Raw genomic sequence first — 113331 nt, 5'->3', positions numbered from 1 at the left:
CCGACGAAGCCTTGCCGGGCCACGGCCCGAGCACGCGCGAGGCCGCGCGCCACTTCATTTCCATCGCCGACGAACTCGACCATGAGCTGATGTCGCCGGCGGAGACCGTGAAGATCTCGGCCACCGCTTTGCATCTGCAATTGCAGCGCGATCTGGACGACTACTTCGACGGTCGCGTGATCGAAGTGATGCTGGACCCGGACCTGATCGCCAAGGCCGCCGCCGGCGCCACCCGCATCCGCCTGCGCAGCGGCGCGGCCTTCAGCGATTACGACCGCGACCAGCTGCTGCAGCACGAAGCCTTCGTGCACTCGCTGACCGCCCTCAACGGCCGCGAGCAGCACGTGCTGCCCAGCCTGGCGCTGTCCTCGCCGCGCGGCACCGCGACCCAGGAAGGCTTGGCGACCTTCGCTGAGCAGATCACCGGCAGCATCGACATCGGCCGCATGAAGCGGCTGAGCCTGCGTATCGAGGCGGTGGCGATGGCGCTGGACGGCGCCGACTTCATCCAGGTGTTCCGTTATTTCCTGGATGCAGGGCAGTCGCAGGAAGACAGCTTCGCCTCGGCGCAGCGCGTGTTCCGTGGCGTGCCCACGAACGGCGGCGCGGCCTTCACCAAGGACACCGTCTACCTGCGCGGCCTGGTCGGCGTGCACACCTTCTTCCGCTGGGCGCTGCGCAGCCGCAAGCTGCATCTGTGCCGCTGGCTGTTCGCCGGCAAGATGACCCTGGCCGACGTGCAGCGCTTCGAACCGCTGTTCCAGGCCGGCGTGATCAAACCGCCGCGCTGGATGCCGCCGTGGATCCAGCGCGCCAACGGCCTGGCCGGCATGCTCGCGTTCTCGCTGTTCGCCAATCGCATCCGTCTGGACAGCATCGCCGATACGGGTGGAGCGCCGGACGTGTAACGGCGGCGCTGCGCTTTGTGGGGGCGCGGCCCCACGGGGATTGCCTCCGCTCACACGCCGCGATCGCCGCTGCTAAAGACAGTGCTCGTGTCATCCGAGCAACAGGTCTGGACGAGAAGCAAGCGCTTGCTTCCTGTGGGAGCGGCGTAAGCCGCGATGTCGACGTGGCCGAAGGGGCGCGATCGCGGCTTACGCCGCTCCCACAGAAAACGTCGCGTTAGTCGTAGCGCTTAAGTCCGTGCCCTGCCTTGGGGTAGGAGCGGCGTAAGCCGCGACCACGTAGCTTCGACTGCCTGCGCGGGTCGCGGCTTGCGCCGCTCCTACAGGTAGTAGTCGGATCATCCGAGTAACAGGCCCAGACGAGAAGCAAGCGCTTGCTTCCTGTGGGAGCGGCGTAAGCCGCGATGTCGACGTGGCCGGAGCTGCGCGATCGCGGCTCACGCCGCTCCCACAGAACACGCCGCTCCCACAGAAAACGTCGCTCCTACAGAAAACGTCGCTCCCACAGAAAACGTCGCGTTCGTCGTCGCGCTTAAGCTCGTGCCCTGCCTTGGGGTAGGAGCGGCGTAAGCCGCGACCACGTAGCTTCGGCTGCCTGCGCGGGTCGCGGCTTGCGCCGCTCCTACAGGTGGTGGTTGGGTCATCCGAGCAAGGGGTCCAGACGAGAAGCAAGCGCTTGCTTCCTGTGGGAGCGGCGTAAGCCGCGATGTCGACGTGGCCGAAGGTGCACGATCGCGGCTTACGCCGCTCCCACAGACGCGTCGCCTGACGTAATGATCGATCGCGGCGAACGCTCAGCGCAGCGGTTTAAGCGACCCGTCGCGCTGGATCTCGTAGTCCGCGGCTTCGTTCGCCGCGACCAGCGTGACCCGGTCGCCGATCTCGACGCCGGCGTAGCTCGGAATGTCGTGCGAGAGCCGCTCGTAGATCCACGCCTGCCCGATATCGGCCGGCTTCAAGCGCACGCCCGCGGCCGGCGCCTGCGATACCGCGCGCGCCAGCGCCGGCGAGTACACCGATTGGATGCGTCCGACCTCGTGCATGCGCCGCATCACGTTGACGCCGTGCCACACGCTCAACAGCGCCGCGACGATCAGCACCACCCGCCCCCAGCGCCGCATGTGCGGCCAGGCCGCCGCGCACACCGCCGCGGTCGCGGCCGCGTAGCCGTAACCGTATTGATTGGCCGACTCGGCCAGGATCATCACCGGCCCCAGCGCCGCGGTGCCGGCCAACAGCCAGCCCAGGCACCAGCGCGCGCCGACCCGCCACAAGGCGGCCGCGGTCGCCAGCCAGACCAGGATCGCCAGCCAGACCCGGCCATCGCCCAGCCCACGCGAAAGTGTGCCGGCGATCGCCATTTTGGTCGCGATCGGCGGATACAGCTGATATTCCAGCCAGCGTTCGGGAATGAAGGCCAGGCTCCAACCGTAGTTGGCGGCCTCGCGCGGCGAGAACAGCAGCACGCCGATGCGCAGGGCCAGATAGATCGCCACCGGCAGGCCCGCGACCACGGCCGCGATCAGCCATTCGCGGCGCCGGCCCAGAAACAGCCAGGCCAAGCCCAGCAGGGCCGGGATCACGATGCCGGCTTCCTTGGCCAACAGCGCCAGCGAGGTGAGCACGAACACCGCGACCCAGCTTACGAAACCGGGCCGTTCGCGTTGCGCGAGCAGGGCCACCAGCAGGGCGCAGCCGACCCAGATCAGATCCGCCAAGGTCCCGACCCAGCCGTGGGTGAGGGCCGCGAACGGTCCCAGCGCGAACACCAGCGCGCCGGCGCCGGCCGGGCCGGTGGCCACGCCGAAGCGGCGCAACAGCACCGCCAGCATCGCCGCGTTGAGCCCGCCCAGGCTCACCATCAGGCCGTGGAACAGCATCGGCCGCGCGAACAGGTGCTCGGACAGCCACAGCCATAAGGAGAAAGTCAGCGGCCGATACTGAAAGGACTGCACGTCCGCCCACAGATAGCCGCGGAAGTGCCAGCCCGGGTGTTGGCCCGCATACGCCGCCCATTGCAGCTCGTCGTGGCTGTAATAGCCCGGATTGAACACCAGCAACGACTGCGCAAGCAGCACGCCGGCCAGCACCAGGATCGGCAAGGTCCAATGCGGCCAGGACCGCGAGGGGGTCGAGTTCATGACGGTTCCGGCCTGGGGGACGCGCATTGTGTCGCCTGCCCGCAAGCAAGGCCATACGGCCCCGTCGGCTGCCGCACGCCCGCGGCCGGGTAGGGGGGTAACGCCAAAGTACTAATGAACGGCACCGAAGGCGCGTGCGAATACCGCGTGGCTATCCATTAGACTGCTAGTCCATTCACCTTCCGGCCCCGCCACGGCAGCCCACCCGCGATGTCCGACAACGATCTGAAAAACGCCGCGCTCGACTACCACCGCCTGAGTCCGCCCGGCAAGATCAAGGTCACCGCGACCAAGCCGATGGTGACCCAGCGCGACCTCGCCCTGGCCTACTCGCCGGGCGTGGCCTACGCCTGCGAGGCCATCGTCGAAGACCCCAACGCCGCCAGCGAGCTCACCGCGCGCGGCAACCTGGTCGCGGTGATCAGCAACGGCACCGCCGTGCTCGGCCTGGGCGACATCGGCCCGCTCGCCGGCAAGCCGGTGATGGAAGGCAAGGGCGTGCTGTTCCAGAAGTTCGCCGGCATCGACGTGTTCGACATCGAGATCGACGAACGCGATCCCGACAAGCTGGTCGACATCATCGCGTCCTTGGAGCCGACCTTCGGCGGCATCAACCTCGAAGACATCAAGGCCCCGGAGTGCTTCATCGTCGAGCGCAAGCTGCGCGAGCGCATGAAGATCCCGGTGTTCCACGACGACCAGCACGGCACCGCGATCATCGTGGGCAGCGCCGTGCTCAACGCGCTGGAGATCGTCGGCAAGGACATCGCCGAGGTGAAGCTGGCCACCAGCGGCGCCGGCGCGGCCGGCATCGCCTGCCTGGACATGCTGGTCGCGCTGGGCATGAGGCCGGAGAACATCCTCGCGGTGGACCGCGACGGCGTGCTCTACACCGGCCGCGGCAAGATGGACCCGGACAAGGAGCGCTACGCGCGCGACACCGACAAGCGCAGCCTGGCCGACATCGTCGCCGGCGCCGACGTGTTCCTGGGCCTGTCCGCCGGCGGCGTGCTGAAGGCCGAGATGGTCGCCACCATGGCGCCCAAGCCCATCATCCTGGCGCTGGCCAACCCGTATCCGGAAATCCTGCCGGAAGACGCCAAGGCCGTGCGCCCGGACTGCATCATCGCCACCGGCCGTTCGGACTACCCGAACCAGGTCAACAACGCGCTGTGCTTCCCCTATATCTTCCGCGGCGCGCTGGATGTCGGCGCCACGGTCATCAACGAAGAAATGAAGCTGGCCTGCGTGCGCGCGATCGCCGCGCTGGCGCGCATGGAGTCGTCCGACCTGGGCGGCGCCTACGGCGGCGAAGTGCCGACCTTCGGCTCCGAATACCTGATCCCGCGTCCGTTCGACCCGCGCCTGCTGGTGATGCTGGCACCGGCGGTGGCCAAGGCCGCGATGGACTCCGGCGTGGCCGCGCGTCCGATCACGGACATGGGCGCCTACGAGGAAAAGCTCAGCCAGTACATCTACCGCACCGGCCTGCTGATGAAGCCGGTCTACGACCGCGCGCGCGCCGACCGCAAGCGCGTGGTCTACGCCGAGGGCGAGGAAGAGACCGTGCTGCGCGCGGTGCAGACGGTGATCGACGAAGAGCTGGCCACGCCGATCCTGATCGGCCGCCCGGACGTGATCCAGACCCGCATCGAACGCCTGGGCTTGCGCATGCGCGAGGGCGTGGATTTCGAGTTGACCAACATCAACGACGATCCGCGCTTCAACGACTACTGGCAGCAGTACCACGCCCTGACCGAGCGTCGCGGCGTCAGCCCGGCCGCGGCCAAGAACCTGCTGCGTTCGCGTCCGACCCTGATCGCGGCGCTGATGGTCGAGCGCGGCGAAGCCGACGCCATGATCTCGGGCCTGGTCGGCCGCTTCCACAAGAAGCTGGGCTACATGCGCAGCATCTTCGACTTCGACCCGGGCGTGCAGGGCACCTCGGCCATGACCGGCGTGATCAACGACCAGGGCGCGTGGTTCTTCCTCGACACCCATGTCCAGGTCGATCCCACCGCCGAGCAGATCGCCGAAGCCACGCTGCAGGCGACCTACCGCCTCAAGCTGTTCGGCATCGAGCCCAAGGTCGCGCTGCTGTCGCACTCCAACTACGGCAGCCACGACAACCCGTCGGCGGCCAAGATGCGCAAGGTCCGCCAGATCATCCGCCAGCGCATGCCCAAGCTGGAGATGGACGGCGAGATGCAGGCCGACACCGCCTGGGACGACCTGCTGCGCAAGCGCATCTTCCCCAACGCCACCTTGCACGGTCGCGCCAACCTGTTCGTGTTGCCCAACCTGGATGCCGCCAACATCACCTACAACATGGTGCGTGTGATGACCGACGGCGTGGCCATCGGCCCGATCCTGATGGGCCTGGACAAGCCGGCGCACATCCTGACCCCGGCCTCGACCCCGCGCCGCGTGGTCAACATGACCGCGATCGCCGCCGTCGACGCGCAGATCCGCGCCGCGCGGACCACCGGTCCATAGCGTAGCCGCCGCATGGGCGAGGGGGGCGCCTGCATCCCAACGCTGACCGCGTCGAGACCCGCGGTCAGCGTGCTGTTGTTGTGCTACCGCGACGCTGCCTACATCCGCGCCGCGCTCGCAGGCGCCTTCGCCCAGACCGTGCCTTGCGAGATCATCGTCTCCAACGATAGTTCGGACGACGGCACCTACGAGATCGCCCGCGAAGTCGTGGCCGCCTATCGCGGCATCCACGAGGTCAGCGTGCGCCGCACCGCGCATAACCTGGGCGTGGCCGCGCATTTCAACGACGCCATGGCGTTGGCGCGCGGCGAGATCGTGGTGATGATGGCCGGCGACGACATCGCCTATCCCGAGCGCGTGGCGACCATCCTGCGCGCGTTCGAGGAAGCGCCCGAGGCGATGGTGCTGGGCAGCGACTTCGACTGCATCGACGCCGACGGCCAGCGCATCGACATCCGCTTCCGCCGCCGCCCCGAGCGTTACGAGCTCGACTACTACGTGCGCATCGGCCGCCTGATCGGTCTGCTCGGCGCCACCCTCGCGTTCCGCCGCGAGGTCTACGACCGCTTCGGCCCCTTGCTGGGCCCGATCGAAGACAACGCCCTGAGCCTGCGCGGCGCGCTGCTCGGGCAGTCGCTGTGCCTGCGCCAACCGCTGCTGCAGTACCGCCGCCACCCCGGCAGCGTCAGCGGCTGCGTGTTCGCGCGCGACGAAGCGCCCGAGGTCGCGGTGCGCCGCCGCTACGAGCGCACCGTGCGCTTCTACCGCGGCACCGCCGACGATCTGGAGCACTGCATGGGCCAGATGCCCGAGCTGCGCGGCCGCGCCCTGCGCGACGCCCGCAACGTGCTGGCCATGTACCGCATCGAAGCCGACGCGCGCGAAGCCATCCTCCAGCACCAGCGCCACCAGTGGCTGGGCCCCGTGCTGCGCGGCCTGCTGCAACCCGGCCTGCGCCGCAAAAGCGCCGAGCGCGCGCTGAAACTGCTGCTGCCGCGGCGCTGGTTCGGTTTGCATCACGCCTGAAGCGCGCTGCTTTGGGGTAGGAGCGGCGTAAGCCGCGACCGCGCCATCGCACACTCCGGCGCCAGTTACCGCCGTGTCCAAACCGCTCCCCAGTATCGATAGTCACCGACCCGTCGCACCAACCCCGCCCGCACTGGGTTGAGCACTACATACCGCGCCGCATCAACCAAGGCCTCCTCCCGTCGCACCGCGCGGTCGTGATAGGCGGCCGCCCATACCTGCATCACCGCCGGCGTCGTCGCCCGCACCTGCCGCGCCGAATTGCACTTCAACCCGCGTACCAGATCCGGCAGCGTCTCCCACGGACCCAGCGCTACCAGTCCATGCCAGTGGTCGGGCATCAACACCCACGCCAGCAACTGCGACCGTATCCAAAGGCGGGGGTTCAGCAATGCAGTGCTGGCCGTATCGGCCATCTCCGCATCCGCGAACAAGGGCTGCCGACCCTGGGTAGTGAAGGTCAGCAAATACGCGCGATGAGGTTCCGAGCAGCGGCCGCGGCGCAGGGCGGCGTGACCGGGTGGTGTGAGGTTGTCGTCGACCATGCCGACAGCATCAAGACGGGCAGGACCGGGGACTATAGGAACAAGCCGGAACGGCGAGTCGGAATTTCACCCGGTGGCGGTCGCGGCTTACGCCGCTCCTACCCCAAAGCCAGTGCCGGCGAATGCACCGATCTGGCTGAAGCTTGTTTGCGTCTAGCCCAGTTCCCGCGCCATCCAATCCACCGCGAACTCCCTTAGCAGCCGCACCTTCGCCGAGCGCCGCAAATCCGGATGCGTGGCGAACCACAGCTCCGTGCGCACATCCGGCAGGGCGTCCGACAAGCGTTTCAGACCCTTGGCCTCGTCGGCGTAGTAACACGGCAGCAGGGCCCGGCCCAGTCCGGCCTGACACGCCGCCAGCGCCGCCGGCAGCGAATTCACCCGCATCGCGATGCGCGCGGCCGGCACGTGCTGCTGCAGCCAGCGTGCCGACGACAGATGCGCCAGCGCCTCGTCGAAACCGACCCAATCGCCGCCCGGGATCGGGCTGCGATCGCCCGCGCCGCGCGCCGCGTAGGCCGCGGTCGCGATCGTCGCCAGGCGCTTGGCCGACAAACCTTCCGGCGGCGCCGCGCTCGCGCGCAGGGCCACGTCGGCATCGCGCTGCTGCAGGGTGGAAAACGCATTGGCCACGATCAGATCGCAACTCAAGGCCGGATGCGCGCGCCGGAAATCCGCGCACAGCCGTGCCGCGACCGTGGCCAGGGTGTCGGGGATGGTGATGCGGATGCGCCCCTCGGCGCGTTCGTCCTGGCCCGCGAGCTGGCGCGCCAGATGCTCGGCGTCCGACAGCATGCGCTGCGCGGCCACGATCACCAGCTCGCCGGCCTCGGTCGGCGTGTAGCCGCGCCGGCTGCGCCGGAACAGCGCCGCGCCCGCGCGCGCCTCGATCGCGGCCAGGCGCCGGAACGCGCTGGAGTGGTCCACCTCCAGCAGCCGCACCGCGCCGCTCAGGCTGCCGCTGGCGCCGATCGCGCGCACCAGTTCCAGATCCTCCAGGGACAGCCGATCGTGTCGCATCTGCAAGCAATCCTTGTCGTGGCGCCGGTACTCGCGGCGCGGGTCTGCGCGCAGGGTAACGGCTCCCGTTCCCACTTCGCATCGGACCCCCGCCATGAAGCTCTACTACACCCCCGGCACCTGCTCCTTCGCCGCCCATTTGGTCATCCGCGAGCTCGGCCTGCCGGTCGAACTGCAGCGCGTGCGCATCGGCCCCAATCCGGTCGTGGTCGGCGATGGCCGCGACTATCGCCAGCTCAGCCCGCTGGGCTACGTGCCGCTGCTAGAGCTCGACGACGGTCGGCTGCTGCGCGAGGGCGTCGCCATCCTCAGCCACCTCGGCAGCCTGGACCCGAGCGGCCGGATCGCGCCCGAGGCGCGCCGCATCGAGCTGCTGAGCTGGCTGACCTACATCGCCACCGAGCTGCACAAGACCTACAGCCCCTGGTTGTTCCACCCCGAGTACGGCGATCAGCCCGGCCAGGTCGCGCGCGAACGCCTGCTGCCGCGCCTGGCCCTGGTCGATCGCCACTTGGCCGAGCGCCCGTTCCTGCTGGGCGAGGACTTCAGCATCGCCGACGCTTACCTGTTCACCATCGCCGACTGGTCGCGCGCGCTGAAGCTGTCGCTGGACGCCACGCCGCACCTGGCCGCCTACCTGGAACGCATCCGCGCCCGCCCCAGCGTGGCCGAGGCGCTGCAGGCCGAACGCGCGCCGCAGGCGCAGGCCGCAGCGTGAGCGCCCTAGTCGTTCCAGCGGCGCGAGCGCAGGGTCGCGCTCGTCGCGCGTGCGCGGGCGCGCATCGGGCCAGCGTTGCGAGCGGTGAGCGCGCGCGTTTCGCGCCGGGCCGAATCCACAGCCCCGTCATCCGGGCTGCCGCACCGGAGCGAATCGCATGAAACCCGCCACCGCTTGGTTGCTGCTGATCGCGGCCGGCCTCATCGACGTCGCCTGGGCGGCGTCGATGAAGCTATCGCAGGGCTACACGCGTCCCGGCTGGACGGTGGTGTCGCTGATCGCCCTGGCCGCCTTCGTCTACCTGCTGGGCCGCGCCCTGACCGCGCTGCCGGTGGGCAGCGCTTACGCCGTCTGGACCGGCATCGGCGCCGCCGGCACCGTGTTGCTGGGCGCCGCGGTGTTCGGCGAAAGCCTTAACCCGCTGCGCATCGGCGGTGTCGCGCTGATCGTCGCTGGGATCGTGCTGCTGCATCGGGCGCCGGCGTAGGGAAAGCAACGCGAGCGCCGTGGATACGGTTGGCACCGCGGGATCGTCGTCGATGGGGTTCATCGCGGCTTACGCCGCTCCCACAGAAAGCGCCATGCCCCCGCGTGCTTTGTGGCGGTGCCCGCTCTCTGTGGGAGCGGCGTAAGCCGCGATCGCGCGACCTCACGCCCAAATGGCTCCCCAGTACCGATAGTCCCGCAACCGTCGCACCAGGCCAGCCCGCACGGGGTTCAGCACCACATACCGTGCCGCATCGATCAACGACTCCTGGCAACGCAACGCGCGGTCGTGATACCCCGATGCCCACACCATCGACAGCGTCGGATCGCACGCGCGCACCCGCCGTGAGGTATTGGTTTTGAGTTGCCGCACCAGGTCAGGCAGGGTCTCCCAAGGTCCCAGCTCCACCAAACCGTGCCAGTGATCGGGCATCAGCACCCAGGCCAGCAGCCGCGACCGCGCCCACAGCCGGCGATCCAATAGTGCCTCGGCCATCGTCGCGCATAGCATCTCGTCGGAGAACGAGGGGCGTCTTCCTTCCGTAGTGAAGGTCACCAAATACACCCGCCCCTGTTCCGACCGACGGCCTCTGCGCAGGGCGTGGGAATGGGGGCTGGGCGTGGATGGGCGGGGCATGGCGCCATCCTGGCTTCCGCAATGGGTGCAGACAGTCAGGGCATGGCTTGCGGAGGTGTCGGATTTTGCCTCGGCGCGGGCGGCCGATCGCGGCTTACGCCGCTCCCACAGGAAGCCCGGTTGCCTGCCCGCTCCCTGTGGGAGCGGCGTAAGCCGCGATCGCGCCAACCAAAACCCCCGCGCACCCGCCGTCACCCTAATCAAAACGTACTATCCCACCCCTTTCACCACCCAAAGCAAGCCGATCCCAGCCCCCCATTTGTTAGACTCGGGACTCTAATCCGCCCCCACTTCCGAGGCGCGGCCACGGGGCCGCGAGATCGATGAACCAGCCGCTTGCCAGCTCCCTGCACGACCTGCTGCAGAACGACCCCGATCCCACCGAAACCCAGGAATGGGTCGAGTCCGTCCAGGCCGTCATCGCCCGCGACGGCGCCGAGCGCGCCCACCAGCTGCTCGAAGGCATGGTCGAAGTCACGCGCCGCGCCGGCGCGCACCTGCCGTTCCAGCCCACCACCGAATACATCAACACCATCCCGCCGCACCTGGAGGCCAAAAGCCCCGGCGACGCCGCGATGGAATGGCGGATCCGCTCGCTGATCCGCTGGAACGCCATGGCCATGGTCGTGCGCGCCAACCGCAAGCCCGGCGACCTGGGCGGCCACATCGCCAGCTTCGCCTCGGCGGCCACCCTGTACGACGTCGGCTTCAACCACTTCTGGCGCGCCCCCTCGGCCGACCACCCCGGCGATGTCATCGGCATCCAGGGCCACAGCTCGCCCGGTATCTACGCGCGCTCCTTCCTGGAAGGCCGCCTGAGCGAATCGCACCTGGACAACTTCCGCATGGAAGTCGACGGCCGCGGCATCAGCTCCTACCCGCACCCGTGGCTGATGCCGGATTACTGGCAGGTCCCGACCGTGTCGATGGGCCTGGGCCCGATCAGCGCCATCTACCAGGCGCGCAACTGGAAGTACCTGGAAGGCCGCGGCCTGATGCCCAAGTCCGACCGCAAGGTCTGGGCCTTCCTGGGCGACGGCGAAACCGACGAGCCCGAATCCCTGGGCGCCATCTCCGTCGCCGGCCGCGAAGGCCTCGACAACCTGGTCTTCGTCATCAACTGCAACCTGCAGCGCCTCGACGGCCCGGTGCGCGGCAACGGCAAGATCATCCAAGAACTCGAAGGCCAGTTCCGCGGCGCCGGCTGGAACGTCATCAAGACCGTCTGGGGCAGCTACTGGGATCCGCTGCTCGCGCGCGACACCACCGGTCGCCTGCGTCAGCTGATGATGGAAACCGTCGACGGCGAGTACCAGAACTGCAAGGCCTTCGGCGGCAAGTACACCCGCGACAATTTCTTCGGCAAGTACCCGGAGACGGCGGCGCTGGTCGCCAACCTGTCCGACGACGACATCTGGCGCCTCAACCGCGGCGGCCACGACCCGCACAAGGTCTACGCCGCCTACCACGAGGCCGTGAACACCAAGGGCATGCCCACCGTGATCCTGGCCAAGACGGTCAAGGGCTACGGCATGGGCGCGTCGGGCGAATCGCTCAACCCGACCCACGGCACCAAGAAGATGGACGACGAAGCCGTCCGTCTGTTCCGCGACCGCTTCAACATCCCGGTCACCGACGAGCAGCTCAAAGACGGCGCCGTGCCGTTCTACCACCCCGGCGAGAAGTCGCCGGAAATCGAATACATGCTCGAGCGCCGCAAGTCGCTCGGCGGTTTCCTGCCGCAGCGCCGCCGCAAGGCCAGCACCTCGCTGGAAGTGCCCAAGCTGGAAGCCTTCGACCGCCTGCTCAAGACCACCGGCGAGCGCGAAATCAGCACCACCATGTCCTTCGTGCAGGCGCTCAACATCGCCCTGCGCGACAAGCAGGTCGGCCCGCGCCTGGTGCCCATCGTCGCGGACGAGGCGCGCACCTTCGGCATGGAAGGCCTGTTCCGCCAGCTCGGCATCTACGCCCCGCACGGCCAGAAGTACAAGCCGGTCGATCGCGACCAGCTGATGTACTACCGCGAAGACACCACCGGCCAGGTGCTGGAAGAAGGCATCACCGAAGCCGGCGCGTTCTCGTCCTGGCTGGCGGCGGCCACCAGCTACAGCACCAACGACCTGCAGATGCTGCCGCTGTACATCTACTACTCGATGTTCGGCTTCCAACGCATCGGCGACAGCGCCTGGCAGGCCGCCGACATGCGCGCGCGCGGCTTCCTGCTGGGCGCCACCGCCGGCCGCACCACCCTCAACGGCGAAGGCCTGCAGCACGAAGACGGCCACAGCATGGTCCAGGCCGGCCTGATCCCGAACTGCCGCAGCTACGACCCCACCTTCAGCTACGAAGTCGTGACCCTGCTGCAACACGGCATGCAGCGCATGCTGACCGAGCAGCACGACGAGTACTGGTACCTCACCCTGATGAACGAGAACTACACCCATCCCGACATGCCGGAAGGCAGCGCGGACGGGATCATCAAGGGCATGTACCTGCTGACCGACGCTGGCAAGCCCAAGAAGGGCGAACTGCGCGTGCAGCTGCTGGGCAGCGGCACCATCCTGCGCGAAGCCATCGCCGCGGCCGAGCTGCTGGACAAGGACTTCGGCGTCACCGCCGACATCTGGTCCTGCCCCAGCTTCAACGAACTCGCCCGCGACGCTACGGATGTGGAGCGCTGGAACCGCCTCAACCCCGAAGCCAAGACCCCGCGCAAGCCGTACATCACGCAGCTGCTGGAAGGCCGCCAGGGCCCGGCCATCGCCGCCACCGACTACATCCGCATGTATCCGGAACAAGTCCGCGCCTTCGTCCCCATGCGCTACACCGTGCTGGGCACCGACGGCTTCGGCCGCAGCGACACCCGCGCCAACCTGCGCCGCCACTTCGAGGTCGATCGTTACTACATCGCGCATGCCGCGGTCGCGGCGCTGGCGGCGGAAGGGAAGATGACGGGCAAGGATGTGGCTCGGGCGATCAAGCAGTACAAGATTGATGTGGAGAAGCCGAATCCCTTGGGGGTTTGACGATCACTCATGAAAAGGGCGGCCTAGCTGCCCTTTTCTACAAGCAAAAGATGTGGACGTGGCCGCCGCAGTTTGCTCGCCCATCGTCGGACACTAGGTGATGTTGATGATGCCGGGGCGCGTGGAATGCATGGAGTACCAGTACAGAAGTTGATCCACCAGCGGCTTCCTAAGACGATATCGAATTAAGAGATCGGCGTTGCGAAGCCAAGTCTGTTGGACCGCGAATCGATTCAACGACACTAAAAGATGAAATCGGCTCCCCGCCTCCACTTCCCAGGGGCCAAATTCACGAAGTGACTCGCTTCGCAGGCTCCTGTTCGTTGGGCCATAGATAAAGGTTGACAGGTCGGCTGGAATTTCAGCGCCAAGTAAAAAGCGAACTGTTCGATCCTTTCGCTGTGCATGGTCACAGTCGGCACCAACTTCGATAATCACAATTTTAGATCTGGCTAGAAGCTCGTCTTTGTGTTCCTTGGCAAACTCCAGTCTTTGTTGAATGACCTCGAGTTCTGGACTTCCTTTAGTCGCTACACGAGCTGCCGCTGCGAATAGTCCTGAGTTGTACGTCAACTCTTCTTGAAGAAGTTTGCCTCGATTCGCTAGTCCCAAATGGTTCAGCGCTTCGTCAGTATTGACGTCGGTAACTAAGCCTCTTTCAATATTCTGTCCTGTAAGTGGCTGCCGCTCTAAGTGAAGAGTGGTATTGAGTGCAATTCGCGAATCATCGGTCAAGACGGGTGCGCGCGATAAGGGCGGGTTAGGAACAGCAGCGTTGACCGCTTCCTGATACAGAGTGGAATGGACGTTGCTTCGCATTTCATCTTGGAAAAGATCAGCCAGTCCGTCATCAAGCGCTCCAGCGGGGTCCTGCTTCGCGTTCTTGCACCCAGCTGCTTCAATTGCGATCTTAGCGAGAACTTTTTGAAAGGCGGCAGACTCCTTTACGTCCGTACTGTGTTCGAAGCCGCTTACCCGGTAAACATTGTTGATAGTTTTTGCGGCGGCATGGCTTGCGCGAGATTCCCATGCGAGAGCCGTTCTCAACTGCGGGTCTTGTGAGATTGCGCTTGAAATTAGATCCTCAATCTTTGGCTGCTTTTCGTCATCCTTTTGCCTGAAAATTGCCGCTATGGCCTCTTGAGCAGCTTCATTCTTATCAGGCACAAGCTCCCGTTTGTCGAGAGCATTAACCAGAAGCGGGGCCGGCCTTCTTTGGTCGCCCAAAGACTCGTGATTGATGCGTTCGATAATTATCGGTGAGACCTCATTGGCCATGCTGCCTGTGCTGGTCCAAAGGCATATGGAGTACGGGCCAGATGCGGGCGCAATAAGTGGCTGAAGCACTTCGGAAATAAGTACGCTAGCCAAGCTCTTGGCGTCAGCGCTGGCGCCAACCATTTCACGGATGTTTAGATCTGTGAAGAGGATCCGCAAATACGGATACCCTTCAGGCGGCGCAGGAGGCGCTAGCCTGCCACTCTCAATGTCATACCAATGCGATACACAAGGGACACCTGCCCTAGCTAGTCCGTTAGCGATTGATACCAAATGCATGGGGTTGTCATCTACTACAACAACTCGGACCGGTGAGCTTAATTCCATTTTTACTTTCCCGGGAATCGTATTGATACAGCGGCGCCGTCATAGGCGGCGGGGATGTCAACTTCATCTCGAAGTTCATCTGTGGAGCCGATGGTCAGCATGCCTCCGCACTGTTCAGCGACCAAGCCAGCGAAATAGAGTCCAAGTCCCATTCCTTCAGGTCTTTCCGAGAAGAATGCTGTGCGAGCTGCCGAAATGGCTCTGGGACTGAAACCTGTTCCGTTGTCTACGACGGCAATGAGGCTCGAGCCGTCCGCCTCGCGATAAACGGTGGCTACTCGAATAGCGATGGGTCGTTTGCTGTCTTCGCGTTCCCGACGCACTTGACTCCAATACAGCGAATTATCCAACAGGTTGCCCAGTGCCCCGATAAGCAAATTTGGCGCCGCGAGTATCTTGAAATCAGGCTCTTCGCTCGTTAAGACAGGCGCAGAGAACACTACCTTATGAAACTGAAAGCGCGTCCGACGTAGCCGTTCTGCGCTGCTGACAACTTCACTACATAGGATCGGGCGGACCGTGTTCCTTTTAAGGAGTGGAGCGAAGCCGTGAAGCATGTAGTTTAGCTGTTCAATATGTCGCTTCAAGGCGCTTTCATCCATGCCCCGATCCACAGCATTGGCGAGTGCCTCGATACCTCTTTCTACTTCGTGGAAAATCACCGCAAGATTAAGCCCCGCAGTTCCAGCGCTGACCATCACATCTCGCAGTTCCTGATAGTCATGCTCAATTGCTTCAATGTCTCGTAAAAATCCTTTGTCAATGCGTTTTGATTTTATTCCTTGCTTTAAGTTCCATATCGCATCCATGAATCGCGGTGGTGCAACGGTTGATTCACCTCGGCCCTTGATGGCTGCGTCAAGCGCAGTTCGATCCGCTTTAGCTTCTCGCTCGAAGTGATCAAAAACGCTGGTGATAAGTTGACGGAACTGAATGAACGATCCACCGCTGTCGAAGCCCTCGCGATTGGTTTTTTCTTTTAGTCCATCGCTGTCGTCAAGCGACAAGCTGACAGCCGCTACTATTGAGTTTGTGCCGAACTTCCCGCCGGGTGTATTGATCCGACGTACATTGAGATTCAACCAGTCGTCGCCAGGCTCGCCATAGTTGAATACTCGGATTCCGTCGCGGTAGACACGAACACCTGTTTGATCGTCTAGCCACCTCTTGAGCTGGGCCTGGTTGCCGGATGCTCCTAATACCTCGGTTCGTCGGTAATACCCCAAAATCAGGCCATGAATTGGTCCTATGCCTCGTAGCATATTAGGGTGAAATATAAGTGGGCCGCTTGAATGTGATACTTCGTCTTTCTCTGAAGAAATCAGCAGAAGGGTTCCGGAATCCTCATTCGCGGATGATGGCTTCACGCCCTTCCATAGCGGAGGTTTGAAGCGGTAGCTCCAGGAGAATCCGTCTTCGGTTAGGGAGAACTCGTACTCCCAAATTGAATGCTCGGTAAAGTCACTGGACCCAAACATTCCGGCTAAATCTTTTTCACGTCCGGGTACGCTGAGGCTTACCTCAAAGCTGTCTGGGGTTTCGAACGGGCTGGCAAGCGAAGTGATTAATCTTTGTATTTTTCGAAGATCTGCTCGTGTCCATTCCTGTCTGTAGAGCTTGCTGATCTCTATGATCGTGCCAGTAGCCCCTTGTGAAAATGTGTCAGGCTTTTCTAGTTCTCGAACGGAAACGCGGAGATTGTCAAGGAAGGCGCCTTGGTCGAGGAGTTCAGAGAAGTTGATATCGACCACGCATTCGCGGTGCCCGTCAGCTTTCGTCGTAAGCCGCAGCTGCTCGCCAAGTTTGAATGCTGCGATTCTTCCAATGCCTTTCTCGCCAAGCGGCGAGCGCTTGAAGAGATTGCTGCGTTTTCGGTTCTCTTTCCCACGTTTTGAATCGGTGGCGAGGACTAGCCATTTCTGCTCAATGTCATCAATGGACATTCCTGTGCCATTGTCAGCGACCGATATTGAAGAATTCTGGCTGTCTACAATCTGCATCTCCACGCGCACCGTTGTGGCATCTGCGTCGTAACTGTTCTTGACCAGCTCGAAAACTGCCAAGCCATCATCGCCAATTAGTTCATCACCGAGCAGACGCAAGACATGACTGCGAGCCTTGATCGGGAACTGTACTTGTTCTGAGTCGGCCATTATTGTTGGTCCTGTGACGGTTGCGGCGGTTTAAAACGAATACTGCCAGATAATGAGCATGTTCGCTCAAGCCCCGCTCTTGGCGACCGGACCTCAAGTCAGACGCCAGCTATGCGAAAACAGCTGAGCCCGGGTTCTTCAATCGAACTCGCTAATACTCGCGTCCTCATTAATCAGCAATCGTATGTGGAATATGATGCTTCGCCGAAGCAAGGGAAGGGCTATGCGACTTAGATGCTATGCGTGGCATTTTGCCGGCGTAGCACTCAGCTCCATCGGAATGCAGTTGAAACAGCCTTCAGTGCCCGCTAGGGCGTCTGATCTGTCGAACGACCTGAGATCTCGGCGGACTGAGAGTTGCCTACAATGAAGTCTCTGCATGTGTTCAGAAAGGCGTCCCGAGGCCATCGATTGGGTCCTCTCAAGCTGCACTCCCATATCGTTAGGACTCTCCAGCCAGTGTCCAGCAAAGCCTCATAAGATCTGGCATCGCGCTCCTGGTTTGCAGCGATCTTGGTTCGCCAGAACTCCGCACGAGTGGCGGGCATCCGGAACATCGGGCACGAATGCCCATGCCAGAAACAGCCGTTGACGAAGATCACCGTGCGATAGCGTGGAAATACCAAGTCGGGACGCCCAGGGAGCGCGCGGTCTTGCAGCCGATAGCGCAGTCCACGAGCGTGGAGGCCGCGGCGAACAATCAGTTCCGGCTTAGTGTTTCGGTCACGGATGCGGCTCATGTTGAGCCGGCGTTGCTTAGGAGTAAGTACGTCCGTAATTCACCCTCTTGGACTTCAATTTTTTACTCTAAACTTCACGCCTCTCTTGCTGAGCGTATGGCTGGCTAAGCGGCTCTGCGCTTAGCACTATTTATGACGCTGCAGCCATCGATAGAGGGATATCTTTGGCTTCGTTTGCTTTCTGGAGCGTATTTATCATCTGTGTAGCGATTGCTCTTGCCAGCAGGGGAGGGACTGCATTGCCAATTTGCTTGAATGCGGGGTTCATCGTTCCGCTGAACTCAAAGCCATCTGGGAAAGATTGCAGTCGAGCAGCTTCACGAACCGATATGGTTCGTGCCTGTTTGCTGTCGTAATGGATGTGGCTATAGCTGTCCTTCCCAAGATGAGCCATAAGCGTGCGAGCGGGCTGATTACGCCACATCTTCCGCCATTTGTTCGGGAACTTGCTGGCGTCATAAGGAGGGACAATGGAAGCCCACAAAGCCTTGTATTTCGCAGAGCCTTCCAAGAGCTTTTCACCCTTTATTCGCGCTGCCATCAGGCGCTCCTGGAACATTTCCACAGCGTGAGCATGCGCCTCCGGATACTGGTCTCCGGCGTTCATTCGCGCAAACAGCTCATAGTCCCGAGGCAAGTAACGAATAACATGATCTTTTGGGCCCTCTTTCGAGGCCTCATGGTTTGGCCATGCTCGCATCAACTCTGCGTAAGCCGAAGGCTGTTTTCGGTTGTATGCCATTGGCGTATCGAAGCGTCGGGCGCCCCGCGTAATCTTGCCGCTGGCTAGGAGATCTCGGGCGTGCATTGCTGGTAGATCACCCAGAGCCTCCTCGGCGGTTACAGCAGGGGGCAGGTTCACGGAAGCAACTGGAGGCTCAATGTATGAGTGCGCTTCGTTGAGGAGGCTACGAAGCGTCTTAAGCGCAACAGAGCGGGAGCCTTCATAACCAGGAGGAAGCACGAGCCAATGGCTGGGTGAGGGGAACGAGACAGGCTGGCCAACTTCCTGGCGATACGCGATTAAGAACATCCTCTCTCGCATCTGGGGTACGCCATAGAAAGCGGCATTGAGAAGCGTGTAGCCGCAGACGTAGCCTTTGGCCTCCAGAACCTCGCATGTCTCTTCTGCGATGTTCTGGCCGCCATGATTCAAGATGTCAGGTACATTTTCCATTAGAACGGCTAGTGGGCGAAATGCATCTACATACTCTAGATACTTCTTGTAGAGCTGTGCTCTCGGATCGTGAATGAATGCCTCTGGGTGAGCTTCGATCTCACGTAGTTTGGAGCGACCAACCCGTGCAAAAGCTTGGCAAGGAGGGCCGCCGACTATGACGTCGAAAGCATCAGCTACTTTGCCGGTACCCAATCGGGCGCATAGTTCAGTCGGGGATGTTTTTGTAATGTCGATGGGCTGACTGTGGGCTTCAACGCCGCCATGAAAATTCAAGCCATGTGATCTGGCAGCCTCTTGATCGAACTCCACGGCGCCGCGTATGTCAAAGCCAGCGGCCTGGAAGCCTAAGGAAAGCCCGCCACAACCTGCAAATAGATCCAGAACACGAGGCTTCGCACCGGTTTGCAGACGCGCAAGCTTGCGAGAAATAGTGTCTTCAATCATTGGCGTTGGATCCTTGTCCGATTGACCTCATCAGCGGCAGCTCAAGCTGGCCCTGGTGCTGATCTAAGAAGCGATGAATGGCCATGCGGATGATCCAAGCCGAGGAAACTTGATTGGCGTCGGCTAGAGCCTGGATCTGCAAGTGCGCACCTTCTGGCAACATGACTGAAGTTCTGATGGACTTGCGATCAGGAGCGACAGAGCTACGGTTCATGTGGAGCCATCCGAGATGGAGTGATGCTATTGTGCACCAAGATGCATATGTGTGCGTCACTCTGACGACACGTGCGAACAGGAACCAAGGACTGAGGGGAGAGAGCGTTTAAATGGCGCGCAAGCTTGCACTGAAGAAGCTCACAGCATCTGATCTGACGCTATTCAAATGGCATTTCCAAAATAATCCAGCGGGAAAACAGAAGGCATTCAACCTGGATTCTAGGGTCCTGGTAGACGAGCTTTATCCTCAGCTGCGTGAGCCGGCGGCGGTGCCGCAACCACGTTTTTCTATCGATTTGTATCTACTTGGCCCGGGAATGGCTCAGAGCTACAACCTTCAGAGAAAGATCCTTAAGCAGCAGAAAAACTGGCGGCTCAATGGGGAATTCATTGACAGTCCAGAGGATGATCCTCAGCGCTATAACATACTGCTGCCTGGTGACTTTGCCTTATTCGAGTTCTCTGGTGACGTTGTCCCGGGTACGGCCAAAATTGTTTTGGTAGCGCAAGCCCTTCCGGTAGATGCTGGTGTTCACCGAGAACTTGATCGGCGTTATCCCGAGGGATCGATGTGGCTGCTCGATGAAGAGGAGATCGAAGCGGTGCTTGCAGTTGAGCCATTGCCTATCGGTCATCCTCTCTTTGAATGGCTTAAGACCGACGATCTCGAAGATGCCGTACTTGGTGGAGTCATTGGTGTTGAGAAAATCAATCGGCGGCGTGAGGGGCGAGGAATAACTCCTGAGGAGTTTGTGTCGTCACGGCAAATTGCTGAGCAAACAGGTGTTTTGGGCGAAGTATTATTAAATGAGTACTTTGATCGTCAGTTGGAGCGGGGTAATTTTGAGTGGTACGAGTGGACTTCAAGCATCAATGCTGTATCCCCGTATGATTTTCGTATCGGCCCAGTAAATGGCGATGAGCGGCTCGTAGATGCTAAGAGTACGCGAGGAGGTTTTAGCAATCCAATTCATTTATCCTTAAGTGAATTGCGGAGGGCTGTTGAGGGGCGGACGCCGTACGACATTTATCGTCTCTACAACGTTGTGGATGATTGCGCAAAGATGCGCATAGCACACGATGTCGGTCCTGTGCTGCGTTCTTTGCTTGATGTATTCGAGACGCTTCCGGCTGAGGTGTCTGTTGACGCAGTATCTGTTCGCCCTGAGTTTCTAGATTTTGATGAAATGGAATTTATTGTTAGCCTGGGTGACGTGAATTGAAAATAGTTTATGGATAGCTGGCACTAGTTTCTTTTTACGTAATTACGATTATCGTAATTGACGATGGGTGATTTAGCCGTAATCCTTCTGTCGCGTCGTTTAGTCTGCTCTCGTATCGAAGAGCTGTCGATGCTGACTTGCGCAGAAGGAGCTGAGTATGAGCAGTGAATTGCACCGGGAAGTTACGATTTTTGGCATCAGCCGGTACGCGCTGACGGTTCAAGGTGCAAGTTTGTCCGACGCGCAGTGTCATACTCGAGCTAGAGGTCTTCCGCTTACCTACTTCTATGCTGAGACGCAAATCGTGGCCGAAGCCATCGTGACGTTCTCGCTGCTTAACCAGACCGACCAGCGCAAGGTGCTGGCGGACCTGAAGAAGCGGATGTTTACCGAGCCGAAGAAGCCCGCCAAGGGCTGAGTGGCCGTGGTTCGGTGAAATCGGCGCCGGTGCCCCGCGGGCGCCGGCAGGGGCGCGACAGGCCGAAAATGCCGCCGCGGATGTGGCTCAATGCGCGCATGAGCGATCCGGATAACCTCAAATCGGACATACACAAGCGGCTGTTTCGAGCGTCGGCACCGCCAGGGGATGCCTCCGCTCGCTACGGATATCGCTGGTGCCCGCGCTGTCGTGGCCGGGGCGAGGTCTGCAACGAGTACTCGGACGAGTCCGCTCGCTGGACCGCTTTCGAGGGCTGCAAAGAATGCGGTGGAGAGGGCTCGCGGGCCGCGAGCTAGGGCAGGTGCCCTGCCGCGCGCTCGGAGCGGCGGGCCTTGTGTTCCCGCTGAGCCCCGGCACAAGATGCGGCAGGACTACACACATCGGCTCGGGGCAGCCGGTTCTGCAGGCACGTCCCCGTTCCGTCGCCTGCAATGCATAAGGACATCGCATGAAACCTAGGCTCGTGCTCTGCGCGTTCGTACTCGGCGCGTTGCTCCCCATCGCTTCCAGCCACTCGCAACCCACGCCCATCCAGCACAGCTGGTCGGTGGCCGGGTGGAACTTCCAGACCATCAGCACGACGGCCGCCGACGTCACCAACCACGGCCATATCGCCACTGCCGTGGGCACCAACACCACCTCCTGGGGCTGGGCCAACCGTGGCGCCAGCTTGGCCGGGGCCAAGTACTACACCGTTCCGTACTCGCCGGCGCTGAGTTTCGCCAGCGGCGATTTCAGCTTCGGCGCCTACGTGCGCGTGGGCGACACCATCACCACCCGCACCATCCTGGACAACCGCGGCGTCAACGGCGGCTACGTGTTCGGCATTTCAAGCAGTCGGCGGGTGACGCTGCGGCTGAGCGGTTCGTCGCGCAAGGCGGCTTACGCGTCGTTGACGGAGATGGCGCTGACGCCCAACCGCTGGCACCACGTCGCGGTGACGGTGGCGCGCAGCACAGGCACGGTGCAGTTCTACATCGACGGCAACGAGGCCGGCGCCTGGCCGCTGCAGACCGAGATTCTCAGCAACACCGACGCGCCGCTGTTGATCGGCGCCGCGGTCGACGGCACCGCATATTTCAACGATCGCCTGGACGAGGTGCATCTGTACAACCGCGCGCTGTCCATCGACGAGATCGCCACGGTGATGGCGCCGGGCTACCCGCTGTACGAGCCCAGCTCGTGGAACGGCGGCTCGATGACCATGAACAACTGCTACAACTACGCCAACAACAAGCGCACCAACACCTTCGCTCAGCCCGGGACTGCATCGGGCGGGACAGCGATCGGCATGAGCTGCGCCGTGGTCGCCGCCGCCGCCATCCGCGACGGCCTGGAGCCCATCGTCGATCCGTACGACCCCAGCCACAAAACCACCGTGGCGCTGGTTGTCGCGCCCGGCGAGGACTACCACTGGTACCGCCGCGACCGCTTCGGCACCTGGAGCCACAAGCCTGGACAGACGGCCGCGACCAACCTGGACAACTCCGGCTCGCAGATCTACGACCCGCAGTACGCCGATCGCGGCCCTTACACCGACTTCTGCGGTTATTTCCGCTTGTGGTCGGACAGCGTGCAGGCCGGCGGCCACGAGGAAATCCGATGAACCGCGTCCACTCCCTAGTATCGAGGCGTCCAATGAAAGCCTGGGCCATCTGTGTAGTGCTGCTGTCGCTGTTCGGCGGCCCCGCAGCCTGGGCGCAGAACGCCCCCGCCGCCCCGTCCGCGCTGCGCGTGACTTACCTGGTCTATTCGGGGCGGCCCAATCCCACGCTGACGATCACCGACGCCAAGACCATTCGCTCGCTGCAGGCGCAGCTGTCCGGCGCCTTGGCCACTGGCGCGGGCGTGGGTTCGACGGAGCTGCAGCCCGTGCTGGGCTACAACGGCATCCGTGTCGAAGTGGTAAGTGCGGAAGCCGAGCCCGAGTACACCGTGAAGGGCCGCTTCCTGCGCTCCGAGCATCGGCTGGGCGCCGCCAAAGCAGGCACTCCCACCGTCATGGCCCGTTCCTCGACCTCCGCGTCGCAGATCGAAGCCCAGCTGTTGAAGCTGGCCGAGCAACAGGGCGTGTTGAGCGCGCCGGCGCTGGCGGCTGCGCGCAAGGGGGCGGGGAAGTAAGCGGCGCGCCGGGCAAGGGCCTGGGAAGCGTGGGTCGTGTCTTGCCCAGCGGCGCTACCGCGACCCAGGCGCCGCGCATCCGCGTGATCGTGGCGACGTGACCGATCTCGATCGTAACTCGCGCCTGTCGATAGATGCGGCCGCTCGCACGGCCGCTGAGTCGCTGCAACGTCTGCAGCCCGTAGAACGAACGCGGGCGCAGCCGTCAGCGCAAACCCAAGTGGCTCAGCAAGACGCGGCGGTCCCGGTGGGGAACCGCAGCGTCGTGGTCCGTCGGTGTGAAAGCGGCGCGTGGGTCATAGGCGATCGGTGATCGATAGCCCCATAGCCACCAAGTCGTAATGCCTACCGAGGATCTATCACGCGGTTAGAGGCGGGTTCGCCTGGTCACCCTTCGCACGGCACCTGCACGCAGTACATGCGCCCGTTCTCGGAGACGCAGAGCCAGCAGGTGGGTTCGGCGCTGAGCTGAGAGGCGCTCAGGGTGAGGGCCGCGAAAACACACAGGATCGCAATACGCTTGATACGCATAACACTCCTCCTTAAGTGATTGACGCGGCTCGCTTTTATGCCCGGTTATCGGCGGTGTCAAGGTTCATCGCAGCAAACCCGGGTTGGCGCCCGCTATCGCGGCAAAACCGGCGGAGTCTCATCGATGGGGTGGCGTTTTTTGCGTCGCATGCGGGAAGGAAAAGTGCTCAATTTTGATGCCTTCCTGATGTCTAGTGTTTGACGCTGAGGGTTGGGGCTGAACGGGCGTGATGTTCAGATCGACGCGCCCAGACTCGCAAACAACCACGCCCGCCTTTACCCTAACCCTGCCTATCGCAAAGGACGCGGCATGGAACCGAAACTGAGCTACGCGGCAGCAGCCGTGGTCGCAGGGATGTTGTGCATGGCCTGCACTGCCTCGCCCGCCAAGGGCAAGCCGCCCGCCGTCGCCTACCCGGCGGTACTGCAAGGCGTGTGGATCGGCGACAGCCCGGACGCCTGCAAGCAGCCCAACGCCACCGACAACGATTCGCGCATGCAGATCGCCGCGCGCAAGCTCACCGCTTACGAGGATTGGCGCGAGCCGGTCAGTGTGGTGCAGATCTCCAAGACGCCGCAGGCCTGGAAGATCGTTTCGCAGTTGCATATCAATGAAGACACGATCCGGCTGGAGGAAGTCCTGCTGCTCAGCGGCGAGGACCACGGCGAGCTGACCGTGGTCAACTATCGCCAATCCAACACCTATTACCGCTGCCGCTGAGCGCGGCACGGCCCATCGCGTTCGTCGCGACCACGAAAGGAATCGCCGCCATGGCCAACGAGAACGAGCAAGACCCGCAAGCCGCCGCCCCGGCCGACCCCAGGCCTTATCGCGTGATCCAGAAGGGTCGTACCGCCAATATTCCGGTCACCGACTACGAAAGCCTGGTCACCCACCACCCGGGCGGCAACGCGGATGCGCGCGTGGTCAATGGCGTGGTCACCGGCGGACAGGCCGGGCGCCGGCACGGCGTGATCGACGGCGAGATCCAGGAAATCGAAGTGCGCACCGCGCGCCGCGACTACGGCCTGACCGAGAACCAGGTGCTGGAGAAGCGCGACTTCATCCTGGAAGATCCGCGCCTGGCCACGGGGCCGGGCTCGCGCGGCGTCGATGTGCCTTCGCCGCTGGCCGGCTACGTGGGCCGGGTCAGTCCGACCGAAGGCCTGGTCGACATCTACGACCGCGAAGGCGGCGAGGTGATCGCGCGCGTGCGCCACATGAGCAATATCGCGGTGACCGAGGGCGACACCATCCAGTACGGCCAGGCGCTGGGCACGCAGAGCAATGTCGACACGGTGCCGATCCACGTGCATATGGAAGTGGACACGCGCTATCACCAGCAATTCGACAATTACGTCGACGACCTCGGCAGCGGTCGCTTGGCGCTGGATCCGCCGCGGCGCGGGCAGGGCATCGAGGCGCGTCCGGTGGTGGACGACGGCATCATCCGCATCGGCGAAACCGACGACCGCGTGCGCGCCGCGGCGCGCAACCTCAACGCGGCCGGCATACGCGGCGCCGATGGGCAGCCGTTGGCCGAGGACGGCGTGTACCGGCTGTCCATGCAGGCGGCGGTGATCAACTACCAGAACGCGCAGGGCCTGCCGGCCACCGGCAATCTCGATCCGGCCACGCTGCAGCGGCTGGTGCCGCCCACTCAGAATCAGGATGCGCCTGCGCCGAACGCGCCCGCGCCCGGCACGCAACCCGCCGCGCCGCAGGGCGCGCAGCCCGCGCCGCCGCCCGGCAACCGTGGCCCCACGCCTGGCCCGCTGGGCAGCAACGACCCGCTGCTGCCGCAGGCCGAGGCCGCCACCCGCCGCCTCGACGCCAGCCTGGGTCGCGAATACGACGGCAACAGCGCGTGCATGGCCGCCAGCGCGGCCTGCCTGGCGCGCAAGCAGGGCTTGACCGAGATCAATCACATCGTGCTCAGCTCCGCCAACGCAAACGGCGTGGCCGCCGGTCAGAACATGATCGTGGTGCAGGGCGATTTGCAGAACCCCGGCCGTCAATTGGCCAGCATGCGCACCGACGATGCGGTGCGCACGCCGGTCGCCGATTCGCTCGCGCAGCTCAATCGCCTCAACGAAGCCAACCCGTCCGCGCCGTCGCAGGAGGCGCAGGCGCAGTCGCGTGGGCGTAGCGCCTAAGCGCTAGTGCGCGATGCGGCCCGCGGCGGTCGCATCCCGCATCAAGTGCGAAGGGCTGGTTCCCAGCACGCGCCGCAGGCAGCGCGCCATGTGGCTGGCGTGCGAGAACCCAGCCGCCAGGGCGATGTCGCCGATGCGCTGCTCGCCTTGCAGCAGCAGGATGCGCGCGCGTTCGACGCGGCGCTCGAGCACGTAGCGGTGTACCGGCACGCCCGTGGCCTGTTTGAACAGCGCCTTGAAATGCGAGGCGCTGTAGCCCGCCACCGCGGCCAGTTCCAGCAGCGACAAGGGTTCGTCCAGGTGCGCTTCCACGTAGTCCTGGACCCGACGCAGTCGCCAGCCCGGTAGGGCGCGGCCTTGGGTGTCGGCGACCAGCGCGCGGCGCGATTGCAAGGTCAGCAACCGCGTCGCCAGCGCCGAGGCCAGGCTGTCGGCGAACAAGCGCCCGCCCGGATACGCGTCGTGATCTTCGGCCTGCATCATCCAACCGATGCGCTCGACTTGCGGATCGCGCACGTGGATGGCCGGCGCCAGCAGCGCGCCGCCGCTGCCCAGACCCAGCGCTTGCGAGGTTTCGCCCAGCAGCGAGGGCGTGAGGCGCAGCAGCAGCGAGCGCGCCGGCTGCGACACCACCCAGCGCGTGCTCGCGCCGGCCGGCACCACGCAGTACTGCCCATGCAGGCGCACGCCTTGGCGTTGGTGGCCGTCCATGCGGTAGGACACCGGCACCGGCTCGCCCAGGTGCAGGCACAGCACGTGGCGCGCGTCCACCGGCGAGTCGAATACGCCCTGCGGCACCGGCGAAGTCAGCACGTCCAGCAGCGGCGCACGATCAGCAGCGGTGCCCAACGGCGACCGCGACGGCGGCGGGGGATAGCAGGCGGGGCGGTCGCTCATGGCCCGATCCTCGGTCCGCGAGGCGGCGGCCGACAGTGCCGAAAATCATCCCTGCGTGTCCGTCGTCGTCCGTTTGTGCGCGCCCGCACGCCGCGCGATCGCCAGCATGGGCCGGTCTCCCCGCACAGGACCGCCTTCATGCATCGCCGCCAATTCATTACCTTCGCCGCCGCCAGCCTGGCCGCCGGTGTCGCCGGCAGCTACCTGCCGCTGGCCTCGGCCCGCCGCCGCGCTGCCCACGCCGGCGCCGAGGCGCCCCTGGACGCCGCCGCCTATCGCGCCACCCGTCGCTACGCCGCCTTGCCGTTCGGCAGGATCGCCTACCTCGAGCGCGGGCACGGCCGTGCCGCCTTGTTCCTGCACGGCGCTCCGCTCAACGGGTTCCAATGGCGAGGCGCGATCGATCGCCTGTCCCCGTATCGGCGCTGCATCGCACCCGACTTCATGGGGCTGGGTTACTCGGAGGTGCCGGCCGGTCAATCGCTGGCTGCCGGCGACCAGGCCGCCATGCTGGCCGCGCTGTTGGACTCGTTGCGCGTGGATCAGGTCGACATCGTCGCCAGCGACAGCGGCGGCGCCGTGGCCCAGCTGTTTTTGCTGCGTCATCCCAAGCGCGTGCGCAGCCTGCTGCTGACCAATTGCGACGTGGAACCCGACAGCCCGCCCCCGAAGATCCAGCCCGTGCTCGACATGGCCCGCAACGGCACCCTGGCCGACGCGACCGCCGAATGGCTGACCGACAAGCCCAAGGCGCGGGCCACGTTCGGTGCGGCCGTGTTCGCCGACCCCAGCGGCTTCGCCGACGAGACCATCGACTACTACGTCACCCCGCTGGTTAGCACGCCGCTGCGGCGTACGCAGTACCACGCCTTCCATCTGGCCCTGACGCCGAATCCGTTGGCGGGCATCGAAGCGCAGCTCAAGCGCAGCCGGGTTCCTGTGCGCATCGTATGGGGCGCTGCGGACGACATCTTCGATCAGGGCGATGCGGAGTATTTGGACCGCACGTTCCCGAACTCCCAAGGCGTCCGGCGCGTTCCGCGCGCGAAGCTGTTCTTTCAGGAGGAGTTTCCGGAGGTGATTGCGGAGGAGGCGCGGAGGTTGTGGGGTGTGTGATGGCTTTCGTAGCATCGCTCCTGGCGCAAATCTCGATCGCCAGACGATAGCTCTCTGTGGGAGCGGCGTAAGCCGCGATAGCGAAACTACGGAGCGTTGCGCAACTGGCTCACGATCGCGGTTCGCGCCGCGCCTGCATGCGGCGTGCAGGAACGCTGCATCACCTTAGAGGGCGGCGATGCGAGTCGCGACCGTGTCGCTCCCGAAGTTGCGCTATCGCGGCTTACGCCGCTCCCACAGGAAGCGTCGCCAACGGGATGGCGCGGCTAGCGCGACGGCGAGCAGCGCTCCAGCAGCGGGGCGATCGCGTTCATGGCCTGTATGGAGCCCAGGCTCTGGAAGGACGTGGCGTCGAACAGTTTGGCCTGCACCCTCGACTTGATAAGCGGCAGGACTTCTTCCAGCTCGGCATCGCTGGCCGGATTCTGTTCGTCGCCCCAGCGACGGTACAGCGCGAACAGGCGCAGGCCTTCAGGGCTGGCGTAGAAGCGCTCCATCTCGGTCTGCTCATCCGCGCTCAAGGACTGCGCGATAATCTCCTGCATGGCGTCGACCACGGTGCTGGCAGGAATGCGCTCGATGCACGCGACTTCGTCGGGCTCGGCGTCATGCGTGCTGCGCACCATATTCTTGAGGTCGTCCACATAGGCCGAGGCCATGGCCTTGGCGGTAGCGGAGGCCGGTGGTGCGTTCGCCGCCCATGCGGGGGCGCTTAGTGCGAGCGAAAGCAATAGCAGGGACGCGCGTGGCATGGCATTCCATTTCGAGCGGTTGGAGGAGGCTGCCATTACGGCCGCGTCATCAGTTTGAAGGTGTCGGGCGGCGCTTGCGCGCCCGCTGGGCGGTGCGGTTGATGCGTTTCACCCAGGCGTCGCCCACTCGCACCGAGATGGCGAACTTGTCCTCATGCTCCACGCATAGGAAGGCGAGCCCCGCCATGATCGCGGCAAAGAACCCATAGATCCAACCCATGGCGGAACCGGGGCCAAGCTGCGCCGAGGTGTACGCGCCGCCCGCGGCGGCGAACATGGCCGCAAAATAACCCACTATCAGCACGATACTGGCGAACCGGCGCCTAGGCAGGGTGGCATGCCATCCCTGTCGCCAGGCGACTTTCTGGGTTGCGCTGTCGTAGATGAGCAGAGCCCATAGTGACGACAGATCCACCAGCGATTGGGCGCTGTCGGGACGGCTGAGCGCCAAACGGATCACCGGTGTGGGCAGGTAGGTGCCGAACACATGTCGCACTGCCATCTGCAGCCACAGCGCATCGCGTTCCCGGCCGTCGGACCAAAGCTCGAGAAACTCCTTTCGATGCTGACCGCGACGCCCATGCAGCCCGAACACTCCGCGCACCGCGTATAAGCCCAGAGCGACCACCACGCCGAAGATCAGGAAAGATCCACCTCCCGCCTTGATGACTTCCTCGAGCATGCGACCTCCTGTCGTGCCATGCGACATCTTTCACCGTCGCGCAGTCCCAGGCAAGAGCGGGATCGCCGACAAAAAAAGAGGGCGACTGCTGGGCGCCGTGGCGATGCCGGCGCGGCTCAGGTTGTTTCAGTGGTCCCCCCCATCGGCTCAGGGGCGACCACCCAGCTTCCTGTAGGAGCGGCGCAAGCCGCGACCGCGAAAGCGATGCGGCTGCGCCATCGCGACTCACGTCGCTCCCACAGACATCAAAAGCGGCGTCGCTCCAACAGAAGGAGCGACGCAACGGCGCTCAAAACACCTTATCCGGGTCCTTGATATAGGTCCCCGAAAACTCCAGACGGATATTCGCGATCGCCGCCTTCAGCTTGCCCAGGTCCAGCGTCTCGGTGTCGCCCGCTTCCACCTTCGGCGAGGACAGGATCCAATCGGTGTACAGCGTCGGCTCGGAGTACGAGGTGCGGAAGTCCTCGGCGATCGCGGCGCGTACGCGGATGCAGTCGAGGGCGGGGTCGGTGGGGACGTTGGCCAGGTCGTAGCGGAAGGTCAGATTCACCGGCGCGCCGTGGAAGTGGAAGTCCTGGGTCTGGCCGGCGACCAGTTTGCGGTCGTCGTAGGCGCCGCTGGTGCGTACGGTGAATTCGAGCTCGCCCTTCTTCGGGCGTTGGCCTTCGACCCATTCCACCCAGACGAAGATTTCGTTGACGCGCACGCGGCTGACGCGGCCCCAGGTGGACATCGGGCCGCGGCTGGGGGTGAAGCGTAGTTCCACGCGCTGGCCACCGAGCAAAGCCTCGCGCGTGCTGGCCGGCAGAGCGTACTTGCTCCGGGTGTAAGGCTGCGGCACTGGGCGAAAGCTGTCCAAGGCGCGCGCCTGCATCTTCTTCAGATCGGCGATGGCGACCAGATCGCCGGCCAGGTCGGCGATGCCGCGGTGATTGTCGCGCGGCGGCAGGGGATCGCTCAGCGCCCAGTAGCGGTAGGCCGCGTCGAACTGACCCAAGGCGACCAGCATCGAGCGCTGCACGGCGCGGTAGTTGCCCCATAGCACGATCATGGCCTGGCCGGACAGCATCTCTTCCTTCTTCAGGCCCTCTATCTCGCGGGCGACGGCGTCGTACTGGCGACGCGCGATCTCCGACTGCAGCTTGGCGCGCGCGATTTCCTGCGCCAGCGGCGGCAGCGCGGCCTGCGCGGTGGTCAGGGCGCGGCCGTAGATCACCAGGATCTTGAGTTCCTTCAGGTACTCCTCGGCGCCGCCGATGCCTTCCTTGATCGCCGGGGCCAGTTGGGTCTCGACTTCCACCCACAGCTGGTCCCAATAGGCGCCAGCGGACGGTGCGCCCTTGGCGTCGTCGGACAGGGATTCGCGGGTCAGCGCCGACAGGTCGTCGGCGAATTTCTTGGCGTTGTCGATCTTGTCGACCGCGGCGACGATGGCCAAGCACATCGTGACGACCTTCTCGATCGCCTTCCCGACCTTGACCAGGGTCTTCATGATCTCGGCCAGCTTGGCGGCCGTGCTGGCCACGTCGGCGGCCGCCTTGGCGGCGCCGGCCGCGCCGGCGGCGTTGCCGCCGAACATCGAGGCCACGCCGGACACGAACGAGAACACCGCGCCGACGATCGCGAACGCGGCTTCGCGTTCCTTGGCGGCCTTCCAGTCGTCCATGCCGCGCTTGAACTCGGCTTCGGCGCGACGCACGTTGCCGCTTTGCGGTTCGATCGAGTCCTGCGCGCGTTTGACGTTGGCGGTGGCCAGGCGCAGGTTCTCGGCCAGCTGCTGGCTCACCAGCTTCTGGAAGGAACCGGCATCGTCCTTTTCCCCCAACACCAACTTGGCGGCTTTCTTGCGCGCGTCCAGGTCGTAGCTGCGGTCGCTGAGGCGGGCGAAGGTGCCGGCGTAGGCCTGCAAGGCGGGCACGTGATCCTTGGCGATCTCGCCGTAGAACGATGCGCTCAGATACGGCACCTGTTCGGGATCGAAACGCACCGGGCGCAGCAGCTCCTGGGTGGAGCGACAGCCCAGCGACACGGTGTCCCAGCCGCTCTGGTTCGGCACCAGCGCCATCAGCCCTTCCATCCGCGACAGCAGCTCCAGCGCGAGCTCGCCCTTGCCTTCCATGCCCAGCGCCTGCGCGGCGAACAGCATGCGGTCCAGCATCGCGCTGCAGGCCGGCAGCGGCAGCGCGGTCAGGTTGATCGCTTCTTCGGTGAACGGCAGCGGTTTGGTTTCGTCCAGGGGATAGGTACTGACCACGACCTGCCGGGGCGTGAGTGGACTGGGCAGGTCGCGCTTGCCGCGGACCTCGTGCTGGCCCCAGCTGGAGTCGTTCCACTTCATCCAGCGCTCCACGCTGATCTTCTGAGTCGCCGGGCTCAGGCTGCCCACGTAGAAGCCCAGACGGAAGGTGATCTCCCAGCCGCGTTTTTCCAGCAGCAGCTGCGCGCCGGCCTCCAGGCGCCGTGCCATCACCACGATGTGCTCGAACTCGCGACACAGGATCGGCGCGTCGGCCGCGTGCTGCGCGGTAATGGTGTCGGCGAAGATCAGCAGGCGGTCTTCGTTCTCGCGTTCGGTCTTGATGCCGGCGACACGATGCAGCGCATCGTCCAGGCCCAGCCGCATGCCCACCACCAGCCACCAATTGCCGGCGCGGCTGACCCGCACCAACGGACCGGCGTGGTAGGGGTTGTCGATGATCGCGTCCCAATTGGGCTCGTCCGCACCCACGGCGGGGTCGGTCAATAGCGTAGACATGCAGCCTCCAGTGATATCCGCAAGAAACATCCGTGTTGCGGCGGGGGAGGCCAGGCCACGAGGTTCCGGGACGTGGACCGCAAGTGGGGCGAGTATAAGCGTCGGCGCGGCCGGCGCCAGGGCGGCACCATCCGCACCGGGGACGATTCGAAGGTGTGTTGAGCATTCGCTTGCCGCGATGGCGCGCAAGGCGCGCTTGCAGTAGCGTGGCGCTATGCCATTCCACAGGGGGAATCCGCATGGATGCTTACGGCAATCTGACCAGCGTCGACGAGTTCTTCGGCGCGACCATCCGTCTCATTTCGTATCTGGATCCGGACGTGGCGCTGGGCGTGTTCCCGCCCGATGCCGATTCGTTGGGAGCGCATTGCGTGCGCGTGTATCGGCTCTCTTCCGGCGACCCGAACCGGACCCGGCTCACCGCATATTCGGCCTCGCCCATCGCCTTCAGCCTGTCGCCCAGCGACGACCTCAGTCAGTATCTGACCTGGCAGACCGGGGCCAACGGCCTGATGCTGTTTCAGCCGATGCCCGACCCGGGCAACGGCGATCTGGTGTTCGCACCGCCCTTCAAGGTCGACTTCGTGCAGGACTGCTGGTTCGCCCTCAACAATTTCGATCGCGACTCGGTGGTCGACATCAGCGAATCCGGAACCGCCGAGGGCAACGCGATCATCTCGTTCCCGTGGAACGGCGGGGCGAATCAGATTTGGCGGGCGCAGACGGCGTAGGGCGGCGATTTCAACGGATAGGTGGAAGGTATGCGGAGCTTGTTCTTGCTGCTGATCTTGGCTTCGCCCATGCAGGCGCAGGCGCCGGCGCGCCAGACGGCGGCTCCGTGCGAGTCGCTCGATGCTTGTATCGCGCAGATGAAGGAACGCGCCGGACGTGCGGATAAGCGCCCCACGACTCTCTCGCTCGACGAGCAAGCGCTGCTGAAGCGCTTGCTGATCTTCGACGGTGCGGTGCCCGCTTTGGTCGAGATGCTTGCGGATCCCGATGAGCGGTTGGCCGATCTGGCCGCCAAGGGCTTACGTGACGCGGAGAGCATCGATCCCATATACCTGACTGAAGTGAAGGCCGGACTAGATCGAGGTCTTGATTGGTTGCCGCCGGCACTCGGCCGCATCGCGGACGATGAGGCCGCGGCCGAAGCCGTCGCGCGGTTTCTCGTTTCCGAGGGCGCGCCGGAAAATCAGGAGGCGTACGCCGTAGAGCTCTCGGGCCGGCGCGCCATCCCCTACATCGTGGACGCCGCCCGTTGCAGTAAAGCGTGCGGCGAACGCGACCATTACTACCTGGCTCACGTGCTCGCCGAAATGAAGCCGCATAGGGCTCTGGCGGCGCCAGGCCTGATGTCGATCGCCGAGGACGACACGAGTTCCGAGCAGGTCGCCAGCGGCGCCTTGCGCATGATCGCGGCCCTGCAAGCCGACGGATTCCCTCTGGAATCGCGGTTGCTGGCGCTGCGCGCACGAAAGCCGTTGCTCGTCGCCGAAGTGGACGAGGCGCTGGTGGGCATCGGTTCGACGCAGGCTGGGGCAACATTCGCGCGGCGATTGCGCGATGCGCCGGACATCAGCCTGTTGCGCGACCTGGCCAAGACGGGAGTCGCGGGGAATTCCGCGGGGCCGGCGCTACTGGAGTTGTTGAATCACCCCGATTGGGCCATTCGGATCGGCGCGGCGCGCGCGATCGGATATGTGGAGTATGCGGCCGGAGCGGATGCATTGATCCCGCTGCTCGAAGAACCCGGCGACGTTCGTCTGAACTGGGTTGCAGCGCAATCATTGGGCAGCCTACGGGCGCCTAACGCGACAATCGCGCTGCAGCGCGTCGCACAGACGCATTGGTTTCCACCCGTGCGTGACGCGGCTCGACAAGCGCTTTCGGGTGAGGGCCCCTCCGACGGGCGATCGACCGAAGGAGAGCGCAGCGACTTCACGTTCTCGGTTGCGTTCTACGAGTACGAGACCACCGCGAACGAGCTTGCCGCTTGCAAAAAGACGGCGATATCGGTGTTGAGGGAGCCGCGGGAAAGCAAGCTGCGCATCGACAATGACGCCAAGCAGCTGGCGAAGATGGGCTACGCCGCTACGGTGCTCAGTTATGGCGAGGCGGAGCCGATTCCTCAAGGTGCCGGAGCGCCCAAGGTCATCGAGTTGACCCCGAACAATATCGTCGAACACCGCAGTATCGTTTCGCAGGTGCCCAGCGTGGCGCTGCGCGTCGATGGAGGCTGGCTGGCGGGCTCCGATCGGGGCGAATGGGGTGGTGAGCTCGTGTTCCTGGGCGACGATGGGGTCAATCAGACGATCCTAGATGAGAACATCAAGGACATTTATAGGCTGGGGCCGCGCATCGTGGTGGTGACCGGGCTGGCGCACCTGATGATAAGCAATGGAATGCTCTACGAGCTGACCCGCGACGACGCCGGTAGATGGAAGGCGCGCCGATGGCGCAGCTTGCCTGGCGCGCCGCACACTTCCGGTCTTGCGTCGAGCGGCGAACTGCTGGTTTCAACGAGCGACCGAGTGCCCATCCTGGTGTCCAGCGATGGTGCCATGCGCATGGCGCCCTGCGCGACGTACGAGAAAGCTCGATAGACCTAGCGCGCCAGAAACGCCAGCACCGCCGCCACGAACTCGTCGTGAAACTCCACATTTGACAGATGCACGGCCGGCAGTGTCAGCAGCTTCGCATCCGGCACCGTCGCGGCGATCAGTTCGCCGTGGCTGGCCGCGGTGACAGGGTCGTACTGGCCCGCGATCACCAGGGTGGGGTTGGGGATCACCGCGATCGGGCGGCGCAGGTCGGCGTCGCGCACGGCGGCGTAGGCGCCGGCCAGGCCTTGGCGATCGGTGTTCAACAGCATGGTGCGGAACCGGTCGACGACGGGATCGTTCGCGTCGAGCAGGTGGCGCGGGAACCAGTTGGCCAGGAAGATCTCAGCGGTGTCGCGCATGTCCGGTGCCTCCAGCACGGCGGCGATGCGCTGGTCCCATTGCGGGGCCGGTCCCAGGTAGGACGAAGTGTTGGCCAGAATCAGCCGGTCGATGCGCTCCGGTGCGTGCACGCCCAGCCATTGGCCGACGTAGCCACCCAGCGACAAGCCGAGGAAATGCGCGCGTTCGATTGCCAGCGCATCCATCAGCTCCAGCACGTCGCGGCCCAGGCGGTCCAGCGAGTAGGCGCCGACCGGAACACCGGAACCGCCGTGGCCGCGCAGGTCGTAGCGCAGCATGCGGAAGCGCTGGGATAACGCAGGCACTTCGGCGTCCCACATGTGCAGGGTTGTGCCGATGGAGTTCGACAGCACCAGCACGGGCAGGGTGGGGTCGCCATCGAAGCGATAAGCGATGCGGGCGCCGTCGCCGGCGTCGAGGTATTCGGTGTGGCTCATGGTCTTGCTCTCCGGGTGGCGGTGGGGGCGCGGCTGCGAACCTGACGGTTTGCGTTGGGGCGGCGCTGGCCATGGAGAGCAGGCTAGTTGCGTGGGCTTCATCTTGATATTACAAAGTATGCAGAGTCTTTGTAAGAAAATCGGACATGGCCGAATTCACCCTGCACGACCTGCAATGCTTCGACGCGGTGGTCCGCGCGGGCGGTTTCCAGGCCGCGGCTGCAGCGCTGCATCGCTCGCATCCGGCCGTGTTCGCGGCGGTCGCCAAGCTGGAGCGCCAGTTGAGCCTGAGCCTGCTGGACCGCAGCGGTTATCGCGTGCGCCCGACCGAGGCCGGGCTGTCCTTCCATCGGCGCGCACAGACGCTGCTGCGCGAGCTCGACGGTCTGCGCACGCACGCGGCGCAGTTGGCCATGGGCGAGGAGAGCGAGCTGCACATGGTGATCGGCGACCTGTGCCCGCGGCCGCAGGCCCTGGGGCTGCTGGGACGTTTCTTCGCGCAGTGCCCGGCCACGCGCCTGCACCTGCATTTCGAGGCGGTCACCGGCCCTTGGGAACGCTTGTTCGATGGCGCGGCCGATCTGATCCTGCACCGCGTCGACAAGAGCGACCCGCGCCTGGAATGGTTGGATCTGGGCAAGGTGCCGATGGTGCCGGTGGTCGGCGCCGGGCTGCTGCCCGCGCCGCCCACGCCTGCGCTCACGCCCGAGCGCATGCGCGAGTACACCCAGTGCGTGATGCGCGATACCGCGCATCATTCGCCCTCGCGCGATTACTTCGTGATCGAGGGTGCGCCGCAGTGCACGGTCGGCGATCAGTTGATGAAGAAGGAGATCATCTTGCAGAACCTGGGCTGGGGGCATATGCCGCGCTTCCTGATCGAAGAGGAACTGCGCGACGGCCGCCTGCTGTCGATCGCCGGCCGGCATTTCCCGGGCCGGGTCGAGGAGTTGGTGGCGGCGCGACGGCGCGATCGTCCGCAGGGACCGGTTGCGCAGCGGCTGTGGGCGTACTTGCAGGCGCAGGCGCCGGCCTTGCGCGATGCGCTAGACGCGGCTGCATCCAAGGCCTCTGCCAAGCGGACTGTGGGGCGGCGTAGGGCCTGATCGCTGGGAGGCGGCCTGTACACAGATTTTGCGCCAATAGACGATGGCCCCAAACATCCGCGCTAGCGTCGCGCAGAGATCGTTCCACGTCTGGCGCTCGTGAATTTCAGTGGTGATCGCCAAATTCACGCGCAATGCGTTGACGCTCGTTCGAAAGCCCGGAAGACTGCGCACACACTAGCGACTATCCGGAGCGTGTGCGATGGATTGGCAGACGGCGGTACTCGGTGTTCTGGTGCTGATCAATCTGATCGCCACCGCGGCTGCGATGCGCAGCGGGACGCTGTCGGGCGGGCAGCGGCTGGTCCAGGTTGCGTTGATTTGGCTGCTGCCCCTGATCGGTGCGGTGATCAGCCTGGCCTTCGTATCGACCGAAGCGCGCGCAGTGCGCGATTCGATGTCGTCGCACCAGGCGGACCTGCATGCCGCGGATGGCGGGGCGACGATGGCGGGCACCTACTCGGACAATTGCTTCGGCGGCGGCGATGCCTGCGGCGGTGGCGACGGAGGCGGCGGCGACTGAGGTTCGGTCGGGCGGCGCGTCGGGCTTCCCGCGGGCGGTCGTTCCCGTAAGCTTCGCGCATGCCTACCTACATCGCCCTGCTCCGCGCCGTGAACGTCGGCGGCACCGGAAAACTGCCCATGGCCGAGTTGCGCGAGATGTGCGCCGCGGCCGGATTTCAAGACGTGCGCACCTATATCGCCAGCGGCAATGTGGTGTTCCGCACTGCCAAGGGAGCGGCCCAGGCCAAGCAGGCCTTGGAGGCGCGGCTGGCCGAGTATGCGGGCAAGCCGGTCGGGGTGGTGGTGCGTACCGGCGCGGACCTGGCGCGGGTGCTGGCCGGCAATCCGTACGCGCATGCGGCACCCAACCGGGTGGTGGCGATCTTCCTCGATGATCCGCCACCGGCCGACGCGCTGGACGCGGTGCGGCACCGTCGCGACGAGCAAATCGCCTTGGGCGAGCGCGAGATCTATGTGCACTACGGCGACGGCATGGCCGATTCCAAGCTGGTGATCCCGGCCGCGCGCGCAGGCACGGCGCGCAATATGAATACCGTCGCCAAGTTGATCGACATGGCGGGCGCGGACTGACGCTCGAACGCGGCGCGCCGATTGCGGATTCGTGCACTTGACCTCAAGCAGGGTTGAGGTCGTAGGGTGATCGCCTGACGAGAATCAGGCCCTGCCCATGTCGCAAGCATTGCAACATCTAGGTCTTTACCTGCAACGCCTCGGCTACGACGCTCCGCCAGCCCCCACGCTGGAGACGCTGCGCGAATTGCAGCGTCGTCACACCGCCACGTTCGCGTTCGAGACGCTGGCGACGTTCCTGGGCGAGCCGGTGCCGATCGATCTGGCGTCCCTGCAGCGCAAGGTCCTGCATGAGGGCCGCGGCGGCTACTGCTACGAACTCAATCGCCTGTTCCTGGCCCTGTTGCAAGACCTGGGTTTCACGGCACGCGGCCTGACCGCACGGGTGGTGATGGGCGGGCCGGAGGACGCTCCGACAGCGCGCACGCATATGTTCGTGCTGGCGACGCTGGACGGCCTGGAGTACCTGGCCGACGTGGGCTTCGGCGGCATGGTGCCGACGGCGCCGTTGCGCCTGGATACGCAGGCGCCGCAGTCGACCCCGCACGAGGACTATCGCCTGGTGCGGATCGACGGCGGCTACGCGCTGCGCGCGAAGGTGGGCGAGGAGTGGCGTCCGATGTACGTCTTCGATCTGACGCCCGCGCAGGAGGCCGACTATGTGGTGGGCAATTGGTACGTATCCACGCATCCGGAGTCGCCGTTCAGAGGGCGCATGTTCGCCGCGCGCACCGGCGGCGGCATCCGCAAGACCCTGAGCGACGGCAGCTACGCCGTCCATCGCCTGGGCCAGCCGAGCCAGCGGCGCGAACTCGCGGATGCCGATGAGGTGATGGCGGTGCTGCGGGATGAGTTGGGAATCCGTATCGCGGACGATACGACCTTGCGCGCGGCGATCGTGAGGCGGTTGGTGGAGCGGGAGGCCTCCTGACTTTGGGTGGCGCGTCGCAGGCGAGGTGTCGCGGTCGCGACTTGCGGCGCTCCTACAGAATGTCGGCACGGGAGAGCGTCCCGGAAGGCGCGTCCGCGGCTAGGCGTACTTCATGGCGTGCACGATCGTCGCGCGTTGGCCGATCTCCAGTCCGTAAATTTCGTCCAGTAGCGTCTCCAGCTCGGAGCGCAGCGTCGCGGGCAGATGGGTTGCATTGCCGGAGCGCGCAGCGACCCAGTTGGCGACCTCATGCCTGAGCGCAAGCGACTCCGGCGACCGCTTCCACGACTGCAACAGCGCAGACAGTGCTTGCCAGCGGTCGAGGAGGCGCGTGGCTTGCGCGAGTGTCGCGCGAGTAGCTTCGTCTGATGCGGTATGAAGCGCGGTATTCAGCGTTTCCGCATTCAACGCGCCGGGCAAGCGCTGGTAGAGCGCCAGAGCTTGTCGTCGTACCTTGGCCGAGTGATCGCGCAGGGCGGCGGGTAGCCGGTCCAGCGCCTCAGGCGTCCCGGTGCGTACCAAGGCTCGCAACGCGACGGCACGCACGGCGCCCGCGCGATGCTGCAACCAGGGGAGTAGTCGGGCGGCGTCTTCGGGCTGGCCGTGGTCGGCCAAGGCCTGCAGCGCCGCTCGGGCCTGCGCGGCCGACCCGTTTTCCAGGGCCGCGCGCCACAACGGCAGCGGGTCCACGCCGTGGCGGTTGCGCAGCAGGTAGGTTGCGGCGCCGCGCGGCGCCGCCGCCGAATCGAGTATGCGTTGCTCCAGCAGCGCGCGGGTGTCGGCCTGTTCGGCGTGCAGCATGCGAACCGCCTGGGCGCGGATCCGGGCTTGCGGATGCAGCAGTCCTGCCCTGGCCAAGCCGTGATGCAGGAGGGCGGGTAGCCGCGGCGCCACGGCATCCAATGCCCAACGCGCGTTAGCGGGATCGATGTCGGTGATGGCATACAGGCCGAGTTCGTGCGCGCGGTCGGGCTCCGCGTCCAGGGTATAGGCGTAGGCCAGCGCCCGCGCACGGGCGTCGCCGCTGGAGATCACGCGCCAACGCGTGGCGGAGGCGGTTCGCCGCAGGGCTGGCTCGATCAGTTCGGGCCAGGCCCGCGCCTGTATGCGCTGGCGGCCTCGCAGGGACAAGAGCAGTCCGCCCAGCTCGAACAGGGGCTCCGAGCCTTCGCGATCGACGATGTCCGTCAACAGCGCCATGGCCTCATCGCGCACTTGCGGTACCCAGTCGTCGCAACGGATCAGCGCCAGCGCCGTGGCCAGGCGGCCGGGGTGTTTACGCATGGTTTGCAGGGCGCGTTGGCGCAGGCGGCCGTCGCGATCGCAGCCCTGAATGAACAATTGCGCGGCGAACTCGCGAAACTCCGGCGTCGCTTGCGCCGAGAGACGCTCGTACTCGGACAGATGCGTGCGAACCGACTGGTCCAGTATCAAATAGCGATGGGAGGGCAGGTTTTGCAGGCGCTCGGCAGCCCGGTGGGGCGGTACCCGCCTGCCGCCGGAGTGCGCCAATGCCTGGGCCATGCGTTCCTGCGTGGGCGTGAAAAGCGCCTCCGGCGCTGGGAGCGGGGCCGACGTGCGTTTGCCGAACCAACGGTCCAACCATAGGCCGATCATGGTGCGCATCCGGGTGCGCGGGCGGTTGAGCGACTCATGATGATTCCCGGTAAGTCTGGTGGCTTGGCTTTTTCGCGCCAGCATACGGCAGCCGGCCATGGTCTCCGATCGCGTTGCGGCAAACCGTTGCGGGTCCGCGGCACGGTCATGTCGATTCCGGCCCTCCCGCTTCGTCGCTCTCATACACCCCAACGGAGCCGAGCCATGCGCAAAATCATCGCCGCCTTGCAACTGTCGCTGGACGGTCACATCGAGGGCCCGCAAGGCGAGTTGGACTGGGTGGATTCCTGGGAGGACCGCTTCGGCGTGTGCGAGCAGGTCGACACCTGCTTGCTCGGCGGCGCCATGTACCCCGGCTACGAGGGCTATTGGAGCGCGATCCAGGCCGATCCGACCGGCGTGCTGGAATTCACCGGTCGGCCGCCGACCTCGCAGGAGGTCGCCTATGCGCGTTTCGCCGCGGTGACCGACCACGTCGTGCTGTCGCGCAGCCTGCGCCATGCGGCCTGGCCGCGGACCCGCATCGTGCGCGACCTGGCGGCCATCCGCGCGCTGAAGTCGTTGCCGGGACGCGACATGCATGCCGTGGGCGGTGCGGCCTTCGTCGCCAGCCTGATCAACGCCGGGCTGGTCGACGAGTTGCGGCTGATCGTGAACCCGATCCTGTTGGGGCCGGGCAAGCGCCTGTTCGGCGACGTGACTGGGCGTCACGCGCTGCGCCTGCTGGATGTCGCAGTGCTGACGGGTGGCGCGGTGCGTATGGATTACGCGCTGCGGCCAGGGACCGATGAGCCGCTCGCGACGACTCTACTGCCCTAGGGGCGCACAGATGTCGCAACTGTAGTCGCCGCCTCCACCCTTGCGCGCGGATCGGGCGATGGTCTTGCGGATGTAGGCCAGTCGTTCACGCATCAGCGCGTCGCGCGGAGCGCCGTAGTCCACGGACAGGTCGTAGAGCGCGGCGGCGTTCTCCAGCGGGCCGCCGGCCAGGTTCAAGGTCGCCCAGTCATGCATCAGGTTGGCGACGACCGGATCGGGCGCAGGGACGAACTGGACGCGCTCGCGCAGCTGATAGCTCAGCGAGCGTTCCAGTTGCCAGGGTTTCACCGGCTTGCCGTCGTTGCCGGCGGGCATCGCCGTGGGCAGCGCGGGTGCCGCGTTGGCCTCGAAACGAATCCCGGCGATGGAACGGCCCTGCAGGTAGTCCGGTTGCCGCGCCGCGGCGATCTTGGCTTCGAGGATGCGTGCGTGCAGCCACTCCGAACGCAGGTGTTCGTCCACGTTGCGCTGGATGCCCAGTTTGATCCAGCGCAGCGCGACCTGGTCCTGGCCAGCGAGCTCGAGCGCGGTGCCCAGGTTGGCGGCGGTTTCGTGGTGGCCCGGGTAGCGGCGCTCCAGGCTGAGGAAATGGCGGATCGCCAACGGGTACTGCCCCTGATAGATCAGCAGCACGCCCAGGTTGGTCAGGGATTGGAAGCTAGGCTGCTTGCGCGCCTCGGCGATCGTCTCGGGCGCGCGCTCCAGGGCGTGTTTGCGCCCGGAGCGCTCGCGCATCGGCTCGGTCAGTCCATCGCCCAGATACCACAGCGCGTCGAAGCGCCGGCCGTCGCGGTCGGTGCCGACTTCATTGATGCAGGCGTGCGCGGTGGGTACCAGTGCGAGCAGTGCGGCGGCGAGCAGGACTCTCATCGGCGGCCTTCCCCTGACGGCGATCGGATGTGTTCGCAGCATAAGGCAGGACGCCGCGATCGGTTTTGCGTCGACATCCGTGCCAGGCCAGACCCGAAAACGAAGAATCCCGCCGTAGCGGGATTCTTCGTGGAGCTGACGGGCGGCGCGAGCGCCGCTCGGGCCTCAATGATGCAGCAGCACGTCGGCGATGATGCCGGTGGCGACCGCGATCAGGATCATGCGGCCGTCGTCCATGCGCACCCAACGGTGGCCGCGCGGCGGCGGTGCCAGGTGGTAACGCGGGTAGTCGTCGATGTAGTAGCGCGGCTGCATGTAGACCACGTCGATGCGCTGACCGCGGCGGTAATCCTTATGCCAGCCGTTGTGACGGCCCGGTGGATGATTGCGGCCGTCGTAGCTGTAGTAGTAGCGGCTGTCGTAGCGGTCGTAACCGCGATGGTCGCGGTCGCGGCGGTCGTAGCTGCGGCGGTCGTCGCGATCGTCGTCGCGGTCGCGCCGATCGTGACGGTCGTCGCGGTCCCGGTCGTGATGCTTGTCGTGACCATGGCCCTTGCCGCGGCCGTCGGCCATCGCCGGCGAGGCGGCCAGGACGGTCAGCGCGAGCGCGGTAGCCAGCAAAATGCGTTTCATGCGGATTCTCCCGGTGTTCGTATGGCGTGGATCGCCATCCGTTGTAGTCGCATTGGGTCGTCGATGCAGCTGCATCATCAACGAAACGCGACTGGCGTCGAGAGTCCCGCGCGTTCGTGTTTAAGCTTCCTTTAACCCGGGAGGGAACGTCGGCGCGGCCTTGCGCCGACGTAACCGGTTACATGAGGGGATAGGCTTAACCGCCCCCTACTTAAAGAAACATGCCGCCGGAGGCTTCGATGCGTTGCGCATTGATCCAGCGGTTGTCCGGCGACAGCAAGGAAGCGAACACGCCGCCGATGTCGTCCGGCTGGCCGACCCGGCCCAGTGCGGTCTGCGCGGCGATGTAGGCGTTGACGTCGGCGTTGTCGCGCACGGTGCCGCCGCCGAAGTCGGTTTCGATCGCGCCCGGCGCGATCACGTTGACGGCGATGCCGCGCGGGCCGAGTTCCTTGGCCAGGTATTTGGTCAGCACTTCGATCGCGCCCTTCATCGATGCGTAGGCGCCGTAGCCGGGCAGGGCGAAGCGGGTCAGACCGGTGGAGACGTTGACGATGCGGCCGCCGTCGGCGATCAGCGGCAGCAGCGTCTGGGTGAGGAAGAACACGCCCTTGAAATGGATGTTCATCAGTTCGTCGAACTGCGCTTCGGTGGTCTCGGCCAACGCGGCGTGGGTGCCGATGCCGGCGTTGTTGATGAGGTAGTCGAAGCGCTCGCGCTGCCAATGCGCGGCCAGGGCGTCGCGGACTTGACCGGCGAAGGCGTCGAAGCTGCGGCTGTCGCCGACGTCGAGCGGCAGGGCGAGCGCGCGGCGGCCTTCGGCCTGGATAGCGGCGACGACGGCGTCGGCTTCGGCGCGGTTGCTGCGGTAGGTCAGGATCACGTCGCTGCCCTGGGCGGCGAGCTTGAGAGCGGCGTTGCGGCCGAGGCCGCGGCTGCCGCCGGTGATCAGGGCGATGGTGGAGGGGGTCATGGCGGGACTCCTGGGGGTGGGGATGTGGACGCCACTCTATTGGCGCGACTTATCGCGATAAATCTGCATAATTCGATTTGTCTGTTCGTAAATTGCGAACAATTGCGCCGCCCGGAGCCCCGATGAACCAGCTCGACGCCATGCAGGTCTTCGTCCGGGTCGCCGAGCTGGCCAGCTTCACCCGCGCCGCCGACAGCCTGGGCCTGCCCAAGGCCAGCGCCTCGACCGCGGTGCAGCAGCTGGAAAACCTGCTGGGCACGCGCCTGCTGCATCGGACCACGCGCAAGGTTCAGACCACCCAGGACGGGCAAGCCTTCTACGAGCGCTGCAAGGACGTGCTGGCCGACATGGACGAGTTGCGCGGCATGTTCCAGCAGGCGCCGCAGGCGCTGCGCGGCCGCCTGCGCGTGGACATGCCCAGCGGGATGGCGCACACCCTGGTGATTCCGCGCTTGCCGGAGTTCCTGGCCCTGCACCCGCAGCTGGCGCTGGAACTGAGCAGCGCCGACCGCCGCGTCGATCTGGTACGCGAGGGTTTCGACTGCGTGGTACGGATCGGCACTCTGGGCGACAGCAGCCTGATCGCGCGCCCCTTGGGTCAGTTCCGCGTGGCCAACTGCGCCAGTCCCGGCTACCTGCGGCAGTACGGCGTGCCGCGCACGCTGGAGGATCTGGCCGGCCACCGCCTGGTCCACTACGCGGCCAGCCTGGGGGGGCGGCCCGACGGCTGGGAGTACTGGGACGGCGCGGCCTACCGCAGCCTGCCCATGGCCGGCGTGCTCACCGTCAACAACGTCGAGGCCTACCGCACCGCCTGCCTGGTCGGCCTGGGCATGATCCAGGCCCCGTTGATCGGGCTGGAGCCCTACCTGGCGCGCGGCGAGCTGGTGGAGGTGCTGCCGGAGCTGAGCGCCGAGCCCATGCCGGTGTCGCTGCTGTACGCCAACCGGCGCAACCTGCCCTTGCGTGCGCAGGTGTTCATGCAGTGGATGGCCGAGCTGCTGCAGCCCTATCTGGACCCGCCTGGCTGAGGCCGGGCCGGGCGGAAAAATTATTTCGCGGGCCGTGTCGATCACGCGCCCCTTGGTTCGTCGTCAAGTAGAGCAGGCCGGATCGATCCCGTACTGGGCCCGCCAACTACCCTCCACCCTCAAGGATTCGTCATGGCCACCAAGATCTTCGTCAACCTCCCCGTCCAGGACCTGGACCGTTCGGTCGCCTTCTATACCCAGCTGGGCTATTCGTTCAACGCCAAGTTCACCGACGAGAACGCGACCTGCATGATCGTCTCCGACGACATCTACGTGATGCTGCTGGTCAAGCCGTTCTTCCAGAGTTTCGTGAGCAAGCCGGTCGGCGACGCCAGCAAGAACGTGCTGGCCATCCTCAGCATCAATGCCGAAGACCGCGCCGGCGTCGACGCGCTGGTCGAGAAGGCGATCGCGGCCGGCGCCAAGTCGCCCGAGGCCAAGGATTACGGCTTCATGTACCAGCGCGGTTACGAAGACCCGGACGGCCACCAGTGGGAAGTGTTCTACATGGATCCGGACGCCGATCCGAGCGCCGCGCAGGCGGGCTGATTCGATCACCGACTCGTTCGCGAACCTCCCCCGTACGAGCGGGGGAGGTTCGCGCTCGCGTACTTATTTGGAAACGGCCGCGGCGCGCCCGGGGCCGAAGTCCACGCGGCGGCGTTCTTGGATGCGGTCCGCATCGACGCGGCCTTCGACCAGTTCGTAGCCGAGCAGGGCGAATACGCGACCGCCGACGAAGATGGGGCGCGCGTTGCCGTACCAATCCACGCAGCTGACCTGGCAACCGTCGTCGACGGCCGGCGAGGTACGCGCGTCGAGCTGGCCCATGCGGCTCAGGTGCAGGGCGCGGTTGCGCAGGTAGACGACGCTGGCCTGGCCGGGGGCTTCGTCGTCGTCCGGGTCCTCGCGCAGTACCGGCAGGCCGGCAATGCCGATACCGTCGCCAGTGGGTCGGTAGAAGAAGCCATGAGTGCGCTGGTCGGCTTGGTAGGTGTCCGGATAGACGAAGGCGCTGGCGGGGGCGGGCTTGCCGTCCAGACGCACGCTGGTGAAGTGGAGGTCGGATCCGTTCGGACCGACCAGCAAGGCGTCGTCGCCCAAGGCTTCGATGCGGCTGATGTAATGCGGCAGTCCGAACGCTTGCAGGGGCGCCTGGCTGTCGGCGTAGCGCAGGGCGTATCCGGAGTGTTTGATCGGCCGCTTGTCTGCCCAGTTCTCGCCCTCTCCATAGACCAGCCAATCGCCGATGTAGCGGTTGTACAGACTGGCGTATTCGCTGTTGATGCCGGGCAAGGCGCGATACGCCGAAGCGGGCGCCCGCGCGGTGGCGTCGCCGAACGACGCCAGGGGCACGCGCAGCAGGGCGACTTCGCCGGCTTTCAGTCCCTGTCGCCACATGCCCTGGCCGTCGTAGCTGGTGCCCACCAGTACATTCAAATGGCCGTCGCGTTGCAGAAAGGACATCTGGTCGATCGGATAACCGCTGGTGCGCAAGGCGGCGGGCGCGCCGCCATCCAGGGGCAGGCGGAACACCGACGACGGTTTGGGGTGCTCCGAGTCGGCCTCCCACGAGGCGGTCCAGACGTAGACCGCATCCTCGGATACATAAAAATCGCGAGAGTCCTCGCCCAGAACCGCGGTGGCGCGACAACTCATCTCCGCCGCGCCGAGTTCGCAGATGCTGACCGTATGCAGGCTCACCTCCTGATCGCCGTCCGGTCGGTCCAGGCCGCGATAGATGCGCGTTGCCGGCAGGATGCGCTTGAAGTCGTCCGGCGTGGCCGCGGTGCGCCAATGGCGCAGCGCGGGAAGCTGGGCATTCGGATCGTCCAGATCGACCGGGACGGGCGCGTAAAAAATCAGCGTGCGTCCGATCAGGCGGCTGGCGTAGTTGCGTTCGGAGTAGTAATCGCCGCTGCGCAGTTGGTAAGTGTTGCGGTAGTGCAGACCGCCTTGGGCGTCCAGTTCGAACAGGCCGATCTCGGTGCCGCCGCGTTCGTAGCTGTAGCCGATCACCACCACCGTGCGGTCGGAGATCAGCATCTCGTCGATCCAGGTGTCGTCCATATCGACGCCCGGCGCATGCGCCGGAAGCGTGGATACCGCCCGCAGCTCGTCGTCGCCGATGCGAACGGTGAACAAGCGACCGCGTCGAAGCACGATCAGGTAGTCGCCCGCCTTTTTCACGATGTCGCCTTCGTCGACGCCTTCGGTCTGCACGTTGGTGATCGAATCCGGACCGGTCGGCGCCAGGTCGCTGGCCGAGATTCGCGAGCCGGTGACCTCGATCCTGTCCAGCGAGAGCGATTGCCCCGACGAATCGACCTCTGGCGGATTGGCGGCCATAGGCGCGGGCGGCGGCGCCTGCATGACCGGATGGCGCAGTCGGCTGCGCGCGCCCTCCTGTTTCCATTTCTTCAGCAGGGCTTGAAAGGCGGCCTCATCCTCGAACGGTTGCAGGCTGGGCTTAGCCGCCGCCGCGGGCGCCGTAGCCAGGATTCCCAGCGCCAGCGCAGCCGACAGCAACGCAGTTTTGACGATTCCGCTCATCCCCTTCCCCTGTAAGCGCATCGGCGCATCGGCACGCCGTCGGTCCGAACCCCATCGTAGCGGCCGGCATCGATTCCAACGAGCGGGGTGAGGGAACGGGGTCGAACCCTCACTCCCGGCACAGTCCAGGGCCGGCGCGCGCTGCGATGATCGCGGCGACCTCCCTACGACCTGCGAGTCCGGCGCCATGAACACGACCCTCCCAAATCCCAGGCGTTGCGCGCGGCTATGGGCGCTGATCGGCTCGCTCCTGCTGGCCGGCGTGCTGGCGAGCGGGTCGGTGGCCGCTGCCGAGGGCTACGCCGCCGGCTCGGTGCCGGCCTCCGACGGCACACGCATTCACTACGTCGACAACGGGCGGACCGACGCGGCGCCGGTGCTGGTGTTCGTGCCCGGCTGGGGCATGGATCACACGATCTGGGACGCGCAGCTGGCGGCGTTCGGCGAGGGGCATCGGGTGGTGGCGATTGACCCGCGTTCGCAGGGGGCCTCGCAGCACAGCGGGAGCGGCAATACGCCGGAGGTGCGCGCGGGCGATATCGAGGCCTTGTTGGCGGCGCGCAAGCTAGACGGGGTGGTGCTGATCGGTTGGTCGCAGGGCGTGCAGGATGTCGCCGCCTATGTGCAGCGTTACGGGACCGGGCGTATCGCCGGCCTGGTGTTGGTGGATGCGGCGGTTTCGCGCGGTGCTGGCGGGGTGAGCGCGGATCCGCAGGCGGCGCAGCGCTTCCTCGAGATGATGGCGGTCTACGCGGCGCATCCGCGCGAGTATCTGCGCGGCATGATGGGCGCGATTTTCGTGAAACCTTTGGATGCGCCGCGTGTGGAGCGACGCGTTGAAATCGCTATGCGTACGCCGGTGAGCACGGGCGTGGCGATGCTGGTGGCCGATATGTATGGCGTCGACCGCCGCGGCGCGCTGAAGAAGTTCGATCGGCCGACGTTGATCGTGGCGGCGGCGAGTTCGGACGAGCTTGCGGCGCAGAAGGCGATCGCGGAGCAGGTGCCGGGGGCGCGTTTGGAGGTCATCGCTGATGCGGGGCATGGGGTATTCGTGGATCAGCCCGAGGCGTTCAATACGGCGCTGCGGGAGTTCTTGGAGACGCTGCGGCGCTAAGGTGGAGTCGCTGTTTTGAGGGGGGCGGCGTCGTGGGTGGGGTGGCGCGATCGCGGCTTACGCCGCTCCCACAGAAAGCAGAAAGCGGAGTCGGCAGGACCGGGTAGGAGCGGCGCGAGCCGCGACCTGGGATTCGGCGTGCGTCGTTGGTTCCGTCGCAGTTGCGGTTTCGCGGTCGCGGCTTGCGCCGCTCCTACAGGTGGCGATCGGAATAGGCGCGGGTGGGGGCGAGCGATGTTCGGGGCGCGTTGCGCTGGCGCTGTGGGAGCGGCGTAAGCCGCGATTGGGCTGCGGCGATGACGCGAGTTGCGCGACGAGTGCGAGGCTTCCATCGCGGCTTACGCCGCTCCCACAGGAAGCAGAAAGCGGAGTCGGTTTGGCCGGGTAGGAGCGGCGCGAGCCGCGACTCGGGATTCGGCGTGCGTCGTTGCTTTCGCCGTGGGCGCGGTTTCGCGGTCGCGGCTTGCGCCGCTCCTACAGGTGGCGATCGGAAGAGGCGCGGGTGGGGGCGAGCGATGTTCGGGGCGCGTTGCGCTGGCGCTGTGGGAGCGGCGTGAGCCGCGATTGGGCTGCGGCGATGACGCGAGTTGCGCGACGAGTGCGGGGCATTCATCGCGGCTTACGCCGCTCCCACAGGAAGCAGAAAGCGGAGTCGGCATGGCCGGGTAGGAGCGGCGCGAGCCGCGACTCGGGATTCGGCGTGCGTCGTTGGTTTCGCCGTGGGTGCGGTGTCGCGGTCGCGGCTTGCGCCGCTCCTACAGGGGCGGATGCGGCTGGTGGCGCGCCCATGGAGGGTGCGGAGCGGCGGGCGGCGGTGCGGCTTAGACGTCGGGGCGCTTGAGTTCGCGGTCCAGCCAGCGGTTGATCAGCGTCTTTTCGTAACGCAGCGGGTCGCTGTTGCTCAGGGGGTTGGCGTTGCTGAGGAAACCCATGTCGCTGAGTTTGCGTTCGCCTTCGGCGATGACCTGGCCGTCGGCGCCGATGCGGCGGAAGTTGAGGGTGATGCGCGGCGGGTAGATGTCGCGGATGAAGCGGGTGTCGTTGAAGGCGACGCCGCGCCAGGGTTCGTAGTTGCCGGCGCGGCGGATATCGAGGATGTCGACTTCCAGGCGCTCGCCCGCGGGCAGGCGCTTCTGCGCGCGCTGGCGCAGGTGCTGGGCCAGGTCTTCGACCCAGTTGCCGCGCTTGGCTTCGCTGGCGTTGCCGCTGTAACGGATCTCGGTGAACTGGGCCGGGTTTTCCCAACGCACTTCGACCGGGCCCTGTTCGGGCAAGGCGCGCGGCGCGTCCGGGTCGGTGACGTTGCGGCTCTTGGCGGCGGCGGTGCCGGCCAGCATCAGAGCGAGCAGGGCGGCGATCAAGGCAGGACGGAGAATCATGGGTGACTCCGTGGATAGCGCGCTGAGGCGACAAGCGGATTGTCCGCCCGCGCGCGGGGCTCCGCAAATGTCGACGCGGCGGTGCTTTAGCCCGCGCTCAGCGCCGCGATCAGGGCGCGCGCGGCCGCCGACAGCTGCCGGTGCGGTGCGTAGATCAGCGAGAACGATCGGCTGCGGCCGCGCGTGTGCGGCAGCACCTCGACCAGGCGTCCGGCGCGCACGCGTTCGCCGACGATGAAGTCGTAGCTCTGGCAGATGCCCGCGCCCTGTTCGGCCAACGACACCATGCCCAAGGGATCGTCCGACACCCGCAAGGCTCCGCCCGGCGTCCAGTCGCGATCGCGGCCGTCCTCGCGCAGGATCCAGGGGAACACGCGTCCGCTGCTGGGCATCACGAACGACAGGCAACGGTGTTGGGCCAGCTCGTCGATCGTGCGCGGGAGGCCCGCGTGCCGCAGGTAGTCGGGCGAGGCGACCAGGCAGACCGGCGCGTCCTCGAGCTTGCGCGCGACCAGGCCGCTGTCGGGCAACTCGCCCAGTCGGATCGCGAGGTCGTAGCCCTCGGCGATCAGGTCGACATTGCGATTGGCGATGCTCAGCTCGATGCGCACCTGCGGGTGCTGTTGGGCGAACGCCTGCAGGCGCGCCGGCAGACGGTAGTGGCCGTAGGTGGTGGGCACGCTCAGGCGCACGCTGCCGGAGAGTGCGCCGCCCTGGCCCTGCAGGCTGCGTTCGGCCTCGTCGATCAGGGCGAAGGCAGCACGCGTTTGCTCCAGATAGGCGCGCCCGGCTTCGGTCAGGCCCAGGCGCCGGGTCGTGCGCCGCAGCAGTTGCACGCCCAGCCGGGTTTCCAGGCGCGCGATCGCGCGGCTGATCGCCGAGGGCGTGGTCGCCAGCGCGGTCGCGGCGGCGGTCAGCGAGCCGCGTTCGACCGCGGCGGCGAAGGCCTCGACGTCGGCCAGATGGTCGTAGTGGCGGCTCATTATTGCGTTCCACGCACGAGTAATTTGCCAGGGCACCAGTTTATCGCCACAAACGGCAGGAATAGAGTGCCTGCACCCGGTCGGCTCCCGACCCTTCCCAGGATTCCCGCCATGAGCGCTCTATTCGCCGCCGCCCTGTTCGGCCTGTCCGCCGCCGCCACCGGCGCCACCCCGCCCGCGCCCAAGCCGGTGCTGATGGTGCTGACCAGCCACGGCACCAAGGGCAGCACCGGCCAGCCCACCGGTTTTTACCTGGGCGAGGTCACGCACCCCTTGGCGGTGTTCGATGCCGCCGGCATCGCGGTCGAGTTCGCTTCGATCCAGGGCGGCGAGCCGCCGGTCGACGGCGTCGAACTGGACGACGTCACCAACGCGCATTACTGGAACGACGCCGGCTTCCGCGCCGCGATCCGCAACACCGCGCGCCTGGACGAGGTCGACAGCCGCAAGTACGCGGCGGTGTTCTACGCCGGCGGCCATGGCGCGGTGTGGGATTTTCCCGACAGCCCGGCGGTGCAGCGGGTGACGCGCGAGGTGTACGAGTCCGGCAACGTGGTCGCCGCGGTCTGCCACGGCCCGGCCGCGCTGGTGAACGTGAAGCTCAGCGACGGCAGCTACCTGGTGGCCGGCAAGCGCGTCAGCGCGTTCACCGACGACGAAGAGCGCGCAGTGAAGCTGGAGAGCGTGGTGCCGTTCCTGCTCGCCAGCACGCTGAGCCGGCGCGGCGCGCAGCATCAGGCCGCGCCGAACTGGACCGCGCAGGTCAGCGTCGACGGACGTCTGGTCACCGGCCAGAACCCGCAGTCGGCCACCGCCACCGCCGAGGCGGTGCGCGATCTGTTGCGCAAGTCGGCGGCCGCCAACTAGTACCCGGCGCCGTGAAGACGATGCGGTTCGCCTTTGGCTCACCGCATCCTGCGCATCGCGATGCCTGGCGGCGTCCTCTTCGGGTCATGGCGAGGACGGCCGGAGAATTTCGCGCACGATCGGATGCGGGGCGCGCGCGGAAACTGAGGCGTCGGTCATCCGAAGGTCCCATATCCCGCGTCGCAGCAAGCCCTACACTCGCTCTCACCATGTCGCTCCGGGGAGAGTCCGTATGAAGTTGCGCAACGCCGTCCTGTCCGCTGCCTGGTCCTTGGGTCTGAGCCTGGCGATGAACGCGCAGGCGCAGAGCGCCGCGCCGACGATCGCGCTCAAGGCCGCGCATCTGTTCGACGGACGCAGCGGGCAGTTGGTTTCGCCCGGCGTGGTGGTGGTGCGCGGCGATCGCATCGTCGCGGTCGGTCGCGATGCCGCGATCCCCGCCGACGCGCAAGTGATCGACCTGGGCGATGCGACCCTGCTGCCCGGCTTCATCGATGCGCATACCCACCTGGCCTCCGACCACAGCGAGGATTGGGCCCAGGGCTTCTACGAGAACATGCTGCGCTTCCCGACCGAGCAGGCCTTCCATGCGCAGCGCAACGCGCAGTCGGCGCTGAAGGCCGGCGTGACGACCGCGCGCGAGCTGGGCGCGCCGGATTTCGTCGACATCGGCCTGCGCAACGCGATCAACGCCGGCCTGGTCCAGGGCCCGCGCCTGATCGTGGCCGGCCACGCCATCGGCTCCACCGGCGGCCATTGCGACAGCGTCAACGCGCCCCCGGACCGGATCCGTCCCGCCGGTCCGCTGGAAGGGGTGTGCAACGGCGCCGAGGAATGCCGGCTGGCGGTGCGCCAGCAGATGAAGTTCGGCGCCGACGTGATCAAGATCTGCGCCTCCGGCGGCGTGCTGTCCGAGTCCGACCCGGTCGACGTGCCGCAGCTGACGCCGGCCGAACTCGGCGCGATCATCGGCGAGGCCCACAACTGGGGCCGCAAGGTGGCTGCGCACAGCCACGGCGACGTCGCCGCGCGGCTGGCGGTGGAGGCCGGCATCGATTCGATCGAGCACGGCAGCTTCCTCACCCCGGCCACGCTGCAGCTGATGAAGAACAAGGGCGTCTACCTGGTGCCCACGCGCATGACCCAGTTGTGGGTGGACGAAAAGGCCGATACCTATCCGCCCAAGATCGGCGAGAAGGCGCGTGCGGCCGCGGCCGCGCATACCCAGATGTTCAAGCAGGCGCTCAAGATCGGCGTGCCGATCGCTTATGGCACCGATTCGGCGGTTTTCCCGCACGGCCTCAACGCACGCGAGTTCGGCGATTACGTCGACATGGGCATGAGCCCGGCGCAGGCGTTGATGACCAGCAGCCAGGGCTCGGCGAAATTGCTCGGCATCGACAAGGACACCGGCACCCTGGAAGTCGGCAAGGCCGCCGACATCGTGGCGGTGCCCGGCGACGTGATCCAGAACGTGCGCGCGACCGAGAAGCCGGTGCTGGTGATGCGCGCGGGCGTGGTGGTCAAGAGCGCGCCGTGAGCTGCGCCACGCGAGCGTAGTGTTCGCAATATTAGACGCCAAAAGATCTGGGGTGATGCATCGTCGCAGCCCGCGCATTAGCTTCTGGGGCGTTCGAGGAGTTTCTGTGGGTAACCATAAGAGCCGAATGCAAAACGTCGCGCCGAATCATCTCCAATGTGGGTTATCAGTATGCGCCACTGGTGTGCAGAGGGATTTAGCCCTCTGCCTCTGAGTCTGGTCGTTGTAGAGGAAGTGTGTCCTTCTTTTGGTTTAGCATGTCTTTGTTTGCGTTGTACTGGATGTTCGGGCCGAATGTCTGTTGCATATGTTGAATATCCCTGAGCTTAAACTCTAGCTCTGGTGACGCGCTTATTCTGTGGGCATCTCGATACGCAATCTTGGCATCTTCAATCATGCCTCTCTCTCGAAAAACATCTCCCTTGAGGCTCAGCCCAGCGGGCTTGAGCGCAGGTACTTCTTGCAGTTTTGTTGCCAAGCGAGACCATGTGTCGAGGTTGATATGGCTTGGTCGGTAGCTAGAAATCTTAACGTCACCGTAATCTGTTGCGTGTGCCCAGGTCCCAGGAAGCTTCACTCCTGTTTGCTTTTCAATTGCGCTGATTAGCGGCTCTGCGCTGGGTATTTTTTTTACTTCGCCCCAGGTGGCTGTTTCGTCGGTCGCCTTGAGTAAAGTGGCTGCGGCCAGTTCAGAGAAGCCCGTTGCGGATAGCGCGTCGGCCGTTATTAGCGCGCTCAAACCTTTTTGATTGGACAGTTCAGGGTGCTGGCTCTGAAGCGATTTTTGAGCTGCGTCAATCAACCATTCTCTCTGTCCATCTGGTGATAGTGCCTTTAGCTGTGCGATGTTCTCCGGCACTTCTAAGTGTTGCTCAAGGTCGCTAGCTAACTTCTCGATTGTTGGGTTTTGGTTGATAACTTCTTTTGACACTCGTACGACGATTGTTCGCTCGGGCATCGCGGCGGCCTTCAGCGTAAGGCGATACTCAGGACGCCATTCGCCTGTGTGCAAAAGATAGAACCGGAGTTCCTCGGTGTTTCCTGGCGAAATATGGCGGGGTGTATGGGTGGGCGACACAATAAGTTTTGGATTTGACATGGGGCCCAAGGTGTATCGAACCGTGCGGGGGCCCTGGTTCACTAGGCGTGCAACATTGTCTTTCTGTAAATCATATGAGTACACCAAGTGCTCACCTTCATTTGTAAAGCCAACTGCTTCGACTAAGGGCTTGCGCTTAGTGCCGAGAACATAGTCATTGAGTGCGATCACCAGTTTTACTACCGAGTCGTGCTGTTCGTGTGTTGGCTTAACGATGGTGATGTGATCGGTGCCACCCACTGCCATGCGCGTACCATCGCAGTAGCGAGTGGCGCTGGTGCGATCAACGATTTTTATTCCGTGAGTATCAGCGGTTTCATAGGCGCAAACTACGTGTGGAAGACGTTCTCGGGGGATCAATCCCCAGCTATCGTCCAGGCCTCTGAGAAAGTCAGAGCCGTTGGCTGGGACCAATTGCCGGAGCGCGGGATTGTCAGAGAAGTGTGCGCCGATTTGAGCGAGCTGTGAGCCCTCTTGCGGCACGGCATACATCATGACCAGAGGTACTTGCTCCAATCTATCCGGATGATTGACAAGCTCCTGCATCGTTATGAGTCCACCCATGCTATGAGTGACGAACACAACGGTGTCGTAGTCCCATACGCCTGCGTAACGTAAGCGATCGTCAAGTACGCCGGCCGCCTCTCGTATGTCTAGCGAGCCGTCACGCAACATGTTGGAAGTGAAGCCAAAAGCGAATATGTCGACCTGTGGGCCGATGTCTGGATTGTCATGGATGTATTGGAATAAGCTCTCGCCTTTCTCGTTGGTCGCGGTACTGGTGGCGCCACCAAAAAGACCGTGTACGAATACGAGCGCGACGTCAGCGTGTTTATCGTCGCGGTAGATCCAGCGAGGCATCTCGCTCAGTGTGGTGTCTTCTAAGGGGTCCTTGGCGCAACCTGTTGGTGATAGTGTCCCCAATATGAGCATTGCCAAGTAAAAAAAGCGCATCCCCCAGCGACAATTGAATTCTGTTTGCATCGAGCTCCCTCCCTGGTGCCTGCATAGAATGTATTCCTCGCAACGAAGTTTACGTCCAGAAAAGGCAACGTGGGGAATGCCCCCGTTCAACAGCACTCATTTCGATGCGCTGATGCGGCGCTGCAGCACGGATTGACTAGGCGAGCCTTCGATCCTGGCCTAGCGGATGCGGCGCCGCTCATAAGGTATGGCCGTCGTCTTCCGTGCTCCTGCCTCCATAAGTGGAGGTCACGGAGCCGCTTCCTGGATTCCTGTTAACGGCTAGTGGAAGATGATTGCGAGGCATGGAAGCCGGTGCTGGTGGTGCGTACGGCCGTAGTGGTTAAGAGCAGGCCCTGAGTCGCGGGCAAAGCTCTGGAAAGCCTCAAAGAAAGCCGGAGCGACGCGCGGTCCCAGTCCGCGCGCCGCCCCGGGGATCTCCCTGACGAGGAGAGCCACAGCTTGCCTGCGCGCTGTCGCAGCAGCCGAGACTGCCGCGCGATGTCGTGATGTCCGCGCCAAGGCCGCGGCGTCCGCAGCCGGGACGAGGCCGCGCCTCAGCCGTCGCCGCGCAAGGCCGCCGCATCCGCCGCGAACAACTGCGCCAGCCACGCCGCGACGTAGCGGAAGCGCGCGACCTGGCCGGCGTCGCGGTGGCTGAGCAGCCATAGATCGCGATACAGCACCGGGGTAGGGTCCAGCCGCATCAGGCCGCCGATGCGATCGCCGACCACGCAGGGCAGCAGGGCCAGGCCCACGCCGGATTCGCAGGCGTGGACCATGGTGGCCACGCTGCTGACCCGGACCAGACGCTTGGGCCCGAGGCGTTGCAGCCACTGCATTTCCGGCAGGCGCGCGAGTTCCTCGCCATAGGCCAGCCAGGGCTGCTCGGGCCACTGCTCGCGCGCCAGCGGCACGCGTCGGCGCATGCCGTAGACCGCGAAGCCCAGCTCGCCGACCTTGCGCATGCGCAAGGAGGCGTCCTGGCTGGGGCGCGCCAGACGCACCGCGAGATCGGCCTCGCGACGCGCGAACGAGACATCGTGGTTGCCGGCGATCAGCTGCATCTGCAGGCCGGGATGTTCCTGCAGCAAGGCCGGCAGGCGCGGCGCCAGCCAGTGGCTGAAGAGCACGTCGACCGCGGTCAGCCGCACCGGTCCGGTCATGCCTTCGGCTTCGGCGCGGGTGTCCAGCAGCATGGTCTGGACGCGGTCGTAGATCGCCTCGGCGTGGCTCACGAACACGCGTCCGGCATCGGTGGGCTTGTAGCCGCCGGGTTCGCGGATGAACACGCGCAGGCCCAGCGCGCGTTCGGCCGCGGCCACGCGCCGGCTCACCGTCGACACGTCCAGGCCGAGCAGGCGCGCGGTCTGGCTCATGTTGCCGTTCTCGGCCAGCGCCAGCAGCAGGGGGATGTCGTTCCAGTCCAGCTTCACCGGCCGCTCCTACGCAATCGACGTGCCACGGGCTTTTGCAAAAACGCAAACATTGTTTGCTCGGCTGGGTATTTCCGCAAGGCGCCGGCCTGGGTAACTATGCCTCCACGGTGCCAATACGCACATCGATCGGCGCCGCCGCAGCATCCGTCCCGCGCCCCACCTGCTCCGCCGCACGGCCCAAGAGGAGGTACCCCGCCATGACCCGCAAACCGTCCGCCGATGTCGATCCCTTGCGCCGCGCCCTGCTTGCCGGCTCGGCCGCGCTCGCCGCCGGCCTCGCGCTGCCGCTGAGCGGCTGCGCGGATACCGATGCCCCACGCACCAACGCCGCCGTTCCGACCCCACCCCCCACCGACTCCGGGAGCAAGACCATGAGCACGATCACCACCAAAGACGGCACCCAGATCTATTACAAGGATTGGGGCAGCGGCCCCGTCGTCGTCCTCAGCCACGGCTGGCCGCTCAATGCCGACAGCTGGGAAGCGCAGATGCTGTTCCTGGCCGAAAACGGCTACCGCGTGATCGCGCACGACCGGCGCGGCCACGGCCGCTCCAGTCAGCCCTGGCAGGGCAACGACATGGATCACTACGCCGACGACCTGGCCGAGCTGCTCGAGCACCTGGACGTCAAGGACGCGGCGCTGTTCGGCTTCTCCACCGGCGGCGGCGAAGTCGCGCGCTATGTGGGCCGTCACGGCACCGCGCGCGTCGCCAAGCTCGGCCTGATCTCGGCGGTGCCGCCGCTGATGCTCAAGACCGAGGCCAATCCCGGCGGTCTGCCGATCGAAGTGTTCGACGGCATCCGCAAGGGCTCGTTGGCCGACCGTTCGCAGCTCTACCAGGACCTCGCCAGCGGTCCGTTCTTCGGCTACAACCGGCCCGGCGCCAAGAAATCGCAGGGCGCGATCGACGCGTTCTGGATGCAGGGCATGATGGCCGGGCACAAGAACGCCTACGACTGCATCGCCGCATTCTCGGCCACCGACTTCACCGAAGATCTGAAGAAGTTCGACAAGCCGACCCTGGTGCTGCACGGCGACGACGATCAGATCGTACCGGTGGACGCCGCCGCGCGCGCCTCCGCCAAGCTGATCCCGCAGGCCAAGCTGGTGATTTACCCCGGCGCGCCGCACGGCATCACCGACACCCACAAGGAAAAACTCGGCGCCGACATGTTGGCGTTCCTGAAGTCCTGACCCGCGCGCGACGCCGGCCGCGCGCCGGCGTCGCGCTTCCGTCCTATCCGCCCAGCCTTCGCGAGGTGAATCATGTTCGGCATCACGCCCTTCGGCATGTTCCATACCGTCGTCAGCCTTATCGCCCTGTTCGCCGGCCTCATCGCCCTGATCCGCTATCGCGAGATCGGCTACGAGCGCCTGATCGGCAAGGTCTACGTGTGGTTCACCGTCGGCAGCTGCGTCACCGGCTTCTTCATCTTCCGTCATGGCGGCTTCGGCAAGCCGCATGCGCTGGGCGTGATCACCCTGATCGTGCTGTTCGCGGCGCTGGGCGCCGACCGCAAGGCGATCTTCGGCCGACTGTCGCGCTACATCGCGGTGATCGGCTATTCGCTGACGGTGTTCTTCCATCTGATTCCGGGCTTCACCGAAACCGCCACCCGCATCCCCGAAGGCCGGCCGCTGGTGTCGGGCCCGGACGCGCCCGAGCTGCAGGCCGCGGTCGGCGCGGCCTTCCTGGTGTTCCTGGCGGTGGCGCTGTTGCAGGCGCTGCGGATCCGTCGCCAGCGCGCGCTGCTACCGCAAGCCGCCTGATGCCACTCCTCATTCGGAAGACATGCCCATGGCCACTCCCAAAGCCCTGATCACCGGCGCCTCCACCGGCATCGGCGCGGTCTACGCCGACCGCCTGGCGCGGCGCGGTTACGACCTGATCCTGGTCGCACGCGACCGCGAACGGCTGCAGGCCCTGGCCGAGCGCCTGCAGGCCGAGACCGGTCGCCGCGTCGAGGTCTGCCGCGCCGATCTGCTCGAGCGCGACGACCTGTTGCGGGTCGAGCGCCTGCTGCTCGACGATCCCGACATCGCCTGGCTGGTCAACAACGCCGGCATCGCCGGCAGCGGCGCGTTCTCGGCCGCCGACCCGGACAAGCTGGAAGCGATCGTCGACCTCAACGTGCGGGCCCTCACGCGTCTGGCGGCCGCGGCCGCGCGCCGTTTCGCCAGCCGCGGCGGCGGCGCGATCGTCAACCTGGGCTCGGTGGTGGCGCTGATGCCCGAGTCCTTCGAGGCGGTGTATCTAGCCTCGAAGGCCTATGTGCTGGCGCTGAGCCAGGCCATGCACCAGGAGCTGTCGCAGTACGGCGTGCGGGTGCAGGCGGTGTTGCCGGGCGTGACCCGCACCGAAATCTGGGAGCGCTCGGGCATGAGCGTGGACGCGCTGCCGGCGGCGATGGTGATGGAGGCCGGCGATATGGTCGATGCGGCCCTGGCCGGCTTCGACCTGGGCGAGGTCGTGACCATCCCGTCCTTGCCGGATATCGCGGATTGGGAGCGCTACACCCAGGCGCGCCTGCAGTTGAAACCGGGGTTGTCGCTGAGCCGACCGGCGGCGCGTTACACAACGCCGGCGGGTTGAGCGTTCGCGTCAGCGGCCGTCGCGCGCGGCGGCCGCTGCGGTGTCGGACGCCTCAGGCGCCGACGTTGAGGCGCACTTGCCCGATATCGCGCACCGGGCGCACTTCGATGCAGCCGGAATCGGCCCAGGGGAACTGCGCGGCGATGCGCAGGGCCTCGTCCATGTTCTCGGCCTCAATCAGGTTGAAGCCGCCCAGGTATTCCTTGGTCTCGGCGAAGGGGCCGTCGGTGATCGTGGCGCGGCCGTTGCGCACGCGCAGCGACTTGGCGGTGGTCGGCGCTTCGAGCTGCTGCGAGTCCAAAAGATAGCCTTGATCGCGCAGTTGGTCGGCGTGGACCAGGCACTCGCGCATCATGCTCTTGGCTTCATCGTCCGGCACCTGGCTCAGCAGGCTGTCGTCGTTGTAGATCATCACCAGAAATTTCATTGCGGTCTCGGGTCGGGGGTGGGACCCGGGCAATGTGCGGCCAGCCGCGGCGCGCCGCAAGATGCCATCGGTCTTGCGCGCGCACGCGTTGTTTCGAAGGTCTTGAAGTCGCTGCGCGCGCCCGCGGCGCAGGCTCAGTGCCGGCCCAGCCAGTCGCCCAGATTGTCGATCGCGGCGCGGGTGCCGCCGCGGCTGCCCTGGATCATCGACGCGCCGACCAGGGACGCGATCTGGGTGGTCAGGCGCAGGCGCGTGCCGGCGCCGTCGGCTTCCAGGTCCCAGGTGATCAGGGCCAGCGAGAGCAGGGCGCCCGCGCTTTCGATGCGCTCGACCAGGACGATGCGACGATCCTCGACGATGTGTTCGTAGCGGACGCTGCCGTGATAGCGCAGATCGTCGCGCGGGCCGCAGCGGTAGACGTCGCGGCCGCCGCTGCGGAAGTCGTGTTCGCTGTAGACGATGGCCTCGTCCGGCGAGGGCGCGCCCCAACTGCAGCGCGCGGCGAGGTCGGCGTAGGCCGCGAACACCCGCGCCGGCGGCGCGTCGTAGCGGCGTTCGAGTACGAAGCTATCGTGGGCGAGGTCGTCGGCGTTCATGCGGGGCGGCGCTTGCGCGGGTGGGGTTTGGGATCGGCTGGCGGCGCCACGGCGTGGGCGGCGAGGTAGGCGCCCAGGCGGTCGAGCTGGCGCTCGCCGGCCTCGCGGCGCTGGCCGATCCAGCGCTCGGCGGCGCTCAGGCCGTCGCGGTCGAGTTCGCAGGTGCGTACTCGGCCAGTCTTGCTGGAGCGCACCAGGCCGCTGCCCTCCAGCACCTGCAGGTGCTGCACCACCGCCGCCAGCGACATCGCCAGCGGCTGCGCGAGTTCGCTGACGCTGGCGGCGCCGGCGCCCAGGCGCTCGATCATCGCGCGCCGGCTGGGGTCGGCGAGGGCGTGGAAGATGCGGTCCAGCTGTGGGGAATGGTTAAGCATGTGCTTGAGTTTAAGTGCCGACGATCGATTGTCAAGCGATCGCTTAACCATGGCCGGCGCGCGCAGGCGCGCGACTGTGCCGATTGCGGACAGCGGCGCGGGCGCCCCTGGGGCCGTGTCGATTCCGCGCAGTCCCACTCGGAATCTCCACGGGGCCTCTGCTAACGTCGTTGGTCCGAACCTGGGAGGGGATGCCCATCCGTCGTCTGCGTAGCCCTGCCCGACTGGCCCTGCTGGTACTGCTGCTGGGACTGGCCGGCGCGGTGATGGTGGGGCTGCGCCAGCAGTCCGGTAACGAAGCGCGCAGCCAGCTGCTGCTGGACAACATGGCCGAGCGCGCCATGGCCGATCTGAAGGCGCGTTTCCAGACCTACGAATACGGGCTGCGCGGCGCGCGCGGCGCGGTGCTGGGCGCCGGCGGCGCGATCAATCGCGAACGCTTCCGCCGCTACATGCAGTCGCGCGAGATCGCGCGCGAATTCCCCGGCGCGCGCGGCTACGGCTACATCGCGCGCGTGCCCGCCGGGCGCGAGGGCGCGTTCCTGGGCGGCCTGCGCGCCGAGGGCCTGCGCGACATCAAGGTCCGCCAGCTCGCGCCGCACAAGGGCGAGAAGTTCCTGATCAAGTACGTCGAGCCCGAGGCGCCCAATCGCGCCGCGCTGGGCTTGGACATCGCCTCCGAACGCAAGCGTCGCGATGCCGCGCTGGCCTCGCTCAAGAGCGGCCAGCCGACCCTGACCGGGCCGATCACCCTGGTCCAGGTCGAGGGCAAGCCCAACCGCAGCATGCTGTTCCTGCTGCCGGTGTATCCGAACGGACAGCCCCCGGACCCGGCCCAGGCGGCCGCGGCGGCGGTGGGCTGGGTATACGCGCCGCTGGTCACCGACGACATCCTGGCCGACTTCGGGCAGACCCACGCCGACTACGGTTTCATCCTGACCGACATCACCGACCCGGCGCGCGGCGAACGCATCTACGCATCGGCCAGCGTCGGCGACGGCATCGACCAGGAGCGCTCGCGCCAGCGCGTGTTCGGCTTGTACGGCCGGCAGTGGCGCATGGACATCGAGGCCCAGCCGGCGACCATCGCCGCGCTGGACCTGCCGCAGCCCTGGCGCGCGGCCAGTTCGATCGCCGCCCTGGGCGCGCTGCTGGCGGTGCTGCTGTACCTGTTCATGAGCTCGAACGAGCGCAAGCAGCGTTCGATCGCGCAGAGCGCGCGCCTGGCCGCGATCGTCGAGAGCTCGCACGACGCCATCGTCGGCACCTCGCCCGACGGCCGCGTGACCGAGTGGAACCGCGCCGCCCAACAGATGTTCGGCTATCCGCCCGAGGAGGCCATCGGCCGCTCGCTGGTCGAGCTGGTGGTGCCGTTCGAACGCATCCGCGAGGACGGCCAGATCCTGCAGCGCGCGCTGGCCGGCGAAGAGGCGGTGGCGGTGGAGACCATCCGCCGCCATCGCAACGGTTCGCCGCTGTACGTGGAGATCTCGGCCGCGCCGATCCGCAGCGGCAGCGGGCGCGTGGTGGGCGTGGCCTCGACCCTGCGCGACATCGCCGAACGCAAGGAAGCCCAGGCCGAGATCCTGCAGCTCAACGCCACCCTGGAGCACCAGGTCGAGGAGCGCACCGCCGAGCTGCAGGCGTTCTCGGCGCTGCAGCGCGCGATCCTGGCCAACGCCGGCTACGCCATCATCGCCTCCGACCCGGAAGGCAGGATCACCCTGTTCAATCCGGCCGCCGAGGCGATTCTCGGTTACTCCGCCGAGGAGCTGGTCGGCCACGAGACCCCGGCGCTGTTCCACGACCCGATCGAGATGGCCGAGCGCGCGCACGCCCTGCAGATGGAGCTGGGCCGGCGCATCGATCCGGGCTTCGAAGTGTTCGTGGCCAAGGCGCGCATCGAGCCCGATTCCAACGAGTGGACCTACATCACCAAGAGCGGCGACCGCATCCCGGTGCTGCTCAACGTCAGCGCGCTGCGCAAGAGCGACGGCGAGATCGTCGGCTACCTGGGCATCGCCGTCGATCTGCGCGAGCGCAAGCGCCGCGAAGCCGCGCTGGAGACCAACGAGCGCAAGCTGCGCGGCCTGTTCGAACTGTCGCCGCTGGGCATCGCCCTGACCGACGAGAGCGGGCGGTTCGTCGAGTTCAACGAGGAGTTCCGCGCCCTGACCGGCTACAGCGAGCAGGAACTGCGCGCGTTGGATCAGGGCAAGCTCACGCCCAAGGAATACGAGCTGCAGGAGAAGGCGATCGCGCGCACCCTGCAGAGCAGCGGCCGTTACGGCCCGTACGAAAAGCAGTTCGTGCGCAAGGACGGCAAGCGCGTGCCGGTGCGCTTGAACGGCGTGGCCCTGCGCATCGACGGCAAGCTCCACACCTGGTCGATCGCCGAGGACATCACCGTCCAGCGCACCGCCGAGGCGGCGATGGTGGACGCGGTCGCGGCGGCGGAGGCGGCGAGCAAGGCCAAGAGCGATTTCCTGGCCAACATGAGCCACGAAATCCGCACGCCCATGAACGCGATCCTGGGCATGCTGCAGCTGCTGCAGAAGACCAGCCTGGATCTGCGCCAGCTCGACTACGCCAACAAGACCGAGACCGCGGCCAAGACCCTGCTGGGCATCCTCAACGACATTCTCGACTTCTCCAAGATCGAGGCCGGCCGCCAGACGCTGGAGTCGCACGAGTTCGAGCTCGAGCAGGTGCTGCGCGACATCTCGGTGATCCTCAGCGCCAACGTCGGCGACAAGGACATCGAGATCGTGTTCGACATCGACGAGCACGTGCCCAAGAGCGTGATCGGCGATTCCCTGCGCCTGCAGCAGGTGTTGATCAACCTGGTCGGCAACGCGATCAAGTTCACCCACTACGGCGAAGTGGTGCTGATGGTGCGGGTGGCCTCGCGCGACGAGGGCCGGGTGTCGCTGGCCATCGAAGTGCGCGACAGCGGCATCGGCATCGACGAGGACAAGCTGGCGGCGATCTTCGAAGGCTTCTCCCAGGCCGAGGCCTCGACCACCCGTCGCTTCGGCGGCACCGGCCTGGGCCTGGCGATCAGCCAGCGCCTGGTGCGCCTGATGGGCGGCGAGCTGGGCGTGGAAAGCGAGCGCGGCCGCGGCAGCCGTTTCTTCTTCGAGGTCGCCCTGGGGCTGCCCAGCGAGCCCGCGCAGGCCGCGGCGGGTCCGCCGGAGCGGCTGCGCGAACTGCGCGCGCTGGTGGTGGACGACAACGACAGCGCGCGCAACGCGATCCTGGCGATGGTGCAGTCGATCGGCTGGAAGGCCGACGCCGCGCGCAGCGGCGAAGAGGCGCTGGAGTTCGTCGAGCGCGCCGCCGGCGAAGGTCCGCCGTACGAAGTGATCTTCCTGGATTGGCGCATGCCGGGGCTGGACGGTTGGGAAACCGGCCGCCGCATCCGCGAACTGATCGGCGGCACCCGGGCGCCCTTGATCGTGATGGTGACCGCGCACGGCCGCGAGATGCTGGTCGAGCGCCTGGGCCGCGAACAGGCGGTGCTGGACGGCTTCCTGATGAAGCCGGTGACGGTGGCGATGCTGATCGACGCGGTCGCCGACGCGCGTTCCGGCCAGGGTCTGCCGCTGCCGCTGCCGGATCCGGCGCCGCTGCAGCCCTCGCGCAATCGCTTGGCCGGCATGTCCCTGCTGGTGGTCGAGGATAATCCGACCAACCAGCAGGTGGTGACCGACCTGCTCGAAAGCGAGGGCGCGCGCGTGGCCGTGGCCGGCGGCGGCGCCAAGGCCCTGCAGATGCTGGTCGGCCAGGCCGGCAAGTACCACGTGGTGCTGATGGACATCCAGATGCCCGACATGGACGGCTACACCGCGACCCGGCGCATCCGCGGCAATCTGGGTCTGACCAAGCTGCCGATCATCGCGATGACCGCCAACGTGCTGCCCTCCGACCGCGAGGCCTGCCTGGCCGCGGGCATGAACGATCACCTCGGCAAACCCTTCGATCTGGACACCCTGGTCGAGCGCCTGCTGCACTGGACCGCGCGCGGCGCCACCGCGGCCGGCGGCGCCACGGCCGCCAACGATGCCAGCGCGACCGCGCGGCCGCCGGCCGCGAGTCCGGCCCCGCCGCTGACCGCGCTGCAGGCCGAAGCCGCCTTGCAGGCCGAGGCCGCGCAAGCGCTGGCCGCGCGCGCGGCCGCGACGCAGGCGGCCACGGCGCAAGCGGTGACCGCGCAGGCCGCCGCCGCCCGGGTCGCCACCCCCTTGCCGGCGGTGGCGCAGACCGCGGTGGCTCCCGCCGATGCCGAGCCGGCCGCGAACGCCGAACCCGCCGTGCTGGACTGGGAGGCCGCGCTCGCGCGCTTCGGCGGCAAACGCCGCGTCTACAGCGACGTGCTGCGAGGCTTCCCCGACGGCGGCACCCAGATCATGGGCGAACTCGCCACCGCCTTGCGCTCCAAACAACGCGAGGGCGCCGCGCGCCAGCTGCACACCCTCAAAGGCGTCGCCGCCACGGTCGGCGCGATGCGTCTGGCGCAATTGGCCGAGCTGCAGGAGAAGGCGATCGTCGCGGCCGGCGAGGACTGGTTGCGCGCGCTGCAGTTGGGCGCGCTGCGCGGCGGCCTCAACGAAGCGGCGGCCGCGACGCGCGAGCGTCTGCAGATACTGAGCGCCGACGAACCGCCGCCGCCGGGCGACGACGCGCCGGTGTCGCAGCGCTCGCTGCAGCGCCTGCGCGAGCTGCTGACCGCCTCCAATCTGGGCGCGCTGGACGTATTCCATTCGCTGGAAGCGGGCCTGGCCCGTCACCACCCGGGCGAGCATCGGCAGTTGGCCGAAGCGCTGACCCGGTTCGACTTCGCCGCGGCGGCCGATGTGTGCGGCCGCTTGCTGGCCCGATCGGAATGACAAGGAGATGAACGTGATCTTGTTCGACGTGGAGGCGTTGCCCGGGACGGCGGCTGCTTCGCGACGCGCGCGCTTGCTGGTCGTGGACGACCAGCCGATCAACATACGCGCACTGCACGAAGTGTTTTCCGCCGATCACGACGTGTTCATGGCCACCAACGGCGCGCAGGCGCTGGCGTTCTGTCGCCAGACTCCGCCCGACTTGGTGCTGCTGGACGTGGTCATGCCCGACCTGAGCGGGTTGGAGGTGTGTCGCGCGCTCAAGGACGATCCGGAAACCCAGAGCATCCCGGTGATCTTCGTCACCAGCCTGGACGATCCGGCCGAGGAGGCCGCCTGCTGGGATGCCGGCGGCGTCGACTTCATCACCAAGCCGATCAACGCCCTCACCGTGCGCAACCGCGTGCGCGCGCATCTGACCCTGAAGCAGCAGTCGGACCTGCTGCGGCGCATGGCCTGGGTCGACGGCCTGACCGGCGTGGCCAACCGGCGCCAGTTCGACGAACGCCTGGCGCGCGAATGGCAACGCTGCCGCCGCGGTGGCCAGCCCTTGTCGGCGGGCATCATCGATATCGACCACTTCAAGGCCTACAACGACACCTACGGCCACCTCGCCGGCGACGACTGCCTGCGCCAGGTCGCCGCGGCGATCGAAAGCAGCCTGGCGCGCCCGGGCGACCTGGTCGCGCGTACCGGCGGCGAGGAGTTCACCTGCCTGCTGCCCGAAATCGACCTGGCCGGCGCGCGCGTGGTGGTGGAGAACGTGGAGCGCGCGGTGCGCGCGCTCGGCATTTCGCATGCGGCCAGCGAGCACGGCACGGTCACGGTCAGCATCGGCATCGCCACCGCGCAGCCCGATGGCGAGGAGACCGCCGACAGCCTGCTCAATCGCGCCGACAGCGGCCTGTATCGGGCCAAGCGCGGCGGCCGCGCGCGCGTGCGCAGCGACGAGGACGCGCCTACGGCGGGCGCATGAGCGGCGCGCACGACGATGGCGCCCGGTCCGGCGGCGCCGTCGCGGGGCCGGCATGAGCGCCGCCGATCGCATTCCCGAACGTCTGAGCTGGATGGCGGGCCTGCTCGATCCGGGCCCGGCCGACGCCGTGCTGGAGTTGGGCTGCGGCAACGGCGTGCTGGCGGCCTTGCTGTGGCCGCGTCTGCCACGCGGGCACTACCTGGGGCTGGACCGCTCGTCGGCCGCGATCGCGACGGCGGTGTGGCGCAACGCCGATGCCGTCGCCTCCGGCGCGGCGAGCTTCCGCGTGGTCGAGGTCGCCAAGGCCGAGCCCGAACGGCGCTACGACCGCATAGTCGCGGTCAATCTCAACGGCTTCTGGACCGGCGCCGCAGCCGAGCTGGCGCGCGTGCGCGGCTGGCTGGCGCCGCGCGGCCGTCTGTATCTGGCGTACCAGCCGCCGACCAGCGATGCGCTACCGCGCATCGAAGCCGCCTTGCGCGACAAGCTGCATGGCCAGGGTTACGCGATCGTCGGCGTGGAGCGCGCGCCGATGCGGCCGATGCCGGCGCTGTGCGTGATCGCCAGCGCCGACTGAAACGGCTCAGGCCTTCGACAGCCAGCGCTGGATCAGCGAGGCCAGGGCCGCCGCCGCGGCGGCTTCGTCGATGCGGCCGCGCTGCCATTCCTGCGCGATCGCGTCGCCGGCGCCGATGATGCCGACGCAGCGCAGCTGCAGTTCCGCCGCCGGCAGCGCGGAGTAGGGCGCCAGCGCATCGCGATAGCGCGCGACGTAGTCGTCGATCAAGCGCTGCTGTTCGCGCTCCATCGATTCGTCGCCCTTGAGCGCCGCGACGATCGCGGGGTACTCGGGGCCGGCGGTGGTGTAGCAGCGCAGATAGGCCTCGGCGAGCACGCGCGCGGCGTCGCCGAAACGGCGCGGCAGGCGCTCGAAGCTGCGTTCCAGCGCGGCGGCCTGGCGTTGGTCCAGGCGCCGGTACATCGCGATCAACAGGCCGGCGCGGGTCTGGAAATGCTCGTAGGCGATCGGCTTGCTCACCCCCGCGCGCTCGGCCAGGTACGCCAGGGTGAGGGCATCGCTGCCTTGCTCGCGCACGATCGCGAAGGCGGTGTCGAGCAACTGCTCGCGCCGTTCGGGTTTGCGCAGTCGTCGGGCTGCCGTCTCGCTCATGGAACGCTGTACCGCCGGGTTTCGTGGTGTCGCCGCGCGATGGGAAGCGTACATTACCATTCGTAACTTACCAATCGTAGCTTGTCGCCGAGGGCGACGGCATCCCGACCCCAGGAGCTGATCCCATGACCTCACACACCCTCGCCCCCGTCCTCATCGTCGGCGGCTCCGGCGTCGTCGGCGCGCAGGCCGCGCACGCGCTGCGCCGGCTGCATCCGCAACTGCCGATCGCCATCGGCGGCCGCGATCTGGCCAAGGCGCAGACGGTGGCCGCGGCGGTCGGCGGCGCCAGCGCGGTAGGCGTGGATCTGCAGCGCGCCGATCTCGGCCTGGACGCGCACGCGCGCTACAGCGCCGTGATCGTGTTCGTGAAGGACGCCAGCTTGAACACCTTGAAGTACGCCCAGGCGCAGGGCCTGCCCTATCTGAGCACCTCCAGCGGCTCGTTCGAGATCGCGCCCGAGGTCGCGCTGCACCTGCGCAAGCCGGGCGCCGCGCCCATCCTGCTCGCCAGCCATTGGCTGGCCGGCGCCGCGACCCTGCCGGCGCTGCACTACGCGCGCGAGTTCGCGCGCATCGATCGCATCGATCTGTCGGCGCTGCTGGACGAGGAGGACATGGGCGGCCCGGCCGCCGCCGCCGACTACGAGCGCCTGATCAGCGCCGCCGGCGCGCAGGTGCTGGAGGACGGGCAGTGGCGCTGGCTGCGCGGCGACGAGGCCGGACGCAGCATCCGCAGCGTGGACGGCGTGGAAGTGGCGGCTGCGGCTTACTCGCCGCTGGACGTGGTCACCCTGGCGGCCGCGACCGACGCGCGCTGGATCCGGCTCGACATGGCCCTGGGCGTGAGCGCCAGCCGCCGTCGCGGCGAGGCCTATTCGACCGAGATCGCGATCGAGATCGAAGGCCTGGGCCACGACGGCCAGCCGCTGCGCGTGCGCCACGAGCTGGTGCACCCGGCCGGACAGGCGCCGCTGACCGCGTTGTGCATCGCGCTGGGCATCGAGCGCCTGCTCGGCCTGGCCGGCGGCGCGGTGGTGGCGCCGGGCCTGTACTTCCCCGACAGCCTGATCGATCCGGCCTATCTGCTGCTGCGACTGCAGGAAGCCGGCGTGCGTCAGCGCCGGCTCTGAGTCGGGGGCCGGCGCGACGGCTCGTCCAGACCGGTGCGTATCGGTGACAGCCGGCACGCGTTAAGTGGATACTCGGTCACGCTCGGGTCGCGGGGAAGGCGGCCCGATTCCGCGCCCGATCGCCCGGACCCCGCAGGCCCGGGCGTACTCCTACCTGACTCCAAGGAAAGGTCGTCATGAGCAAGATCGCGATACCCGATCTGATCGAAAAGCTGGCCGGCACCGCCGCCAAACCGCTCAAGGATTCCTCGCTCAAGACCGAGCTGCTCAGTTACGACAAGGGCGCGGAAACCACCGCCCAAAGCGGCAGCATCAAGGCCGTGTTCGGCGCCACCGCCGCCGCTGCGATCCACCTGTACAACAGCGCCGACGACGTCGACGACGACGGCGTGATCGGCAGCCGTGGCGAAGCCGTCGATCCGGCCAAGGCCAGCACCGACTGGCGCCCGCAGCTCGCGTTCGCGCCCGGCAACGCCTGGCTCAAGTACTCGCTGAGCGCGGCGGCCACCGCCAAGGCCACCGCCAAGATCGGCACCGCCGGCGGCGGCATCAGCGGCGATCGCTCGCTGCGCCTGCTTTGCTACAAGCGCCACGACGACACGGTGCGGATCGGCGAGGCGGTGCTGTCCGACATCGACGAAGTCGCCAGCGTCCTGTCCGCATCCGACATCGCCGGACTGAGCGTGGGCGAGGCGGTCGCGCTGAAGTCGCGCGGCAAGCTCACCGCCAGCCTCAGCATCAGCTGGTCGGACATCTTCTCCAGCTCCCTGCACGGCCTGACCGACGTGCTCGGTGCCGACCGCGCCGGCGCGTTCCTGATCAACATCGGCGCCAGCGCCAGTGCCAGCTTCACCGCCACCGTCGACGACGATTTCAGCCTCAGCTTCGTGCGCGAGCGCGCCTCCGGCGATCGCGCGATCCGCGTCGCCCTGCGCAAGAGCGCGGTCCACGACGGCCGCTTCGAGGCCAAGGCCGGCGTGCAGATCGAATTCGCCGATCCGGCCGCGGTGGAGAAGGTGCTGGGCTCGGTCGTGGCCGGCGTGCTCGACGCGCCGACCGCCGCGCTGAAAGCGATCGAAGAGGCGACCTCGCTGGAGCGGGTGCCGGAGCGCTATCGCCCGATCGCCGAGGCCCTGGCCGAACGCTTCGGCCTGGACGACGCCAACCCGCTGCCCAAGCTGAAGAAGAAGCTGCAGGAGCTCACCGAACTTCTGAACGAGCGCGTGACCCAGATCGCCAAGACCAAGGTCACCCTGGGTTTCAGCTACGAGTACACGCGCCTGGCCAGCGAAGCTTCGCTGCTCGAGGCCACGCTGTCGGAAGACGCGCTGTCGCGCCTGCACGGCGCCCTGCTGAGCTTCGATTTCCAGCGCGTGCTGGCCTACACCGGCTCGGGCTACGCGCTGGAGTTCTTCCTGCACCAGAAGACGGTGGAGCGCGTGCGCGCCTGGGGCTTCACCCTCGGCGTCGGTACCTGGTTCGACCTCAAGAGCAAGCAGGAGCGCAAGGACCGTTTCGTCAGCCGCCGCTACGTTTCGCCGGCCGGCGAAGCGCTCACCCGCGCCTACCTGGGCAGCACCCGCTACACCGCCAACGCCAACACCTGGACCACCGAATACGGCGCCGCGCTCAAGGCCGACCTGGAGGAGGCGCGTGCGCCGCAGCAGACCGCCGCGCGCGACTTCAAGTGCGGCCTGCAACTGTGGTGGGAGGAAAGCCGGATCAAGACCGCGAGCGAACTGGCGCGCGTGGTCGACGATGCGGTGCTGTGGGGCGTGATCGACGACGCCGCGGCGCCGGCGCTGCAGACGCAGTTGCAGGGCGCGCTGGGCGCGGCGGGCGAGTGCAAGCCGCGCCTGAGCGTGATGCTCAGCGATCACGGCCTGCGCCAGGCCATGCGCGCCTACGCCAGCGCCGACGATGCGACCTGGGCCCGGCATGCGGCGCGCGCCTTGCCCTGGTACGCCAAGCAGTCCGCACGCGCGAGCTGCGCCAGCCGCGAGGCGGTCTACGCGCCGCTGTTCGAGGCCTATCGGCGTCGTCCCGACGCCAGCGGCAGCGCGCTCAAGCAACTGATCGCCAAGAGCCTGCGCGATTACGGCGGCGGTCTGGCCGGGCAGGAGTCGATAGGCGAGACGCCGTGGACGGTATACCAGGTGCTGCTGCGTTCGGATATCGACCAGCGGCGTTTCTGGAATCGCTGGGAGCGCCTGCGCAGCGGCGCGGCACGCATGATCGATCTGCTGGAGGTGCGCGGCGACTGGAACGACTTCGACGACCACTTCGCGATGCTGCGCGGCGTGTTCGAGCAGACCTTCCTGATCCGCGCGGCCGCCAGCCTGCTGGCCGAGGCTTTGCCTGCGTCGATACGCGACGGCAAGGCCTATGCGACCACGCTGACCATCGCCTACCGCGACGGCAATCAGGACAAGAGCCTGGTGGTGGGCGGACGGGCCTGAGTCGGCCCGGCTTGCGCGATTCCTGAGGGGGAGGAGGCGGACATGGACGCGCTGCGGAAGTTGGGGGCCATCGTCTGGCCCGGCTCGTGGTCGTTGGCTTGGGACAGCTGGGGGCCGATCCTGTTGCGCAGTGCGCTGCTGGTGGCGACGGTCGCGGTGCTGTGCGCGGGCCTGCGCGCGCTCGCGCGCTGGCTGGCGCGACCGCGCGCGACCGTGTTGAGCGTGCAGCGCGCGGGCGCGGACGCGTCCGATACCCTGGTCGTGGCGGTGCACGGCATGCCCGGCCTGCACAATTTCGGCGGGGCGCTGGACCTGATCGCGCAGGCCCTGCCTGCGGCGGATCGGCTGGTGGTGGACTACCGCGGCGGCTGGCTGCGCGGCTACACCAGCAACGCCGACGCTCTGACGATCGCCGACGCGATCGAGCAGGGCATCCACGCCGAGGTCAAGCGCGGCGGCTACCGGCGCGTGATCCTGATCGGTTACAGCGCGGGCGCCTCATTGCTGCGCAAGGCCTTGGTCTGGGGCTACGGAGAAGAACAGGACCGCGCCGCCTTCGGCCGCCGCGGCAAACGCGCCTGGGTGGATAAGACCGAACGCCTGGTCCTGCTGGCGGGCATGAACCGCGGATGGAGCGTCGACCCGCGCCCCGCGCTGATGCCCTGGCCGACCTATCTGTACATCCGCGCATGCAGGCTGCTCGGGCGTGCGCTCGGCATCGGCGAACTGATCTCGGCCATGCATCGCGGCTCGCCCTTCATCGCCGACACGCGCCTGCAGTGGGTGCGGCTGGCGCGCTCCGACGCGGTCGTCAACGGGCAGCTGCATTTTCCGCAGGTGATCCAGATCGTCGGCAGCGAGGACGACGTGGTGTCCAAGGAGGACGGCCAGGATCTGAGCACCGCCGCGGGAACGGTGTTCAAGACCTTGGCGCAGACCGGGCACAAGCAGATCGGCAATACGCTGGAATCCGCCGGCGGCCCCGCCGCCGAGGCCCGGCGCAATGCGATAACGCTGGCGCTGCAGGGCAGGATCGAAGCGCTGGAGCCGGATCTGGTGGAGTTCAAGGAGGATCGCCAGGTCACGCGACTGGTGTACGTCACCCACGGCATTCGCGACCTGGGCGAGTGGACCGATCTGGTTCGCGACGAACTGCGGCGCCGCTACGAGGCCAACGGCGAGAAGGTCGCGGTGTTCAACGCCAAGTACGGCCACTTCCCGATGGCGCGCTTCCTGCTGCCCTTCGACCGCCAGCGCAACGTGCGCGACTTCATGGATCGGTACACCGAGCACGTGGCGCGCTATCCGAATGCGAAGTCGGTCGACTACATCGGGCATAGCAACGGCACCTACATCCTGGCCAGCGCGCTGCTGCGTTACGTGACCACCCATGTGCGGCGCGTGTTCTTCGCCGGCAGCGTGGTGCCGCGCGCCTATCCCTGGGCGGAACTGGTCGAGGCCGGGCGGGTCGAGAGCGTGGTCAACGTGGTCGCGACCGGCGACTGGGTGGTGGCGATCTTTCCGAAAATGTTCCAGCAGTGGGCGGAGCTGTTCCGGCTCAGCGGTCGCAAGGGTGTGTTCGATCTCGGCGGCGCCGGCTTCGACGGCTTCGGCGCCTCCGGTCTGACCGCCGCGGTGGACAATCTGGAGTACTCGAAGGGCGCGCACTCCACCGGCGTCGCGGTCGACGATCCCGAGAAGCTGCGCGCCATGTGCGCCTATCTGACCCAGGACGATCGCTCCAGCCTGCGCGCGTTCGAGACCGCGCGTAAGAAAAACGCTCTGCTGGATGTCGTGTCCAGGATCTGCGTGTTCGTGTGGGCGGGGCTGCTGGCGCTGCTGTGGGCGCTGGGCTGCGTGGCCTATCTGGTGGGCGTGGCGACGCTGGGCGGCGGCCTGTGGGCGGGCCTGGCCGGCGTGGCGCTGTTCCTGCTGGTCGTGATCCTGCTGCTGTATTGGATCTGAGCGGCGGCGCGTCAGCTCAGCAGGCCCTGCATCGGCCGCACCGCCCGACTGTCCGGAAACACCTGGGTTTCCAGCGCGCGCTCGCCGACGCGCAGATGCGCGGCCAGCAGGCCCTTGAACAGGCCGCGCAGATCGCTGGTCGCGCGCAGGTCGCGGCCTTCGTTGAGCGACGACGGCGCCAGGCCCGGCCAATCGCCGGCGATGCGTCCGCCGCGCACCGCGCCGCCGGCCAGCAGGGCCAGGCCGCCGGTGCCGTGATCGGTGCCGGCGGTGCCGTTGACCGCGGCGGTGCGGCCGAACTCGCTGACGATCGCGATCGCGGTGCGCTCCCAGATCGGCGCGGCGCCGGTTTGGAACGCGCGCAGGCCGGCGTCGAGTTCGCCCAGCTTGCGCGCGAGCACCGCGGCCTGGTTGCTATGGGTGTCCCAACCGGAGTCCTCGACGAAGCCCAGGCGCGGGCCGTCGGCGGCGGCCATGAAGCGCGCGGCGGCGGCCATCGCCTGCGGCAGGCGCGCGCCGCGCGCACTGCCGGCCTGCATGCCGGCGCCTTGGCTGTCGAGCGCGCGCGCGAATGCGCCCGACAGGTCTGGGTCGGCGGCGTATAGCGACTGCAGGCGCTGCAGCAGGATCGGGTCGACATCCTCGGGCAGCGGCGGCGACCAGGTGGTGGCCGCGCCCGGGCCGCGCATGATCAGCGGCATCACCGCGCTCACCGCCAGCGCTTCGCCGCCGCTCATCGCGGCGACGCAGCGGTTGAGCCAGCCGGTGGCGGCGCCGCTGGCGCTGGCGGTGCCGTTCTCCAGGCAGTCCTGGGCCTCGAAGTGCGAACGCTGGCGATACGGCGGCGCGATCGCGACCACGGGCAGCAGTTGCCCGCTGGCGTACAGCGAGTGGGCGAACTCCAGCGCGGGATGCAGGGCGAAGTCGGCGTTCAAGGCGCGCGCATTCTGCGGCGCCAGCGCGCCGCGCAGGCGCGCATAGGCGGCATCGTCGCGCGGCGGCAGCACGTGCAGGCCGTCGACGCCGCCGCGCAGCAGCACCACCAGCATGCGCCGGTCGTTAGCGGCGGCGAGCGCGCTCAAGCTCGGCCACAGGGTCAGCGTGGCGACCGCGCCCGCGGCTCCGATGAAATGGCGTCGGCTCAGTCGCATCTCAGCTTCTCCATTGAAAGGCCGGGCTGGCGAACAGCAGGGCCAGGCCGCCGCGCGGGGATTCGGCGCGACGCAGCGCGCCCAGGGTGTCGGCGTCCAGGCGATCGGCGAACACCGCCTGCGCGGTCGCCAGCGGATCCACGCGCGCGTCGGGCGCGGACTCGGACAGGCTCTGCGCGGCCTGCACGCGTTTCCACAAGGCGTCCGGTCCGCTCCATTCGGCGGCTTCGTCGGCGTAGCCCGCGGGCGAGCGCGGCGTGAACGGCGGTTGGCCCATGCGCGCGAGCAGGGCGATCAAGGCGCGCGGCCGTTCGCTGGGCGCCGCGCCGCCGGCGCGCAGCGCCGAGATCACGAAATCGTCGGGCGTCTTGAACTTGCGTGCGTCCTCGCCCCAGGCCTCGGGCGCATCGATCAGGGCCGCGTAGACCGTGGGCAGGTCGCCGCCGCTGCCTTGCCAGGCCGCGCTCAGGCGCGCGACCAGGGCCGGCGGCGGCGCGTCGCCGACGAAATGGCGCGCCAGCTTGTACGACAGATGACGCGCGGTGGACGGATGCACGGCCAAGTCGGACAGGATCGCGCGCCCCTGGGCCAGGCCGTCGTCGGCGTAGCGGCGCCCGACCACGTTGCGGGCGCCGTCCTCGTGAGCGGCGGCGCGGAACACGAAGGCCGAGGACGCGCTGCCGGCCGCGAGTTCGCGCGGCAGCGGTACGCCCCAGCCGGTGATCGCGCGCGCCAGTTCGGTCACATCCCTCTGGGTGTAGCCGCCGTCCACGCCCAGGGTGTGCAGCTCCAGGATCTCGCGCGCCAGATTCTCGTTGAGCCCGAGCTCGCGCCTGGGGGCCTCGGTGTCGGCGCGCGCCCTGCGCCGGCGCGCGCGTTGCGCGAGCATCGAATCGGCGCCGATCGAGCGCACGTTATCCAGATAGCGCAGCATGCCCGGATGCGATTCCACCGCGATCAGCAGGTCGGCATAGCGCGACAGCACGTGCGGGCGGATCGCCTCTCGCTCCATCGGCGCGGCGTATAGCGCGGCGGCGCGCTTGTCGATCGAGATCGCGAAGTGGTTGGACCAGAACCGCACCAGGCGCTCGACGAAGCCCTGTTCGCTGGCCACCGCGAGCCGATAGCGTCGACCGAGCTCGCGTAGCTGATCCTCGCGGAAACGCTGACCGAAGTTGGCGACCGGGTCGGCCTGCCCGCCCTGGCGGCGCGCGGCCTGGCGTTCGCGGTAGTAGTCGGCCTCGCGGCGCAGATAGTCCAGGCTGGCGGGCAGATCGGCGTAGCGCGCCTGGCCGGCGTCGCCGTGCAGCTGCGCATGCAGCCAGCCGCGCGGGTCGTCGATGCGCGCCAGCTGGCCCGGCGCCGCGCCCAGGCCGAAACGATTGACCGCGCTCACGCTTTCGCGAGTCGTCATGCCCGCTCTCCCTCGGATACCCGTCTGACAACGGCCGCGCGCGCCCGCGGTTGACATCCGACTGCGCCAGCCGCGATCGCCGCCTCTACACGCGCAGGCCCGCATGGCGTAGGGTTGCGGGCAATCGGCGCGCCGCGCCGCGCAACCGCAGGCCCGCGCCCGACGCGAGGCCAGGAGACCGTGGCAATGCAGAGCGAACCGCAAGACCTACATCGCGGCCTGGGCGAACGCCATATCCGCCTGATGGCGCTGGGCGCCGCCATCGGCGTCGGCCTGTTCCTGGGTTCGGCCAACGCGATCAAGCTGGCCGGCCCCGGCATCCTGCTGGCCTACCTGCTCGGCGGCGCGGCGATCTTCATCATCATGCGCGCGCTGGGCGAGATGGCGGTGCACAACCCGGTCGCGGGTTCGTTCAGCCGCTACGCGCAGGATTACCTGGGCCCGCTGTCGGGCTATCTCACCGGCTGGAACTACTGGTTCCTGTGGCTGGTGACCTGCGTGGCCGAGATCACCGCGGTCGGCATCTACATGCAGGTCTGGTTTCCGGGCACGCCGCAGTGGGCCTGGGCGCTGGCCGCGCTGGCGGCGATGGGCTCGGTCAACCTGATCGCGGTGCGCGCCTACGGCGAGTTCGAGTTCTGGTTCGCGATGATCAAGGTCGTGACCATCGTGCTGATGATCGTCGGCGGCCTGGGCATGATCGTGTTCGGCTTCGGCAACAACGGCGTGGCCACCGGCATCTCGCACCTGTGGTCGCACGGCGGCTTCTTCCCCAACGGCGCCAAGGGCGTGCTGATGTCGCTGCAGATGGTGATGTTCGCCTATCTGGGCGTGGAGATGATCGGCCTGACCGCCGGCGAGGCGGCGAATCCGAAGAAGTCGATTCCCGACGCGATCAACTCGGTGTTCTGGCGCATCGTGATCTTCTACGTCGGCGCGTTGTTCGTGATCCTGTCGATCTATCCCTGGAACGAGCTGGGCACCACCGGCAGCCCGTTCGTGATGACCTTCGAGCGGCTGGGCATCCGCGAGGCCGCCGGCATCATCAATTTCGTGGTCCTGACCGCCGCGCTGTCGTCCTGCAACAGCGGCATCTTCAGCACCGCGCGCATGCTCTACAACCTGGGCCAGCAGGGCCAGGCGCCGCGCACCTTCGCGATCACCTCCGCCAGCGGCGTGCCGCGCAAGGCGGTGCTGGTGTCGGTGGTGGTGCTGCTGTTCGGCGTGCTGCTGAACTACCTGGTGCCGGAAAAGGTATTCATCTGGGTGACGTCGATCTCCACCTTCGGCGCGATCTGGACCTGGGCGGTGATCCTGCTGTCGCACCGCAAGTTCCGCGCCGGTCTCAGCGCCGAGCAGCGCGCGGGCCTGGAGTTCAAGATGCCGCTGTATCCGATCGGCTCGTGGATCGCGCTGGCGTTCCTGGTGCTGGTGGTCGGCCTGATGGCCTACTTCCCCGACACCCGCATCGCGCTGTTCGTCGGCCCGGCCTTCCTGATCCTGCTGGTGGTGCTGTATTACGCGCTGGGGTTGGGCAAGCGCGCGGCGGCGAACGGATAAGGCCAGACGTCCGAGGCGGCGCGCGGACATTCCGCGCCGCCTCGGCAAGATGCCGGCGACGGCTTCGCCCGGGTCGCGGAAGAGGTCCGGGGCTTGCGCCCGCGCGCCGCGTCGGCGGCGCTTATTCCTTGGCCGGGGTCAGGAAGTAAGCCTCGACTTCGCCCTTGACCTTGACCGTCATCGGATTGCCGCGCCGATCCAGGGCCTTGCCCACCGGCACCCGCACCCAGCCTTCGCTGATGCAGTATTCCTCGACGTTGTGGCGCTCCTGGCCGTTGAAGCGGATGCCGATGCCGCGCTCGAGCAGGGCGTCGTCGTGGAAGGGGCTGCGCGGATCGTTGGACAGGCGGTCGGGCGGGGTATCGGTCATCGTCTTTATCGCTGTGGCTGGCTACGGTCGCGGCGCGCGCGGGGCGGCGCCGGCTGCACAGGATACGCGTCGCGCCGTCCGCGGTCGCCTCAGTGCGGGAGATCGCGCTGGAAGCGTTCCAGTTCGGCCTCGGTCAGGGGACGGATCGCGTCGATCTCGTCCAGCCACAGATCCTGCGTGCCGCCGGCCTGCTCCAGGCGGAGCACCCCGTTCAGGCCTTCCTCGTCGCCGGGCCCGTAGAAGGACTGCAGGGTCGGCAGGGCGGCGACCACGCCGGCCAGCACGCGGCCGTCGCGCAGCCGCAGTTCGACCCGGGCATCGTCGTGCAGACCGGCGATGCGCGCTTCCAGGCGCGCGATGTCCGCGGGCGCGGTATAGACGTGGTCGGCGTTGCGGGACATGGCGGCGGGCCCTCGGGCGGAACTGCCGTCGACCTTAGCGCCGCGCGCGCCAAGCACGGGTGAAGCCGCGTTCAGTGCGCTCGCGCGCGCGGCTCCAGGCGCAGCTGCGCGGCGGCCAGGCGGAAGGGATCGATGCCGACTTCGTAGTAGCGATGCCCGCGCAGGCTCGCCGATTGCGCGGCCTGCGGATCCGACCAGTCGTCGAAATCGCGCAGGGCGGCGGCGTGGCCGCGGTCGGCCTGCAGCAGCGCCTTGCGCACGTTGTCGTCGACCAGCAGCACGTCGCGGTCGCGCGGCGCGTGCGCGATCAGCTTGGCGGCGCGGTTCACGCAAGGCCCCATCACCGTCGGCACCTGGAACTGGCGCGGGCCGATATTGGTCGAGATCAGCGGCCCCAGGGTGATCGACACGCGCAGGCGGACCGAGTCGGCGGCTTCGGCGGCCAGGCTTTTCCAGTGCTTGCGCTTGAAGTCGCGGAAATCGCCCAGCAGCTCGGCGGCCGCGCAGACCGCGCGCAGCGCCGGGCTGGCCGCGGCCGAGTCGTGATCGCCGCCGTAGTGGAAGCGCGCCAGCGTGCCGTCGCCGCTGAAGCGTTCGATCACCGCCGAGTACGGACCGATGCGCTGGTACACGTGCTCGGTGAAGCGCCCGATCAGACGGGTGGCGTCGACCAGCGGCAGCTCGTCGAACAAGGACGAGGAGCGGGTGAGGTCGACGTACAGCACCGCCGCGTTCTCCAGGTCGATCTCGCCCTGCAGGCCCAGTGCCCGCGCGCAGTCGCGGTGGCAGAGGAAGGCGTCGGCCTTGGCGGCCAGGCCGCCGTCGCCGTCCTCCAGCAGTTCGGTCAGGCGCCGGCGGTCTTCGGCGTCGAAGCCTTCGGGATCGATCACGTCCTGGCTGCCGGCGACGGTCTTGTTGAACAGCTGGATCACGCCGACCTGGCGGTGGCGCGCATGCAGCGGCGCGACCAGGGTGTGCACCGGGGTGAAGCCGGATTGCTGATCGTAGGAGGCGACGTGACGCACGTTGGCCTGCAGGCGGTTGTCGCCGATCGCCACGCCCTTGCTCCAGCATTCGCCGACGATGGTCCAGGCCTCGACCAGCTTCATGCGCAGGATCGCGGCGGCGGCCGCGGCGTCGGCGTTGTAGACCGCGACGAAGGCGAAGCCGCGCGGGAATTCGCCCTCGTCCTCGCGCGCCGGGTAGATCGGCACGTACAGCGACGCGGCCTGCGCGTCCATCGCGCGCGCCAGGCGCTCGACTCGTTCGGTGAGTTGCTCGCGCAGGCGCGCGAGGTCGCGCGCGTCCGGCGAGGCGTCCTGATCGGCGTGGCGCAGGCGGTCCTCGCTCTTGGCCAGATCGGCGCGCACGCGCGCGAGCTCGGCCTCCCTGATGCGCAGCTCGGTGTCCTTTCCGGCCAGGATGCGCTGGTGGTACAGCTTGGCCAAGGTGGCCACGAAACCGGCGCCCAGCACCCCCGCGCCGAGCTTGGCCCATTCGATCCACTCGCTCATGTCCGCTCCTGGACGCGCGCCGGGCCGCCCACCGGCCCCATCAGCTGTGACGCGAAAGCCGCGCAAAAGCGGCCCCGGCGCCGGTCGGCTTTCCATCCCCGCGCCCAGGCGGCATCCTGCCCGCCTCCCCCGCGGCGAAACCGTCATGCACGCACCCGACGACGACTACGAAAGCGACGATTACGACGGCTACGACGGCGACCTCGACGAGGCCACGCCCGAAGCCCTGGTCTGGCAGTTGCTGCTGATGATCAATCCCGGCGACGAGGAATCGGCGCTGCAGCAGTTCGCCGACTACCGCGAGGCCCTGGCGGAGGCCGGCGGGGAGACCGACGAGCCGGTCTGGCTGATCAAGGACGCGATCGACTGGAAGGCCGGCTACTACGTCGACTGGAAGGACAGCGAGTCCTTCATCGACAGCATCAACGAGCTGGCCGCGCGCTGGAACCTGCGCATCGACTGGGGCACCGACGACACCGCCGACGCGGATTTCCTGGACGGCACCGACGTGCCCGCGCTGATGGCGACCGCCCACGACCGCCTGCGCGAGCACGGCTACACCCTGTGGACCTGGAACACCGGCAGCGACAGCCATGCCGGCTGGATCGCTCTGCGTCGCGACGACGAGGCCATGCAGGTGCTCAGCACCGCGCTGGGGATCGAGGCGCGGCCGGGCAGCGACGCGTTCTGAGGGCGCGGCTAGCCGGCCGCTTCGGCCTCGGCGCCGCCGCGTCCCAGCGGATCGGGCAGGGCCTCGCCCTGGCGGCTGAAGGCCAGCGAGACCGAATTCAGACAGTGGCGCTCGCCGGTCGGCGGCGGGCCGTCCGGAAACACGTGGCCGAGGTGGCTGCCGCAGCGCGCGCACACGATTTCGTCGCGGATCATGCCGTAGCTGGTGTCGCGCACGACGCGCACGTGGGCCGGGTCGTAGGGCGCGAAGAAGCTGGGCCAGCCGGTGCCGGAGTCGAACTTGGTGCTGGAGCGGAACAGCGGCAGGCCGCAGTAGCGGCAGGTGTAGACCCCCTCCAGCTTGTTGTCCAGGAACACCCCGCAGAACGGCGCCTCGGTGCCGTGCTGGAGCAGCACCTTGGCCTCCTCGGGGCTCAGGCCCGCGCTGAGTTCGCGCCTTTGGGCGTCGCTGGGCGGGCTGAGATCGAACGCGGTCATGGCGGACTCCGGGTGTCGGCGGGGTGCCCCAGATGGTACGCAAGCCCGTCCCCACTGGCGTGCAGGGCCGGGAAACGGTGCTTCCCGGCCCTGTTCAGCTGAACGGGGAGGCCGGGCCCCGCACATAGTGTTTGCATTTCTCGCAGAAGCGGACTAGCGTATCGAGTGCTGTGTTCGTCAAGGGTCACCATGAACCGTGGCCCGATGCCGTAGATCCCAGATCCGCCCATCGTTGCACCAGGCTTCCTCCTTGCAACCAGCATCAAGGCCGCGCAGGCGGCATTCCCATTACGTTTCAAGGAGCAAGCAAAATGTCGAACCGTGAATTCGGTACGGTCAAGTGGTTCAACGACGCCAAGGGCTTCGGCTTCATCAGCCGTGAGAACGGCGAAGACGTGTTCGTGCACTTCCGCGCGATCGAGTCGCAGGGCTTCAAGAGCCTGCAGGAAGGCCAGAAGGTCTCCTTCACCGTCACCCAGGGCCAGAAGGGCCTGCAGGCTGAATCGGTGCAGGCGGTCTGAACCGCTTAAGGACCGCGCCTTCGGGCGCGATCCGAAACAAAAAGCCCGGCTTCGGCCGGGCTTTTTGTTTGTGGGGCCGCGCTCGCCAGCGGCCGCGCGCGCTCAGGCCGGCGTGGTGGCCATGCGCGCATCGGCCTGGCGCAGCGCGCGCAACAGCAGGACCACGCTGAGGATCGCCTGCAGGGTCACCGAGGCTACCGACAGCAGCCACAGCTGGCGCAGTTCGAAGTCCGGCCGGGTCGACAGCCAGATCGCCGGCAAGGCGAAGCTCAGCATGCGGCTGGCGCTGCTGGCGAACGCGGGCAGGGTGTTGCCCAGGGCCTGGAACATGCCCGAGCAGGTGAAGATCAGCCCCGAGGCGACGAAGTTCAGCGAGATGATGCTCAGGAACTGCGCCGCCACCGCGATCACCGCGGTTTCTTGGGTGAACACGCCCACCAGCCACTGCGGCCGCCACTGGCACAGCGCGGTCAGGCCCAGCATCAGCACCACGCCGATCGCGACCGCGGCATGGAAGGTCGCGCGCACCCGGTCCGGGCGGCCCGCGCCGACGTTCTGGCCGGCCACCGGCGCGGTCGCGAAGGCCACCGCCATCGCCGGCAGGAAGATCGCCTGCATCACCCGTTGGCCGATGCCGAAGCCGGCCTGGGCCTCGGCGCCGAAGCCGCGGATCACCCAATAGATCACCGCCATATAGACGAACATCAGCGCGAACTCGCCGCCGGGCGGCAGGCCGATGCGCAGGATGCGCTTCCACACCGCGAGCCGCGCGTGGAACTGGCTGGGATCGAAGCCGACGTATTTTTCCAGGCGCGCGAAGTACAGCGTCATCATCACCACGCCCGCGGCCACCGAGATCGAGGTCGCCAGGCCGGCGCCGGCCACGCCCATCGGCTTGCCGGTCAGCCAGCCGGCGATCAGTACCGGCGCCAGGATCGCGTTGAGGATCACCGTCAGCATCTGCACCACCATGGTCGGCTTGGCGATGCCGGTGCCGCGCAGAGCCGAACCCATCGCGATCTGGGCGAACTGCAGCGCCAGGCCGGGCAGGAACCAGTACAGATAGTCGATGCCGTGGCGGGTGGTCGCGGGGTCGGCGCCGAGCGTGCGCATGTAGGCGCCGCCCAGCGCGTAGCCCAGGATCAGGGTGATCGCGGCGCAGGTCAGGGCCAGCAACAGGCTCTGGTTGAACACCAGGTTGGCGTCGTCGCGGTCCTTGCGCCCGACCGCGTGCGAGATCAGCGCCATCGTGCCCACGCCCAGGATCTGGGTCAGGGCCATCACGATGAACTGCACGTTGCCGGCCGCGCCGACGCCGGCGATCGCCGCATCGCCCAGGCGCGCGACGAAGTACAGATCGATCAGGAAGTACAGGGTCTGGAACAGCATGCCGATCATGATCGGCGCGGCCATCCGCAGCACGTGTTTGGGAATCGAGCCCTGGGTCAGGTCCTGCATGGCGGTGCCGCTGTCTGCGATGCGCGGACGTTAGCGCGCGCCGAGCGCGCGCGCCATGGCCGCAAGGCATGGTTCGATTCAGGCGGCGCTGCCCGGACGCCGGAACACGATCAGCTTGCCGGTGAAGGCCTGCACCACTTCGCCGCGCTGATTGCGCGTCTCGTTGCGCACCACCACCAGGCCGCGGTCCGGACGCGAGCGCGAGGGCACGATCTCGACGATCTCGCCGTGCACCTGCAGCACGTCGCCGGGCCGGGTCGGACGCGGCCAGGCGATCTCGGCGCCGGCGCCGATCAGGCCGCCGGCGGGAATGCCGCGTTCGACCAGCAGGCGCATGGTGATCGCCGCGGTATGCCAGCCGCTCGCGGCCAGGCCTTCGAACAGGCTGGCGCGCGCGGCCTCCTCGTCGAGGTGGAAGGGCTGCGGGTCGAACTCGCGCGCGTAGGCTTTGATCTGCTCGGCGCTGACGGCGTAGGTCGCGGTCTCGAAGCGCTGGCCGACCGCGAGATCGTCCAGGTAGAGGCCGTCGTCAGAGGGTTCGGTATGCATATGCGTCCCTCTTCACTGCTTGCGCTCGAACACCAACAGGGTCGAGGTCGCCGAGGCGTACAAACGGCCCTGGGCGTCGGTGAGCCGGCCTTCGGCGAAGGCCACGCGCTTGCCGATCGACAGCAGCTTGGCTTCGGCGCGCACCGGGCCGGTGTCGGAGGTCATCGCGCGGTGGTAGGCGACCTTGAGCTCCAGCGTGGTGTAGGCCTGCTCGGCGCCGAGCGCGCTGTGCGCGGCGCAACCGCAGGCCGAGTCCAGCAGGGTCGCGGCGTAGCCGCCGTGGATCACGCCCAAGGGGTTGTAGGCGTGCGGGCCGGGCGTGCCGGCGAACACCGCGCGGCCTTCGTCGACCTCGGTCAGGATGAAGCCCAGAGTCTCGCCGATCGGCGGCGGGCGGCCGGCGGCGAGCAGGGCGCGCAGGGTTTCCAGGCCATTGAGGCCGCGCAGGGCTTCGAGTTCGAACACGTTCACGGTCATCGCGGGGGGGGCTCCGGGGACAGGTCAGCGAGAGGAAACGGCGGTGGCGACCGCGTGCAGCACTTCGTCCGACAGGGCCGGATCGTCGACGGCGCGCGCCAGCACCAGCGCGCCGACCATGCTGGACAGGGTGGCGAGCGCGCGCGCGCGGCGCGCGGCGCGGCTGCGACCGGGCAGTAGCGGGGTCAGCAGTTCGACATAGGAGCGCAGCGCCTGGCCCAGGCTGCGCTTGACCGGCGGGTCCAGGCGCGCGGCGTCGGCGCCGAGCGCGGCGAAGGTGCAACCGCGGCCGGGCTGGTCGCGGTGCGCGCTGGACAGGTAGGCGGCGGCGATGTGTTGCAGCGCGTGTTCGGGATCGCGTTCGATCAGCCGCGACCAATAGGCCAGCGAGCCGGCGACCGCGTGTTCGCAGGCCTCCGCCATCAGGTCCTGCTTGGATTCGAAGTGGCCGTAGAAGCCGCCGTGGGTGAGGCCGGCGTCGCGCATCAGGTCGGCGATGCCGACGCCGTCGTAACCGCGTTCGCGGAACAGGCGCGCGGCCGCGCCGACGATGCGTTCGCGGTTCTCGGCGGTCTGTTCGCGGCTGACTTTCATGCATGCGCTCCGCGGGGCCCGGTGCGGCCCGGTCCGGCGATCCTAGCAGTATTGATGACGATCATCATTTATACGCGGACGTCGATCCGACCGGCGGTCGCGCCGGTCCGGCGCGACCGCCTGAAAGCCGGGCAACGCGCGGTCAGGCGCGCTGGCGCCGGTCGTCGGACTTCGCGTCTAATCCGCAGGGCCGGCGAAGCGCGCCGGCGTCCCGCACGGAATCGCGATGCGCCTGTACGCTGCTGTAGTCCTCATCACCGTCTGCGCCGTGGCATCGGCCGCCGAGCCCGCGCGCGGCCCCGCGCCCAAGCCCAACTGCCTGGATGCGCGCAGCATGAGCGAGGCGCGCCAGGCCTCCGATCGCAGCCTGGCGGTGATGCAGGCCGATGGCCGTCGCTTCCGCCTCGAGCTGGGCGAGGACTGCCCGGCCGCCGTCGCCGACGAGCAGGCCAGCGTGCTCGCGCGCGAGGGCTGGGTCTGCGGAACGGGCAACGAATACCTGCGCAGCGGACAGCGCCTGTGCCCGGTGTCCGCGGTGACCGAGATCGACGCCAAGGCCTATGCCGAACTCGCCTTGGCCAGCCACCGCCGCCACGGCGAGGTCGCCACCCTGGAAGCGGTCGAGGTGCGCGCGGAAAAGCGCCGCGGCTTCGGCGGCTCGGCGCAGTACTGCCTCAACCCGCGCTACATGCGCGGCTGGAACGAGGACGGCAAGGGGCTGGTGGTGGAAGTGTCGCCGCAGCGCTCCGGCGGCAATCGCTACTACCGCGTCGAACTCGCGCACAGCTGTCCGGAGCTGTTCGACGCCACCACCATCGAGCTGCGTTCGGGCATGGGCATCAGCGCGGTCTGCGGCAATCCCGGCGACGTGGTGGTGGCGGTGCCGGAGATGCGTGCGGGCGAGGGCATCGCGCGCAGCGGCGGCGCGCTGTCGCGGATCCAGTGTCCCATCGCGACCGTCTATCCGATCGACAAATAAGCACTGGCATCACGCGCGCAACGCATTCGTTAGCGTCGCGTGCAAGGCGCCTGAACGCGCGCGCATGAATGCGCGATGTTCACCGCCGGTTGCTGCGCGCGTGGCGAGACTCGACGCACCTTCCCCAAAGGAGGCTGCCATGAGCCGCACCGTCGTACTCCGCAGTACCGTGCTCGCGATCGCGCTGACCGTATCGGGCACTGCGCTGGCCGAGCAGGCCTTGACCGAGGCCAAGGTCCGCGCCCAGCTCACCGAGCAGGGCTATACCCACATCAACGACATCAAGTTCAGCGATGGCGTCTGGAAAGCCGACGCGCGCAGCGCCGAAGGCAATCGCGTCGACGTGCGCCTGGATCCCAAGACCGGCCGCGTCTATCCGGACGAACAAGTCGCCAACCTCAGCGAAGCCGACGTGCGCGCGCGCCTGGCGGTGGCCGGATACACCAACGTGCACGACGTCGATTACGAGGACGGCATCTGGAACGCCGAGGCCGACGATCCCGCCGGCCGCGACGTCGAGCTCAAGATCGATCCCAGGAACGGACGCGTGATCGGCGGCGACAAGGACTAAGCGATCGCGGATCGCGCCGCGCGAAGCGGCGCGATCCGTCCGGCGCTTACCAGGTGTCTTCCAGCATGCGCGGCCGGCAGGCCAGATAGCCGCCTATCGTCAACACCACCAGGCACAGGCTGAGAAAACCGAACGGCAGCACCCAGCCGTGGGTGGTTTCGTGCAGCCAGCCGAACAGCAGCGGACCGATGCAGCTGATGGTGTAGCCCACGCCCTGCATGAAACCCGACAGCGAAGCCGAACCGGCCTGGGTGCGCGTGCGCAGATTGATCAGGGTCAGCGACAGCGGGAAGGTGCTCGGGCCCAGGCCCAGCAGCGCCACCCACAGCAGAGTCGCCGACATCGGCGCCCACAGCAGGCCGGCGAAACCGCACAGGTACATCACCACGCACGCCAGCACCACCGGAAACGGATTGGCGATGCGCACCGCGAGCGCCGGCAGGGCCAGCGCCGCGACCAGGCCCAGGGTCGAGAACAGCGCGACCATGCTGCCGCCCAGGGCCGGACTGCCGCCGGCTTCGACCAGCAGCTTCGGCAGCCAGGTGAACATGGAATAGGTGATCAGCGAGGTCATGCCGAACATCAGCGCCATGCCCCAGGCCACCGACGAGCGCCAGACTTGGCCGCGCGGCGCGGGCGCGACCAGTTCGGGCGCTTCGTCCGCGGGCGTGACCGCGCGGTCGTGCGCGGCGGCCAGTGCGCGCGCCTGCGCGGAGCGGCCATAGCGCTCCATCCACAGCGCCGCGATCCAGGGCAGCGCCGCCGCCACCGCCACCAGCGACCACGAGCCCAGCGACACGCGCCAACCCGCGGCCTGCGCCAGCGGCACCGCGGCCAAGGCCGGCAGGATGGTGCCCAGTTGCAGCACGGTGATGTAGAGCGAGCTCACCGCGCCGACGCGATCGGCGAAGTAGCGCTTCACCAGCGGCGGCAGCACCACGTTGCCGATGCCCATGCCCGACAGCGCCACCGCCGAGGCCACCAGCAACTGCCAGGTGTCGCCGGCGAAGGCGCGCGCGAGCAGGCCCAGCGCGGCCAGCACCATCGCGGTCAGCGCCGCGCGTTCCAGGCCGAGGCGGTGCGCGATCGCCGGCGTGAGCACGCCGAAGGCCGCGAAGGCCGCGGTCGGCACCATGCCGAACACGCCGGTCATGGTCGGCCCGAACCCGAAGTCGCGGCCCAGGCTGTCCAGCAGCGGCGTCAGCGAGGTCACCGCGGTGCGCAGGGTGAAGGCCGACAGCACGATGCCGGCCAACACCAGGGCACGGCCCTGCCACAGCGAACGCGGGCGCGACGCCGTCGCGGCGGACACGGACGCGCTCATCGCGCGCACCGGGGGGCGAGGGAGGGAAAGCGGCTACGGAAAGCGGAACTCATTGCGGTACTGCCATCGGGGGATGCGCGGGCCGGCAGCGGTGGCTGCCACGGGCTGCGGCGAGCGTGGGAGCTCGCGTGGCGGTCGGCGGGCGCGTCGGGTGGGGGAGGTCTGACGGGTGAAACGTGATGCGTGAAGCTGGATGCGTGAAAGCCGGTGACGGCGGCGTCGCGATAGCCACCGCATCGCCGTAGGCGACAGTGTGCCGCACAAGATGAATGCGCGGCAGACCCGCCAGGACAACGCACAGTTCCAGCCCCAATGTGCCGAAACGACCGATTTCGCAAAGTCGGCGCCTGCGCCCCTGACTTCCGCCGCTGGACCGGCCGATCCGCGCTCCACTAGTATCGGCCGCACTTTGGCCTAAGGCGTTGCGCCCATGAAATTGCTGGTTGCGTCCCTGCTGTCCCTGTCGGTGTCCGCGGCCCTGGCGGCCGAAGCGCCCAAGTTCGACCCCAAGCGTCTGTCCGACGAGGTCAAGACGCTGTCTTCGGACGAATTCGAAGGTCGTGGCCCGGCCACCGCCGGCGAGACCAAGACCATCGACTACGTGGTCGCGCAGATGAAGGCCGCGGGCCTGCAGCCCGGCGGCGATCTCAAGGACGGCCAACGCGCCTGGACCCAGGCGGTGCCGCTCAAACGCGCGCAGATCGAAGGCACGCCGACCCTGTCGGTGGCGGTGGACGGTAAGCCGCAGGCCCTGAGCCAGGGCAACGAAATCGCCGTGCGCGCCGCGCTCGACGGTTCCACCGCGGTCTCGATCGCGAACGCGCCGCTGGTGTTCGCCGGCTACGGCGTGAAGGCGCCGGAGCGCAACTGGGACGACTTCAAGGGCGTCGATCTCAAGGGCAAGATCGCGGTCGTGCTGATCAACGATCCCGACTTCGAGAGCGGCCAGGGCGACTTCGGCGGCAAGGCCATGACCTACTACGGCCGCTGGACCTACAAGTACGAAGAAGCCGCGCGTCAGGGCGCGCTGGGCCTGCTGATCGTGCACGAGACCGATCCGGCCTCCTACGGCTGGGCTACGGTCAAGAACTCCAACACCAACACCATGTTCGATGTGGTGCGCGACCGTCCGGGCGCGACCCATCCGACCATGGAAGGCTGGATCCAGCGCGATTTCGCGGTCGATCTGTTCAAGCGCGCCGGCCTGGATTTCGAAGCGCTCAAGCGCCAGGCGCAGACGCGCGACTTCAAGCCGGTCGAGCTCAAGGGCGCGACCCTGTCGGCCAGCTATCAGGTCAAGAGCGAAGTCATCACCTCGCAGAACATCGTCGGCCGCGTCGACGGCGCCCAGCGTCCGGACGAGACCGTGATCTACAGCGCGCACTGGGATCACCTCGGCGTGGGCGCGCCCGACGCCAAGGGCGACAAGATCTACAACGGCGCGGTCGACAACGCCACCGGCACCGCCGCCCTGATCGAGATGGGCCGCGCCTTCGCCCACGGTCCCAAGCCGCAGCGTTCGGTGGTGTTCCTGGCCGTGACCGCCGAGGAAAAGGGCCTGCTGGGTTCGGAGTACTACTCGTCCAAGCCGCTGTATCCGCTGGCCAAGACGGTGGCGGTGATCAACACCGACGCGCTGGATCCGACCGGCCCCTCGCGCGACTTCACCACCTCCGGCAGCGCCAAGCAGGAACTGCTGGACGAGCTGATCGATCTGGCCAAGGGCTGGAACCTGAGCTACGTCACCGATCCCAAGCCCGAAGCCGGTCATTTCTTCCGTTCCGACCACTTCCCGTTCGCCAAGCGCGGCGTGCCGGCGATCTCGTTCGGTTCCGGCGACGACAAGGTCGACGGCGGCCGCGCCGCCGGCGAAGCCGCGCAGCAGGCCTACACCGCCGATCGCTACCACCAGCCGGCCGACCAGTGGGAAGCCAGCTGGAGCTTCACCGGCATGGCGCGCGATCTGGAGCTGCTGTACACGCTGGGCAACGGCCTGGCCAACTCCAAGCGCTGGCCGAACTGGAGCCAGGATTCGGAGTTCCGCGCCGCCCGCGACGCCACTTCGGCGCAGCGCAAGTAAGTAAGCCTCACGCGCCGCCCGCTCCGGTCACGGAGCGGGCGCTGCCGCGAACCCGAGCGAACGCATGAGCCACGACCTCCGACTCCGCCCCTGCGTCGCCGGCGACGAAGCCGCGCTGGCCCTGGTCGGCCAAAGCAGTTTCCTGGAAACCTTCGCCGGCATCCTCGGCGGCGGCGACATCGTCCAGCATTGCGCGCGCGCGCATGCCGCGTCGGTGTATCGCGCCTGGTTGGACGATCCGGCCTGCGCGCTGTGGCTGGCCGAGGTCGCGCCCGGCGACGCGCCGGTGGGCTACGCCGTGGTCGCGCCGGCGCAGCTGCCGCTGGACGATCTCGACGCGCGCGATCTGGAACTCAAGCGCATCTATCTGCTCAGCCGTTTCCACGGTGGCGGCTGGGGCAAGCGCTTGCTTGAGGCCGCGGTCGCGCATGCGCGCGCGGCCGGCGCGCCGCGCCTGCTGCTGGGCGTGTACGACGGCAATGCCGCGGCGATCGGTTTCTACGAGCGCTGCGGCTTCCGCACCCTGGGCACGCGCCGGTTCAACGTTGGCGGCCGCGACTACGACGACCGCATCCTGGGCCTGGCGCTGGACTGAAGCGCGCCAAGGCTGGAACGCTACGACCCATTCATGCATGCCTGGCGCGGTTGAAGCGGCGGGCGCGACGCCGCATCTTGTAGCGATCGGGCCGCTACGGCCGCATACGCACGGTGTCGCCATGTCCAAGCCGCTCAAGATCGATTTCGTTTCCGACGTGTCCTGCCCCTGGTGCGCGGTCGGCTTGAAGTCGCTGGAGCAGGCGATCGCGCGCGTCGGCGACGACGTCGCGGTCGAGCTGCATTTCCAGCCCTTCGAGCTCAATCCGCAGATGGGGCCGCAGGGCCAGGACATCGACGAGCATCTGTTCGAGAAATACGGCTCCACGCCGGCCCAGCTCGCCCAGAACCGCGAAGTGCTGCGTCAGCGCGGCGCCGCGCTGGGCTTCGAGTTCAACCTGCGCAACCGCATCTACAACACCTTCGACGCCCACCGGCTGCTGCATTGGGCCGCGCTGGAAGGCGGCGACCACGAGCGCGCGCTCAAGCACGCCCTGCTGCGCGCCTACTTCAGCGAAGGCCGCGACGTGTCCGCGCACGAGGTCCTGGCCGAGGTCGCGGCCTCGGTCGGGCTGGACGCGACGCGTGCGCGCGAGATCCTGGCCTCGCAGGACTACGCCGACGACGTGCGCGCGCAGGAGCGCCACTACCAGAGCCAGGGCATCAGCGCGGTCCCGTCGGTGATCATCAACGACCGCCATCTGATCCAGGGCGGCCAGCCGGTGGAGCTGTTCGAGCGCGCGCTGCGCCAGATCGCGGGCCTGGAGCCGTCGCAGGCGTCGTGATCGCGACCATGCGGCGCTACTGACGAAACGTTCTGAGGTCATGCCGCAGCGTGCGCGACAGCGTCGTCGCCACGCGCTAGGCTTGAGCGCCGCGTTACGAGCTCCGACTCCGTGATCGAATTCCAGCAGGCCAGCAAGTCGTACCGGAGCGCGGGCCAGGACAGCGCGGCCTTGCAGCCGCTGGATCTGCGCATCGAGGCCGGCGAAGTGTTCGGCATCATCGGCCACTCCGGCGCCGGCAAATCCACCCTGCTGCGCCTGATCAACCGTCTCGAGCAGGTCAGCGGCGGGCGTGTGCTGGTCGACGGCGAGGATGTGACCGCGCTGGACGCCGACGGCCTGCGCGCGCTGCGCCGGCGCGTGGGCATGATCTTCCAGCACTTCAACCTGCTCTCGTCCAAGACGGTGGCGGCCAATATCGCGTTTCCGCTGGAGCTGGCCGGCGTCGCCCGCGCGCAGGTAAGCGCGCGCGTGGACGAATTGCTGGCGCGGGTCGGTCTGAACGATCAGGCCCACAAGTATCCGGCGCAGCTGTCGGGTGGGCAGAAGCAGCGCGTGGGCATCGCGCGCGCGCTCGCGACCGGGCCCAAGATCCTGCTGTGCGACGAGGCCACCAGTGCGCTGGATCCGCAGACCACCGCCTCGGTGCTGCAACTGCTGGACGGCATCAATCGCGAGCTCGGCCTGACCATCGTGCTGATCACCCACGAGATGGACGTGATCCGGCGCGTCTGCGACCGCGTCGCCGTGCTCGACGCCGGCGCGCTGGTCGAAAGCGGTCCGGTCGGCGAAGTGTTCCTGCATCCGCGCCATTCGACCACGCGCCGCTTCGTCGCCGAGGCCGAACACCTGGACGAGGGCGAGCTGCATCGCGACATGGCGGCGGTGCCCGGACGCATCCTGCGTCTGAGCTTCTTCGGCGAGAAAACCTACGAGCCCTTGCTGGGCCGGGTCGCGCGCGAATCGGGCGTGGACTACAACATCCTGGCCGGACGCATCGACCGCATCAAGGACACGCCCTACGGGCAACTCACCGTGTCCCTGGTCGGCGGCGACGCCGAACTGGCCCTGGCCGCGTTCGCGCGTGCCGGCGTGCACGTCGAGGAGGTGCGCCGATGAGCACGCTGGCGACCGTCGCGGCCTGGTTCCCGAATCTGGACGCGGCCAAATGGGTCGAGATCGCCCAGGCCGGCGGCGACACCCTGCTGATGCTGGCCGGCGCCTTGCCGCTGACCCTGCTGATCGGCCTGCCGCTGGGCGTGCTGCTGTTCCTGACCGCGCCGCGCCAACTGCATGCGCGGCCCAAGCTCTACGCCGTGCTCTCGCTGCTGGTCAATCTGCTGCGCTCGGTGCCCTTCATCATCCTGATGATCGCGATGATTCCGCTGACCCTGGCGGCGATGGGCACGTCGCTGGGCGTGCGCGGCGCGATCCTGCCGCTGGTGGTCGGCGCCGCGCCGTTCTACGCGCGCCTGGTCGAAACCGCGCTGCGCGAAGTCGAGCGCGGCGTGATCGAGGCCAGCCTGGCGATGGGCGCGACCACGCGCCAGATCGTATGGCGCGTATTGCTGCCCGAGGCGCTGCCGGGCCTGATCGCCGGCGCCACCGTCACCACCATCGCCCTGATCGGCTACACCGCCATGGGCGGCGCGATCGGTTCGGGCGGCCTGGGCGACCTGGCCTACCGCGACGGCTATCTGCGTTCGCACGGCGACGTCGCGCTGATCACCGTGATCGCGCTGCTGATCCTGGTCCAGGCGCTGCAAAGCGTCGGCGACCGTCTGGTCGCGCGCTACAGCCGGCGCTGACGCCGCGCCATCCTCCTCCCACCGGAACCCCACGATGAAGAAACTCGCCCTGTACTCGTTCGCGCTGATCGCATTGGCCGGCTGCTCCGGCGGCGGCCAGACGCCGGCGGACACGCTGACGGTGGCCGCCACGGCGGTGCCGCACGCGGAGATCCTGGAGGTGGTCAAGCCCCTGCTGGCCAAGCGCGGCGTGAAGCTGGAGGTGCGGGTGTTCAACGACTACGTGCAGCCTAACGACCAGGTCGCGCAGAAGCTGATCGACGTGAATTACTTCCAGACCGAGCCCTATCTGGATGCGTACAACCGCAATCGCGGCACCAAGCTGACCACCGTGGTCGGCGTGCACATCGAGCCCTTCGGCGCGTACTCGCGCCGCTACAAGTCGCTGGACGCGCTGCCGGCCGGCGCCGACGTGGCCATCCCCAACGACCCCAGCAACAACAGCCGCGCGCTGATCCTGTTGCACAAGGCCGGGGTGATCAAACTGCGCGATCCCGCCGATCCGCTGGCGACCCTGCGCGACGTGATCGAGAACCCGAAGAAGCTGGCTTTCCGCGAACTGGATTCGGCGATGCTGCCGCGCGTGCTGGATCAGGTCGACCTGGCCCTGATCAACACCAACTACGCGCTGGACGCCGGCCTGGATCCGACCCGCGACGCGCTGACCATCGAGGACCGCAACTCGCCCTACGTGAACTTCCTGGTCGCGCGCCCGGACAACCTCAACGACCCGCGCGTGAAGAAGCTCGCCGACGCGCTGACCAGTCCCGAGGTCAAAGTGTTCATCCAGACCAAGTATCGCGGCGCGGTGCTGCCGGCGTTCTGAATCTCAACGGCCCAGGATCTGCAGGATCTCCAGGGCCATGCGCCGCCGGCTGCCCGACAGCCGGCGGAAATGCGCCAGCGCCTCGCTCTCGTGCTCGTCGCGCGCATAGTCGTCGACCAGCACCGCCGGCGGCAGGTCGGCCCCCTCGCAGCGGCTGGGCCCGCGTCCGGTCGCCAGCCATTCGAAGCTGAGCCCGGTCTCCTGGGCGATCTGGATCAGGTGCTCGACGCTGGGTGTGGTCCCGGCCGGATGCTCCCACTGGGTGACCGCGCTGCGCTTGACGCCGATGCGGCGCGCGAGCTCGGCCTGGGACAGGGTGGTCAAGGCCCTGGCCTTGCGGATTCTCAACGACAAGCCACTCACGCAGTGCTCCTAGTGTCGACGTCCTGGTCGCGCATACCGGTCCTTGGCCCGCTGCGGCTTACCGGCAAGGGATTCTTGCCGCATGTTGTGCGATATCGCTTTCCTGGCGGCGGGTAGGCGATCACGGCTTACGGCTACAGCAAACGGCTAGTGCGGCTGTCCGAGGACACGCGGCGCGCGCACTTTTCAGACGGGACGCGGATATGCGAAACAGGTCACGCGCCGCGGCCCTGGGTCCGCGGCGCTGCCGTCGATGCCGCCGCCACGGCGTCGGGTACGGGGGACGGTCCGGATCCATCCTCGCCGCGCGCGCCGCGCCGGCCCAGCACGGAGCATAGGGATGTTCAGGATCTGCCTGTTCGGCTCGCTGTCGATCGCCAGCGAGGGCGCGCCGACCGAGGCCGTCGCCATCGCCGGCCGCTGCGCCAGCCTGCTGGCCTACCTGGCGCTGGGACGAGGGCGCTATTTCAGCCGCTCGGAACTGCTCGCCAGTTTGTGGCCCGAACGTTCGTCCTCGTCCACCGCGGGTTCGTTCAACACCGCGTTGTGGCGGTTGCGCCGGCTGGTGGAAAAGCCGCCGCTCAAGCACGGCGACCTGATCGTCTGCGACCGTCGCGGCGCGATCGGTCTGAACGGGCCGGCCGCGGTCTGGCTGGACGTGGACGAGTTCGAACGCCTGGTCACGCCCGGGCTGAGCCACGCGCCCGAACGCCTCAGCGACGCCGACATCGAGGGACTGCGGCGCGGCGTGGCCATGTACACCTCCGACATCCTGCTCGACGTCACCGACGACTGGGCCCTGCGCGAACGCGAGAAGCACCGGCGCAGCTATCTCAACGCACTCGGCCGCCTGGTCCAGCTGGCCACGATCCGGCGCGACTACGCCGAAGGCATACGCCACGCCCAGGCCATCCTGGACAACGACGCGCTGCGCGAGGACGTGCACCGCGATCTGATGCAGCTGTTCGTGCTCAGCGGCCAGCGCGCGCAGGCGCTGCGTCAGTTCGAGCATTGCCGCGAGCTGCTGCGGCGCGAGCTCGCGATCCAGCCGATGCGCGAGACCATGACGCTGTACCAGAGCATCGCCCAGAGCGCGATCGGCAACGAGCCGGCCGCCGCGCCGTGGGCGCCGCCGAACGCGAGCGCGTATGCGGTGGCGCTGCCGACCCAGCCCGTGTATCCGAGCATGACGGCGGACGAGGGCATGCGCGCCTACGGGCTGATCGATGCGGCGCGCAGGCACCTGGCGACCGCGGATTCGCAACTGCAGTTGAGTCTGCAGTTTCTCGAGCGGTGAGGGTGAGCGCGCTGCGCCGCAGGGTCTGCGGATACTGACGCGAACCTGTCCCGATCGCGGCTCACGCCGCTCCCACGGAGGAAGGTAGATGCGGGCCGCGGCCTCGTCGCCCCTCGTCTCCGCACTGCTTTCTGTGGGAGCGGCGTGAGCCGCGATCGCCTGCCCGCGCTCCTGCCCACCCAGTACGACCCCTGATCGCGCCGACCCGGCGCGAGCCCCGTCCTGCGCGGCTCTCACCCGCATCACCGCGACATCACACGCCCGCATCAAGGCGTGATCCACCGGTGATCCCCCCGTGATGCGACGGTGACGGCGGCGGTGCAGCCTCGGCCACTAGCGCTTGCATAGGGGCACCTGGCAATGGCACTGCTCGAGGACCGTACCGCCGTCTTCATCGTTCGCGTCTGGTGCGAGCGCGGCGATGCCGAGGCCGCCGTCGCCGAATGGCGCGGTTCGGTCGAGCACGTCCAATCCGGCCAACGCGCCTTCTTTCGCCACCTCGAGTCGGTGGTCGAATTCATGAAGCCGCACCTGGAAGGCATCGGCATCGATGCCCAGCAGCGCTTCTGGGAACGCATTTCCTCGGTCATCAACGACGTCGGCGGCACGCCGATCGAACTGGCGCTGGATGCCCGCGCGCCGGCGATCGACGCGCGCGCCGATGCGGCTTCTTCCATCACTGCAAGCAAGCGCCGATAGGAGTCAGTCATGGCACTCATCCGAGCCAACCGCGAAACGATCGACGATCGCTTCAGCGTGCTGGGATTCACGGTCCGCAGCGAAAATCCGCTGTTCGAGATCGGCCTGGCCACTGACCCGGAGCTGCTCAAGGCCGAAAATCGCGCCCGCCGCACGGCCAGCAACTTCTACTCCAGCCGCGTGCTGGGCAGCGGCGCGCGCCGCGGCGACGCGGTCTATCTGGTGCCGCCCAGCGTGGTCGCGCGCTTCGTCGGCCAGCCGCGGCTGTACTTCGGCCTGGCCACCTACAACGAAGGCGACCGCAGCCGTCCGGTGTCGGTGAAGATTCCCGACGCCGGCAACATGTACGTCAATCTCAGCGGCCTCACCGAGCGCGGCCTGCGCCGCACGGCGCGCCTGGACACCGTCTCCGGCTACGGCGGCGCGGCCAACGGTGGGCTGGCCTGGGGCGGCGACGCGCTCGACAGCGGCGCGGCGCGCGCGAACGGCAACGGTCGCGGCAACGGCGCGGCCGCCGCACCGTCCGCACCGGCGCCCTACAGCGACGGCTACTCCGACGATCTGTGGCAGCAGGGCGCGAGCGCGCCGGCCAGCAACGGCCACGACAGCACCACTGCGGTCGCGGCCGCACCCGCACCGGCCGCGACGCCGGTGCCTACGCCCGACGCGGCGCCCGCGACCGCGCAGTCCTACGGCCGCTACCAACAGCGCTACGACGCGCCCACCCCGCGCACGCCGGTGCCGAATTCGCGCTCGCTGCTGGTCTCGTCCTACTACCGGCCGAGCAACTGGTTCGACGCCCTGACCACCCAGATCGGCTTCTTCGTCAGCAGCGCGATCTGGTTCCTGGGCGTGACCGACACCACCGTGCCGCCGCATTCGGCGATCTGCCAGGTGCGCCGGCCCGACGGCAGCGAGGAGGGCGCCCTGCACGGCAGCGCGTTCTTCATCGGCCCCTGCCTGCTGCTGACCGCGGCCCATGTGGTCGACGGCCAGAGCGAACTCATCATCGTGCCGGGCAAGAACGGCGCCGGCGTGAGCGGCGCCACCGAACCCTTCGGCCGCTTCCACGTAACCGCGGCCGATTGCCGCAAGCATCCGTCCTACAGCGCCGGCAACAGCGACTTCGACATGGCGGTGATCCGGGTGCCGGCCGCCAACGCGGTGCCGACCGACCGCACGTTCGACCTGGTCGAAGAGCTGACCCAGTCGCGTCCCGAGGGCGTGGTGGTGTGCGGCTACTCCGCGCGTTGGTACGCCAACGACGCGATCGAGCAATGGGTCAACGACAACATCGATCCCAACAAGCAGCACATGCACGGCGGCTACATCCGCAGCCTGCCCAGCGAGGAAACCTTCGACTACGACCTGCAGACCCTGGGCGGCGCGAGCGGTTCGCCGGTGTACTGGATCGAGGGCGGCACGTTCCCGCGCGCGCACATGGTCGGCGTGCACGTGGCCGCGCATTCGGCCACCACCAACCTGGGTTGCCGGATCACCGCGGCCAAGCGCCAGTGGATCGCCCAGGAAGCCGCGGGCTTCGGCATCGCGTTCTCGCTCGCGCAGCGCGCCGCGCCGCGTGCGCAGTCCTTGGGCGGCGGCGGCAAGGTCTATGCGCGCGCGCAGGAGATCATCACCCCGTTCTACGATCCCGCCGATCCCTCCACCGCGCTGAGCTGCCAGGCCGACGCCTTCAGTCTGGCGCGCGAGGAATGGTTCGCGGGCGTGCCCAACACCTCGCTGTATCCGCATTCGGCGATCTGCCAGCTGCTGATGACCGCGCCGGACGGCTCCGGCTACCAGGGCACCGGCTTCTACATCGGCCACAACCGCATCCTGACCTGCGCGCACAACCTGCACGGCATGAGCAGCGTGCAGATCATCCCCGGCCGCAATGGCGCCGGCGGTCGGCCCTATGGGCAATGCACGGTGCAGTCCTCGTCCTGGCGCATCGCGCCGCGCTACACCGGCGACGGCGACTGGAACAACGACCTGGCCGTGATCGACAACGTGCCGATCGCGGCGCCGAACGGGCAGTACTTCGAATTCCTGCAGGCCACGCCTTCCGACCGCCTGCCGATCGTGGTCTGCGGTTACTCGGCGGCGTCGCGTGCGGTGCCCGAGCTGGACGCGATCATCGACGGCGACAAGCAGCACCTGCACGGCGGTTACGTGCGCGAGCAGCCCAATCCCGAAACCCTCGACTATCCGATCCTGTCGCTGATGGGCGCCAGTGGTTCGCCGGTCTACACCCTGGTCGACCGCGGCGGGCTCAAGGCCCTGATCTGCGCGGTCCACGTCAGCGGCGAGCCGGCCGCGCAGGGCCTCAACCGCGGCTGCTTCATCACCCCCAGCAAGATCGACTGGATCGAGGGCCGCGCCACCAGCTTCGCCCTGGGCATGCCCGGCGGCCCGCGCGGACGCACGCGCGCGTTCGCGCTGGAGGACGATGCGCAGGACAACAAGGGCATTTCCGAGCCGATTCCGGACGAGACCGTCGCGGCCGAGCAGTCGTACCGGCATGCGCGCGCGTTCGACGCGCCCACCGCCGAGTACCCCGGCGCCAGCCGTTTCGCGCCGGCGTATTCGGGCAACTACCGCGCCATGCGCACGCAGCGTACGGTCGACCGCATCGTGATCCACATCACCGACGGCGGCTCGCGCATCACCGGCACCATCGGCTGGTTCCAGAATCCGGACCAGCGCAACTCGCGCAACGAGCACATCACCGTCAGCGCCCACTACGTGATCGGCCGCGACGGCGAGGTCGTGCAGATGGTGCGCAACAACGACGTGGCCTGGCATGCCAGCAGCGCCAACACCCACGGCATCGGCATCGAGCACGTCGCCAACAAGCGCGGCCTGGACCCGACCGAGGAGCAATACCAGGCCTCGGCGGCGCTGGTCGCCTGGCTGTGCGCGCAGTACAACCTGCCGATCGACCGCGAACACATCGTCGGTCACCAGGAAGCCTCGCCGCGCGACAACCACGACTGCCCGAGCCGGCTGTGGAACTGGGAGCACTACATGGACTGCGTGCGCGCCGCGGCCGCACCGGTCCCCGCGCCCGCCACCACCCAGGGCTTGCGTGGACGCGGCCGCGCGAAGGCGCTCGCGCTGCCCGGGCGTCCCTACGCGACCGCGCAGGAAATCATCACGCCGTTCTACGACCCCTCCAATCCGATGAGCGCGCTGACCTGCCAGGACGACGCCTTCAGCCTGGCGCGCGAGGAATGGTTCGTCGGCGTCGAGGACACCCGCGCATTCCCGCATTCGGCGATCTGCCAACTGCTGATGACCGACAGCGCCGGCAACGGCTGGGGCGGCACCGGCTTCTACATCGGGCCCAACAGCATCCTGACCTGCGCGCACAACCTGCGTAACAAGGTCGACGTGACCGTGATACCGGGCCAGAACGGCGCCGGCGTCAAGCCGTTCGGTCAATGCACGCTGCCCAGCTCGTCGTGGCGGATCGCGCCGCGCTACAGCGGCAGCGGCAACTGGGAGAACGACCTGGCGGTGATCGACAACGTGCCGATCGCGGCGCCGAACGGGCAGTACTTCGAGTTCCTCAACGCCACCCCGTCCGATCGCCTGCCGATCGTGGTCTGCGGCTACTCCGGCGCCTCCGACGCGGTGCCCGAGCTCACCGCTGCGATCGACGGCGACAAGCAGCACCTGCACGGCGGCTACGCGGCCTCGCAGAGCAACGGCGAGGTCATCGAGTATCCGATCCTGACCCTGCACGGCGCCAGCGGCTCGCCGGTCTATCACCTGGATCGCAGCAGCGGCACGCTCAAGGCCCAGGTCTGCGCGGTCCACGTGACCGGGCAGCCGGCCGCGCAGGGCCTCAACCGCGGCTGCTTCATCACCCCGACCAAGATCGACTGGATCGAAGGGCGTGCCACCACCTTCGCGCTGGGCGCGGGCCGGCCGGTGCGCGCGCTGTCCGAAAGCGGCAGCGACTATCCGGTGGTGCTGGTGCCGCAGCCGAACAAGGATGCGTGCTGGGCCGCGTCGATGGCGATGCTGCTGTCGTGGCGCCACAACGCCTCGTACGCGCCCGAGACCTTGGCCAATCAGGTCGGCGGCTCGCTGGCCAGCTCCTATGGCTGGGATCTGCTCAACGCGGTGCGCGACCGCTACGGCTTCGCCGTGATTCCGCACCCGTCCAACGCCAGTCTCTACAACACGCCCACCCAATGGGCGCAGTGGCTGCGCGAGCTAGGCGCGTTGTGGGTGGTGATCGTCGGCGCGCCGCATGCGGTGGTGATCGGCGGCATCAAGGGCAACCTGGAAGACCCGGCCTCGGTGCAGGTCAAGGTGCTCAATCCCTGGGACACGCGCGTCGCTTTCGATGCCGATCCCATCGATTTCCATCCGGCCAACAACGGCTACGAAGACTGGCTGCCGTTCGCCGACTTCGCCGCCGACTTCGGCAACATGGCCGAACCCGACTACGGCAACTGGCGGGTGCTGTATCTGCCGCCGGAAGCGCCGCGCCCCACGGCGCAATCGCTGGGCAGCGGTGGCGGCCTGCGTCTGGCGCGTCCGCCCCTGCCGGTGCGCGCCTTCGACGCCGGCGGCGACGCCAGCGCTTCGGGCGAAACCCGCGAGCCGATCGAACCCAGCCGCGTCGCCGGCACGCGCATGAGCGTGCTGCGCGGCAGCGCCGGCGCCTGCCGCTGGGCCCTGGACCAGCTCGAAGGCCTGAAGTCGCCGGCGGTGCTGTCGCCCAGCGTGAGTTCGGCCGCGGCTTCCGATGTGCGCATCGAGCTCGGCGAATGGCCGGCCATCGAAGGCCAGTCCTCGCCGCTGCCGATCACCGTGGATTTCCGCGCCTCGCAGGGCTCGGTCGGCGAGGTGCGCGTGATCGCGGGCCTGCCGGCCAACCTGGCCTACGGCGTGGAAGCGACCGCGCGCATCGAGGACGCCGCCGATGTCGGCGGCGTGGCGGCCTTGAAGGTGAGCATCGACTACCGGTTCAGCGGACTCGCACAGGGCAGTCCGGCGGCGCGCATCGAACTGCGCCTGCTCGGCGACGGCCGCTACGAGCGCGAGAACCGCTGGGTGACGACGGCCTGAGGATCGCATCGTGTCCGAGCACAACGGCACTCGCGGCAGGATCTTCCCGCCCAGGAACGGGGCGCAAACGCCCGCGCGCTCGCTCGCCGACGCGCCCGCCGCGGGCGCTCCGGCGGCAGCGCCGGCGGCCGCGCCCAAGCCGCAGGCCACCGAGACCATCGCCCGCCGCGCCGGCGCGATGGTCAACGAGATCGACTTCCCGGGTTTCGTCGCCCAGCTCGTGCACGGCACCTTCGACGCCATCGTCGACGCCTCGATCCGGCAGATGGAGAGCTACTCCAGCCTGGTCGCGGCGGTGGCCAAGACCCTGGACCAGTTCACCGAAGAGAACGTCAGCCCGAATCAGGCGCGCGACTGGCTGGCCACCCGTTATCCCGGCGAAGTGCAACTGCTGCTGCCCGACGGCGGCGAACGCACCGAGGCCCAGCTGGCGCCGCGCGCCGAGGGCCTGATGCCGGCGTGGCTGAGCGAGTACGGCGTCGACGGCGAGGAACTGAGCACCGAGGTGCTGGAACAGCGCGTGCTGCCGCAGGTCCGGCTCAAGGTCGGCGGCGAACGCCAGCAATTGCTCGCGACCATGGTCATGCTGGGCATGAACCGGGTCGTGGTGCGCGACGGCAGCATCACCAGCAAGGTGATGTTCCGCGCCGCCGCCCAGGACTCGGCCAAGGTCGGGTACGCGGTCGGCGCCGATCCGCAGTCGGTCAACAACTGGGGCGAGCGCGGCGCGCTCAGCTACAGCGGCCAGAGCTCGACCATGGTGTCGACGGTCGCGGTCAACGCCCAGAACGAATCCAACGTCCGCGCCGACCTGTTCGGCGAGGTCAAACTCAACTTCGTCAGCGAGACCCTGCCGCTGGAGCGCTTGGCCGATGCGGCCAAGATCGCGCTGGTGCAGCGCCACTCGCCGGCGATGCGCGCGGCCGCGCCCGCCGCCGCACCCGCGATCGCCGCGCCCGCGCCGACGCCGGAAGGAGGCGCGTGATGCTGCGCGAACTCTCGCAACTGCTGGACGAGCTGCATGACGGCCTGATCGCGGCCGAGGCGCGCGGCCTGCCGGTGGAAGTGCAGCTGGCCCACGTCGAGATGACCCTGCCGCTGGAGCTGCGACCGATCCTGCGCGACGGCGGCTGCGTGCTACTGGCCGACCTGCCGCGCAGCCGCGAGATCAACGCCTGGAACGCGATGCCCTCGCGCCTGACCTTGAGCTGGAGTTCCGACGGAGGCCGGCCATGAGCGCGCAGATGCCGGCCCTGCTGCGCGACAGCGGCGTGCCTTTCGATCTGTTCATCCAGGCCCTGACCGAGCAATTGGACAAGGCCCAGGCCGCGATGGCGATCAAGGCCCGGGTCGGCAAGCTGCCGCTGACCTTCGCGGTCAAGGAAGTGTCGATGGACCTGCGCGCCTTCGTGCAGATGATCGACGACGACGTCTACCTGCGCCCGGCCGGCCCCGGCGAGTCCGAGGCCAGCACGATCAAACTGGCGCTGACCACGATCACCAAGCCGATGATCGAGGAGAACGCGGTCGACTTCAAAGCCGAGGATCCGAAGTTCAACCTGCGCGAGGCGCTGGGCGATTCGATCAGCGAAGACGACCAGCGCCGGCTCGAGCGCATCGGCGTGCGCACCATCACCCAGCTCAACGAACTCAAGCAAAGCGCCGGCACCGACGTGATCGCGCGCCTGTCGCGGATGCCGGTCAACCGCCTGCAGCAGGCCTTGATGAACGCGGCCGCGCCGCGCGTGACCCGGGTCGAGCGCGGCGACGAGCGCGACGCGCGCGCCTCCCAGCGCGTGCACGTGAGCGCGCCGGCCCTGCGCGCCGGGCGCCTGCCGCTGGTGCGCGCCGCCGGCGCGGCGGTGCCGGTGATCGAGAGCGACGAGGGCCGGCTGGTGCTGGCGCCGCTGGCCAGCCAGCTCGGCTGCGACGCCGAGCTGGATTTCGGCGACGGCGAAGTCGCGCACGTGCGCCTCAGCGAGGGCCACACCGGCCGCTGGAGCGACGACGCGCCCGGAGGCCGGCCATGAACGCCGCCTATGCCTCGCGCGTGCCCGGCCGCCTGCTGGTCACCCTGCGCCTGGGCGAAGTGCCCGAGCACCTGCCCGGCCTGCGCGCCTGCACTCAATACGGCACGCCGATCGCCGAGCACATCGACGGCGGCGTGATCGATCGCCTGCTGCGCCATCACGCCGGCGCGTTCCGCGCCGCGCGCCTGCACAGCGCGCGTACGCCGCGCAGCGCGCGCGCGGTGAGCGGCGCGCGCCGTTTCGACGAGATCGAACAGCTCAGCGGCGTGGCCCGCGTGCTGCGCATCGAGCTGCGCGATCCCAGCGGCGCCTACAAGCTGTTGCAGGCGCTGGCGGAGCTGCCGATGGTCGAGCGCGTCGGCGCCGATCACCTGTGCAGCGCACCGTTCGCCACGCCCGCTGCCGCACGCACGGCCGAACGCGCCTGGGCGCGCGAGCTGATCCGCCTGCCGCAGGCGCTGGCCTACGAGCCCGGCGATCCGGCCACCGTGATCGGCCTGGCCGACACCGGCGTCGCGGTCCAGCACGAAGAGCTGTCGACGCGGCTGCGCGCCGGCTTCGACAGCGTCGATCTGGATCCGGCCACGGTCGGCGGCCTGACTCTGGTCGGCGACTACCGCCAGCGCGGCGAACGCCCGCAGGACGAGGTCGGCCACGGCACCGGCTGCGCCGGGATCCTGGTCGCGCGCGGCCGCGACATCCCGCCCGGCGGCGCCGGCGCCTGCGGCCTGACCCCGGTGCGGGTGCTGGGCGCGGCGGTGGGCGCGGACGATCGCCGTTTCGGCGTCGGCGCCCTGGACAACATCGATGCCGGCATGAAACGCCTGATCGATCTGGGCGTGAAGGTCATCAACATGAGTTTCGGCACGCCCGAATCGTCGCTGGGTGCGGACGCGCCCAAGCCGCACGAGGAGATCGTGCGCTACGCGCTCGCGCGCGGCGTGATCCTGGTCGCGGCCAGCGGCAATTCCGGCCTCACCGAGAAGTACTACCCGGCCGCGCACGAAGGCGTGATCGCGGTCGGCGCGATCGACAGCCAGCGCCGCCCGGCCAGCTTCAGCACGCGCGGCGAGCACGTGGCGATCTGCGCGCCCGGGCGCGACATCCTCACCTGCGGCCTGGAGGGATACCAGACCGCCAGCGGCACCAGCTTCGCTTCGCCCTTCGTGGCCGCGATCTGCGGATTGCTGGCCTCGCGCTCGCAGCGCCGCGCCTGGCCGCTGGACAGCGTCGAGGCGCGCGAGGTCCTGATCGAGAGCGCGCGCCCGTTCGCAAGCGCCGGCGTCGAAGGCTGCGGCCACGGCGTGGTCGACGCGATGGCCGCGCTGCAGGCGCTGGACGCGCGCATCGACCGCGCGATCCGCGACGAAGGCGACGAACCGGTCGAACCGCCAGCTGCGCTGGCCGCGGCCTGAACCCCTACCACGCAACCGATGCAACCGTCACACACACGCACCACGCAACGCTGCCGAGGAGAGCCCCATGGCGAGCAAACGACACAACAGCAAGTCCCGCAGGCACGCGGGCGCCGCGGCAGACCAGCGTAACGCCGTGCGCCACGCCCGCTCCACCCCGTCCTGCTCCTCCCAATCCGTTACCAACGCGAGAGAACCGTCATGAAACGTATCCTGCTGGTTGACCTGGGCGAGCGCGAGCTGAAGAAGCGCCAGGAGCTGCGTGCCCGCCAGCAAGTGCTGGAGACCATCCAGAAGACCGCCGACACCAGCGGCGGATTGAGCAGCCGCCAGCTCGAGGAGCTGGCGCAGATCAAGAAGCAGCTCGGCAGCGATGTGGTCATCGACCGCTTCTACCAGGTGGTCGCCGCGACCCATCAGCAGGAGTCCTGGGAAGAGCTGGAGCGCAAGAAGCAGTTCGTGCACAAGTACGGCCTGCTCGGCTCGCAGCGCATGACCGGCAACCTGATCGAGCCGCTGGACAAGTACGAGCGCGAGATCGCCTCGATCTGCGGCCTGCTCCAGGTCGACGGTTACACCGACGCGGCGCGTCCGGATTTCGTCCAGCGCATCAGCACCGCCCAGGGCGAGTACCGCAAGAACCGCGCCCTGTTCGACGCCGCCTATGCCCAGCTCGGGCAGCGCTACACCGTGGTGCTCAAGTCGCAGATCGAATCGGGATTGATCGACCCGGCCATCGTCGGCTGCATCGATCCCAACGAAGATCCGCGCACGCGCTACGACGCCCTCGACGGCTCCGCCGCCAAGCGCAACGCGGTCGCCGCGGCCCAGGCCGCGCTGGCGCGCTCGCGCGAGGCCGATCAGGCCGCCGCGAGCGCGCGCGAGAGCGCGCGTGCCGCCGCCAAGACCGCCAAGGACAAGCAGGCGGAACTCGAGGCGCTGGGCGACGAGAAGCCGAGCAAGGCCGAACTGGCCGCCGCGCGCCGCGCCGTCGCCAGCGCCAACAAGGCCGCCGAAGCCGCGACCGCGCAAGCGCGCCGCGCCGCCGACGCCGCGGCCGCCGCGCGCGCCGCCGCCGAGGAAGCGCAGGAGGAGGCCAGCGATGCCGCGGTCGCCGAGGACATGCGCGACACCGGCGACGCCTTCGTGCCCGCCGCCAGCGACAACGTCTGCGCGCTCAGCGGGCGCAACGTCGCCGCGGTGGTGCGCCGCCTGGCCACCGACGGCGTCAGCGCCAACGACGCCTGGCTGGCCAGTCGGATCCAGAACGTCTACGACATGCAGACCGGCGTGGTCTCCGGCGCGCCTCCGTCGGCCATGGAAATCATGCTGCCGGACCTGGAAGCGGCCACCGACGTCGAGATCATCCGCGAGAACCTGCATGCGGTGCAGGCGATCTACTTCGCCTACATGCTGGAAGAGATGCGCATGCCGCAGGTGGTCGAACGCATCGTCGAGCTGTTCCGCGCCGGGCTGCTGCCGCTGGGCCGCGGCAAGGCCGGCGACTACCTGTTCAATTACTACAAGAAGGCCGGCGAGCGCATCACCGAAGGCGAGCGCCGCGATCTGTACATGCGCGTGTTCGGCGCCCCGGGCGGCGACCCCAACGCCAACCAGCCCAACCGCGACTTCAACGAGCTGTGGATGCGCTTCGTCTCGGCGGTGTCCTCGTTCGGCCGTCAGGTCAGCGTGGACCGCCTCCTGCGCAGCAACATCCCGGTGGCGGTGTCGCAGGAGCAGGTGCGCAAGGCCGGCTACGACCTGGGCGCGAATCTGTCGCTCAACGGTTACGGCATCGCCTATTTCGCCGCGACCGAACTGCAGCAGATGATCCTGGAATTCCGCGATCAGCTCAGCGATCCGGAAATCCGCGGCGCGTTCGGCGCGCGCGACATGTGGCAGGTGATCGATCAGGTCAACGCCAACTACCTGGGCGGCACCCGCAACACCCACCGCTACCGCACCCAGGCCCGCGCCGGCGCGGTCATCATCCGCTGGCTGGCCAACAACCATCAGCGCCTGAGCAGCCGTTTCGGCGAGGTGATCTCGCTGGCCGCGCTGACCAACCCGCAACTGCGCGGCAGCGACCAGCCCACGGTCGACCCCAACGACTGGGACCTGCTGCAGGCCTGCGAGCAGTGGCTGGCGGTGGGCGGCGTGCAGGACGACAGCGTCGAGCACTACTCGCAGTCGACCGAGTCGCCGGTCATCACCAGCAAGCCGATCGAGATGCCCGCGTTCGCGCGCGAAGCGATCGAATCGCTGACCGGCGGCCTCAACGGCTCGATGCCGTTGATGTGATCGCGTCCCCAGCCGCCTGAAGCCCCTACGGGAGTACCGCAATGAACCAGCCCCCGAGCAACCACGGCAAGCAACCCATGGCGACGCACGTCAAGCGTTCGCTCGCCACCGCCGCGCGCGCCCTGGGCACGCGCGATCCCCTGCCGTACCTGGACTCGCTGATCGACCGCACCTTCCGCCTGCCCGACGACGACGTCTCCTACGCCCGCAACGCGCTCACGCCCGGCGCGGTGCCGTACGAGCCGTCGTTCTCGGAGACCGAGCCGGACATCCTGCGTTTCACCATCGAACCGCTGGGCCCCGGCGCGCCGCCGATGGCCCGGCGCGACGAGGCCACGCGCGAGATGCGCCGGCTGGTGCAGCCGGTGTTCGGCCGCGATGCGCTGCGCTGGTTCGATTCGCGCAGCGAGGAATGGCGCGGCTTCGGCGGCCTGAGCTGGATGAACTACGGGGCCTGGTTCGGCAGCGCCTTCGACGAGGATGGCCTGTACGCGGCCAAGATCTACTACGAGCTGCTGCCCAGCCAGATCGAAGCGCTGTCGCCGGGCCTGGGGATGCTCACCCGCCAGGTGATGGCGGAGATGCCCAGCCTGATGCCGATCTTCACCTCGATCGGCTGCAAGCGCGAATCCGGCAGCCAGCGCGTGACCTTCCTGCATCGCGGCAAGCTGCAGGTGTCGGCGCTAGGGCCGATGATGAACCGGCTCGGCATCGGCCATCAGCTGCCCAGCCTGATGCGCATCGTCGGCGTGGCCCTGGGCGGACGCTTCGAGCTGCCCGACGGCGGCGTGCTGGTCGGCGTGCGCGAAACTCCGGACGGCGCCGAGCTCAAGTTGGAAATCCTGCTCGCGGCGATTCCCGACCTGCCGGCGCGCTTCCTCGATCTGCTCAAGCTCGGCCTGGCCGAGCGGCCGCGCCAACTGGCCGCGCTGTCGCGCTGGCTGGAAGCCTTCGGCATGGAGGAGGCGCGCGAGCAGGGCCACTTCTCGGTGCTCAGCATCCGCGTCAATCCGAGCTCGCCGGCGCGCATCAGCCTGTACGTGCGCCCGATCGAATTCGAGATGCGCGACAGCATCGAGGAAGCGCGCGGCCTGCAGTAGGGCCGCGCCACCGGAGCGGATCGTCAGCCTCGCCGCGTCGTCCAAGCGCACGCACCGAAACGGAGTCAATGCCATGTCACCCGCAAGCGCCCGATCCGCCATCTTCCCGCCCAGCGCGCGGCCGACCGCGCCGGCGCCGACGGCGAGCCGCGAAACCCACGAATCCGCGCGCCTGGCGGTGCGCGACCTGCTGCAGCGCAGCCAGGCCTTCAACGAACTGGCGCCGGAGAAGCGCGAGATCCTGGCCCAGGGCCTGGTCCGCATCGGCAGCTACCTGGCCGAGCCCGACGGCATGCGCCTGAAGGACAACAGCCCGCAGGTGCGCGCGCTCGCCGGCGACGACGCCTCGCAGCCGCTGAAGCAGGACGACCAGCCCGAGTTCGGCCAGGCCCTGCGCACCGGCGTCGAGCAGGCCGGCGCGCTGATGAACGCGGTCAACTTCCCGACCTTCGTCAGCGGCCTGATCAACGGCGTGTTCCACTCCATCGTGACCTCGTCGATCGAGCAGATGGAGGCCTACGCCAAGCTGGTCGCCGACGTCTCCAAGAGCCTCAACCAGTTCCGCGACGACAACACCACCCAGAACCAGGGCCGCGATCATCTGGTCGAGCAATTCCCCGACATCTTCCAACTGCAGATGGGCGGCGGCAGCGACTGGGGCGATTTCGGCGGCTTCGGCGGCGAAGGCGGGCAGAGCGCGGGCGAACCGCGCGTGGCCCTGCGCCAGGACGTGGACGAGCGCGCCGCGGTCGCGCGCCTCAATCAATCCCTGCCGCTGGACAAGCCGCTGACCCGGCTCGACGACGAACTGGTCGAGGCCCTGCTGGTGCCGGCCGCGCGTACCCAGATCGCCACCGGCCGCCAGCAGCTGCTGGCGACCATCGTGATGCTGGGCATCAACCGCATCGTGGTCACCGACGGCCGCATCTCGGCCAAGGTCATGTACGACTTCCAGGCCCGCGACAACAGCCGCTACCGCTACAGCGCCACCAAGATGGACCATCAGAAGGACGCCTACGGCAACGTCCAGATGAAGCGCTCCAGCGAGGGCGAGTACGAGAGCAAGCGCGACGTGGGCGGTTACACGCGCTCCTCCGACGGCAACGTCGAGCGCCGCGACAGCAGCTACTACGCCAAGGGCAACTACAAGTACAACGAGGAACCCATCATCAAGATGATGAGCACCTCGCAGCTGCAGAGCGATTCCTCGCTGCAGGCCAAGGCCAGTCTGGCCGGCCAAGTCGAGGTCAACTTCAAGAGCGACTACCTGCCGCTGGAAAAGCTCGCCAACCCGGAGTCGATCGCGGCGATCCAGATGAACGCGCAGCCCGGCATGGTCAAGACCATGGCCGGACGACCCGCGCCCGCGGCCGCGCCCGCGCCCGCCGCGGGCGGCACCCAGACGCCCGCCGCCGCCGCGCCCGCGCCGACCACCGCGCCGGCCACGCCCTGATCGCGGCCCGCACGACGTGGAGCTAAGGCCATGAGCGTACCCGTGCGTAGCGCAGCCGCCTCTCCGGCCTGGCTGGACGACGACACCTTGTCGGCGGTGCGCCCGCAGGTGCGGCGTCTGCTCGAATCCTCGCCCGGCTTCCGCCAGCTGCCGGTGGCCGAGCAGCAGGAGCTCGCGCGCAACATGGTGCGGGTGGCGTCCTACATGTCCAATCCCGACGGCCTGGCCAAGCAGGAGCTCACGCCGGGGCAGGGCATCCTGTCGAAGTCGCAGGGCAGCGAAGACGGCCTGGCGCGCGCGCTCGCGGGCGAAGTCGATCAGGCCAAGGGCAAGGCCTCCGACAAGATCGGCACCTTCGCCGGCAGCGACTTCAAGGCCGGCTCGGTCGAGCAGGGCGCTGACAATTTCAAGAAGTACATCGGTTCGGTGGATTTTCCGGCCTTCGTCGGCGGCCTGATCCAGAACGTGTTCCAGGCCATCGTCAACGCCTCGATCCAGCAGATGAACGCCTACGGCGAACTGCTCAAGTCGGTGGCCCAAACCGTCGACCAGTTCGCCGCCGACAACATCAGCCTCAACAACGCGCGCGACTGGCTGGTCGATCGCTTCCCCGGCGATCTCGGCCTGGACACCAGCGACGGCGAGGGCGCGGGACCGCGCCTGACCATGACCAACCAGGACGACGATCAGGCCGCGATGACGCGCATGAACCAGGAGCTGCAGCTCGCCCAGCCCATCACCGACCTGTCCGATCCCGAGCAGGAAGGCCGCCTGGTGCAGGCCGCGCGCGTGCAGATGGCGCGCAGCCGCCAGCAGTTGCTGTCGTCGATGGTGATCCTGGGCATCAACCGCATCGTGGTCACCGACGGCGCGATCAACGCCAAGGTGGTGTTCGACTTCCGCGCCACCGACGAAGCCTCGCGTTCGGCCGGCGCCTCGCTCTACGACAGCCAGTCCAGCATGAACCGCAACCGCAGCGCGGCCGGCGTGCACTTCGGCTGGGGCGCGGCGGGCTCGGTCAACGAGAACGTGCAGCGCCACATGACCACGGTCTCGTCCTCGGTCAGCGAGGACTCCGAATCCAAGCAGGACATGAAGGCCAAGCTCACCGGCGAGGTGCGGGTGAACTTCAAGTCGGACTATTTCCCGATGGAGAAGCTGGCCTCGCCGGCGATGATCGCCGCGATCCAGGGCAATTCGACTCCGGTGGATCCGAACTACGTGCCTGGCGCACGCGGCGCGGGCGGCGGCGCCGCCGGCGGCGCGCAGGGCAGCGGCAATCGCTGAGGGCCCGCGCATGCGCCTGGCCCCGCCGCCGCCGGACATCGTGATCGCGCCGCGCCACGAGCACGAACCGCTGCTGCGCGCGCTGGCGCTGTCGCTGTCCGCGCTGGAGCGCCAGTCGGCGCTGGTGATCGCTTTGTCGGCCGATCCGCTGGAAGGCGCGATCGACCTGCCGCCGGGCGCGCCCAATGCGATGGACCGCGCCCAGTTGCAGGCCGCCGCGCCCTTGTACTTCGCCGCCGAACTCGAAGCCGCCGGCCTGCTGCCCACCGCCGAGCAGATCGCCGGCCTGTTCGCCAGCGGCGCGATCAGCCAGCCCCTGGGCCCGGGCGCGCAACTGATCAACGGCTTCTGGCGCGCGCGCCGCGAACGCCTGGACGCCAACGAGCGTCAGGCGATCTTCGCGCGGGTGATCGAAACGCCCTACTTCGAACGCCTGATGGCGGGTCTGTGCGAGGCCATCGTCGCCCAGGCCGACGGCGGCGACCTGCGCGAGCGGGTGGCGCTGGAGACCGCCTGCGGTGCGCTGGGCGAATTCCTGGCCCTGCGCATGGACCCGATGGCGACCCTGGCCGCGCGCGACATCGTCGCCAACATCAACCTGGCCCTGGGCTTCCTGCGCGATCGCATGCTGCAGGCCGCGTTCGGGGTGAACTCGCTGTGGCAGTTGGTCGCGGTCGCGGGTTCGCAACAGGGGCAGAGCGCGAGCGGCGTGCAGCGCCACGTCGATCAGGGTCGGGCCGGCCAGACCGTGCTGCTGTGGCTGGCCGAACACTACGCCGACGCCGCGCCGCAGATCGCGGCCGACGACTACGAACTGATCGGCGCCGCCCAGCGCTGGCTGTCGGGCCGCGCCGCCGCACCGGCAGCGGCCGCGGCGCCGGCCTTGTCCGCGGCGGCCTGAGATGAGCGCCGCCGTCGCCCGCGCCGCCGTGCCCGCGCCGGCCGCCGCCGCACCGCCGCCGTGGATCCGCAGCGCCGTGCGCGACGTGCTGGAACGCTCGCCCAACTATCAGCACCTGTCCGACATCGATCGCCAGTCGCTCGCGCGTTCGATGGTGCGGGTGTCGGCGCTGGCGGCGGACCTGATCGCCGAGGAAGGCCAGGCCGAGGACGAGATCGCGCAGCGCCCGCCGCCGCTGGCGCGCGCGCAGGACCAGCCGGGTTTCGCCGCGGCCGCCGACCGCGTCGCCGACACCACCCGCAACGTGCTCAACGCGGTCTCGTTCCCGCGCTTCGTGACCGATCTGATCAACGGCGTGTTCCGGGCCATGCTGGATTCCAGCTCGCAGCAGATGCAGATGTACGTGCAATTGCTCAACAGCGTCTCGGCCTCGGCCGAGGGTTTCGAGCGCAGCCAGTTCAGCATCATCCAGGTCCGCCAGTGGGTGGCCGAGCACTTTCCGCAGCAGATCGAGTACGAGCAGCCCGAGGAAGGCGAGGAGGTCGATCCCGAGGAGGCCGCGGAGATCCGCCTGCGTTTGCGCGGCGGCGCCTCGATGCCGACCGCCGAGGAAATCCGCGCCCAGCTCGGCATGCAGCCGGAGGAGTCGGTGGACGCCAGCAATCCCGAGCAGCTGGTGCCGCTGGCGCGGCGTTACATCGCGCGCCAGCGCCAGCAGATGCTCGCGACCATGGTCATGCTGGGCATGCAGCGGATCGTGATCGACAGCGGCCGCATCAACGCCTCGATGCGCTTCCACGTCGACACCCGCAGCGTCGCCAGCGAGGACCGCGGCAGCCAGTTCAACATGAACAACCGCGTGCGCGCCTCGGGCAGCTTCGGTGTCGGGCCCTGGGGCGCCAGCGCCGAGATCGAGAACAACATCGGCTACGTCTCCACCCAGCGTTCGCAGAGTTCGGAGGAAATGAACACCGATCTGGAGCTCAACTCTTCGGTCGAGCTGAACTTCCGCAGCGACTATCTGCCGTTGAACCAGATGGCCGCGCAGGCGCAGGCCGACCGCATCCGCAACGCCTCGATCAATCCCACCGCCGAACCCGATCCCAACGTCGCCCGCAACGCACGCCTGGCCTCGCAGCAGCAAGGCGACCGCGAGCGCCGCACGGCGATGGACACCGCGATCGCCGACGCCGCGCGTCCGCCGGCGCCGCGACCGGCGCCCGCCACCGCGCCGGCTACCGCGCCTGCCACTGCACCGGCCACAGCACCCGCGACGGCACCTGCGACGGCACCCGCGACCGCGCCGGCCGCGGCCGCGCGACCCGCGACCGCACCTGCCACGGCACCCGCCACCGCACCCGCGACAGCACCTGCGACCGCGGCTCGACCCGCGACCGCGCCCGCTACGGCACCTGCGACCGCACCCGCGACGGCCCCTGCCACAGCGCCCGCGACCGCACCCGCAACCGCGCCAGCAACGGCACCCGCTACGGCGCCCGCGACGGCGCCCGCGACGGCACCTGCTACGGCACCTGCTACGGCACCCGCTACCGCACCGGCCTCGCCGCCGCGCTAGCGCCGTCGCGGTCCTCGCCCTCGCGTACAAACGAAAACGCCGCCCAGCGCGGGCGGCGTCGATGGCGGCAGTCAGCCACCCTCAGTCCCAGTCTTCCTTATAGACGAACTTGGGCATCTCCCAGTGGTAGCGGATCGCCAGCACCCGCACCGTGAAGCCGATCGCCATCGCGCCGAACATGGCCAGGTCGTGGGCCAGGCCCGAGCGCTGCGCCAGCACGTAGAGCAGGCCGGTCAGCAGCGACACCGTCGCGTACAGCTCCTTCTGGAACAGCAAGGGGATCTGCCCGCACAGCAGGTCGCGCAGCACGCCGCCGAAGGTGCCGGTGATCATGCCGCTGATCAGGACGATGAAGAACGGCAGCTGCATCGAGCTGGCGACGTTGCAGCCGATGATGGTGAACACCACCAGTCCCAGCGCATCCAGCAGCAGGAAGGCGGTGCGCAGCTTGCGCATGACCGGCGCGACCAGCGCCGTCAGCAGGGCCGCGCCGATGGTGACGCCCAGATAGATCGGGTGCTCGACCCAGCCCAACGGATGGTGGCCCAGCAGCACGTCGCGCAGGGTGCCGCCGCCCAGGGCGGTGATGCAGGCGATCACGCACACACCCAGCCAGTCCATGTTGCGGCGGCCGGCGACCAGGGCGGCGGTCATGGCC

General features: G+C 67.6%; 99 protein-coding genes (2 of these 99 cut by a window edge). 58 read left to right on the top strand and 41 right to left on the bottom strand.

What is annotated here, in order from left to right; translation table 11 throughout:
• A protein-coding gene (locus tag BMZ45_RS18025) for a flavohemoglobin expression-modulating QEGLA motif protein (RefSeq protein ID WP_091637920.1) crosses the window boundary here: on the top strand, positions 1 to 908 show its 3' portion. Its footprint begins 367 nt before the window's first position; only the last 908 of its 1275 coding nucleotides appear in the window; its start codon lies beyond the left edge, outside the window; its stop codon occupies positions 906 to 908.
• A 794-nt stretch (positions 909 to 1702) separates the two neighbouring features.
• Here BMZ45_RS18025 and BMZ45_RS18020 read toward each other — a convergent pair.
• On the bottom strand, positions 1703 to 3049 hold the full coding sequence (locus BMZ45_RS18020; protein WP_091637919.1) for a hypothetical protein: 1347 nt from the start codon (positions 3047 to 3049) through the stop codon (positions 1703 to 1705).
• Positions 3050 to 3259: 210 nt separating this feature from the next.
• Between BMZ45_RS18020 and BMZ45_RS18015 the strand changes: the two genes are divergently transcribed.
• Positions 3260 to 5545, top strand: coding sequence for an NADP-dependent malic enzyme (locus tag BMZ45_RS18015; protein WP_091637918.1), 2286 nt, complete (start codon positions 3260 to 3262; stop codon positions 5543 to 5545).
• A gap of 12 nt (positions 5546 to 5557) precedes the next feature.
• Entirely contained in the window at positions 5558 to 6571 is a 1014-nt protein-coding gene (locus BMZ45_RS18010; RefSeq protein WP_091637917.1) for a glycosyltransferase, read from the top strand.
• 65 nt (positions 6572 to 6636) lie between these two features.
• On the opposite strand, the gene BMZ45_RS18005 is transcribed toward BMZ45_RS18010, so the two are convergent.
• Complete coding sequence (locus BMZ45_RS18005) at positions 6637 to 7116, bottom strand: REP-associated tyrosine transposase (RefSeq protein WP_091637916.1); 480 nt, start codon at positions 7114 to 7116, stop codon at positions 6637 to 6639.
• Positions 7117 to 7269: 153 nt separating this feature from the next.
• On the bottom strand, positions 7270 to 8136 hold the full coding sequence (locus BMZ45_RS18000) for a LysR family transcriptional regulator (RefSeq protein ID WP_175489145.1): 867 nt from the start codon (positions 8134 to 8136) through the stop codon (positions 7270 to 7272).
• A 94-nt stretch (positions 8137 to 8230) separates the two neighbouring features.
• Between BMZ45_RS18000 and BMZ45_RS17995 the strand changes: the two genes are divergently transcribed.
• Together BMZ45_RS17995 and BMZ45_RS17990 are read left to right on the top strand one after the other, a co-directional pair.
• Entirely contained in the window at positions 8231 to 8854 is a 624-nt protein-coding gene (locus BMZ45_RS17995) for a glutathione binding-like protein (protein WP_057161047.1), read from the top strand.
• A 157-nt stretch (positions 8855 to 9011) separates the two neighbouring features.
• Entirely contained in the window at positions 9012 to 9341 is a 330-nt protein-coding gene (locus tag BMZ45_RS17990) for a DMT family transporter (RefSeq protein ID WP_091637914.1), read from the top strand.
• 162 nt (positions 9342 to 9503) lie between these two features.
• Here the strand turns inward: BMZ45_RS17990 and BMZ45_RS17985 are convergent, their stop codons facing one another.
• The gene (locus BMZ45_RS17985; protein WP_091637913.1) at positions 9504 to 9977 is read right to left on the bottom strand and encodes an REP-associated tyrosine transposase; all 474 of its coding nucleotides are present in this window, start codon (positions 9975 to 9977) and stop codon (positions 9504 to 9506) included.
• 323 nt (positions 9978 to 10300) lie between these two features.
• Here BMZ45_RS17985 and aceE point away from each other — a divergent pair, with 323 nt between their 5' ends.
• On the top strand, positions 10301 to 13006 hold the full coding sequence (gene aceE, locus BMZ45_RS17980) for a pyruvate dehydrogenase (acetyl-transferring), homodimeric type (RefSeq protein WP_091637912.1): 2706 nt from the start codon (positions 10301 to 10303) through the stop codon (positions 13004 to 13006).
• A 93-nt stretch (positions 13007 to 13099) separates the two neighbouring features.
• On the opposite strand, the gene BMZ45_RS21425 is transcribed toward aceE, so the two are convergent.
• The 5 genes from BMZ45_RS21425 to BMZ45_RS21420 form a co-directional block, all read right to left on the bottom strand.
• Positions 13100 to 14284, bottom strand: a complete 1185-nt coding sequence (locus tag BMZ45_RS21425; protein ID WP_139215572.1) for a hypothetical protein — start codon at positions 14282 to 14284, stop codon at positions 13100 to 13102.
• 329 nt (positions 14285 to 14613) lie between these two features.
• On the bottom strand, positions 14614 to 16764 hold the full coding sequence (locus BMZ45_RS17975; protein WP_091637911.1) for an ATP-binding protein: 2151 nt from the start codon (positions 16762 to 16764) through the stop codon (positions 14614 to 14616).
• 308 nt (positions 16765 to 17072) lie between these two features.
• Positions 17073 to 17504: a very short patch repair endonuclease gene (locus BMZ45_RS17970; RefSeq protein ID WP_254776685.1), complete on the bottom strand. Its 432-nt coding sequence runs from the start codon at positions 17502 to 17504 to the stop codon at positions 17073 to 17075.
• Positions 17505 to 17634: 130 nt separating this feature from the next.
• Positions 17635 to 19128, bottom strand: a complete 1494-nt coding sequence (locus BMZ45_RS17965; protein ID WP_091637909.1) for a DNA cytosine methyltransferase — start codon at positions 19126 to 19128, stop codon at positions 17635 to 17637.
• Positions 19121 to 19342: a ribbon-helix-helix domain-containing protein gene (locus BMZ45_RS21420; RefSeq protein ID WP_217643235.1), complete on the bottom strand. Its 222-nt coding sequence runs from the start codon at positions 19340 to 19342 to the stop codon at positions 19121 to 19123. The genes BMZ45_RS17965 and BMZ45_RS21420 overlap by 8 nt, the downstream gene beginning before the upstream one ends.
• A gap of 112 nt (positions 19343 to 19454) precedes the next feature.
• On the opposite strand from BMZ45_RS21420, the gene BMZ45_RS17960 reads away from it, so the two are divergent.
• The 4 genes from BMZ45_RS17960 to BMZ45_RS17950 all read left to right on the top strand — a co-directional run bounded on the left by BMZ45_RS17960 (position 19455) and on the right by BMZ45_RS17950 (position 23127).
• The gene (locus tag BMZ45_RS17960; RefSeq protein ID WP_091637908.1) at positions 19455 to 20567 is read left to right on the top strand and encodes a protein NO VEIN domain-containing protein; all 1113 of its coding nucleotides are present in this window, start codon (positions 19455 to 19457) and stop codon (positions 20565 to 20567) included.
• A gap of 157 nt (positions 20568 to 20724) precedes the next feature.
• Positions 20725 to 20985 carry a hypothetical protein gene (locus BMZ45_RS21415; protein ID WP_139215571.1) on the top strand — a complete coding sequence of 87 codons (261 nt, stop codon included), beginning with the start codon at positions 20725 to 20727 and terminating at the stop codon, positions 20983 to 20985.
• Between the two features lie 469 nt (positions 20986 to 21454).
• A complete protein-coding gene (locus tag BMZ45_RS17955; protein ID WP_091637907.1) occupies positions 21455 to 22612 on the top strand; it encodes a LamG domain-containing protein in 1158 nt (385 codons plus the stop codon).
• Between the two features lie 32 nt (positions 22613 to 22644).
• The gene (locus BMZ45_RS17950) at positions 22645 to 23127 is read left to right on the top strand and encodes a hypothetical protein (RefSeq protein WP_139215570.1); all 483 of its coding nucleotides are present in this window, start codon (positions 22645 to 22647) and stop codon (positions 23125 to 23127) included.
• A gap of 387 nt (positions 23128 to 23514) precedes the next feature.
• Here the strand turns inward: BMZ45_RS17950 and BMZ45_RS21750 are convergent, their stop codons facing one another.
• Positions 23515 to 23658 carry a hypothetical protein gene (locus tag BMZ45_RS21750; protein WP_157489478.1) on the bottom strand — a complete coding sequence of 48 codons (144 nt, stop codon included), beginning with the start codon at positions 23656 to 23658 and terminating at the stop codon, positions 23515 to 23517.
• Between the two features lie 364 nt (positions 23659 to 24022).
• Between BMZ45_RS21750 and BMZ45_RS17945 the strand changes: the two genes are divergently transcribed.
• Positions 24023 to 24379 (top strand): hypothetical protein, encoded by a 357-nt coding sequence (locus BMZ45_RS17945; protein ID WP_091637905.1) that lies wholly within the window; start codon positions 24023 to 24025, stop codon positions 24377 to 24379.
• Between the two features lie 50 nt (positions 24380 to 24429).
• Positions 24430 to 25815 carry an XVIPCD domain-containing protein gene (locus BMZ45_RS22040; protein WP_139215568.1) on the top strand — a complete coding sequence of 462 codons (1386 nt, stop codon included), beginning with the start codon at positions 24430 to 24432 and terminating at the stop codon, positions 25813 to 25815.
• Between the two features lie 3 nt (positions 25816 to 25818).
• On the opposite strand, the gene BMZ45_RS17935 is transcribed toward BMZ45_RS22040, so the two are convergent.
• Entirely contained in the window at positions 25819 to 26712 is an 894-nt protein-coding gene (locus BMZ45_RS17935) for a helix-turn-helix domain-containing protein (RefSeq protein WP_091637904.1), read from the bottom strand.
• A 138-nt stretch (positions 26713 to 26850) separates the two neighbouring features.
• On the opposite strand from BMZ45_RS17935, the gene BMZ45_RS17930 reads away from it, so the two are divergent.
• Positions 26851 to 27828: an alpha/beta fold hydrolase gene (locus BMZ45_RS17930; protein ID WP_091637903.1), complete on the top strand. Its 978-nt coding sequence runs from the start codon at positions 26851 to 26853 to the stop codon at positions 27826 to 27828.
• Positions 27829 to 28094: 266 nt separating this feature from the next.
• Here the strand turns inward: BMZ45_RS17930 and BMZ45_RS17925 are convergent, their stop codons facing one another.
• The 3 genes from BMZ45_RS17925 to BMZ45_RS17915 form a co-directional block, all read right to left on the bottom strand.
• A complete protein-coding gene (locus BMZ45_RS17925) occupies positions 28095 to 28616 on the bottom strand; it encodes a hypothetical protein (protein ID WP_139215567.1) in 522 nt (173 codons plus the stop codon).
• 13 nt (positions 28617 to 28629) lie between these two features.
• On the bottom strand, positions 28630 to 29262 hold the full coding sequence (locus BMZ45_RS17920) for a hypothetical protein (RefSeq protein WP_091637901.1): 633 nt from the start codon (positions 29260 to 29262) through the stop codon (positions 28630 to 28632).
• Positions 29263 to 29551: 289 nt separating this feature from the next.
• Positions 29552 to 32020: a hypothetical protein gene (locus BMZ45_RS17915; RefSeq protein ID WP_139215566.1), complete on the bottom strand. Its 2469-nt coding sequence runs from the start codon at positions 32018 to 32020 to the stop codon at positions 29552 to 29554.
• 239 nt (positions 32021 to 32259) lie between these two features.
• On the opposite strand from BMZ45_RS17915, the gene BMZ45_RS17910 reads away from it, so the two are divergent.
• A complete protein-coding gene (locus BMZ45_RS17910) occupies positions 32260 to 32751 on the top strand; it encodes a hypothetical protein (RefSeq protein ID WP_091637899.1) in 492 nt (163 codons plus the stop codon).
• Positions 32752 to 32790: 39 nt separating this feature from the next.
• Positions 32791 to 34626, top strand: coding sequence for a HEAT repeat domain-containing protein (locus BMZ45_RS17905; protein WP_175489144.1), 1836 nt, complete (start codon positions 32791 to 32793; stop codon positions 34624 to 34626).
• Positions 34627 to 34628: 2 nt separating this feature from the next.
• On the opposite strand, the gene BMZ45_RS17900 is transcribed toward BMZ45_RS17905, so the two are convergent.
• The gene (locus BMZ45_RS17900) at positions 34629 to 35423 is read right to left on the bottom strand and encodes an alpha/beta fold hydrolase (protein ID WP_091637897.1); all 795 of its coding nucleotides are present in this window, start codon (positions 35421 to 35423) and stop codon (positions 34629 to 34631) included.
• A gap of 146 nt (positions 35424 to 35569) precedes the next feature.
• Here BMZ45_RS17900 and BMZ45_RS17895 point away from each other — a divergent pair, with 146 nt between their 5' ends.
• From BMZ45_RS17895 to BMZ45_RS17880, 4 genes are all read left to right on the top strand, one after another.
• Positions 35570 to 36529: a LysR family transcriptional regulator gene (locus BMZ45_RS17895; RefSeq protein ID WP_091637896.1), complete on the top strand. Its 960-nt coding sequence runs from the start codon at positions 35570 to 35572 to the stop codon at positions 36527 to 36529.
• A 202-nt stretch (positions 36530 to 36731) separates the two neighbouring features.
• Positions 36732 to 37052, top strand: coding sequence for a hypothetical protein (locus BMZ45_RS17890; protein WP_091637895.1), 321 nt, complete (start codon positions 36732 to 36734; stop codon positions 37050 to 37052).
• 59 nt (positions 37053 to 37111) lie between these two features.
• Complete coding sequence (locus BMZ45_RS17885; protein WP_091637894.1) at positions 37112 to 37624, top strand: DUF1697 domain-containing protein; 513 nt, start codon at positions 37112 to 37114, stop codon at positions 37622 to 37624.
• A 97-nt stretch (positions 37625 to 37721) separates the two neighbouring features.
• Positions 37722 to 38555, top strand: coding sequence for an arylamine N-acetyltransferase family protein (locus BMZ45_RS17880; RefSeq protein WP_091637893.1), 834 nt, complete (start codon positions 37722 to 37724; stop codon positions 38553 to 38555).
• A 99-nt stretch (positions 38556 to 38654) separates the two neighbouring features.
• Here BMZ45_RS17880 and BMZ45_RS17875 read toward each other — a convergent pair whose 3' ends face one another.
• Positions 38655 to 40172, bottom strand: a complete 1518-nt coding sequence (locus tag BMZ45_RS17875; protein WP_217643234.1) for a HEAT repeat domain-containing protein — start codon at positions 40170 to 40172, stop codon at positions 38655 to 38657.
• A 204-nt stretch (positions 40173 to 40376) separates the two neighbouring features.
• Between BMZ45_RS17875 and BMZ45_RS17870 the strand changes: the two genes are divergently transcribed.
• Positions 40377 to 40991 (top strand): dihydrofolate reductase family protein, encoded by a 615-nt coding sequence (locus BMZ45_RS17870; RefSeq protein WP_091637891.1) that lies wholly within the window; start codon positions 40377 to 40379, stop codon positions 40989 to 40991.
• On the opposite strand, the gene BMZ45_RS17865 is transcribed toward BMZ45_RS17870, so the two are convergent.
• From BMZ45_RS17865 to BMZ45_RS17855, 3 genes are all read right to left on the bottom strand, one after another.
• The gene (locus tag BMZ45_RS17865; RefSeq protein ID WP_091637890.1) at positions 40980 to 41861 is read right to left on the bottom strand and encodes a tetratricopeptide repeat protein; all 882 of its coding nucleotides are present in this window, start codon (positions 41859 to 41861) and stop codon (positions 40980 to 40982) included. The genes BMZ45_RS17870 and BMZ45_RS17865 overlap by 12 nt on opposite strands.
• A 165-nt stretch (positions 41862 to 42026) precedes the next feature.
• A complete protein-coding gene (locus BMZ45_RS17860; RefSeq protein WP_091637889.1) occupies positions 42027 to 42494 on the bottom strand; it encodes an RcnB family protein in 468 nt (155 codons plus the stop codon).
• Between the two features lie 211 nt (positions 42495 to 42705).
• Complete coding sequence (locus BMZ45_RS17855) at positions 42706 to 43467, bottom strand: SDR family NAD(P)-dependent oxidoreductase (RefSeq protein WP_091637888.1); 762 nt, start codon at positions 43465 to 43467, stop codon at positions 42706 to 42708.
• Positions 43468 to 43589: 122 nt separating this feature from the next.
• Here BMZ45_RS17855 and BMZ45_RS17850 point away from each other — a divergent pair, with 122 nt between their 5' ends.
• Positions 43590 to 44498, top strand: a complete 909-nt coding sequence (locus BMZ45_RS17850; protein ID WP_091637887.1) for a LysR family transcriptional regulator — start codon at positions 43590 to 43592, stop codon at positions 44496 to 44498.
• 132 nt (positions 44499 to 44630) lie between these two features.
• The gene (locus BMZ45_RS17845) at positions 44631 to 45047 is read left to right on the top strand and encodes a VOC family protein (protein ID WP_091637886.1); all 417 of its coding nucleotides are present in this window, start codon (positions 44631 to 44633) and stop codon (positions 45045 to 45047) included.
• A gap of 63 nt (positions 45048 to 45110) precedes the next feature.
• Here the strand turns inward: BMZ45_RS17845 and BMZ45_RS17840 are convergent, their stop codons facing one another.
• Positions 45111 to 47051 carry a beta-propeller domain-containing protein gene (locus tag BMZ45_RS17840; RefSeq protein ID WP_175489142.1) on the bottom strand — a complete coding sequence of 647 codons (1941 nt, stop codon included), beginning with the start codon at positions 47049 to 47051 and terminating at the stop codon, positions 45111 to 45113.
• A gap of 187 nt (positions 47052 to 47238) precedes the next feature.
• Here BMZ45_RS17840 and BMZ45_RS17835 point away from each other — a divergent pair, with 187 nt between their 5' ends.
• Positions 47239 to 48168: an alpha/beta fold hydrolase gene (locus BMZ45_RS17835; protein WP_091637884.1), complete on the top strand. Its 930-nt coding sequence runs from the start codon at positions 47239 to 47241 to the stop codon at positions 48166 to 48168.
• 821 nt (positions 48169 to 48989) lie between these two features.
• Here BMZ45_RS17835 and BMZ45_RS17830 read toward each other — a convergent pair.
• Both BMZ45_RS17830 and BMZ45_RS17825 read right to left on the bottom strand, forming a co-directional pair.
• The gene (locus BMZ45_RS17830) at positions 48990 to 49547 is read right to left on the bottom strand and encodes a DUF3016 domain-containing protein (RefSeq protein ID WP_091637883.1); all 558 of its coding nucleotides are present in this window, start codon (positions 49545 to 49547) and stop codon (positions 48990 to 48992) included.
• A gap of 86 nt (positions 49548 to 49633) precedes the next feature.
• Positions 49634 to 50530 carry a LysR family transcriptional regulator gene (locus tag BMZ45_RS17825; protein ID WP_091637882.1) on the bottom strand — a complete coding sequence of 299 codons (897 nt, stop codon included), beginning with the start codon at positions 50528 to 50530 and terminating at the stop codon, positions 49634 to 49636.
• Between the two features lie 111 nt (positions 50531 to 50641).
• On the opposite strand from BMZ45_RS17825, the gene BMZ45_RS17820 reads away from it, so the two are divergent.
• Positions 50642 to 51397 (top strand): type 1 glutamine amidotransferase domain-containing protein, encoded by a 756-nt coding sequence (locus BMZ45_RS17820; protein ID WP_091637881.1) that lies wholly within the window; start codon positions 50642 to 50644, stop codon positions 51395 to 51397.
• Positions 51398 to 51629: 232 nt separating this feature from the next.
• Positions 51630 to 52937, top strand: coding sequence for a metal-dependent hydrolase family protein (locus tag BMZ45_RS17815; protein ID WP_091637880.1), 1308 nt, complete (start codon positions 51630 to 51632; stop codon positions 52935 to 52937).
• Positions 52938 to 53133: 196 nt separating this feature from the next.
• Here the strand turns inward: BMZ45_RS17815 and BMZ45_RS21405 are convergent, their stop codons facing one another.
• The gene (locus tag BMZ45_RS21405) at positions 53134 to 55020 is read right to left on the bottom strand and encodes an esterase/lipase family protein (RefSeq protein WP_139215565.1); all 1887 of its coding nucleotides are present in this window, start codon (positions 55018 to 55020) and stop codon (positions 53134 to 53136) included.
• A 536-nt stretch (positions 55021 to 55556) separates the two neighbouring features.
• Positions 55557 to 56435 carry a LysR family transcriptional regulator gene (locus tag BMZ45_RS17810; protein ID WP_091637879.1) on the bottom strand — a complete coding sequence of 293 codons (879 nt, stop codon included), beginning with the start codon at positions 56433 to 56435 and terminating at the stop codon, positions 55557 to 55559.
• Positions 56436 to 56809: 374 nt separating this feature from the next.
• Between BMZ45_RS17810 and BMZ45_RS17805 the strand changes: the two genes are divergently transcribed.
• From BMZ45_RS17805 to BMZ45_RS17795, 3 genes are all read left to right on the top strand, one after another.
• Entirely contained in the window at positions 56810 to 57634 is an 825-nt protein-coding gene (locus BMZ45_RS17805) for an alpha/beta fold hydrolase (protein ID WP_091638034.1), read from the top strand.
• A gap of 72 nt (positions 57635 to 57706) precedes the next feature.
• A complete protein-coding gene (locus BMZ45_RS17800) occupies positions 57707 to 58210 on the top strand; it encodes a hypothetical protein (protein ID WP_091637878.1) in 504 nt (167 codons plus the stop codon).
• 28 nt (positions 58211 to 58238) lie between these two features.
• Complete coding sequence (locus BMZ45_RS17795) at positions 58239 to 59033, top strand: SDR family NAD(P)-dependent oxidoreductase (RefSeq protein WP_343124212.1); 795 nt, start codon at positions 58239 to 58241, stop codon at positions 59031 to 59033.
• Positions 59034 to 59085: 52 nt separating this feature from the next.
• On the opposite strand, the gene BMZ45_RS17790 is transcribed toward BMZ45_RS17795, so the two are convergent.
• The 3 genes from BMZ45_RS17790 to BMZ45_RS17780 all read right to left on the bottom strand — a co-directional run bounded on the left by BMZ45_RS17790 (position 59086) and on the right by BMZ45_RS17780 (position 60430).
• Positions 59086 to 59460, bottom strand: coding sequence for a YciI family protein (locus tag BMZ45_RS17790; RefSeq protein WP_091637876.1), 375 nt, complete (start codon positions 59458 to 59460; stop codon positions 59086 to 59088).
• A 134-nt stretch (positions 59461 to 59594) separates the two neighbouring features.
• Positions 59595 to 60056 carry an SRPBCC domain-containing protein gene (locus BMZ45_RS17785; protein ID WP_091637875.1) on the bottom strand — a complete coding sequence of 154 codons (462 nt, stop codon included), beginning with the start codon at positions 60054 to 60056 and terminating at the stop codon, positions 59595 to 59597.
• Positions 60053 to 60430 (bottom strand): ArsR/SmtB family transcription factor, encoded by a 378-nt coding sequence (locus BMZ45_RS17780; RefSeq protein ID WP_091637874.1) that lies wholly within the window; start codon positions 60428 to 60430, stop codon positions 60053 to 60055. Before BMZ45_RS17780 ends, BMZ45_RS17785 begins: the two co-directional genes overlap by 4 nt.
• Before the next feature lie 191 nt (positions 60431 to 60621).
• Between BMZ45_RS17780 and BMZ45_RS21740 the strand changes: the two genes are divergently transcribed.
• Genes BMZ45_RS21740 through BMZ45_RS17765 form a run of 3 tightly spaced genes read left to right on the top strand, consistent with a single transcriptional unit; the run spans position 60622 to position 66872 of the window.
• Positions 60622 to 65319, top strand: coding sequence for a PAS domain S-box protein (locus tag BMZ45_RS21740; protein ID WP_091637873.1), 4698 nt, complete (start codon positions 60622 to 60624; stop codon positions 65317 to 65319).
• A 7-nt stretch (positions 65320 to 65326) separates the two neighbouring features.
• On the top strand, positions 65327 to 66295 hold the full coding sequence (locus BMZ45_RS17770; protein ID WP_091637872.1) for a diguanylate cyclase: 969 nt from the start codon (positions 65327 to 65329) through the stop codon (positions 66293 to 66295).
• A gap of 52 nt (positions 66296 to 66347) precedes the next feature.
• Positions 66348 to 66872, top strand: coding sequence for a class I SAM-dependent methyltransferase (locus BMZ45_RS17765; protein WP_175489141.1), 525 nt, complete (start codon positions 66348 to 66350; stop codon positions 66870 to 66872).
• A 6-nt stretch (positions 66873 to 66878) separates the two neighbouring features.
• Here the strand turns inward: BMZ45_RS17765 and BMZ45_RS17760 are convergent, their stop codons facing one another.
• Positions 66879 to 67466 (bottom strand): TetR/AcrR family transcriptional regulator, encoded by a 588-nt coding sequence (locus BMZ45_RS17760; protein ID WP_091637870.1) that lies wholly within the window; start codon positions 67464 to 67466, stop codon positions 66879 to 66881.
• 125 nt (positions 67467 to 67591) lie between these two features.
• Here BMZ45_RS17760 and BMZ45_RS17755 point away from each other — a divergent pair, with 125 nt between their 5' ends.
• From BMZ45_RS17755 to BMZ45_RS17745, 3 genes are all read left to right on the top strand, one after another.
• Complete coding sequence (locus BMZ45_RS17755) at positions 67592 to 68599, top strand: saccharopine dehydrogenase (protein ID WP_091637869.1); 1008 nt, start codon at positions 67592 to 67594, stop codon at positions 68597 to 68599.
• Between the two features lie 176 nt (positions 68600 to 68775).
• Entirely contained in the window at positions 68776 to 71058 is a 2283-nt protein-coding gene (locus BMZ45_RS17750; protein WP_091637868.1) for a hypothetical protein, read from the top strand.
• Positions 71059 to 71100: 42 nt separating this feature from the next.
• Positions 71101 to 73023: a hypothetical protein gene (locus BMZ45_RS17745; RefSeq protein ID WP_091637867.1), complete on the top strand. Its 1923-nt coding sequence runs from the start codon at positions 71101 to 71103 to the stop codon at positions 73021 to 73023.
• Positions 73024 to 73034: 11 nt separating this feature from the next.
• Here the strand turns inward: BMZ45_RS17745 and BMZ45_RS17740 are convergent, their stop codons facing one another.
• Entirely contained in the window at positions 73035 to 74174 is a 1140-nt protein-coding gene (locus BMZ45_RS17740) for a DUF1501 domain-containing protein (protein ID WP_091637866.1), read from the bottom strand.
• A gap of 1 nt (position 74175) precedes the next feature.
• A complete protein-coding gene (locus tag BMZ45_RS17735; RefSeq protein WP_091637865.1) occupies positions 74176 to 75588 on the bottom strand; it encodes a DUF1800 domain-containing protein in 1413 nt (470 codons plus the stop codon).
• 186 nt (positions 75589 to 75774) lie between these two features.
• Between BMZ45_RS17735 and BMZ45_RS17730 the strand changes: the two genes are divergently transcribed.
• Positions 75775 to 77148 carry an amino acid permease gene (locus tag BMZ45_RS17730; RefSeq protein ID WP_091637864.1) on the top strand — a complete coding sequence of 458 codons (1374 nt, stop codon included), beginning with the start codon at positions 75775 to 75777 and terminating at the stop codon, positions 77146 to 77148.
• Positions 77149 to 77269: 121 nt separating this feature from the next.
• Here the strand turns inward: BMZ45_RS17730 and BMZ45_RS17725 are convergent, their stop codons facing one another.
• The 3 genes from BMZ45_RS17725 to BMZ45_RS17715 form a co-directional block, all read right to left on the bottom strand.
• Positions 77270 to 77518 (bottom strand): DUF3297 family protein, encoded by a 249-nt coding sequence (locus tag BMZ45_RS17725; protein WP_056180774.1) that lies wholly within the window; start codon positions 77516 to 77518, stop codon positions 77270 to 77272.
• 89 nt (positions 77519 to 77607) lie between these two features.
• On the bottom strand, positions 77608 to 77919 hold the full coding sequence (locus BMZ45_RS17720; protein ID WP_091637863.1) for a DUF3247 family protein: 312 nt from the start codon (positions 77917 to 77919) through the stop codon (positions 77608 to 77610).
• Between the two features lie 71 nt (positions 77920 to 77990).
• Positions 77991 to 79433 (bottom strand): adenylate/guanylate cyclase domain-containing protein, encoded by a 1443-nt coding sequence (locus BMZ45_RS17715; RefSeq protein WP_091637862.1) that lies wholly within the window; start codon positions 79431 to 79433, stop codon positions 77991 to 77993.
• A gap of 145 nt (positions 79434 to 79578) precedes the next feature.
• Between BMZ45_RS17715 and BMZ45_RS17710 the strand changes: the two genes are divergently transcribed.
• Positions 79579 to 80124 carry a DUF6630 family protein gene (locus tag BMZ45_RS17710; protein ID WP_091637861.1) on the top strand — a complete coding sequence of 182 codons (546 nt, stop codon included), beginning with the start codon at positions 79579 to 79581 and terminating at the stop codon, positions 80122 to 80124.
• Between the two features lie 8 nt (positions 80125 to 80132).
• On the opposite strand, the gene msrB is transcribed toward BMZ45_RS17710, so the two are convergent.
• The gene (msrB, locus tag BMZ45_RS17705; RefSeq protein ID WP_091637860.1) at positions 80133 to 80600 is read right to left on the bottom strand and encodes a peptide-methionine (R)-S-oxide reductase MsrB; all 468 of its coding nucleotides are present in this window, start codon (positions 80598 to 80600) and stop codon (positions 80133 to 80135) included.
• A 311-nt stretch (positions 80601 to 80911) separates the two neighbouring features.
• Between msrB and BMZ45_RS17700 the strand changes: the two genes are divergently transcribed.
• Complete coding sequence (locus BMZ45_RS17700; RefSeq protein ID WP_055904688.1) at positions 80912 to 81121, top strand: cold-shock protein; 210 nt, start codon at positions 80912 to 80914, stop codon at positions 81119 to 81121.
• Between the two features lie 102 nt (positions 81122 to 81223).
• Here BMZ45_RS17700 and BMZ45_RS17695 read toward each other — a convergent pair whose 3' ends face one another.
• The 4 genes from BMZ45_RS17695 to BMZ45_RS17680 all read right to left on the bottom strand — a co-directional run bounded on the left by BMZ45_RS17695 (position 81224) and on the right by BMZ45_RS17680 (position 84199).
• Positions 81224 to 82579 (bottom strand): MATE family efflux transporter, encoded by a 1356-nt coding sequence (locus BMZ45_RS17695; RefSeq protein ID WP_091637859.1) that lies wholly within the window; start codon positions 82577 to 82579, stop codon positions 81224 to 81226.
• A 78-nt stretch (positions 82580 to 82657) separates the two neighbouring features.
• Positions 82658 to 83128 carry a MaoC family dehydratase gene (locus BMZ45_RS17690; protein WP_091637858.1) on the bottom strand — a complete coding sequence of 157 codons (471 nt, stop codon included), beginning with the start codon at positions 83126 to 83128 and terminating at the stop codon, positions 82658 to 82660.
• 12 nt (positions 83129 to 83140) lie between these two features.
• The gene (locus BMZ45_RS17685) at positions 83141 to 83605 is read right to left on the bottom strand and encodes a PaaI family thioesterase (protein ID WP_091637857.1); all 465 of its coding nucleotides are present in this window, start codon (positions 83603 to 83605) and stop codon (positions 83141 to 83143) included.
• Between the two features lie 24 nt (positions 83606 to 83629).
• Entirely contained in the window at positions 83630 to 84199 is a 570-nt protein-coding gene (locus BMZ45_RS17680) for a TetR/AcrR family transcriptional regulator (RefSeq protein WP_091637856.1), read from the bottom strand.
• Positions 84200 to 84425: 226 nt separating this feature from the next.
• Here BMZ45_RS17680 and BMZ45_RS17675 point away from each other — a divergent pair, with 226 nt between their 5' ends.
• Both BMZ45_RS17675 and BMZ45_RS17670 read left to right on the top strand, forming a co-directional pair.
• The gene (locus BMZ45_RS17675; RefSeq protein ID WP_091637855.1) at positions 84426 to 85178 is read left to right on the top strand and encodes a hypothetical protein; all 753 of its coding nucleotides are present in this window, start codon (positions 84426 to 84428) and stop codon (positions 85176 to 85178) included.
• A gap of 139 nt (positions 85179 to 85317) precedes the next feature.
• Positions 85318 to 85749 (top strand): PepSY domain-containing protein, encoded by a 432-nt coding sequence (locus BMZ45_RS17670; RefSeq protein WP_091637854.1) that lies wholly within the window; start codon positions 85318 to 85320, stop codon positions 85747 to 85749.
• A 46-nt stretch (positions 85750 to 85795) separates the two neighbouring features.
• Here BMZ45_RS17670 and BMZ45_RS17665 read toward each other — a convergent pair whose 3' ends face one another.
• Positions 85796 to 87073: an MFS transporter gene (locus BMZ45_RS17665; RefSeq protein WP_217643232.1), complete on the bottom strand. Its 1278-nt coding sequence runs from the start codon at positions 87071 to 87073 to the stop codon at positions 85796 to 85798.
• A 430-nt stretch (positions 87074 to 87503) separates the two neighbouring features.
• On the opposite strand from BMZ45_RS17665, the gene BMZ45_RS17660 reads away from it, so the two are divergent.
• The 6 genes from BMZ45_RS17660 to BMZ45_RS17635 all read left to right on the top strand — a co-directional run bounded on the left by BMZ45_RS17660 (position 87504) and on the right by BMZ45_RS17635 (position 93166).
• Positions 87504 to 89153 carry a M28 family metallopeptidase gene (locus BMZ45_RS17660; protein WP_091637853.1) on the top strand — a complete coding sequence of 550 codons (1650 nt, stop codon included), beginning with the start codon at positions 87504 to 87506 and terminating at the stop codon, positions 89151 to 89153.
• 64 nt (positions 89154 to 89217) lie between these two features.
• The gene (locus tag BMZ45_RS17655) at positions 89218 to 89748 is read left to right on the top strand and encodes a GNAT family N-acetyltransferase (protein WP_091637852.1); all 531 of its coding nucleotides are present in this window, start codon (positions 89218 to 89220) and stop codon (positions 89746 to 89748) included.
• A 121-nt stretch (positions 89749 to 89869) separates the two neighbouring features.
• Positions 89870 to 90532, top strand: coding sequence for a DsbA family oxidoreductase (locus BMZ45_RS17650; RefSeq protein ID WP_091637851.1), 663 nt, complete (start codon positions 89870 to 89872; stop codon positions 90530 to 90532).
• A gap of 111 nt (positions 90533 to 90643) precedes the next feature.
• A complete protein-coding gene (locus BMZ45_RS17645) occupies positions 90644 to 91651 on the top strand; it encodes a methionine ABC transporter ATP-binding protein (protein ID WP_091637850.1) in 1008 nt (335 codons plus the stop codon).
• Complete coding sequence (locus tag BMZ45_RS17640) at positions 91648 to 92340, top strand: methionine ABC transporter permease (protein ID WP_091637849.1); 693 nt, start codon at positions 91648 to 91650, stop codon at positions 92338 to 92340. The genes BMZ45_RS17645 and BMZ45_RS17640 overlap by 4 nt, the downstream gene beginning before the upstream one ends.
• A 34-nt stretch (positions 92341 to 92374) precedes the next feature.
• A complete protein-coding gene (locus tag BMZ45_RS17635) occupies positions 92375 to 93166 on the top strand; it encodes a MetQ/NlpA family ABC transporter substrate-binding protein (RefSeq protein WP_091637848.1) in 792 nt (263 codons plus the stop codon).
• Positions 93167 to 93169: 3 nt separating this feature from the next.
• Here BMZ45_RS17635 and BMZ45_RS17630 read toward each other — a convergent pair whose 3' ends face one another.
• The gene (locus tag BMZ45_RS17630) at positions 93170 to 93529 is read right to left on the bottom strand and encodes a helix-turn-helix domain-containing protein (protein ID WP_091637847.1); all 360 of its coding nucleotides are present in this window, start codon (positions 93527 to 93529) and stop codon (positions 93170 to 93172) included.
• 340 nt (positions 93530 to 93869) lie between these two features.
• Here BMZ45_RS17630 and BMZ45_RS17625 point away from each other — a divergent pair, with 340 nt between their 5' ends.
• From BMZ45_RS17625 to BMZ45_RS17565, 13 genes are all read left to right on the top strand, one after another.
• Entirely contained in the window at positions 93870 to 94826 is a 957-nt protein-coding gene (locus BMZ45_RS17625; RefSeq protein ID WP_091637846.1) for an AfsR/SARP family transcriptional regulator, read from the top strand.
• Between the two features lie 360 nt (positions 94827 to 95186).
• Complete coding sequence (locus BMZ45_RS17620) at positions 95187 to 95525, top strand: hypothetical protein (protein WP_056180720.1); 339 nt, start codon at positions 95187 to 95189, stop codon at positions 95523 to 95525.
• A gap of 9 nt (positions 95526 to 95534) precedes the next feature.
• Complete coding sequence (locus tag BMZ45_RS17615) at positions 95535 to 100610, top strand: N-acetylmuramoyl-L-alanine amidase (protein WP_091637845.1); 5076 nt, start codon at positions 95535 to 95537, stop codon at positions 100608 to 100610.
• A gap of 10 nt (positions 100611 to 100620) precedes the next feature.
• Complete coding sequence (locus tag BMZ45_RS17610; protein WP_091637844.1) at positions 100621 to 101595, top strand: hypothetical protein; 975 nt, start codon at positions 100621 to 100623, stop codon at positions 101593 to 101595.
• On the top strand, positions 101595 to 101846 hold the full coding sequence (locus BMZ45_RS17605; RefSeq protein ID WP_091637843.1) for a hypothetical protein: 252 nt from the start codon (positions 101595 to 101597) through the stop codon (positions 101844 to 101846). Before BMZ45_RS17610 ends, BMZ45_RS17605 begins: the two co-directional genes overlap by 1 nt.
• Positions 101843 to 102640, top strand: coding sequence for a hypothetical protein (locus tag BMZ45_RS17600; RefSeq protein WP_091637842.1), 798 nt, complete (start codon positions 101843 to 101845; stop codon positions 102638 to 102640). The genes BMZ45_RS17605 and BMZ45_RS17600 overlap by 4 nt, the downstream gene beginning before the upstream one ends.
• Entirely contained in the window at positions 102637 to 104055 is a 1419-nt protein-coding gene (locus tag BMZ45_RS17595; protein ID WP_091637841.1) for a S8 family peptidase, read from the top strand. Before BMZ45_RS17600 ends, BMZ45_RS17595 begins: the two co-directional genes overlap by 4 nt.
• Positions 104056 to 104256: 201 nt before the next feature.
• Entirely contained in the window at positions 104257 to 106356 is a 2100-nt protein-coding gene (locus BMZ45_RS17590; protein ID WP_091637840.1) for a hypothetical protein, read from the top strand.
• A 41-nt stretch (positions 106357 to 106397) separates the two neighbouring features.
• Complete coding sequence (locus BMZ45_RS17585) at positions 106398 to 107456, top strand: hypothetical protein (RefSeq protein WP_091637839.1); 1059 nt, start codon at positions 106398 to 106400, stop codon at positions 107454 to 107456.
• Positions 107457 to 107529: 73 nt separating this feature from the next.
• The gene (locus tag BMZ45_RS17580) at positions 107530 to 108909 is read left to right on the top strand and encodes a hypothetical protein (RefSeq protein ID WP_139215563.1); all 1380 of its coding nucleotides are present in this window, start codon (positions 107530 to 107532) and stop codon (positions 108907 to 108909) included.
• Positions 108910 to 108939: 30 nt separating this feature from the next.
• On the top strand, positions 108940 to 110196 hold the full coding sequence (locus BMZ45_RS17575; RefSeq protein WP_091637838.1) for a hypothetical protein: 1257 nt from the start codon (positions 108940 to 108942) through the stop codon (positions 110194 to 110196).
• A gap of 10 nt (positions 110197 to 110206) precedes the next feature.
• Entirely contained in the window at positions 110207 to 111097 is an 891-nt protein-coding gene (locus BMZ45_RS17570) for a hypothetical protein (protein WP_091637837.1), read from the top strand.
• Between the two features lies 1 nt (position 111098).
• Positions 111099 to 112673, top strand: coding sequence for a hypothetical protein (locus BMZ45_RS17565; RefSeq protein ID WP_175489140.1), 1575 nt, complete (start codon positions 111099 to 111101; stop codon positions 112671 to 112673).
• 81 nt (positions 112674 to 112754) lie between these two features.
• On the opposite strand, the gene BMZ45_RS17555 is transcribed toward BMZ45_RS17565, so the two are convergent.
• On the bottom strand, positions 112755 to 113331 hold the 3' portion of the coding sequence (locus tag BMZ45_RS17555; protein ID WP_091637836.1) for a trimeric intracellular cation channel family protein. Its footprint extends 41 nt past the window's final position; only the last 577 of its 618 coding nucleotides appear in the window; its start codon lies beyond the right edge, outside the window — the gene reads right to left on this strand; its stop codon occupies positions 112755 to 112757.

The sequence above is a fragment of the Lysobacter sp. cf310 genome, assembly GCF_900114355.1.
Taxonomy (GTDB): domain Bacteria; phylum Pseudomonadota; class Gammaproteobacteria; order Xanthomonadales; family Xanthomonadaceae; genus Lysobacter.
This window is presented reverse-complemented; position numbering and strand designations above follow the sequence as displayed.

Bases quoted from the DNA above. Each gene is read 5' to 3' on its own strand.
- BMZ45_RS17740 (WP_091637866.1), bottom strand. From the start codon at position 74,174: ATGCGACTGAGCCGACGCCATTTCATCGGAGCCGCGGGCGCGGTCGCC.
- BMZ45_RS17805 (WP_091638034.1), top strand. From the start codon at position 56,810: ATGAGCACGATCACCACCAAAGACGGCACCCAGATCTATTACAAGGAT.
- BMZ45_RS17800 (WP_091637878.1), top strand. From the start codon at position 57,707: ATGTTCGGCATCACGCCCTTCGGCATGTTCCATACCGTCGTCAGCCTT.
- BMZ45_RS17845 (WP_091637886.1), top strand. From the start codon at position 44,631: ATGGCCACCAAGATCTTCGTCAACCTCCCCGTCCAGGACCTGGACCGT.
- BMZ45_RS17625 (WP_091637846.1), top strand. From the start codon at position 93,870: ATGTTCAGGATCTGCCTGTTCGGCTCGCTGTCGATCGCCAGCGAGGGC.
- BMZ45_RS17840 (WP_175489142.1), bottom strand. From the start codon at position 47,051: ATGAGCGGAATCGTCAAAACTGCGTTGCTGTCGGCTGCGCTGGCGCTG.
- BMZ45_RS17925 (WP_139215567.1), bottom strand. From the start codon at position 28,616: ATGGCAGCCTCCTCCAACCGCTCGAAATGGAATGCCATGCCACGCGCG.
- BMZ45_RS17815 (WP_091637880.1), top strand. From the start codon at position 51,630: ATGAAGTTGCGCAACGCCGTCCTGTCCGCTGCCTGGTCCTTGGGTCTG.
- BMZ45_RS18005 (WP_091637916.1), bottom strand. From the start codon at position 7,116: ATGGTCGACGACAACCTCACACCACCCGGTCACGCCGCCCTGCGCCGC.
- BMZ45_RS17650 (WP_091637851.1), top strand. From the start codon at position 89,870: ATGTCCAAGCCGCTCAAGATCGATTTCGTTTCCGACGTGTCCTGCCCC.
- BMZ45_RS17790 (WP_091637876.1), bottom strand. From the start codon at position 59,460: ATGAAATTTCTGGTGATGATCTACAACGACGACAGCCTGCTGAGCCAG.
- BMZ45_RS21405 (WP_139215565.1), bottom strand. From the start codon at position 55,020: ATGCAAACAGAATTCAATTGTCGCTGGGGGATGCGCTTTTTTTACTTG.
- BMZ45_RS17595 (WP_091637841.1), top strand. From the start codon at position 102,637: ATGAACGCCGCCTATGCCTCGCGCGTGCCCGGCCGCCTGCTGGTCACC.
- BMZ45_RS17665 (WP_217643232.1), bottom strand. From the start codon at position 87,073: ATGAGCGCGTCCGTGTCCGCCGCGACGGCGTCGCGCCCGCGTTCGCTG.
- BMZ45_RS21415 (WP_139215571.1), top strand. From the start codon at position 20,725: ATGAGCAGTGAATTGCACCGGGAAGTTACGATTTTTGGCATCAGCCGG.
- BMZ45_RS17565 (WP_175489140.1), top strand. From the start codon at position 111,099: ATGAGCGCCGCCGTCGCCCGCGCCGCCGTGCCCGCGCCGGCCGCCGCC.
- msrB (WP_091637860.1), bottom strand. From the start codon at position 80,600: ATGACCGCGTTCGATCTCAGCCCGCCCAGCGACGCCCAAAGGCGCGAA.
- BMZ45_RS17725 (WP_056180774.1), bottom strand. From the start codon at position 77,518: ATGACCGATACCCCGCCCGACCGCCTGTCCAACGATCCGCGCAGCCCC.
- BMZ45_RS17735 (WP_091637865.1), bottom strand. From the start codon at position 75,588: ATGACGACTCGCGAAAGCGTGAGCGCGGTCAATCGTTTCGGCCTGGGC.
- BMZ45_RS17930 (WP_091637903.1), top strand. From the start codon at position 26,851: ATGCATCGCCGCCAATTCATTACCTTCGCCGCCGCCAGCCTGGCCGCC.
- BMZ45_RS17885 (WP_091637894.1), top strand. From the start codon at position 37,112: ATGCCTACCTACATCGCCCTGCTCCGCGCCGTGAACGTCGGCGGCACC.
- BMZ45_RS17910 (WP_091637899.1), top strand. From the start codon at position 32,260: ATGGATGCTTACGGCAATCTGACCAGCGTCGACGAGTTCTTCGGCGCG.
- BMZ45_RS17710 (WP_091637861.1), top strand. From the start codon at position 79,579: ATGCACGCACCCGACGACGACTACGAAAGCGACGATTACGACGGCTAC.
- BMZ45_RS17680 (WP_091637856.1), bottom strand. From the start codon at position 84,199: ATGAAAGTCAGCCGCGAACAGACCGCCGAGAACCGCGAACGCATCGTC.
- BMZ45_RS17855 (WP_091637888.1), bottom strand. From the start codon at position 43,467: ATGACCCCCTCCACCATCGCCCTGATCACCGGCGGCAGCCGCGGCCTC.
- BMZ45_RS17965 (WP_091637909.1), bottom strand. From the start codon at position 19,128: ATGATTGAAGACACTATTTCTCGCAAGCTTGCGCGTCTGCAAACCGGT.
- BMZ45_RS17780 (WP_091637874.1), bottom strand. From the start codon at position 60,430: ATGCTTAACCATTCCCCACAGCTGGACCGCATCTTCCACGCCCTCGCC.
- BMZ45_RS17655 (WP_091637852.1), top strand. From the start codon at position 89,218: ATGAGCCACGACCTCCGACTCCGCCCCTGCGTCGCCGGCGACGAAGCC.
- BMZ45_RS22040 (WP_139215568.1), top strand. From the start codon at position 24,430: ATGGCCAACGAGAACGAGCAAGACCCGCAAGCCGCCGCCCCGGCCGAC.
- BMZ45_RS17575 (WP_091637838.1), top strand. From the start codon at position 108,940: ATGAGCGTACCCGTGCGTAGCGCAGCCGCCTCTCCGGCCTGGCTGGAC.
- BMZ45_RS17915 (WP_139215566.1), bottom strand. From the start codon at position 32,020: ATGTCTACGCTATTGACCGACCCCGCCGTGGGTGCGGACGAGCCCAAT.
- BMZ45_RS17605 (WP_091637843.1), top strand. From the start codon at position 101,595: ATGCTGCGCGAACTCTCGCAACTGCTGGACGAGCTGCATGACGGCCTG.
- BMZ45_RS17580 (WP_139215563.1), top strand. From the start codon at position 107,530: ATGTCACCCGCAAGCGCCCGATCCGCCATCTTCCCGCCCAGCGCGCGG.
- BMZ45_RS17670 (WP_091637854.1), top strand. From the start codon at position 85,318: ATGAGCCGCACCGTCGTACTCCGCAGTACCGTGCTCGCGATCGCGCTG.
- BMZ45_RS18000 (WP_175489145.1), bottom strand. From the start codon at position 8,136: ATGCGACACGATCGGCTGTCCCTGGAGGATCTGGAACTGGTGCGCGCG.
- BMZ45_RS17600 (WP_091637842.1), top strand. From the start codon at position 101,843: ATGAGCGCGCAGATGCCGGCCCTGCTGCGCGACAGCGGCGTGCCTTTC.
- BMZ45_RS21750 (WP_157489478.1), bottom strand. From the start codon at position 23,658: ATGCGTATCAAGCGTATTGCGATCCTGTGTGTTTTCGCGGCCCTCACC.
- BMZ45_RS17685 (WP_091637857.1), bottom strand. From the start codon at position 83,605: ATGACCGTGAACGTGTTCGAACTCGAAGCCCTGCGCGGCCTCAATGGC.
- BMZ45_RS21425 (WP_139215572.1), bottom strand. From the start codon at position 14,284: ATGGCCAATGAGGTCTCACCGATAATTATCGAACGCATCAATCACGAG.
- BMZ45_RS18010 (WP_091637917.1), top strand. From the start codon at position 5,558: ATGGGCGAGGGGGGCGCCTGCATCCCAACGCTGACCGCGTCGAGACCC.
- BMZ45_RS17850 (WP_091637887.1), top strand. From the start codon at position 43,590: ATGAACCAGCTCGACGCCATGCAGGTCTTCGTCCGGGTCGCCGAGCTG.
- BMZ45_RS17640 (WP_091637849.1), top strand. From the start codon at position 91,648: ATGAGCACGCTGGCGACCGTCGCGGCCTGGTTCCCGAATCTGGACGCG.
- BMZ45_RS17715 (WP_091637862.1), bottom strand. From the start codon at position 79,433: ATGAGCGAGTGGATCGAATGGGCCAAGCTCGGCGCGGGGGTGCTGGGC.
- BMZ45_RS17660 (WP_091637853.1), top strand. From the start codon at position 87,504: ATGAAATTGCTGGTTGCGTCCCTGCTGTCCCTGTCGGTGTCCGCGGCC.
- BMZ45_RS17770 (WP_091637872.1), top strand. From the start codon at position 65,327: ATGAACGTGATCTTGTTCGACGTGGAGGCGTTGCCCGGGACGGCGGCT.
- BMZ45_RS17690 (WP_091637858.1), bottom strand. From the start codon at position 83,128: ATGCATACCGAACCCTCTGACGACGGCCTCTACCTGGACGATCTCGCG.
- BMZ45_RS17990 (WP_091637914.1), top strand. From the start codon at position 9,012: ATGAAACCCGCCACCGCTTGGTTGCTGCTGATCGCGGCCGGCCTCATC.
- BMZ45_RS17860 (WP_091637889.1), bottom strand. From the start codon at position 42,494: ATGAAACGCATTTTGCTGGCTACCGCGCTCGCGCTGACCGTCCTGGCC.
- BMZ45_RS17620 (WP_056180720.1), top strand. From the start codon at position 95,187: ATGGCACTGCTCGAGGACCGTACCGCCGTCTTCATCGTTCGCGTCTGG.
- BMZ45_RS17955 (WP_091637907.1), top strand. From the start codon at position 21,455: ATGAAACCTAGGCTCGTGCTCTGCGCGTTCGTACTCGGCGCGTTGCTC.
- BMZ45_RS18020 (WP_091637919.1), bottom strand. From the start codon at position 3,049: ATGAACTCGACCCCCTCGCGGTCCTGGCCGCATTGGACCTTGCCGATC.
- BMZ45_RS18015 (WP_091637918.1), top strand. From the start codon at position 3,260: ATGTCCGACAACGATCTGAAAAACGCCGCGCTCGACTACCACCGCCTG.
- BMZ45_RS17585 (WP_091637839.1), top strand. From the start codon at position 106,398: ATGAACCAGCCCCCGAGCAACCACGGCAAGCAACCCATGGCGACGCAC.
- BMZ45_RS17960 (WP_091637908.1), top strand. From the start codon at position 19,455: ATGGCGCGCAAGCTTGCACTGAAGAAGCTCACAGCATCTGATCTGACG.
- BMZ45_RS17895 (WP_091637896.1), top strand. From the start codon at position 35,570: ATGGCCGAATTCACCCTGCACGACCTGCAATGCTTCGACGCGGTGGTC.
- aceE (WP_091637912.1), top strand. From the start codon at position 10,301: ATGAACCAGCCGCTTGCCAGCTCCCTGCACGACCTGCTGCAGAACGAC.
- BMZ45_RS17675 (WP_091637855.1), top strand. From the start codon at position 84,426: ATGCGCCTGTACGCTGCTGTAGTCCTCATCACCGTCTGCGCCGTGGCA.
- BMZ45_RS17750 (WP_091637868.1), top strand. From the start codon at position 68,776: ATGAGCAAGATCGCGATACCCGATCTGATCGAAAAGCTGGCCGGCACC.
- BMZ45_RS17695 (WP_091637859.1), bottom strand. From the start codon at position 82,579: ATGCAGGACCTGACCCAGGGCTCGATTCCCAAACACGTGCTGCGGATG.
- BMZ45_RS17820 (WP_091637881.1), top strand. From the start codon at position 50,642: ATGAGCGCTCTATTCGCCGCCGCCCTGTTCGGCCTGTCCGCCGCCGCC.
- BMZ45_RS21420 (WP_217643235.1), bottom strand. From the start codon at position 19,342: ATGAACCGTAGCTCTGTCGCTCCTGATCGCAAGTCCATCAGAACTTCA.
- BMZ45_RS17835 (WP_091637884.1), top strand. From the start codon at position 47,239: ATGAACACGACCCTCCCAAATCCCAGGCGTTGCGCGCGGCTATGGGCG.
- BMZ45_RS17880 (WP_091637893.1), top strand. From the start codon at position 37,722: ATGTCGCAAGCATTGCAACATCTAGGTCTTTACCTGCAACGCCTCGGC.
- BMZ45_RS17615 (WP_091637845.1), top strand. From the start codon at position 95,535: ATGGCACTCATCCGAGCCAACCGCGAAACGATCGACGATCGCTTCAGC.
- BMZ45_RS17760 (WP_091637870.1), bottom strand. From the start codon at position 67,466: ATGAGCGAGACGGCAGCCCGACGACTGCGCAAACCCGAACGGCGCGAG.
- BMZ45_RS17755 (WP_091637869.1), top strand. From the start codon at position 67,592: ATGACCTCACACACCCTCGCCCCCGTCCTCATCGTCGGCGGCTCCGGC.
- BMZ45_RS17590 (WP_091637840.1), top strand. From the start codon at position 104,257: ATGAAACGTATCCTGCTGGTTGACCTGGGCGAGCGCGAGCTGAAGAAG.
- BMZ45_RS17970 (WP_254776685.1), bottom strand. From the start codon at position 17,504: ATGAGCCGCATCCGTGACCGAAACACTAAGCCGGAACTGATTGTTCGC.
- BMZ45_RS17920 (WP_091637901.1), bottom strand. From the start codon at position 29,262: ATGCTCGAGGAAGTCATCAAGGCGGGAGGTGGATCTTTCCTGATCTTC.
- BMZ45_RS17935 (WP_091637904.1), bottom strand. From the start codon at position 26,712: ATGAGCGACCGCCCCGCCTGCTATCCCCCGCCGCCGTCGCGGTCGCCG.
- BMZ45_RS17865 (WP_091637890.1), bottom strand. From the start codon at position 41,861: ATGAGAGTCCTGCTCGCCGCCGCACTGCTCGCACTGGTACCCACCGCG.
- BMZ45_RS17945 (WP_091637905.1), top strand. From the start codon at position 24,023: ATGGCCTGCACTGCCTCGCCCGCCAAGGGCAAGCCGCCCGCCGTCGCC.
- BMZ45_RS17890 (WP_091637895.1), top strand. From the start codon at position 36,732: ATGGATTGGCAGACGGCGGTACTCGGTGTTCTGGTGCTGATCAATCTG.
- BMZ45_RS17985 (WP_091637913.1), bottom strand. From the start codon at position 9,977: ATGCCCCGCCCATCCACGCCCAGCCCCCATTCCCACGCCCTGCGCAGA.
- BMZ45_RS21740 (WP_091637873.1), top strand. From the start codon at position 60,622: ATGCCCATCCGTCGTCTGCGTAGCCCTGCCCGACTGGCCCTGCTGGTA.
- BMZ45_RS17825 (WP_091637882.1), bottom strand. From the start codon at position 50,530: ATGAGCCGCCACTACGACCATCTGGCCGACGTCGAGGCCTTCGCCGCC.
- BMZ45_RS17720 (WP_091637863.1), bottom strand. From the start codon at position 77,919: ATGTCCCGCAACGCCGACCACGTCTATACCGCGCCCGCGGACATCGCG.
- BMZ45_RS17730 (WP_091637864.1), top strand. From the start codon at position 75,775: ATGCAGAGCGAACCGCAAGACCTACATCGCGGCCTGGGCGAACGCCAT.
- BMZ45_RS17875 (WP_217643234.1), bottom strand. From the start codon at position 40,172: ATGATCGGCCTATGGTTGGACCGTTGGTTCGGCAAACGCACGTCGGCC.
- BMZ45_RS17635 (WP_091637848.1), top strand. From the start codon at position 92,375: ATGAAGAAACTCGCCCTGTACTCGTTCGCGCTGATCGCATTGGCCGGC.
- BMZ45_RS17975 (WP_091637911.1), bottom strand. From the start codon at position 16,764: ATGGCCGACTCAGAACAAGTACAGTTCCCGATCAAGGCTCGCAGTCAT.
- BMZ45_RS17785 (WP_091637875.1), bottom strand. From the start codon at position 60,056: ATGAACGCCGACGACCTCGCCCACGATAGCTTCGTACTCGAACGCCGC.
- BMZ45_RS17570 (WP_091637837.1), top strand. From the start codon at position 110,207: ATGCGCCTGGCCCCGCCGCCGCCGGACATCGTGATCGCGCCGCGCCAC.
- BMZ45_RS17765 (WP_175489141.1), top strand. From the start codon at position 66,348: ATGAGCGCCGCCGATCGCATTCCCGAACGTCTGAGCTGGATGGCGGGC.
- BMZ45_RS17745 (WP_091637867.1), top strand. From the start codon at position 71,101: ATGGACGCGCTGCGGAAGTTGGGGGCCATCGTCTGGCCCGGCTCGTGG.
- BMZ45_RS17950 (WP_139215570.1), top strand. From the start codon at position 22,645: ATGAAAGCCTGGGCCATCTGTGTAGTGCTGCTGTCGCTGTTCGGCGGC.
- BMZ45_RS17995 (WP_057161047.1), top strand. From the start codon at position 8,231: ATGAAGCTCTACTACACCCCCGGCACCTGCTCCTTCGCCGCCCATTTG.
- BMZ45_RS17830 (WP_091637883.1), bottom strand. From the start codon at position 49,547: ATGATTCTCCGTCCTGCCTTGATCGCCGCCCTGCTCGCTCTGATGCTG.
- BMZ45_RS17900 (WP_091637897.1), bottom strand. From the start codon at position 35,423: ATGAGCCACACCGAATACCTCGACGCCGGCGACGGCGCCCGCATCGCT.
- BMZ45_RS17870 (WP_091637891.1), top strand. From the start codon at position 40,377: ATGCGCAAAATCATCGCCGCCTTGCAACTGTCGCTGGACGGTCACATC.
- BMZ45_RS17700 (WP_055904688.1), top strand. From the start codon at position 80,912: ATGTCGAACCGTGAATTCGGTACGGTCAAGTGGTTCAACGACGCCAAG.
- BMZ45_RS17795 (WP_343124212.1), top strand. From the start codon at position 58,239: ATGGCCACTCCCAAAGCCCTGATCACCGGCGCCTCCACCGGCATCGGC.